This window comes from Hydrogenophaga sp. PML113 (assembly GCF_001777155.1).
GTDB classification, from domain to species: domain Bacteria; phylum Pseudomonadota; class Gammaproteobacteria; order Burkholderiales; family Burkholderiaceae_C; genus Hydrogenophaga; species Hydrogenophaga borbori.
In genome coordinates this window covers 1-109,017 of record NZ_MIYM01000010.1, presented here as the reverse complement: position 1 = coordinate 109,017, position 109,017 = coordinate 1, and the positions used below count along the sequence as shown (strand labels likewise).

The 109,017-nt window shown below is 70.4% G+C and carries 111 protein-coding genes and 1 pseudogene (1 of these 112 only partly in view); 46 read left to right on the top strand and 66 right to left on the bottom strand.

Translation table 11 applies throughout. The annotated features are described in order from the left end of the window. Window positions 1-1,047, bottom strand: the 5' portion of a protein-coding gene (locus BHU06_RS18155) for an acyl-CoA dehydrogenase family protein (RefSeq protein WP_070400617.1). It extends 135 nt beyond the left edge of the window; only the first 1,047 of its 1,182 coding nucleotides appear in the window; its start codon is at window positions 1,045-1,047; the stop codon falls past the left edge of the window. 128 nt (window positions 1,048-1,175) lie between these two features. On the opposite strand from BHU06_RS18155, the gene purN reads away from it, so the two are divergent. Continuing rightward, window positions 1,176-1,772 (top strand): phosphoribosylglycinamide formyltransferase, encoded by a 597-nt coding sequence (gene purN, locus BHU06_RS18150; protein ID WP_070400616.1) that lies wholly within the window; start codon window positions 1,176-1,178, stop codon window positions 1,770-1,772. A gap of 17 nt (window positions 1,773-1,789) precedes the next feature. Here purN and BHU06_RS18145 read toward each other — a convergent pair whose 3' ends face one another. From BHU06_RS18145 to BHU06_RS18135, 3 genes are all read right to left on the bottom strand, one after another. Next, a complete protein-coding gene (locus BHU06_RS18145; protein ID WP_070400615.1) occupies window positions 1,790-2,407 on the bottom strand; it encodes a LysE family translocator in 618 nt (205 codons plus the stop codon). 85 nt (window positions 2,408-2,492) lie between these two features. Next, the gene (locus BHU06_RS18140; RefSeq protein ID WP_070400614.1) at window positions 2,493-3,263 is read right to left on the bottom strand and encodes an AraC family transcriptional regulator; all 771 of its coding nucleotides are present in this window, start codon (window positions 3,261-3,263) and stop codon (window positions 2,493-2,495) included. Window positions 3,264-3,301: 38 nt separating this feature from the next. Continuing rightward, complete coding sequence (locus BHU06_RS18135) at window positions 3,302-4,921, bottom strand: peptide chain release factor 3 (protein WP_070400613.1); 1,620 nt, start codon at window positions 4,919-4,921, stop codon at window positions 3,302-3,304. Between the two features lie 36 nt (window positions 4,922-4,957). Here BHU06_RS18135 and BHU06_RS18130 point away from each other — a divergent pair, with 36 nt between their 5' ends. Continuing rightward, the gene (locus BHU06_RS18130) at window positions 4,958-6,229 is read left to right on the top strand and encodes an RsmB/NOP family class I SAM-dependent RNA methyltransferase (protein WP_070400612.1); all 1,272 of its coding nucleotides are present in this window, start codon (window positions 4,958-4,960) and stop codon (window positions 6,227-6,229) included. A gap of 166 nt (window positions 6,230-6,395) precedes the next feature. Next, window positions 6,396-7,622, top strand: coding sequence for a fatty acid desaturase (locus BHU06_RS18125; RefSeq protein WP_070400611.1), 1,227 nt, complete (start codon window positions 6,396-6,398; stop codon window positions 7,620-7,622). Between the two features lie 90 nt (window positions 7,623-7,712). On the opposite strand, the gene rpmG is transcribed toward BHU06_RS18125, so the two are convergent. The 3 genes from rpmG to trxB form a co-directional block, all read right to left on the bottom strand. After that, window positions 7,713-7,883 carry a 50S ribosomal protein L33 gene (gene rpmG / locus BHU06_RS18120; protein WP_070400610.1) on the bottom strand — a complete coding sequence of 57 codons (171 nt, stop codon included), beginning with the start codon at window positions 7,881-7,883 and terminating at the stop codon, window positions 7,713-7,715. Between the two features lie 11 nt (window positions 7,884-7,894). Beyond that, complete coding sequence (gene rpmB, locus BHU06_RS18115) at window positions 7,895-8,128, bottom strand: 50S ribosomal protein L28 (RefSeq protein WP_070400609.1); 234 nt, start codon at window positions 8,126-8,128, stop codon at window positions 7,895-7,897. Window positions 8,129-8,331: 203 nt separating this feature from the next. Next, a complete protein-coding gene (gene trxB, locus BHU06_RS18110; protein ID WP_070400608.1) occupies window positions 8,332-9,279 on the bottom strand; it encodes a thioredoxin-disulfide reductase in 948 nt (315 codons plus the stop codon). Between the two features lie 175 nt (window positions 9,280-9,454). Here trxB and BHU06_RS18105 point away from each other — a divergent pair, with 175 nt between their 5' ends. The 9 genes from BHU06_RS18105 (at window position 9,455) to lysS (ending at window position 19,945) form a co-directional block, all read left to right on the top strand. Beyond that, window positions 9,455-10,129, top strand: coding sequence for a Crp/Fnr family transcriptional regulator (locus tag BHU06_RS18105; RefSeq protein ID WP_009516830.1), 675 nt, complete (start codon window positions 9,455-9,457; stop codon window positions 10,127-10,129). A 63-nt stretch (window positions 10,130-10,192) separates the two neighbouring features. Beyond that, window positions 10,193-12,532 carry a DNA translocase FtsK gene (locus tag BHU06_RS18100; protein ID WP_070400607.1) on the top strand — a complete coding sequence of 780 codons (2,340 nt, stop codon included), beginning with the start codon at window positions 10,193-10,195 and terminating at the stop codon, window positions 12,530-12,532. Window positions 12,533-12,566: 34 nt separating this feature from the next. Further along, entirely contained in the window at window positions 12,567-13,214 is a 648-nt protein-coding gene (gene lolA / locus BHU06_RS18095; protein ID WP_070400675.1) for an outer membrane lipoprotein chaperone LolA, read from the top strand. An 8-nt stretch (window positions 13,215-13,222) separates the two neighbouring features. Further along, entirely contained in the window at window positions 13,223-14,518 is a 1,296-nt protein-coding gene (locus BHU06_RS18090; RefSeq protein WP_070400606.1) for a replication-associated recombination protein A, read from the top strand. A 220-nt stretch (window positions 14,519-14,738) separates the two neighbouring features. Then, the gene (locus tag BHU06_RS18085) at window positions 14,739-15,668 is read left to right on the top strand and encodes a branched-chain amino acid ABC transporter permease (RefSeq protein WP_070400605.1); all 930 of its coding nucleotides are present in this window, start codon (window positions 14,739-14,741) and stop codon (window positions 15,666-15,668) included. A gap of 18 nt (window positions 15,669-15,686) precedes the next feature. After that, window positions 15,687-16,784: a branched-chain amino acid ABC transporter permease gene (locus BHU06_RS18080; RefSeq protein WP_070400604.1), complete on the top strand. Its 1,098-nt coding sequence runs from the start codon at window positions 15,687-15,689 to the stop codon at window positions 16,782-16,784. Window positions 16,785-16,794: 10 nt separating this feature from the next. Continuing rightward, window positions 16,795-17,565 carry an ABC transporter ATP-binding protein gene (locus BHU06_RS18075; protein WP_070400603.1) on the top strand — a complete coding sequence of 257 codons (771 nt, stop codon included), beginning with the start codon at window positions 16,795-16,797 and terminating at the stop codon, window positions 17,563-17,565. A gap of 17 nt (window positions 17,566-17,582) precedes the next feature. Next, window positions 17,583-18,299: an ABC transporter ATP-binding protein gene (locus tag BHU06_RS18070; RefSeq protein WP_116960593.1), complete on the top strand. Its 717-nt coding sequence runs from the start codon at window positions 17,583-17,585 to the stop codon at window positions 18,297-18,299. A gap of 89 nt (window positions 18,300-18,388) precedes the next feature. Then, entirely contained in the window at window positions 18,389-19,945 is a 1,557-nt protein-coding gene (gene lysS / locus BHU06_RS18065) for a lysine--tRNA ligase (RefSeq protein ID WP_070400601.1), read from the top strand. Between the two features lie 10 nt (window positions 19,946-19,955). Here the strand turns inward: lysS and BHU06_RS18060 are convergent, their stop codons facing one another. Together BHU06_RS18060 and rpoH are read right to left on the bottom strand one after the other, a co-directional pair. Continuing rightward, window positions 19,956-21,710, bottom strand: coding sequence for a 7TM diverse intracellular signaling domain-containing protein (locus tag BHU06_RS18060; RefSeq protein ID WP_070400600.1), 1,755 nt, complete (start codon window positions 21,708-21,710; stop codon window positions 19,956-19,958). 31 nt (window positions 21,711-21,741) lie between these two features. Beyond that, complete coding sequence (gene rpoH / locus BHU06_RS18055) at window positions 21,742-22,701, bottom strand: RNA polymerase sigma factor RpoH (RefSeq protein WP_070400599.1); 960 nt, start codon at window positions 22,699-22,701, stop codon at window positions 21,742-21,744. 232 nt (window positions 22,702-22,933) lie between these two features. On the opposite strand from rpoH, the gene BHU06_RS18050 reads away from it, so the two are divergent. Both BHU06_RS18050 and pcp read left to right on the top strand, forming a co-directional pair. Next, window positions 22,934-23,812 carry a DUF3014 domain-containing protein gene (locus BHU06_RS18050; protein ID WP_070400598.1) on the top strand — a complete coding sequence of 293 codons (879 nt, stop codon included), beginning with the start codon at window positions 22,934-22,936 and terminating at the stop codon, window positions 23,810-23,812. Between the two features lie 43 nt (window positions 23,813-23,855). Continuing rightward, on the top strand, window positions 23,856-24,527 hold the full coding sequence (gene pcp / locus BHU06_RS18045) for a pyroglutamyl-peptidase I (protein WP_070400597.1): 672 nt from the start codon (window positions 23,856-23,858) through the stop codon (window positions 24,525-24,527). Between the two features lie 28 nt (window positions 24,528-24,555). Here the strand turns inward: pcp and BHU06_RS18040 are convergent, their stop codons facing one another. Next, entirely contained in the window at window positions 24,556-24,879 is a 324-nt protein-coding gene (locus BHU06_RS18040) for a hypothetical protein (RefSeq protein ID WP_070400596.1), read from the bottom strand. Window positions 24,880-24,953: 74 nt separating this feature from the next. Here BHU06_RS18040 and BHU06_RS18035 point away from each other — a divergent pair, with 74 nt between their 5' ends. Then, a complete protein-coding gene (locus BHU06_RS18035) occupies window positions 24,954-25,994 on the top strand; it encodes a phosphotransferase enzyme family protein (protein ID WP_070400595.1) in 1,041 nt (346 codons plus the stop codon). Here BHU06_RS18035 and BHU06_RS18030 read toward each other — a convergent pair. Beyond that, complete coding sequence (locus BHU06_RS18030; protein WP_070400674.1) at window positions 25,951-26,358, bottom strand: phage holin family protein; 408 nt, start codon at window positions 26,356-26,358, stop codon at window positions 25,951-25,953. The two genes, BHU06_RS18035 and BHU06_RS18030, sit on opposite strands and share 44 nt — an antisense overlap. 92 nt (window positions 26,359-26,450) lie before the next feature. Between BHU06_RS18030 and BHU06_RS18025 the strand changes: the two genes are divergently transcribed. Next, a complete protein-coding gene (locus tag BHU06_RS18025; RefSeq protein WP_139147108.1) occupies window positions 26,451-27,593 on the top strand; it encodes a hypothetical protein in 1,143 nt (380 codons plus the stop codon). Between the two features lie 11 nt (window positions 27,594-27,604). Here BHU06_RS18025 and BHU06_RS18020 read toward each other — a convergent pair whose 3' ends face one another. After that, window positions 27,605-29,422, bottom strand: coding sequence for a glutamine--tRNA ligase/YqeY domain fusion protein (locus BHU06_RS18020; protein ID WP_070400593.1), 1,818 nt, complete (start codon window positions 29,420-29,422; stop codon window positions 27,605-27,607). A 67-nt stretch (window positions 29,423-29,489) separates the two neighbouring features. Then, on the bottom strand, window positions 29,490-29,960 hold the full coding sequence (locus BHU06_RS18015) for a type III secretion system chaperone (RefSeq protein ID WP_070400592.1): 471 nt from the start codon (window positions 29,958-29,960) through the stop codon (window positions 29,490-29,492). A 146-nt stretch (window positions 29,961-30,106) separates the two neighbouring features. Here BHU06_RS18015 and BHU06_RS18010 point away from each other — a divergent pair, with 146 nt between their 5' ends. Then, a complete protein-coding gene (locus BHU06_RS18010) occupies window positions 30,107-31,198 on the top strand; it encodes a DUF2157 domain-containing protein (RefSeq protein ID WP_139147107.1) in 1,092 nt (363 codons plus the stop codon). 24 nt (window positions 31,199-31,222) lie between these two features. Here BHU06_RS18010 and BHU06_RS18005 read toward each other — a convergent pair whose 3' ends face one another. Together BHU06_RS18005 and BHU06_RS18000 are read right to left on the bottom strand one after the other, a co-directional pair. After that, the gene (locus BHU06_RS18005) at window positions 31,223-33,103 is read right to left on the bottom strand and encodes a choice-of-anchor I family protein (RefSeq protein ID WP_070400591.1); all 1,881 of its coding nucleotides are present in this window, start codon (window positions 33,101-33,103) and stop codon (window positions 31,223-31,225) included. 91 nt (window positions 33,104-33,194) lie between these two features. Continuing rightward, entirely contained in the window at window positions 33,195-33,818 is a 624-nt protein-coding gene (locus tag BHU06_RS18000; protein WP_070400590.1) for a DUF924 family protein, read from the bottom strand. Between the two features lie 100 nt (window positions 33,819-33,918). Here BHU06_RS18000 and BHU06_RS17995 point away from each other — a divergent pair, with 100 nt between their 5' ends. Next, the gene (locus BHU06_RS17995) at window positions 33,919-34,338 is read left to right on the top strand and encodes a hypothetical protein (protein WP_139147106.1); all 420 of its coding nucleotides are present in this window, start codon (window positions 33,919-33,921) and stop codon (window positions 34,336-34,338) included. Between the two features lie 24 nt (window positions 34,339-34,362). On the opposite strand, the gene BHU06_RS17990 is transcribed toward BHU06_RS17995, so the two are convergent. The 12 genes from BHU06_RS17990 to BHU06_RS17935 all read right to left on the bottom strand — a co-directional run bounded on the left by BHU06_RS17990 (window position 34,363) and on the right by BHU06_RS17935 (window position 45,105). Continuing rightward, on the bottom strand, window positions 34,363-35,142 hold the full coding sequence (locus tag BHU06_RS17990; RefSeq protein WP_070400589.1) for a LytTR family DNA-binding domain-containing protein: 780 nt from the start codon (window positions 35,140-35,142) through the stop codon (window positions 34,363-34,365). After that, window positions 35,139-36,176, bottom strand: a complete 1,038-nt coding sequence (locus BHU06_RS17985; protein WP_070400588.1) for a sensor histidine kinase — start codon at window positions 36,174-36,176, stop codon at window positions 35,139-35,141. Before BHU06_RS17985 ends, BHU06_RS17990 begins: the two co-directional genes overlap by 4 nt. A 24-nt stretch (window positions 36,177-36,200) precedes the next feature. Continuing rightward, window positions 36,201-36,494 (bottom strand): 2TM domain-containing protein, encoded by a 294-nt coding sequence (locus tag BHU06_RS17980; RefSeq protein WP_070400587.1) that lies wholly within the window; start codon window positions 36,492-36,494, stop codon window positions 36,201-36,203. Between the two features lie 36 nt (window positions 36,495-36,530). Next, on the bottom strand, window positions 36,531-36,944 hold the full coding sequence (locus BHU06_RS17975) for a DUF2306 domain-containing protein (RefSeq protein WP_070400586.1): 414 nt from the start codon (window positions 36,942-36,944) through the stop codon (window positions 36,531-36,533). 248 nt (window positions 36,945-37,192) lie between these two features. After that, on the bottom strand, window positions 37,193-38,776 hold the full coding sequence (locus BHU06_RS17970) for a PAS domain-containing methyl-accepting chemotaxis protein (protein ID WP_070400585.1): 1,584 nt from the start codon (window positions 38,774-38,776) through the stop codon (window positions 37,193-37,195). Window positions 38,777-38,955: 179 nt separating this feature from the next. Beyond that, window positions 38,956-39,432, bottom strand: a complete 477-nt coding sequence (locus BHU06_RS17965; protein WP_070400584.1) for a DUF411 domain-containing protein — start codon at window positions 39,430-39,432, stop codon at window positions 38,956-38,958. Window positions 39,433-39,527: 95 nt separating this feature from the next. After that, complete coding sequence (locus tag BHU06_RS17960; protein ID WP_070400583.1) at window positions 39,528-39,806, bottom strand: hypothetical protein; 279 nt, start codon at window positions 39,804-39,806, stop codon at window positions 39,528-39,530. A 5-nt stretch (window positions 39,807-39,811) separates the two neighbouring features. Beyond that, complete coding sequence (locus BHU06_RS17955; protein ID WP_083293303.1) at window positions 39,812-40,834, bottom strand: glycerophosphodiester phosphodiesterase; 1,023 nt, start codon at window positions 40,832-40,834, stop codon at window positions 39,812-39,814. Between the two features lie 78 nt (window positions 40,835-40,912). After that, a complete protein-coding gene (locus tag BHU06_RS17950) occupies window positions 40,913-41,665 on the bottom strand; it encodes an amino acid ABC transporter ATP-binding protein (protein ID WP_070400582.1) in 753 nt (250 codons plus the stop codon). 9 nt (window positions 41,666-41,674) lie between these two features. Beyond that, a complete protein-coding gene (locus BHU06_RS17945) occupies window positions 41,675-42,778 on the bottom strand; it encodes an amino acid ABC transporter permease (protein WP_070400581.1) in 1,104 nt (367 codons plus the stop codon). Between the two features lie 5 nt (window positions 42,779-42,783). Further along, a complete protein-coding gene (locus BHU06_RS17940; protein ID WP_070400580.1) occupies window positions 42,784-43,962 on the bottom strand; it encodes an amino acid ABC transporter permease in 1,179 nt (392 codons plus the stop codon). Window positions 43,963-44,067: 105 nt separating this feature from the next. Continuing rightward, a complete protein-coding gene (locus tag BHU06_RS17935; RefSeq protein WP_070400579.1) occupies window positions 44,068-45,105 on the bottom strand; it encodes an amino acid ABC transporter substrate-binding protein in 1,038 nt (345 codons plus the stop codon). Between the two features lie 223 nt (window positions 45,106-45,328). Between BHU06_RS17935 and BHU06_RS17930 the strand changes: the two genes are divergently transcribed. From BHU06_RS17930 to BHU06_RS17920, 3 genes are all read left to right on the top strand, one after another. Next, entirely contained in the window at window positions 45,329-47,050 is a 1,722-nt protein-coding gene (locus BHU06_RS17930; protein ID WP_070400578.1) for a long-chain fatty acid--CoA ligase, read from the top strand. 5 nt (window positions 47,051-47,055) lie between these two features. Beyond that, complete coding sequence (locus BHU06_RS17925; protein WP_139147105.1) at window positions 47,056-47,274, top strand: hypothetical protein; 219 nt, start codon at window positions 47,056-47,058, stop codon at window positions 47,272-47,274. A 96-nt stretch (window positions 47,275-47,370) separates the two neighbouring features. After that, window positions 47,371-47,733 carry a hypothetical protein gene (locus BHU06_RS17920; RefSeq protein WP_070400576.1) on the top strand — a complete coding sequence of 121 codons (363 nt, stop codon included), beginning with the start codon at window positions 47,371-47,373 and terminating at the stop codon, window positions 47,731-47,733. On the opposite strand, the gene BHU06_RS17915 is transcribed toward BHU06_RS17920, so the two are convergent. Continuing rightward, entirely contained in the window at window positions 47,734-48,564 is an 831-nt protein-coding gene (locus BHU06_RS17915) for a DUF2189 domain-containing protein (RefSeq protein WP_070400575.1), read from the bottom strand. 101 nt (window positions 48,565-48,665) lie between these two features. Here BHU06_RS17915 and BHU06_RS17910 point away from each other — a divergent pair, with 101 nt between their 5' ends. Together BHU06_RS17910 and BHU06_RS17905 are read left to right on the top strand one after the other, a co-directional pair. Further along, complete coding sequence (locus tag BHU06_RS17910) at window positions 48,666-49,409, top strand: 2OG-Fe dioxygenase family protein (protein ID WP_070400574.1); 744 nt, start codon at window positions 48,666-48,668, stop codon at window positions 49,407-49,409. A 240-nt stretch (window positions 49,410-49,649) separates the two neighbouring features. Next, the gene (locus BHU06_RS17905) at window positions 49,650-50,378 is read left to right on the top strand and encodes a 2OG-Fe dioxygenase family protein (protein WP_070400670.1); all 729 of its coding nucleotides are present in this window, start codon (window positions 49,650-49,652) and stop codon (window positions 50,376-50,378) included. Window positions 50,379-50,530: 152 nt separating this feature from the next. On the opposite strand, the gene BHU06_RS17900 is transcribed toward BHU06_RS17905, so the two are convergent. The 4 genes from BHU06_RS17900 to BHU06_RS17885 form a co-directional block, all read right to left on the bottom strand. Next, window positions 50,531-51,034: a DnaJ family molecular chaperone gene (locus BHU06_RS17900; protein WP_139147104.1), complete on the bottom strand. Its 504-nt coding sequence runs from the start codon at window positions 51,032-51,034 to the stop codon at window positions 50,531-50,533. Beyond that, window positions 51,019-51,780: a hypothetical protein gene (locus BHU06_RS22595; RefSeq protein WP_070400572.1), complete on the bottom strand. Its 762-nt coding sequence runs from the start codon at window positions 51,778-51,780 to the stop codon at window positions 51,019-51,021. The genes BHU06_RS17900 and BHU06_RS22595 overlap by 16 nt, the downstream gene beginning before the upstream one ends. 11 nt (window positions 51,781-51,791) lie before the next feature. Continuing rightward, complete coding sequence (locus tag BHU06_RS17890; RefSeq protein WP_070400571.1) at window positions 51,792-52,661, bottom strand: DUF2167 domain-containing protein; 870 nt, start codon at window positions 52,659-52,661, stop codon at window positions 51,792-51,794. A 94-nt stretch (window positions 52,662-52,755) separates the two neighbouring features. Next, the gene (locus BHU06_RS17885) at window positions 52,756-53,289 is read right to left on the bottom strand and encodes a cupin domain-containing protein (RefSeq protein ID WP_070400570.1); all 534 of its coding nucleotides are present in this window, start codon (window positions 53,287-53,289) and stop codon (window positions 52,756-52,758) included. 93 nt (window positions 53,290-53,382) lie between these two features. On the opposite strand from BHU06_RS17885, the gene BHU06_RS17880 reads away from it, so the two are divergent. The 4 genes from BHU06_RS17880 (at window position 53,383) to BHU06_RS17865 (ending at window position 56,694) form a co-directional block, all read left to right on the top strand. Continuing rightward, a complete protein-coding gene (locus BHU06_RS17880; protein WP_070400569.1) occupies window positions 53,383-53,946 on the top strand; it encodes a DUF2889 domain-containing protein in 564 nt (187 codons plus the stop codon). Between the two features lie 5 nt (window positions 53,947-53,951). Further along, a complete protein-coding gene (locus BHU06_RS17875; RefSeq protein WP_070400568.1) occupies window positions 53,952-54,851 on the top strand; it encodes a LysR substrate-binding domain-containing protein in 900 nt (299 codons plus the stop codon). Window positions 54,852-54,957: 106 nt separating this feature from the next. Next, window positions 54,958-55,695 (top strand): SDR family NAD(P)-dependent oxidoreductase, encoded by a 738-nt coding sequence (locus BHU06_RS17870; protein WP_070400567.1) that lies wholly within the window; start codon window positions 54,958-54,960, stop codon window positions 55,693-55,695. Window positions 55,696-55,797: 102 nt separating this feature from the next. Continuing rightward, window positions 55,798-56,694: a cytochrome c gene (locus BHU06_RS17865; RefSeq protein ID WP_070400566.1), complete on the top strand. Its 897-nt coding sequence runs from the start codon at window positions 55,798-55,800 to the stop codon at window positions 56,692-56,694. A 28-nt stretch (window positions 56,695-56,722) separates the two neighbouring features. Here the strand turns inward: BHU06_RS17865 and BHU06_RS17860 are convergent, their stop codons facing one another. The 5 genes from BHU06_RS17860 to BHU06_RS17840 form a co-directional block, all read right to left on the bottom strand. Then, window positions 56,723-57,259, bottom strand: a complete 537-nt coding sequence (locus BHU06_RS17860; protein WP_070400565.1) for a DUF6622 family protein — start codon at window positions 57,257-57,259, stop codon at window positions 56,723-56,725. A 183-nt stretch (window positions 57,260-57,442) separates the two neighbouring features. Further along, a complete protein-coding gene (locus BHU06_RS17855) occupies window positions 57,443-58,630 on the bottom strand; it encodes a serine hydrolase (protein ID WP_070400564.1) in 1,188 nt (395 codons plus the stop codon). A gap of 8 nt (window positions 58,631-58,638) precedes the next feature. After that, the gene (gene bktB / locus BHU06_RS17850) at window positions 58,639-59,823 is read right to left on the bottom strand and encodes a beta-ketothiolase BktB (RefSeq protein WP_070400563.1); all 1,185 of its coding nucleotides are present in this window, start codon (window positions 59,821-59,823) and stop codon (window positions 58,639-58,641) included. Window positions 59,824-59,897: 74 nt separating this feature from the next. After that, a complete protein-coding gene (locus BHU06_RS17845) occupies window positions 59,898-60,674 on the bottom strand; it encodes an SDR family NAD(P)-dependent oxidoreductase (RefSeq protein WP_070400562.1) in 777 nt (258 codons plus the stop codon). A gap of 26 nt (window positions 60,675-60,700) precedes the next feature. Further along, window positions 60,701-61,366 (bottom strand): RluA family pseudouridine synthase, encoded by a 666-nt coding sequence (locus BHU06_RS17840; protein WP_070400561.1) that lies wholly within the window; start codon window positions 61,364-61,366, stop codon window positions 60,701-60,703. 58 nt (window positions 61,367-61,424) lie between these two features. Between BHU06_RS17840 and BHU06_RS17835 the strand changes: the two genes are divergently transcribed. Then, window positions 61,425-62,411, top strand: a complete 987-nt coding sequence (locus tag BHU06_RS17835) for a tRNA-dihydrouridine synthase (protein WP_070400560.1) — start codon at window positions 61,425-61,427, stop codon at window positions 62,409-62,411. A 34-nt stretch (window positions 62,412-62,445) separates the two neighbouring features. Beyond that, window positions 62,446-64,014, top strand: a complete 1,569-nt coding sequence (gshA, locus tag BHU06_RS17830; RefSeq protein ID WP_070400559.1) for a glutamate--cysteine ligase — start codon at window positions 62,446-62,448, stop codon at window positions 64,012-64,014. 20 nt (window positions 64,015-64,034) lie between these two features. Here gshA and BHU06_RS17825 read toward each other — a convergent pair whose 3' ends face one another. Then, on the bottom strand, window positions 64,035-64,517 hold the full coding sequence (locus BHU06_RS17825) for a hypothetical protein (RefSeq protein WP_070400558.1): 483 nt from the start codon (window positions 64,515-64,517) through the stop codon (window positions 64,035-64,037). Window positions 64,518-64,655: 138 nt separating this feature from the next. Between BHU06_RS17825 and ylqF the strand changes: the two genes are divergently transcribed. Next, a complete protein-coding gene (gene ylqF / locus BHU06_RS17820; protein WP_070400557.1) occupies window positions 64,656-65,597 on the top strand; it encodes a ribosome biogenesis GTPase YlqF in 942 nt (313 codons plus the stop codon). Between the two features lie 21 nt (window positions 65,598-65,618). On the opposite strand, the gene BHU06_RS17815 is transcribed toward ylqF, so the two are convergent. The 5 genes from BHU06_RS17815 to BHU06_RS17795 form a co-directional block, all read right to left on the bottom strand. Further along, a complete protein-coding gene (locus BHU06_RS17815) occupies window positions 65,619-66,317 on the bottom strand; it encodes a hypothetical protein (RefSeq protein ID WP_070400556.1) in 699 nt (232 codons plus the stop codon). Window position 66,318: 1 nt separating this feature from the next. Next, window positions 66,319-67,401: a hypothetical protein gene (locus tag BHU06_RS17810; RefSeq protein ID WP_070400555.1), complete on the bottom strand. Its 1,083-nt coding sequence runs from the start codon at window positions 67,399-67,401 to the stop codon at window positions 66,319-66,321. Between the two features lie 338 nt (window positions 67,402-67,739). After that, window positions 67,740-68,330, bottom strand: coding sequence for a thioredoxin fold domain-containing protein (locus BHU06_RS17805; protein ID WP_070400554.1), 591 nt, complete (start codon window positions 68,328-68,330; stop codon window positions 67,740-67,742). A gap of 20 nt (window positions 68,331-68,350) precedes the next feature. Further along, a complete protein-coding gene (locus BHU06_RS17800) occupies window positions 68,351-68,773 on the bottom strand; it encodes an RcnB family protein (RefSeq protein WP_070400553.1) in 423 nt (140 codons plus the stop codon). Window positions 68,774-68,874: 101 nt separating this feature from the next. Continuing rightward, on the bottom strand, window positions 68,875-69,363 hold the full coding sequence (locus BHU06_RS17795) for a TerB family tellurite resistance protein (RefSeq protein ID WP_070400552.1): 489 nt from the start codon (window positions 69,361-69,363) through the stop codon (window positions 68,875-68,877). Between the two features lie 204 nt (window positions 69,364-69,567). Between BHU06_RS17795 and BHU06_RS17790 the strand changes: the two genes are divergently transcribed. Together BHU06_RS17790 and BHU06_RS17785 are read left to right on the top strand one after the other, a co-directional pair. Beyond that, the gene (locus tag BHU06_RS17790) at window positions 69,568-71,673 is read left to right on the top strand and encodes a hypothetical protein (RefSeq protein ID WP_070400551.1); all 2,106 of its coding nucleotides are present in this window, start codon (window positions 69,568-69,570) and stop codon (window positions 71,671-71,673) included. Between the two features lie 38 nt (window positions 71,674-71,711). Beyond that, window positions 71,712-72,458, top strand: coding sequence for a tRNA-uridine aminocarboxypropyltransferase (locus tag BHU06_RS17785; protein WP_070400550.1), 747 nt, complete (start codon window positions 71,712-71,714; stop codon window positions 72,456-72,458). Here the strand turns inward: BHU06_RS17785 and BHU06_RS17780 are convergent. Both BHU06_RS17780 and BHU06_RS17775 read right to left on the bottom strand, forming a co-directional pair. Next, on the bottom strand, window positions 72,455-73,321 hold the full coding sequence (locus tag BHU06_RS17780) for a hypothetical protein (RefSeq protein WP_070400549.1): 867 nt from the start codon (window positions 73,319-73,321) through the stop codon (window positions 72,455-72,457). The two genes, BHU06_RS17785 and BHU06_RS17780, sit on opposite strands and share 4 nt — an antisense overlap. Further along, window positions 73,318-74,274 (bottom strand): alpha/beta fold hydrolase, encoded by a 957-nt coding sequence (locus BHU06_RS17775; RefSeq protein WP_070400548.1) that lies wholly within the window; start codon window positions 74,272-74,274, stop codon window positions 73,318-73,320. Before BHU06_RS17775 ends, BHU06_RS17780 begins: the two co-directional genes overlap by 4 nt. A gap of 77 nt (window positions 74,275-74,351) precedes the next feature. On the opposite strand from BHU06_RS17775, the gene BHU06_RS17770 reads away from it, so the two are divergent. Then, window positions 74,352-75,092, top strand: a complete 741-nt coding sequence (locus BHU06_RS17770; protein ID WP_070400547.1) for an AraC family transcriptional regulator — start codon at window positions 74,352-74,354, stop codon at window positions 75,090-75,092. 12 nt (window positions 75,093-75,104) lie between these two features. Here the strand turns inward: BHU06_RS17770 and kdpE are convergent, their stop codons facing one another. From kdpE to BHU06_RS17735, 7 genes are all read right to left on the bottom strand, one after another. Further along, on the bottom strand, window positions 75,105-75,797 hold the full coding sequence (gene kdpE, locus BHU06_RS17765; protein WP_070400546.1) for a two-component system response regulator KdpE: 693 nt from the start codon (window positions 75,795-75,797) through the stop codon (window positions 75,105-75,107). A gap of 58 nt (window positions 75,798-75,855) precedes the next feature. Next, a complete protein-coding gene (locus tag BHU06_RS17760) occupies window positions 75,856-78,561 on the bottom strand; it encodes a DUF4118 domain-containing protein (protein ID WP_070400545.1) in 2,706 nt (901 codons plus the stop codon). A gap of 72 nt (window positions 78,562-78,633) precedes the next feature. After that, window positions 78,634-79,266 (bottom strand): potassium-transporting ATPase subunit KdpC, encoded by a 633-nt coding sequence (gene kdpC, locus BHU06_RS17755; protein WP_070400544.1) that lies wholly within the window; start codon window positions 79,264-79,266, stop codon window positions 78,634-78,636. 16 nt (window positions 79,267-79,282) lie between these two features. Then, window positions 79,283-81,352, bottom strand: a complete 2,070-nt coding sequence (gene kdpB, locus BHU06_RS17750; RefSeq protein ID WP_070400543.1) for a potassium-transporting ATPase subunit KdpB — start codon at window positions 81,350-81,352, stop codon at window positions 79,283-79,285. A 10-nt stretch (window positions 81,353-81,362) separates the two neighbouring features. Beyond that, window positions 81,363-83,075, bottom strand: a complete 1,713-nt coding sequence (gene kdpA / locus BHU06_RS17745) for a potassium-transporting ATPase subunit KdpA (RefSeq protein ID WP_070400542.1) — start codon at window positions 83,073-83,075, stop codon at window positions 81,363-81,365. Window positions 83,076-83,195: 120 nt separating this feature from the next. Further along, window positions 83,196-83,285, bottom strand: a complete 90-nt coding sequence (gene kdpF / locus BHU06_RS17740) for a K(+)-transporting ATPase subunit F (RefSeq protein WP_070400541.1) — start codon at window positions 83,283-83,285, stop codon at window positions 83,196-83,198. Window positions 83,286-83,394: 109 nt separating this feature from the next. Next, window positions 83,395-83,685 carry an isoprenylcysteine carboxylmethyltransferase family protein gene (locus BHU06_RS17735; RefSeq protein ID WP_070400540.1) on the bottom strand — a complete coding sequence of 97 codons (291 nt, stop codon included), beginning with the start codon at window positions 83,683-83,685 and terminating at the stop codon, window positions 83,395-83,397. A gap of 1 nt (window position 83,686) precedes the next feature. On the opposite strand from BHU06_RS17735, the gene BHU06_RS17730 reads away from it, so the two are divergent. Continuing rightward, complete coding sequence (locus BHU06_RS17730) at window positions 83,687-84,670, top strand: hypothetical protein (protein WP_175442879.1); 984 nt, start codon at window positions 83,687-83,689, stop codon at window positions 84,668-84,670. 11 nt (window positions 84,671-84,681) lie between these two features. On the opposite strand, the gene BHU06_RS17725 is transcribed toward BHU06_RS17730, so the two are convergent. The 9 genes from BHU06_RS17725 to BHU06_RS17685 form a co-directional block, all read right to left on the bottom strand. Then, on the bottom strand, window positions 84,682-85,791 hold the full coding sequence (locus BHU06_RS17725) for a helix-turn-helix domain-containing protein (protein WP_083293298.1): 1,110 nt from the start codon (window positions 85,789-85,791) through the stop codon (window positions 84,682-84,684). Window positions 85,792-85,814: 23 nt separating this feature from the next. Then, entirely contained in the window at window positions 85,815-86,489 is a 675-nt protein-coding gene (locus BHU06_RS17720; RefSeq protein WP_070400538.1) for an NTP transferase domain-containing protein, read from the bottom strand. A gap of 58 nt (window positions 86,490-86,547) precedes the next feature. Then, on the bottom strand, window positions 86,548-87,585 hold the full coding sequence (locus BHU06_RS17715) for an XdhC family protein (protein ID WP_070400537.1): 1,038 nt from the start codon (window positions 87,583-87,585) through the stop codon (window positions 86,548-86,550). A gap of 10 nt (window positions 87,586-87,595) precedes the next feature. Further along, window positions 87,596-88,195: a CoxG family protein gene (locus BHU06_RS17710; RefSeq protein ID WP_070400536.1), complete on the bottom strand. Its 600-nt coding sequence runs from the start codon at window positions 88,193-88,195 to the stop codon at window positions 87,596-87,598. A 133-nt stretch (window positions 88,196-88,328) separates the two neighbouring features. Continuing rightward, entirely contained in the window at window positions 88,329-89,501 is a 1,173-nt protein-coding gene (locus tag BHU06_RS17705; protein ID WP_070400535.1) for a VWA domain-containing protein, read from the bottom strand. Between the two features lie 13 nt (window positions 89,502-89,514). Next, a complete protein-coding gene (locus BHU06_RS17700) occupies window positions 89,515-90,429 on the bottom strand; it encodes a MoxR family ATPase (RefSeq protein ID WP_070400534.1) in 915 nt (304 codons plus the stop codon). Then, the gene (locus BHU06_RS17695) at window positions 90,429-91,220 is read right to left on the bottom strand and encodes a xanthine dehydrogenase family protein subunit M (RefSeq protein ID WP_070400533.1); all 792 of its coding nucleotides are present in this window, start codon (window positions 91,218-91,220) and stop codon (window positions 90,429-90,431) included. The genes BHU06_RS17700 and BHU06_RS17695 overlap by 1 nt, the downstream gene beginning before the upstream one ends. Before the next feature lie 21 nt (window positions 91,221-91,241). Then, the gene (locus tag BHU06_RS17690) at window positions 91,242-93,617 is read right to left on the bottom strand and encodes a xanthine dehydrogenase family protein molybdopterin-binding subunit (protein WP_070400532.1); all 2,376 of its coding nucleotides are present in this window, start codon (window positions 93,615-93,617) and stop codon (window positions 91,242-91,244) included. An 11-nt stretch (window positions 93,618-93,628) separates the two neighbouring features. Next, complete coding sequence (locus BHU06_RS17685) at window positions 93,629-94,093, bottom strand: (2Fe-2S)-binding protein (RefSeq protein ID WP_070400531.1); 465 nt, start codon at window positions 94,091-94,093, stop codon at window positions 93,629-93,631. Window positions 94,094-94,316: 223 nt separating this feature from the next. On the opposite strand from BHU06_RS17685, the gene BHU06_RS17680 reads away from it, so the two are divergent. Beyond that, on the top strand, window positions 94,317-95,234 hold the full coding sequence (locus tag BHU06_RS17680; RefSeq protein WP_070400668.1) for a bifunctional GNAT family N-acetyltransferase/nucleoside diphosphate kinase regulator: 918 nt from the start codon (window positions 94,317-94,319) through the stop codon (window positions 95,232-95,234). Window positions 95,235-95,276: 42 nt separating this feature from the next. On the opposite strand, the gene BHU06_RS17675 is transcribed toward BHU06_RS17680, so the two are convergent. Continuing rightward, window positions 95,277-95,783: a helix-turn-helix domain-containing protein gene (locus BHU06_RS17675; protein ID WP_070400530.1), complete on the bottom strand. Its 507-nt coding sequence runs from the start codon at window positions 95,781-95,783 to the stop codon at window positions 95,277-95,279. A gap of 75 nt (window positions 95,784-95,858) precedes the next feature. Between BHU06_RS17675 and BHU06_RS22880 the strand changes: the two genes are divergently transcribed. The 4 genes from BHU06_RS22880 to BHU06_RS17655 all read left to right on the top strand — a co-directional run bounded on the left by BHU06_RS22880 (window position 95,859) and on the right by BHU06_RS17655 (window position 97,712). Then, a complete protein-coding gene (locus tag BHU06_RS22880; RefSeq protein ID WP_070400529.1) occupies window positions 95,859-96,209 on the top strand; it encodes a hypothetical protein in 351 nt (116 codons plus the stop codon). Next, window positions 96,209-97,048, top strand: coding sequence for a restriction endonuclease (locus BHU06_RS17665; RefSeq protein WP_070400667.1), 840 nt, complete (start codon window positions 96,209-96,211; stop codon window positions 97,046-97,048). Before BHU06_RS22880 ends, BHU06_RS17665 begins: the two co-directional genes overlap by 1 nt. Window positions 97,049-97,120: 72 nt before the next feature. Beyond that, the gene (locus BHU06_RS17660; RefSeq protein ID WP_070400528.1) at window positions 97,121-97,390 is read left to right on the top strand and encodes a type II toxin-antitoxin system Phd/YefM family antitoxin; all 270 of its coding nucleotides are present in this window, start codon (window positions 97,121-97,123) and stop codon (window positions 97,388-97,390) included. A gap of 7 nt (window positions 97,391-97,397) precedes the next feature. Then, window positions 97,398-97,712 carry a CcdB family protein gene (locus tag BHU06_RS17655; RefSeq protein WP_070400527.1) on the top strand — a complete coding sequence of 105 codons (315 nt, stop codon included), beginning with the start codon at window positions 97,398-97,400 and terminating at the stop codon, window positions 97,710-97,712. Window positions 97,713-97,779: 67 nt separating this feature from the next. On the opposite strand, the gene BHU06_RS17650 is transcribed toward BHU06_RS17655, so the two are convergent. Then, a complete protein-coding gene (locus BHU06_RS17650) occupies window positions 97,780-98,469 on the bottom strand; it encodes a VIT family protein (RefSeq protein ID WP_070400526.1) in 690 nt (229 codons plus the stop codon). 210 nt (window positions 98,470-98,679) lie between these two features. On the opposite strand from BHU06_RS17650, the gene BHU06_RS17645 reads away from it, so the two are divergent. The 5 genes from BHU06_RS17645 to BHU06_RS17625 all read left to right on the top strand — a co-directional run bounded on the left by BHU06_RS17645 (window position 98,680) and on the right by BHU06_RS17625 (window position 106,342). Then, window positions 98,680-99,126, top strand: coding sequence for an OsmC family protein (locus tag BHU06_RS17645; RefSeq protein ID WP_070400525.1), 447 nt, complete (start codon window positions 98,680-98,682; stop codon window positions 99,124-99,126). 224 nt (window positions 99,127-99,350) lie between these two features. Further along, a complete protein-coding gene (locus BHU06_RS17640; RefSeq protein WP_139147101.1) occupies window positions 99,351-100,340 on the top strand; it encodes a hypothetical protein in 990 nt (329 codons plus the stop codon). Window positions 100,341-100,474: 134 nt separating this feature from the next. After that, window positions 100,475-103,450, top strand: coding sequence for a condensation domain-containing protein (locus BHU06_RS17635; protein ID WP_070400524.1), 2,976 nt, complete (start codon window positions 100,475-100,477; stop codon window positions 103,448-103,450). Beyond that, window positions 103,450-104,340: a DMT family transporter gene (locus tag BHU06_RS17630; RefSeq protein WP_070400523.1), complete on the top strand. Its 891-nt coding sequence runs from the start codon at window positions 103,450-103,452 to the stop codon at window positions 104,338-104,340. Before BHU06_RS17635 ends, BHU06_RS17630 begins: the two co-directional genes overlap by 1 nt. A gap of 226 nt (window positions 104,341-104,566) precedes the next feature. Beyond that, the gene (locus BHU06_RS17625) at window positions 104,567-106,342 is read left to right on the top strand and encodes an alkaline phosphatase family protein (RefSeq protein WP_070400522.1); all 1,776 of its coding nucleotides are present in this window, start codon (window positions 104,567-104,569) and stop codon (window positions 106,340-106,342) included. A 15-nt stretch (window positions 106,343-106,357) separates the two neighbouring features. Here BHU06_RS17625 and BHU06_RS17620 read toward each other — a convergent pair whose 3' ends face one another. After that, window positions 106,358-106,906 (bottom strand): hypothetical protein, encoded by a 549-nt coding sequence (locus tag BHU06_RS17620; RefSeq protein ID WP_070400521.1) that lies wholly within the window; start codon window positions 106,904-106,906, stop codon window positions 106,358-106,360. 74 nt (window positions 106,907-106,980) lie between these two features. On the opposite strand from BHU06_RS17620, the gene BHU06_RS17615 reads away from it, so the two are divergent. After that, on the top strand, window positions 106,981-107,301 hold the full coding sequence (locus tag BHU06_RS17615; RefSeq protein ID WP_070400520.1) for a hypothetical protein: 321 nt from the start codon (window positions 106,981-106,983) through the stop codon (window positions 107,299-107,301). Between the two features lie 215 nt (window positions 107,302-107,516). Continuing rightward, window positions 107,517-107,966 carry a carboxymuconolactone decarboxylase family protein gene (locus BHU06_RS17610; protein WP_070400519.1) on the top strand — a complete coding sequence of 150 codons (450 nt, stop codon included), beginning with the start codon at window positions 107,517-107,519 and terminating at the stop codon, window positions 107,964-107,966. A 90-nt stretch (window positions 107,967-108,056) separates the two neighbouring features. On the opposite strand, the gene BHU06_RS17605 is transcribed toward BHU06_RS17610, so the two are convergent. Together BHU06_RS17605 and BHU06_RS22585 are read right to left on the bottom strand one after the other, a co-directional pair. Then, window positions 108,057-108,854, bottom strand: coding sequence for an SDR family NAD(P)-dependent oxidoreductase (locus BHU06_RS17605; protein ID WP_070400518.1), 798 nt, complete (start codon window positions 108,852-108,854; stop codon window positions 108,057-108,059). Window positions 108,855-108,879: 25 nt separating this feature from the next. Then, window positions 108,880-109,017 (bottom strand): annotated as a pseudogene (locus tag BHU06_RS22585) (ketol-acid reductoisomerase); the annotation flags it as partial.

Sequence of the window (109,017 nt, the reverse complement as noted above, 5' to 3'; positions counted from 1 at the left end):
CCAGCCGGCTTCCATGGCCTCCTCGATGAAAGGCAGGCTGTAGGGGCCGGCGGCGAGCATCATGAGCTCGCTGTAGCGCTGCTGGATTTCGCTGCCGCGGATCTTGAGCAGGCCGGCGATGTCCAGCGAGTTCTTGCCCGACTTCTCGGCCGAGAGCACGCGCAGCACCAGCATCTCCAGTGCCACCACGTCCACCTCGAGCAGCGCGATCTGGTCGCGAAATCGGGTGTCGTCCCACACGCCCTCGGTCTTGGCGATGCGCTTGAGGCGCTCCAGCTCGCGCTTGGCGCGGTTCACGTCGGCGATGTTGGTGCGCTCGTGGCTGAGCAGGTGCTTGGCGTAGGTCCAGCCCTTGTTCTCCTCGCCGATCAGGTTCTCGGCCGGCACCTCGACGTTGTCGAAGAAGACCTCGTTGACCTCGCATTCGCCGTCCAGCAGCTTGATGGGGCGCACCGAGACACCCTTGGACTTCATGTCCAGCAGCAGAAAGGAGATGCCGGTCTGCGGTTTGCCCTCGGTGCTGGTGCGCACGAGGTTGAACATCCAGTCGCCATACTGGCCCAGCGTGGTCCAGGTCTTCTGGCCGTTGACGATGTATTTGTCGCCCTTGCGCTCGGCGCGCGTCTTGAGCGAGGCCAGGTCCGAGCCCGAGCCCGGCTCGCTGTAGCCCTGGCTCCACCAGACCTCGCCGCTGGCGATGCCGGGCAGGAAGCGTTCTTGCTGTTCCTTGTTGCCGAAGGCCATGATGACCGGCGCCACCATCACCGGCCCGAAGGGCACGATGCGCGGCGCGCCGGCCAGGGCGCATTCCTCCTCGAACAGGTGCTTTTGCACCGCGCTCCAGCCCGGGCCGCCGAACTGTTGGGGCCAGCCGTAGCCCAGCCAGCCCTTCTTGCCCAGGATCTTCGCCCAGCGCTGCATGTCGTCGCGCGTCAGGCGCAGGGCGTTGTGCACCTTGTGGCTGATCTCGGCGGGCAGGTTGGCGCGCACCCAGGCGCGTATCTCGTCGCGAAACGCCTGCTCCTCAGGCGTGAAGGCCAGATCCATCGTGTGTCTCCTCGGCGGGGGCCCAACGGGCCCCGGGTTGCGTGTGAATCGAGTTTCGCACGACCGTTCGTTTTTTGCGTGTCGAGGCGGCGACAAGCCGCCGGCCTGCCTCATTACACTCCCGCCCCATGCCAGCGCGCCCAGCCCGTCCGATTGTCATCCTCATCTCGGGCAGCGGCTCGAACATGGCCGCCCTGGTGGAGGCGTCGGCGCGGGATCGCTGGGGCGAGCGCTTTGGCGCGGGCGTGGTGGCGGTGCTGAGCAACCGGCCCGACGCCGCCGGCCTGGCCTGGGCCCGCGAACGCGGGCTGGCCACCGCGGTGGTCGACCACCAGCGGCACGCCGACCGCGAGGCCTTCGACGCCGCGCTCATGGCCACCATAGACGCCCACGCGCCCGCGCTGGTGCTGCTGGCGGGCTTCATGCGCATCCTCACGCCGGGCTTCGTGCGCCACTACGAGGGCCGGCTGCTCAACATCCACCCCAGCCTGTTGCCGGCCTTCCCCGGCCTGAAGACGCACCAGCGCGCCATCGAGATGGGCTGCCGCGTGGCCGGCGCCACGGTGCACCGCGTCACCGGCGAGCTCGACCATGGCGAGATCCTGGCGCAGGCGGTGGTGCCCGTGCTGCCCGGCGACACGGCCGAGGCGCTGGCGGCGAGGGTGCTCACGCAGGAGCACCTGATCTACCCGCGCGCCGTGGAGCGCTGCCTGGCGGGCGGCTGAGGGCCCGCCGGGGCGGTTCAGCGCCCGCTCAGCGCGAGCTTGGCCGCCATCAGCGCGAAGGCGGCCGAGAAGCCGCGGCGCAGCGCGTCCTGCGTGCGCCGCGAGGCCAGCACGCGCTGGCGGAAGGCGTCGGCGAGCGCACCGTAGGCCACGAACACGGCCAGTGTCATGAGCATGAAGACCGCGCTCAACACGGCGAACTGCCGCATGGGCGCCGGGTTGGCCGGGTCCATGAACTGGGGCAGGAAGGCGAAGAAGAACAAGGTCAGCTTGGGGTTGAGCGCGTTGACCAGCACCGCCTTGACGACCAGGCGCAGCGGCGACTGCGGGGGCGTGCCCGGGGCCGCGGCGGCGAAGGCCGAGCGGTCGCGCCAGGTCATCCAGGCGAGGAACAGCAGGTAGAGCACGCCAGCCAGCTTCAGCAACTGGAAGGCCAGGGCGCCCGCGTGCATCACGGCGGCCAGGCCCAGCGCGGTGGCGGCCATGTGCGGCAGGATGCCCAGGGTGCAGCCCAGCGAGGCATAGGCGCTGGCGAGCCGCCCCTGAGACAGGCCCGTGGAGACGGTGAACAGCACGCCCGCGCCGGGCGTGACCACCACGACGGCGGAGGTGAGGAGGAATTCGAGGCTGGGCATGCGGCGCTCCGGGTGTCGACAGGGCGGCCCGATGAACCGGGCCCTGGGCGAATCCTGGCGCGCCGCGCGCGGGCCGTCTTGAACGTTATTGCAGCCAGGCGCGGCGCCAGGCGCCGGGGGTGAAGCCGAAGCAGCGCACGAAGTGGCGGTTCAGGTGGCTTTGGTCGGCGAAGCCGCAGGCCAGGGCGGCCTCGCTCAGGGGCGTGCCGGCGGCGATCAGCGCCCGCGCACGGCCCAGCCGCTGCTGCAGCAGCCAGGCCAAGGGCGGCAGACCGTGCGCGCGCGCGAACTGGCGCACGAGCTGGAAGCGCGACAGGCCGGCCAGGCCGGCCAACTCGTCCAGGCCGGGCGCTCGCTCCAGGCCGTCGAGCAGGCGCTCGCGCGCCCGGGCCAGGCCCAGGGTGTCGAGGCCGGATTCGCCCGGCTGGCGGTTGCCGTGGCGCTGGGCCAGCAGGCCGCAGGCGCTGGTCAGGGCCTCGTCCCAGAGCGCGTGATCCGCGGCAGGGGCGCTGCCGTCCCAGCAGAGGAACAGGCGGTGGATGGCTCCGTGCAGGAGGGGGTCGTCGAACACCGGCTGGGTGATCTCGTGGCCGGGCCGCAGGTCGGACAGCGCGGCCATGGCCTCGGGGCTGACGTGCACCATGCGCCAGCGGCGCGCCTGTTCGCCGATGGGCAGGCCGTCGTGCACCTCGCCGGGGTTGGTGGCGATCAGCTTGCCGGCGGTCGCGAGCACCGGGCCGCGGCCGCTGGCGGACCGGTGGGCGCCTTCGTCCATCACGCCGAAGCCGAAGCTGTCGTGCCAGTGCCGGCCGAAGCCGCGGGCGCTGTGCGTCAGCACGGCGTGCACGCCGGCCATGGGGCCGGGCCGAACCTGGACGTGATGGATGGGCGCCGTCACATGGACTTGTGGAAGACCAGCCCCGCGTGCTCGCGCATGGCGTGGAACCTGATTTTCGGCCAGTTGGCCTCGACCGCGCGCAACGTCGCCATGTGGTCCAGCAGCACGGTGGGCGCGTCCACCGCGTCCAGCGCGACGCGGTGGGCGTTGGCGTCGATGAAGCGCTTGAGCTCCTGCTCGCCGCCGTCCTCGGGCGCGCAGGTCACCCAGCGCGCCACGTTGTACGAGCTGCCGGTGATGCGCGCCTTGACGCCGTACTCGTGCTCCAGGCGGTGGGCCACCACCTCGAACTGCAGCTGGCCCACGGCGCCCAGCAGCAGCACGCTGCCGGCCACCGGGCGGAAGACCTGGATCGCGCCTTCCTCGCCAAGCTGGGTGAGGCCGGCGCGCAGCTGCTTGCTGCGCAGCGGATCGGCCACCTCCACGCTGCGGATGATCTCGGGCGCGAAGAAGGGCAGGCCGGTGAACTGCAGCGCCTCGCCCTCGGTCAGGGTGTCGCCCAGCTGCAGCACGCCGTGGTTGGGGATGCCGATGATGTCGCCCGCGAAGGCCTCGTCGAGCAGCTCGCGGCGCTGCGACAGGAAGCTCACCACCGTGTTGGGGCGCAGCTCCTTGCCGCTGCGCACCACCTTCAGGCGCATGCCGCGCTCGAAGTGGCCGCTGGCCACGCGCACGAAGGCGATGCGGTCGCGGTGCGCCGGGTCCATGTTGGCCTGGATCTTGAAGACCACGCCGCTGAACTTGCGCTCCTCGGGCTCGACGGTGCGCTGGATCGCCGGCCGCGGTCCGGGCGGCGGCGCCAGGTCCACCAGCGCGTCCAGCACCTCGCGCACGCCAAAGTTGTTGACGGCCGAGCCGAACAGCATGGGCGTCTGATGCCCGCCCAGGAAGGCCTGCTCGTCGAAGGCGGGCGAGGCGCCCGCCACCAGTTCCAGCTCGTCCTTGGCCTGGGCGAACTCGCTGCCGAAGCGCGTGGCGCTCTCGGGGTTGTCCAGGCCGGCCAGCACCTCTTCCTCGCCGCCGCGCTTGTCGTCGCCGGCGGCGAAGACGCGCATCTGCTCGGCGCGGCGGTCGTACACGCCACGGAAGGTCTTGCCCATGCCCACGGGCCAGGTGAAGGGCACCACCGTCATGCCCAGCTCGCGCTCGATCTCGTCCATCAGGTCCAGCGGCTGCTGCACCTCGCGGTCCATCTTGTTGACGAAGGTGATGATGGGCGTGTTGCGGGCGCGACAGACCTGCAGCAGCCGGCGCGTCTGCGGCTCCACGCCGTTGGCCGCGTCGATCACCATCAGCGCCGCGTCCACAGCGGTCAGCACCCGGTAGGTGTCCTCAGAGAAGTCCTGGTGGCCGGGGGTGTCCAGCAGGTTGATGACGCAGTCGCGGTATTCCATCTGCATCACGCTGGAGGCCACCGAGATGCCGCGCTGCTTTTCGATCTCCATCCAGTCGCTGGTGGCGTGGCGCGCGGCCTTGCGCGCCTTCACGCTGCCGGCGATGTTGATCGCGCCCGAGAAGAGCAGCAGCTTTTCGGTGAGCGTGGTCTTGCCCGCGTCGGGGTGGGAAATGATGGCGAAGGTGCGGCGCCGGCGCACCTGGTCCTGGATTTCAGACATAGCCCTCGATTATCCCAGTGGGACAATACCGCCCCCATGCACCCCAAAGCCCTGCTCGACGAATGCACCGCCCTGGTCGAGGCCGTGTTCCGTTTTGACCACCCCGCCGACGCCGTCGTCGCCCGCCATTTCCGCGAGAACAAGTCGCTGGGCCCGCGCGAGCGTGCCACCCTGTCCGATACCGTTTACGCCGCGCTGCGTGAGCGCCTCAAGTTCGAATGGCTGGCTCGGTCGGGCAGTGGCTCCAAGTGGCGCCGCCTGGCCATCCTGGGCTTCTCGGGCGACCGCGATTTCCTCAAGAGCGCGCTGAGCGAGCCGGAAAAGGTCTGGTTGGACGCCTGCGCCCAGGTGCGCGAGGACGAATGGCTGGCGCCGCACCGCCACAACCTGCCGCAGTGGCTGGCCGACGCCCTGCGCGCGCAGGTGGGCGAGGGCTTCGACGAGCTGGCCGCGAGCCTGCTGCAGCCGGCGCCGCTGGACCTGCGGGTCAACGCCCTGAAGGCCAAGCGCGAGGCGGCGCTCGCCGCGCTGCGCGCCGCGGGCCTGAAGGCCGAGCCCACGGCGCATTCGCCCTGGGGCATCCGCCTGCAGGGCAAGCCCTCGCTGGCCCGGCTGCCGGCCTTCGTGAACGGCGAACTCGAGGTGCAGGACGAAGGCTCGCAGTTGCTCGCGCTGCTGCTCGACGCCAGGCGCGGCGAGATGGTGGTGGACTTCTGCGCCGGCGCCGGCGGCAAGACCCTGGCCATCGGGGCGACCATGCGCAACACCGGTCGCCTCTACGCCTTCGACACCTCGGCCCATCGGCTCGACGCGCTCAAGCCGCGCCTGGCGCGCAGCGGCCTGTCCAACGTGCACCCCGTGGCCATCGCGCACGAGCGCGACGAGCGCATCAAGCGCCTGGCCGGCAAGATCGATCGGGTGCTGGTCGACGCGCCGTGCTCCGGCCTGGGCACGCTGCGCCGCAGCCCCGACCTCAAGTGGCGCCAGACCCCCGAGACTGTGGCCGCGCAGGCCGCCACGCAGCGCGCCATCCTGGACAGCGCGGCGCGCCTGCTCAAGCCCGGCGGGCGGCTGGTTTACGCCACCTGCAGCCTGCTGCGCGATGAAAACGAGGCCGTGGCCGAGGCCTTTTCGGCAGCGCACCCCGGCTTCGAGGTTGAACCGGTGGCGCCGTTGCTGGACGCCCTGCGCGTGCCCGACGCCCCGTCCTTGTGCGGCCCGGCCGACGAAGGGCGTTTCCTGCGCCTGTGGCCCCACCGGCACGGCACCGACGGCTTTTTCGCCGCCGTCTGGCGGAAAAAAGCTTGATCGGGGTCAATTGGCCCTGAAGTAACGGGCACTTCCGGCCTTTGCCGGGGACCAATGGCTTGGTCGGGAGACACCCCCCGCCTAAAATCCTGCCTGCGCCGCCCGCCTGCCCCGGGCGCGTGTGAAGGCTTGTCCTCCGTTTCCGGGCAGTCCTGATAGGACTTCGATGACCGCTTCCGACCCTGGTGCCTTTTCCGCGTTGCTCGACGGCGTGGTGAACTTCCTGATCAACGGCGTGACCGGCGCCAGCTGGTGGCAGGTCGTGCTGATCGCGCTGGTGCTGACGCACATCACCATCGCCAGCGTCACGATCTACCTGCACCGCCACTCGGCCCACCGCTCGCTCGATCTGCACCCGATCGCCGCGCACTTCTTCCGCTTCTGGCTCTGGATGACCACCGGCATGGTCACCAAGGAATGGACGGCCATCCACCGCAAGCACCACGCCAAGTGCGAGCAGGAAGGCGACCCCCACAGCCCGCACATCTTCGGCATCAAGAAGGTGTTCTGGGAAGGCGCCGAGCTCTACCGTGCCGAGGCCAAGAACGCCGACACCATGGCGCGCTACGGCCACAACACGCCGAACGACTGGATCGAGCGCAACCTCTACACGCGCTTCTCGGCGCTGGGCGTGAGCCTCATGCTGATCCTCGATGTGGTGCTGTTCGGCGCCCTGGGCCTGATGGTCTGGGCGATCCAGATGGCCTGGATTCCCATCACGGCCGCCGGCATCATCAACGGCATCGGCCACTGGTGGGGCTACCGCAACTTCGAGGCGGTGGACGGCAGCACCAACGTCTCGCCCTGGGGCATCATCATCGGCGGCGAGGAGCTGCACAACAACCACCACACCTACCCCACCTCGGCCAAGCTGTCGGTCAAGCCTTACGAGTTCGACATCGGCTGGATGTACATCAGCATCCTGCAGTCGCTGGGCCTGGCCACGGTCAAGAAGGTGCCGCCCAAGATGGCCTTCGGCGCCGTCAAGCCGGTGGCCGACGAGCAGACGTTGGAGGCCATCATCGCCAATCGCTATGAGGTGATGGCCGGCTACGCGCGCGAATTGCGCGAGGCCTGCAAGGTGGAAATCGCCACGCTCAAGGCCCGCCAGGCCGACGCTTCGGTGCTGACGGCCGCCAAGCGCTGGCTGCACCGCGACGACGACAAGGTGCCCGCCGCTGTCAAGCCGCAGCTGGCCCAGGTTCGCGCCGAGCACCCGGTGCTCGACAAGATGGTGACCATGCGCGAAGAGCTTCGCGCCCTGTGGTCCAGCACCAACGCCACGCGCGAGCAGCTCGCCGCCGACCTGCAGGCCTGGTGCCGCCGCGCGGAAGAGAGCGGCATCGCCGCGCTGCGCGACTTCTCCATCCGCCTGCGCTCGGCCCACGCTTGAGCGGCATGCGCTCACGCCGCTCGGCGGCGTGAGCAGGCAACAAAAAACCCGCTGTTCTCACAGCGGGTTTTTTGTTGGGGAAACGGGCTCTTACTTGAGCTTCGCTTCTTTGTATTCCACGTGCTTGCGGGCCTTCGGGTCGAACTTGATAAAGCCCAGCTTGTCCGGCGTGGTCTTCTTGTTCTTGTCCGTGGTGTAGAAGTGGCCGGTGCCCGCGGAGGACACCAGTTTGATCTTTTCGCGACCGCCTTTGGTTGCCATGGTGATTCTCCTTAAGCCTGGCCGTTGGCGCGCATGTCGGCCAGCACGACGTCGATGCCCTTCTTGTCGATCAGGCGCAGGGCAGCGCCGGAGACGCGCAGGCGCACCCAGCGGTTCTCGCTCTCGACCCAGAAACGGCGGTATTGCAGGTTCGGCAGGAACCGGCGCTTGGTTTTGTTGTTGGCGTGGGAAACGTTGTTCCCGACCTGGGGCTTCTTGCCCGTGACGTCGCAGACGCGTGCCATGAGGACACTCCGATCCATTCACACGGCTGTTCGCGGCGGGCCGCCGGGGGAATTCCCGGCGACTGGCGTCCAGCCTCACCTCGCCAGTTGTGGGTGGCGGTAACCCAAAATCGCGGTTGGCCCGGCGGACGCCGGACTTTCAGCAAAGCCCGCAATTATAGCCATAGCCGGCCCGGGCGGCCGAATAGGACGGGCTGGGGGGCTCAGGCGCCCTGCTGCTCCAGGAAGCGCTGAGCGTCCAGCGCGGCCATGCAGCCCGTGCCAGCGCTGGTGATGGCCTGGCGGTACACATGGTCCTGCACGTCGCCCGCCGCGAAGATGCCGGGCACGCTGGTCATGGTGGCCATGCCGCTGAGCCCCGATTTCGTGACGATGTAGCCGTCCTTCATCTCCAGTTGGCCCTGGAAAATCTCCGTGTTCGGTCGGTGGCCGATGGCGATGAAGCAGCCCTGCAGCTTCAGTTCCTCGGTGGCGCCGGTCTGGGTGTCCTTCAGGCGGATGCCGGTGACGCCGGTCTGGTCGCCGAGCACCTCGTCCAGGGTCTTGAAGAGCTTGAGCTCGATCTTGCCTTCCTTGACCTTCTCCATCACCTTGTCCACCAGGATGGGCTCGGCGCGGAACTTGTCGCGGCGGTGCACCAGGTAGACCTTGCTGGCGATGTTGGACAGGTACAGCGCTTCCTCGACCGCGGTGTTGCCGCCGCCGATCACGCAGGTGGTCTGGCCGCGGTAGAAGAAGCCGTCGCAGGTGGCGCAGGCGCTCACGCCCTTGCCCATGAACGCTTCTTCGGATGGCAGGCCCAGGTACTGGGCCGACGCGCCGGTGGCGAGGATGAGCGCGTCGCAGGTGTAGGTGCCGCTGTCCCCGGTGAGGGTGAAGGGGCGCTTGGAGAAGTCGACCTTGTTGATGTGGTCGAAGACGATCTCGGTCTTGAAGCGTTCCGCGTGCTGCAGGAAACGCTGCATCAGATCAGGGCCCTGCACGCCGTCCACGTCGGCGGGCCAGTTGTCCACCTCGGTCGTGGTCATGAGCTGGCCGCCCTGGGCGATGCCGGTGATGAGCACCGGGTTGAGGTTGGCGCGGGCCGCGTACACGGCGGCGGTGTAGCCGGCGGGGCCGGAACCCAGGATCAGGACTTTGGCGTGTTTCATATGGGTGCGCGCTATCGAAAAACGGAGCAATTGGTTTAGAGTCGAGGGGGTATATGGAGATACCCGGCGCGATAGTCAAATAACGCGCGTCAATGGCGGCGATCGCCGAAAGCCATGACCGGCCGGGATTGTAGGGAAGCGGGCCCTCTTTTCCCCGCTGTCTGGGATTACACGCATGTCCATTCTGTCCAATCTCGACCTGATCCGTCGCGTGCCGCTGTTTTCAACCCTCACGCAGGCCCAGGCCGAATCGGTGGCGGACGCGGTGGTCAAGCGCCGCTACAAGCGCGGCGAAATGATCGTCGAGCAGGGCAAGAAATCGAACTGCCTGGCCATCGTGCTCACCGGCCGGGCCCGGGTCGTCACCACCGACAGCCGCGGCCGCGAGGTCATCCTGGCCACCATGAACCCGGGCGACTACGTCGGCGAAATGAGTCTGATCGATAACCAGCCGCACTCGGCCACGGTGCGCGCCGAGGTGCAGACCGATGTGCTGATCCTGGGCCGCAATGAGTTCGCGCGCTGCCTGCCCGAGAACTCTTCCATGGCCTATGCCGTGATGCGCGGCCTGGTGCAGCGTCTGCGGCAGGCCGACCGCAAGATTGAGTCCCTGGCTCTGCTGGACGTATACGGCCGCGTGGCCCGCGCGCTGCTGGAGCAGGCGCAGCCCGGACGCGACGGCCAGCTGATGATCCGCGAGCGAGTGTCCCGTCAGGACGTGGCCAAGATGATCGGCGCCTCGCGCGAGATGGTCAGCCGCGTCATGAAGGACCTGGAGGATCGGGGTTTCATCGAGGTCGCCGAGGACGGCAGCACCATCATCAAGGAGCGGCTCAACACCCTCGGTTGAGTCTGTCGTGAGGGGCTGAGGCAGGGGGGTGCGCTGGGGTAAGCTTGGGCTTGCTTCCGCGCCATGACCTATTCACTCAATACCCTCAACGCCGACCAGCAGGGCGCGTCCGCGCCCAGTGGCATCGCGCGTTTCGCCCAGGAAATCGGCCTCGTGCTCGGCGCCGCCGCACTGGCCTTCTGGTTGATTGCCCTGCTGAGCCACTCGCTGGCCGACCCGGCCTGGAGCACCACGGGCACGTCCCCCGAGGTGCGCAACTGGGCCGGCCGGCTGGGCGCCATCGTGGCCGACGCCAGCTATTTCCTGTTCGGGTTTTCGGTCTGGTGGTGCTTCGCCGCCGGCGTGCGGGCCTGGCTCTCGGGCCTGGCGCGCTGGTTGCGTGGTCCCTCGCCCGTGCCGGCCGAGCCGCGCTGGTGGCAGCGGCCACACATGCGCCGTGCGGCCTTCTGGGGCGGCCTGGTCGTCCTGCTGATGGTGAGTTGCGCGCTGGAGTGGAGCCGCCTGCATCGGCTGGAGGCCCTCCTGCCCGGCCATTCGGGCGGTGTGCTGGGGCAGTCCCTGGGGCCCGTGGCCGAGCGCTGGCTGGGCTTCACCGGGGCGGCGCTGGCGCTGCTGGCGGCCCTGCTGGCCTGCCTGCCGCTGGTGTTCCGCTTCTCCTGGGGCCATTGGGCCGAGGTGGTCGGCCACACGGTCGACGGCTGGTTCGAGGCCCGGCGCGAGAAGCGCGAGGCGGTGGAGGACGAGCGCATCGGCCGCGCCGCCGCGCGTGAGCGCGAGGAGGTGGTGAAGACCGAGCGCGTGGAGATCGAGGAGCACCACCCGGTGCCCGTGCTCATCGAGCCGACCATGGTCGAGGTGCCCAAGAGCGAGCGTGTGGCCAAGGAGCGCCAGAAGCCCCTGTTCACCGAGTTGCCCGACAGCAAGCTGCCGCAGGTGGACCTGCTGGACGCCGCGCCAGGCCAGCAGAGCACGGTGGACGCCCAGACGCTGGAGATGACCAGCCGCCTGATCGAGAAGAAACTCAAGGACTTCGGCGTGGAGGTGCGCGTGGTCGCGGCCGCGCCGGGCCCGGTGATCACGCGCTACGAGATCGAGCCCGCCACCGGCGTGAAGGGCTCGCAGATCGTCAATCTCAGCCGCGACCTCGCGCGCTCGCTCTCGCTGGTGTCGATCCGCGTGATCGAGACCATCCCGGGCAAGAACCTGATGGCGCTGGAACTGCCCAACGCCAAGCGCCAGACCATCCGCCTGTCCGAAATCCTGGGCTCGCAGGTCTACAACGACGCCAAGTCGCTGCTCACCATCGGCCTGGGCAAGGACATCGGCGGCCAGCCGGTGGTGGCCGACCTGGCCAAGATGCCGCACTGCCTGGTGGCCGGCACCACGGGTTCGGGCAAGTCGGTGGGCATCAACGCCATGATCCTGTCGCTGCTCTACAAGGCCGACCCCAAGGACGTGCGCCTGCTGCTGATCGACCCGAAGATGCTCGAGATGAGCGTCTACGAGGGCATTCCGCACCTGCTGGCGCCCGTGGTCACCGACATGAAGCACGCGGCCAACGGCCTGAACTGGTGCGTGGCCGAGATGGAGAAGCGCTACAAGCTCATGAGCAAGGTGGGCGTGCGCAACCTCGCGGGCTACAACACCAAGCTCGAAGAAGCCAAGGCGCGCGGCGAGGTGATCGGCAACCCGTTCTCGCTCACGCCCGAGCAGCCCGAACCGCTGGAGCCGCTGCCCTACATCGTGGTGGTGATCGACGAGCTGGCCGACCTGATGATGGTGGTGGGCAAGAAGATCGAAGAGCTCATCGCGCGTTTGGCGCAGAAGGCGCGCGCCGCCGGCATCCACCTGGTGCTGGCCACTCAGCGCCCCAGCGTGGACGTGATCACCGGCCTGATCAAGGCCAACATCCCGACCCGCATCGCCTTCCAGGTGAGCAGCAAGATCGACAGCCGCACCATCCTCGACCAGATGGGCGCCGAAAGCCTGCTGGGCATGGGCGACATGCTCTACCTGCCCTCGGGCATGGGCTTTCCCACGCGCGTGCACGGCGCCTTCGTCAGCGACGACGAGGTGCACCGCGTGGTGGGCTACCTCAAGCAGCAGGGCGAGGCCAACTACATCGACGGCGTGCTCGACGGCGGCGGCGCCGACGGCGAGGGCGGTGACATGTTCGGCGAGGGCGGCGACGGGGGCGGCGGCGAAAAGGACCCGCTGTACGACCAGGCCGTGGCCATCGTGCTGCAGGACCGCAAGGCCAGCATCTCGTACGTGCAGCGCAAGCTCAAGATCGGCTACAACCGCGCCGCGCGCCTGCTGGAAGACATGGAAAAAGCCGGCCTGGTGAGTGCGCTCACCAGCAGCGGGCAGCGCGACATCCTGGTCGGCGGGCGCGTGGAATGATGCAACTCGCCGCCCGTCCTGGGGTCACATGGCCATGAACATTCGCACCCTGTTGACGGCGGCTGCCGTGTCGCTGCTGAGCCTGGCCGGGCCTGCGCACGCCGATGGCCTGAGCGCCCTGGACAGCTTCCTGCGTGAGGTGGACAGCGCGCGCGCCGACTTCACCCAGGTGGTCACCTCGCCGAAAAAGTCGGGCGAGGCCGCGCCGCGCCAGCGCACCAGCACGGGCCGCTTCGAGTTCTTGCGCCCCGACCGTTTCCGCTTCGTGTACGCCAAGCCTTTCGAGCAGACCATCGTGGCCGACGGCCAGCGTCTCTGGCTGCACGACGTGGACCTGAACCAGGTGAGCGTGCGCGCCCAGAAGGACGCGCTGGGCAGCACGCCGGCCGCGCTGATCGCCTCGGGCGGCGACCTGACGGCGCTGCGCGCGGCCTTCGACTTCAAGGCCTTGCCCGAGAAGGACGGCCTGCAGTGGGTCGAGGCCCTGCCCAAGGCCCGCGACGGCCAGCTCCAGCGCGTGCGCATCGGCCTGCGAGGCAACCAGCTCGCGGTGCTCGAAATCGTGGATGGCCTGGGCCAGCGCTCGGAGCTCACGTTCAAGGGCTGGCAGGCCAGCCCGGGCCTGAAACCGGGCGATTTCCGCTTCGAGCCACCGGTCGGTGCCGACGTGATCCGCAACTGACCGACGGCGTGGCGACCGCTCCCAACACCCACGCCCCCCTGGCCGAGCGGCTGCGCCCGCGCACGCTGGGCGAGGTGATCGGCCAGCAGCACCTGCTGGGCGAGGGCATGGCCCTGCGCCTGGCCTTCGAATCGGGGCAGCCGCACAGCTGCATCCTCTGGGGCCCGCCCGGGGTGGGCAAGACCACCATCGCGCGCCTCATGGCGGATTCGTTCGACGCGCAGTTCATCACCATCAGCGCGGTGCTGGGCGGTGTGAAGGACATCCGCGAGGCGGTGGAGCAGGCCCAGGCCGCGCGCGACGGCCTGCATCCGCAGCGCACCATCGTCTTCGTCGACGAGGTGCACCGCTTCAACAAGAGCCAGCAGGACGCCTTCCTGCCGCACGTCGAGAGCGGCTTGTTCACCTTCATCGGCGCCACCACCGAGAACCCTTCGTTCGAGGTGAATTCCGCGCTGCTGTCGCGCGCGGCCGTATATGTGCTGCAGCCCCTCACCGAGGACGACCTGCGCGCCATCGTGGCCAAGGCCCGCGCCATCGATGCCGTGCCGGCCATCGAGGACGCCGCGCTCGACCGCCTGATTGCCTACGCCGATGGCGACGCGCGCCGCCTGCTCAACACCCTGGAAACGCTGGCCGTCGCGGCCCGGCGCGAGCAACTGGACAGCGTGACCGACACCTGGCTGCTGCGCGTGCTGGGCGAGCGCATGCGCCGCTACGACAAGGGCGGTGAGCAGTTCTACGACACCATCAGCGCCCTGCACAAAAGCGTGCGCGGCTCCGACCCCGACGCCGCGCTCTACTGGTTCGTGCGCATGCTGGATGGCGGTGTCGACCCACGCTATGTGGCGCGCCGGCTGATCCGCATGGCGGCCGAGGACATCGGCCTGGCCGACCCGCGCGCGCTGCGCCTGGCCCTGGACGCCGCGGAGGTGTACGAGCGCCTGGGCTCGCCCGAGGGCGAACTGGCACTGGGCGAGTGCGTGGTCTACCTGGCGGTGGCGCCCAAGTCCAATGCCGTCTACAAGGCCTTCAATCAGGTGCGCGCCTTCGTCAAGCGCGACGGCACCCGGCCGGTGCCTTTGCACCTGCGCAACGCGCCCACCCAGCTGATGAAGTCGCTGGACTATGGCAAGGACTACCGCTACGCGCACGACGAGGCCGGTGGTTTCGCCGCTGGCGAGAACTACTTCCCCGAGGGCATGGCGCCGCCGGTCTTCTACGAGCCGGTCGATCGCGGCCTGGAAATCCGCATCGGCGAGAAGCTGCGCGAGCTGCGCCGCCTCAACCATCAGGCGGATTGATGGGGCCTCAGACGAACTGATACCGTCACGGCTGACCCGGGTTTTCCCTGGAATTTCAGGGGTGTCAACCCAGTCTGTGCGTGGATACCCCTCGCTACAATCGCGCACCACCGACCCGCCCCCGGCCTTATCCAGGCCGCCTCTGGCGGGTTTTTTGCTAGGTTGAAACGGGGGGCGCGGCAACAGCACCCCCGCGGTCAAAAACCACGGAGAACCTTTCATGGAAGTCTTGCTACAGCAGATCCTCAACGGACTGGTGCTGGGCAGCATGTACGCGCTTGTGGCCCTGGGCTACACGATGGTGTACGGCATCATCGGCCTCATCAACTTCGCCCACGGCGACGTGCTCATGGTGGGGGCGCTCACCAGCTGGACCATCATCACCGCCATGCGCGAGGCCTCGCCCGACATGGCCGGCTGGATGATCCTCATCATCGCCACCGCCATCGCCATGGTGGTCTGCGCGGCCCTCAACTTCACCATCGAGAAACTGGCCTACCGGCCGCTGCGCAACTCACCGCGCCTGGCGCCGCTGATCACCGCCATCGGGGTTTCCATCCTGCTGCAGACGCTGGCGATGATCATCTGGAAACCCAACCCCAAGTCCTATCCCGCCACGCTGTCGCGCGAGCCGATCGACTTCTTCGGCGCCGTGCTCTCCATCACCCAGATCACCATCCTCGCCACCACGGTCATCGTGCTGGCGCTGCTGATGTGGCTGGTCAACCGCACCAACCTCGGCCGCGCCATGCGCGCCACCGCCGAGAACCCGCGCGTGGCGGCGCTCATGGGCATCAAGCCCGACGTGGTCATCTCCGCCACCTTCATCATCGGTGCCATGCTGGCGGCCATCGCCGGCATCATGTGGGCGTCCAACTACGGCACGGTGCAGCACGCCATGGGCTTCATGCCCGGCCTCAAGGCCTTCGTGGCCGCGGTCATGGGCGGCATCGGTAACCTCGCGGGCGCCGTGCTCGGCGGCGTGGCCCTGGGCCTGATCGAGTCGCTGGGCGCCGGCTACCTCGGCAAGCTCACCGGCGGTTTCCTGGGCAGCCAGTACACCGACATCTTCGCTTTCATCGTGCTGGCCTTCGTGCTGATCCTGCGACCCTCGGGCCTGCTGGGCGAGCGCGTGGCGGACCGCGCCTGACGTGACGGGAGAGACCTCATGCTGAACGCCAAACCCGTCAAGCTGATCGCCTTCCTGGTGATCGCGGCGCTGATGCTGATCCTGCCCCTCGCGCTGCAGGCCACCGGCAGCAACTCCTGGGTGCGCATCGTCGACGTGGCGCTGCTCTACGTGCTGCTGGCCCTGGGCCTGAACATCGTGGTGGGCTACGCCGGCCTGCTCGACCTCGGCTTCATCGCCTTCTTCGCGGTCGGGGCCTACCTCTACGGCCTGCTGGCCTCGCCGCACCTCACCGACACCTTCGCCTGGCTGGCCGCCACCTTCCCCAACGGCCTGCACATGAACTTCTGGATCGTGATGGTGGTCGCCGGTATCGTGGCCGGCGTCACCGGCCTGATCCTGGGCTTTCCGGTGCTCAAGCTGCGCGGCGACTACCTGGCCATCGTGACCCTGGGCTTCGGCGAGATCGTGCGCATCTTCATGCTCAACCTTGACCGGCCGATCAACATCACCAACGGCCCCAAAGGCCTGACCAACGTCGATGCGGTGAGCGTCTTCGGGCACCGCATGAGCCAGAGCCTGTCGATCGATATCGGGGGGTTCTCCTACACCTTCCAGTCGGTCACGCTGTACTACTACCTCATCCTGTTCTTCGTGGTGCTGGCCATCGTCATCGCCTACCGCCTGCAGGATTCGCGCATCGGCCGTGCGTGGATGGCCATCCGCGAGGACGAGATCGCCGCCAAGGCCATGGGCCTGAACACGCGCAACCTCAAGCTGGCGGCCTTCGGCATGAGCGCCACCTTCGGCGGCATTGCCGGCGTGCTGTTCGCCTCGTTCATGCGCGGCGTCTACCCCGAGTCCTTCATCCTCATGGAGTCGGTGATGATCGTCGCGATGGTGGTGCTGGGCGGCCTGGGCCACATCCCGGGCGTCATCCTCGGCGCCCTGGTGCTGGCGGGCCTGCCCGAGCTGCTGCGCCACGTGGCGCACCCGCTCACGGCCATGACCGATGGCCGCCTGGGGCCCGAGATCCTGCGCCAGTTGCTCATCGCGCTCGCCATGATCGTCATCATGCTGCTGCGTCCCAAGGGCCTGTGGCCGTCACCGGAACACGGCAAGTCCCTGAGCAAGTGAGGAGCGCGGCATGACAGACACCATCCTGAAAGTCGCCAGCGTCTCCAAGCGCTTTGGCGGCCTGCAAGCCCTCAGCGACGTGGGCATTGAAATCCGTCGCGGCCAGGTCTATGGACTGATCGGTCCCAACGGCGCGGGCAAGACCACATTCTTCAACGTGCTCACCGGCCTGTACACCCCCGACAGCGGCACGTTCGAGCTGGCCGGCAAGCCCTACACGCCCACGGCGGTGCACGAGGTGGCCCGCGCCGGCATCGCGCGCACCTTCCAGAACATCCGACTGTTCGCCGAAATGACGGCGCTGGAAAACGTGATGGTGGGCCGCCACGTGCGCACGCACTCGGGCCTGCTCGGTGCCATCCTGCGCACCGGCGGCTTCAAGCGCGAGGAGCGCGAGATCGCCGAGCGGGCGAAGGAACTGCTCGACTACGTGGGCATCGGCAAGTTCGCCGACTACAAGTCGCGCACCCTGAGCTACGGCGACCAGCGCCGCCTGGAGATCGCGCGCGCCCTGGCGACCGACCCGCAGCTCATCGCGCTCGACGAGCCCGCCGCCGGCATGAACGCCACCGAGAAGGTCCAGCTGCGCGAACTCATCGACCGCATTCGCCAGGACAACCGCACCATCCTGCTCATCGAGCACGACGTGAAGCTCGTGATGGGCCTGTGCGACCGCGTCACCGTGCTCGACTACGGCAAGCAGCTCTCCACCGGCACGCCGGCCGAGGTGCAGAAGGACCCGAAGGTGATCGAGGCCTACCTCGGCACGGGCGGGCATTGAGTCGGCAGGAGAACAGCATGGCAAACACACTACTCAAGGTCGCCGGCCTCAAGGTCTCATATGGCGGCATCAAGGCGGTCAAGGGCATCGACCTCGAAGTGCGCGAGGGCGAGCTGATCACGCTGATCGGCTCCAACGGCGCGGGCAAGACCACCACCATGAAGGCCATCACCGGCTCGCTCGCCATGGAGGCGGGCGACGTCGAATACCTGGGCCAAAGCATCAAGGGCAAGGGCGCCTGGGACCTGGTGAAGCAGGGCTTGGCCATGGTGCCGGAAGGTCGCGGCGTGTTCACGCGCATGAGCATCACCGAGAACCTGCAGATGGGCGCCTACGTGCGCAAGGACAAGGCCGGCATCGCGCAGGACATCGAGCGCATGTTCGGCATTTTCCCGCGCCTGAAGGAACGCAAGGACCAGCTGGCCGGCACCATGAGCGGCGGCGAGCAGCAGATGCTGGCGATGGCGCGCGCGCTCATGAGCCAGCCCAAGGTGCTGTTGCTCGATGAGCCGTCCATGGGTCTGTCGCCGATCATGGTCGACAAGATCTTCGAGGTCGTGCGCGACGTGTCGGCGCAGGGCGTGACCATTCTGCTGGTGGAGCAGAACGCCAGCCGCGCCCTGCAGATCGCCGACCGCGGCTACGTGATGGACTCGGGCGAGATCATCATGAGCGGTGACGCGAAACAGATGCTGACCGATCCGAAGGTCCGCGCGGCGTACCTGGGCGAATAGGTCTCAGGCCCCGCGGCGCGGCGGGTTCCGTCGCAAAACTACAATCGCGGGTTGCGCGCCATTCAGGCGCCCAACCCGCTTTTCATTTCATGAGCCAAGCCAACACCCCCGACACCGCCGCCCCCGTGGCGCAAGACGAGAACCAGCTGATCGCCGAACGGCGCGAGAAGCTCAAGGCCCTGCGCGAGGGCCAGAAGCGGGGCGAGGGGGTGGCCTTCCCGAACGACCACAAGCCCACGGACAACGCCGCCGCGCTGTTCGCCGCCCATGGCGAGAGCAGCAAGGAAGCGCTGGAGGCCACGCCAGTGCGCGCCAGCGTGGCGGGCCGCATGATGCTCAAGCGCGTGATGGGCAAGGCCAGCTTCGCCACGCTGCAGGACGCCTCGCTGGGCCCCAGCGGCGGGCGCATCCAGATCTACCTGAACAACGACAGCGTGGGCGAGGCCCAGCACAACGCCTTCAAGCACTGGGACCTGGGCGACATCGTGGCCGCCGAGGGCACGCTGTTTCGCACCCGCACCGGCGAGTTGACCATTCACGCCGACAAGATCCGCCTGCTCACCAAGAGCCTGCGCCCGCTGCCCGACAAGTTCCACGGCGTGGCCGACCAGGAGATCAAGTACCGCCAGCGCTACGTGGACCTGATGACCGACGAGGGCGCGCGCCGCCGTTTCGTCACGCGCAGCCAGGCCGTCACGGCGCTGCGCCAGTTCATGGTGTCGCACGGCTTCCTGGAGGTCGAGACGCCGATGCTGCACCCCATCCCCGGCGGTGCCAACGCCAAGCCTTTCGTCACGCACCACAACGCGCTCGACCAGGAAATGTTCCTGCGCATCGCGCCCGAGCTGTACCTCAAGCGGCTGCTGGTGGGTGGCTTCGAGCGCGTGTTCGAGATCAACCGCAACTTCCGCAACGAAGGCATCTCGGTGCGCCACAACCCCGAGTTCACCATGATGGAGTTCTACGCGGCGTACTGGAACTACCGCGACCTCATGGACTTTTCGGAACAGCTCATCCGACACGTGGTGCGCACGGTGCGCGGCGAGGGCGAGGTGAGCTACCAGGGCCGCGCGGTCGACATCGACTCGCCCTTCGAGCGACTGACCATCCGCGACGCCATCGTCAAGTACACCGACGCGGGCGCGAACGTGGACAACGCCGACTGGCTGCTCGGCCAGCTGCGCAAGCTCGGCCTCAACGAGGAAAAGGACCAGCTCTCCAAGCGCAGCCTGGCCTCGCTGCAGGTGCTGTTCTTCGAGGAGAAGGTGGAGAGCGAGCTCTGGAACCCCACCTTCATCATGGAGCACCCGACCGAGATCTCGCCGCTGGCGCGCGCCAACGACGAGCGACCCGAGGTGACCGAGCGTTTCGAGCTCTACATCACCGGTCGCGAATTCGGCAACGCCTTCTCCGAGCTGAACGACGCCGAGGACCAGGCCGCGCGTTTCCACGCCCAGGTGGACGCCAAGGACGGCGGCGACGACGAGGCCATGCACTTCGACGCCGACTACATCCGCGCGCTCGAGTACGGGATGCCGCCCGCCGGCGGCTGCGGCATCGGCATCGACCGCTTGATGATGCTGCTGACCGACAGCCCCAGCATCCGCGACGTGATCCTGTTCCCCGCGCTGCGCCGCGAGAGCTGAACCCCGGCGCTCAGAAGTTCAGCCGCAGGATCGCCTTGCGCGGCTCTTCGCTGAGCGTGAGCATGCCCTGGCGCATCCACTCGAGGTGGGCGGCGGCATCCTGAGCGAGCTCGCCGTCGGCATCGGGCAGCAGCGCGACCACCATCCGCAGGCGCAGCGTGGTGCCCGCGGGCAGGCGCGGTGACAGGCGCAGACCATTGGCCAGCAGGCTGGTGGCCGTGTGCAGCACCTGATCGGGCTTCACCGGGCCCTCCATCAGCAGCGCGAAGCTGTCGTCGTCCACCCGCGCGGCCGTGTCCACGTCGCGCGCCACCGCGCGCAACTGCGAGGCGGCGATCACCAGCGCGCGGTCGGCGACCTCGCGGCCGTGGCGGGCGGCGATCTCGGCGTGGTTGTGCAGGTGCACCAGCAGCAGGGCGCTGTGGTGGCCGTAGCGCTGGGCTCGCACCAGGCTGTCGTGCAGGCGCAGCAGGAAATGCGGCCGGTGTGTCAGGCCGGTCAGCGGCTCGGTGCGCTCCAGCGCATGGGCGCGGGCCTGGGTCTCGTGCTGAATCCGCGAACGCATCAGCAGGGCGTAGAACAGCAAGGGCGCCTCGATGGCCGCGGCGATCACGATGCCGTACTGCGACAGGAAGCTCGACGACAACAGGTTGAAATTGCGCAGCACCGGCAGGGTAGAGGCCAGCAGGACCGGCACCATGCTCACCGCGAACCAGCGGATCCAGGTCTCGCCGCTGCGCCACGCCATGCCCAGCATGGCCGCGATGGTGAGCATGGACAGGGTGCCCAGCGCGCTCAAGACCTGCAGGCTCAAGGCGCTGGGCTGCGACTGGTCCCACACGACGCCGATGAGCCAGGCCGCCGACAGCGCCAGGCTCAGCCGGTCCAGGGTGCGCCCGATGCGCCGCGGCTGGGCGACCTGGCGCACGAACATCAGGCCCACCAGGCCCATCAGGGGCAGAAGGATGAACTCCGCCTCCTGGTTCCAGCGCACCAGATTCGGCCAGAGGAACTGTCCGCCCACGCCCAAGGACGCGGCCATGCTCAGGCCCAGCAGGCTGATGTAGATCGCGTAGGTTGCGAAGGCGGCGTCGCGGAACACCGCCATGTTCACCAGCGCCACCACCGTCAGCAGCAAGGCCATGCCGAAATAGGCGCCCAGGACAAACTGCTGGTGGATGCGCTGCTCGCGCAGGGTGTTGTGGTCGTGCAGCTGGAAAACGCCCGAGAAGGGCACGCGCGCGTGCTCCACCCGCACCCAGTAGCGCACCGTTTCGTCCGGGCGCACGTCCAGGCTGAACACGGGGTAGCGGTCGGGGTTGGCCCAGTCGCTCACCGCCAGCCGGTCGCCGGCGCGCTGCACGCGCCACTGGCCGTGGGCGTCGCGGTAGTACATCGATATGGCGTCGGTGCCCGAGCGCGCGAGTTCCAGCTCCCAGTGCGCCTGGGTGTCGCGCATCAGCACGTCGAAACGCAGCCACAGCGCGGTCTGGCCCGACAGCACCACGCGCTCGTCCGCGCCGCGCAGGCGCCAGCTCAGGCCGGGGGGGCCCGCCGCGATCTCGTCGATGCCCAAGGCGCCGGTCGGGTCCAGCAGCTGCTGGCTGCGGCCGTCCAGGGAAATGGTGGCCCGGCGCGCGTCCAGCGCGATGGGCGCGGGATCGGAGGGGGCAGCGTCAGTGGCGAAGGCGGGGAGGCAGAGCAGGGCCTGGCAAAGGCCCAGGGCGGCGCGCAGGCGCCGCCACACGGGAGCAAAGAAAGGCATGGGGCGCGATTGTGCCGTCGCGCCGGCCGGATCAGGCGTAGGCGGCGAGCGCCTTGCGCATCTTTTTCATGGCCGCCACCTCGATCTGACGGATGCGCTCGGCGCTCACGCCGTACTCGGCGGCCAGTTCGTGCAGGGTCATGCCCCCCGAGCCGTCGTCGTTCACCTTGAGCCAGCGCTCGCTCACGATGCGGCGCGAGCGCTCGTCCAGCTCGCCCATGGCCTGCGCCACGCCTTCGGTGGCGAGCCGGTCGCGCTGGGCCGATTCCAGCACCGCCGTGGGCTCTTGCGTTTGGTCGGCCAGATAGGCGATGGGGCCGAACGCCTCTTCGCCGTCGTCACCCGGCCCCGGGTCCAGCACGACGTCGCCGCCGGCCAGGCGCGTTTCCATCTCGCGCACCTCGTCGGGCTTGACGTTCAGTTCACGCGCCACCAGGCCCACTTCGGCGTCGCTCAGCACCTCGCGGTGGGTGTCGCCGTCGGCGGCTTCGGCGCGAAGGCCCTGCTTGCGCGAGCGCAGGTTGAAGAACAGCTTGCGCTGGGCCTTGGTCGTGGCCAGCTTGACCATGCGCCAGTTCTTCAGGATGTACTCGTGGATCTCGGCCTTGATCCAGTGGATGGCGTAGCTCACCAGGCGCACGCCCTGCTCAGGGTCGAAGCGCTTGACGGCCTTCATCAGGCCCACGTTGCCTTCCTGGATCAGGTCGCCGTGCGGCAGGCCATAGCCCAGGTACTGGCGGGAGATGGAGACGACCAACCGCAGGTGCGACAGGACCAGGCGCCCGGCGGCGTCCAGGTCGTTGTGGTCGCGCAGGCGGCGCGCCGCGTCCTGTTCCTCCTCCAGGCTGAGCAGGGGCAGGCGGTTCACGGCGGAAATGTAGGCGTCCAGATTGCCCAGCGGCGGCAGCGTGAGCGAGCGGTTCGACCAGGAACCGGCCACGGCCAGATCGCTGCTCGGCGCAGCGGCCACAGGAATCAGCGAATGGGACATGGATGACCTCCTCGGGGTATCGGACAAGAATATTAGCACTCGGTTGGAGGGAGTGCTAAATCGGAAGTTCCATGCCCCCGGTGAAACAGATGGCGATGGTCTAGGTTCTTGTAAGTTTTTGATTTATATGAATTTTTTCGATGGTTTCCGGCCTGGAGCCTGCGCGGTGGTGCGGCAGAACCCCGGGGTGTAGGATGGACCGCCTCCCCAGCTTGCCGGAGACGACGAGGCCATGACACGCGAACCCGAACGAGACGAATCCTCCCGCCTTCCCATCATCCTGGCGGCCGCCGTGGCGCTGGCCGCCGCCGGCTACTTCGGCTGGCGGTACCTCCAGGACCGGCAGACCCCCGCCCCGGTGGAGCCGCCGGTGGCTGTCGCCCCATCCGCCCCGCCCGCGCCCGCCGAACCGGCCCCCGCGGCGCCGCCCACCATCCAGCACCCGGTGGAGCCCCCGGCGGCCGAATCCAGCGCCCCGCCCGCGCCCTTGCCCGCGCTGGCCGACGCCGACCCCTACGTGAGCGATCACCTCGCCGAGCTGCTCGGCCGCCCGAACGCGCTGCGTTTCCTGCAGCTCGACGGCTTCATCAAGCGCGCCGTGGCCACGGTCGACAACCTGGGGCGTTCGCACGCGCCCGTGCTGATGTGGCCCGTGACCCCGACCCCCGGGCGCTTTGCCTCGACCAAGGCAGCCGATGGCGCCAGCGAAACCATCGCTCCGGACAACAGCGCGCGCTACACGCCCTTCGTGCAGTTCGCCGAGTCGGTGGACACGGGCCGGGCCGTGGCGCTGTACCGCCGCCTCTACCCGCTGTTCCAGCAGGCGTACGAGGAGCTGGGCTTTCCGGGCCGCTACTTCAACGACCGCCTGGTGCAGGTGCTGGACCAGCTCATCGCCACGCCCGTGCCCGCCGCGCCACCAGCCGTGGCGCTGGTGCAGGTGAAGGGCGAGGTGCCGTCCACCCGGCCCTGGGTGCGCTACGAGTACGCCGACCCGCAGCTGGAGGCCCTGTCGGCCGGGCAGAAGATCCTGCTGCGCATGGGCGCGGACAACCAGCGCCGCCTGCAGGCCAAGCTGGTGGACCTGCGCGGCCGCGTCGCGCGGCGCTGAGCGACGGGGGCCTGGGCGGCGGCGCCTGCGGTAGATTGGCGCGATGCCCGCCCACCCCAGCCCGCCCTCCGCGCCGTCGACGACGGTCCTGCTCACCGGCTTCGACCCCTTCGATGGCGCGAGCGTGAACCCGAGCTGGCTGGCCGTGCAGGCCCTGCACGGCGAGCGCCTGCTGGACCACACGGTGGTGGCGGCGCAACTGCCCACCGTGTTTGGCGAATCGCTGCGGCGCCTCACGGCCCTGCTCGACGAACACCGGCCCGCGCTGGCCATCTGCGTGGGGCAGGCCGGCGGGCGTGGCGCCCTCTCGCTGGAGCGCGTGGCCATCAACCTGGACGACGCGCCCATCGCCGACAACGCGGGCGCGCAGCCCATCGACGCGCCGGTGCGGCCCGGCGCGCCCGCCGCCTACTTCACGGGCCTGCCGATCAAAACCATGCTGGCCGAGCTGCAGGCGGCTGGCATCGCCGCCGAGGTCTCGCAGACCGCCGGCACCTTCGTCTGCAACCACGTGTTCTACGGCCTCATGCACGCGCTGGCGACGCGCCGTGGCCTGCGCCACGCGCGCGGGGGCTTCGTGCACGTGCCCTGGCTGCCCGAGCAGGGGCGGCCCAGCATGGCCTTGGACGGCATCGTCCGCGGCCTGCGGCTGGCCGTGCGGTGCGCGCTGCAGGAGCGGCAGGACAGGGCGCTGGGCGCCGGCGCCACGCACTGAAGCGGACTGGCCGAAACGGACCGGCGGCTCAGGCCTGCCAGACGCCGAAGCCGGCCGAGCGCAGGTCGATGGCGACCTCGATCTCCTTGTCCACCGCGTCCCGGTAGCGCAGCGGGTTGAAGCCCTCGAACAGGTCCGGCAGCAGCCGCAGCCCGTACCTGAACACGTAGCCATTGGCCTGGATGCCGGCCTTGTGCTTGTCGAAGCGCACGTCGGGGTCCAGGCCGGTCATGCCGACGTAGACGCAGGGCCTGCCGTCCACGTAGCCCGGGTTGCAGGCGCGGAACTTGTGTTCGAGCAGCACGTCGCGGTGCAGCTCGATGACGTAGACGTGGTGGTGCGGGCGGGGCATGGCGTGCGGGCGGCGAGGCGCCAGTATCCGCTGCGGGCCTAGAATCGCGCCCCTTTTTCTTCGGGGCGCAGGCCATGGATCTGGAGATCGCGCAATCGACGCCCACCGCGGCCGCGGTGGCCCGGGTGGTGCAGGCGAACTACGCGCTGGGCGAGGTGGTGGCCGGGGAATTCCTGCGCCGCAGCTTCAATCAGGTGTACCGACTCACCCTGGCCGACGGGCGCCGGGTGGTGGCCCGGCTGTGCGCCGAGCGCCCGCGCGGCGAGCCCAACCTGCGTTTCGAGGCCGAGGCCTTGCGGCACCTCCAGGCCCGAGGCCGCGCGGTGGCCGCAAGCCTGCCCACCGCGCGGGGCGAGGTTGCCCTGCGGGTGCGCCTGCCCGAAGGCGAGCGCGCGCTCATGCTCTTCGAGCACCTGGAGGGCGAGGCGACCGCCGACCTGCCCGCCAACATCGAGGCCTTTGGCCGGGGCCTGGCGCAGCTGCACGCGGCGGCCGAAGGCTTCGATGCCAGCGCCAGTCGCTATACCCTGGACCTGGACTACCTGTTGATGCAACCGCTGCAGCGCCTGCTGCGGGCCCCCACCATGACCGCCGATCTGCGTCCCCGGTTCGAGGCCCTGGGGCAGCGCTTGCGGGACCGCATCCTGGCGCTCGGCCCTTTGAGCCGCGTGCTGTGCCACGGCGACGCGCACGGCGACAACAACTTCGTGACGGTGCGGGAGGACGGGGAACGCCAGGCGCTGTTCTTCGACTTCGACGAAATCGGCCCGGGCTACCTAGCCTACGAGCTCGCGGTGTATCCCTGGTCGCTGCATCCGCGTTCCGTCGATGGTGCCTGGAGCGACAAGGCGATGGCGCGCTGGCACGCGTTCATCGCGGCCTATCGCGCGGTGCGCGAGCTGGGCGAGGCCGACACCGCGGCCCTGGCGCCCTTCGTGGCGGTGCGCCAGTTCTGGCTGCTGGGCGAATACGCGGGCCGCGTGCCGGTGTGGGGCTCGCAGGCCATCCCCACGGACTACCTGCAGCGGCAGGTGAAGCTGCTGACGCAGTGGGAGGCGCTGGAGCTTGCGCTCACAGCCAGACCTGCCCCGGCCCCGGGCCCGTCTGGATGGTGAAGTCCGGCGTGCCGCCGAGCACGAAGGCGCCCAGCACGAAGCTCAACACCGACATGAACAGGCTGGCCCACAGGGCGGTCCAGAAACCGTCGATGCTGAAGCCTTCCACCAGCTTGGCCACCAGCATCAGCACCACGGCGTTGATCACCAGCAGGAACAGGCCGAAGGTGATCAGTGTGAGTGGCAGCGTCAGCAGCACCAGCAGCGGCCGCACGATGGCATTGGCCAGGCCCAGCAGCAGGGCGGCGACCACCAGCGCACCCGTGCCGCTGAAGCGCATACCCTTGAACACATGGCTGGCCACCCAGAGCGCGAAGGCGGTGAGGGCCCAGTGGAGGAGGAAGGGGGTGAGGTTGGCGAGCATGGCGGAGCGGTCCAGGAAGCGGAGGGCCATTCAAGTATGGGGCCAGTCTCTGGCCCCCTCCCTAGAATTCGACCGAATTCCAGGGAGCTCGCATGAAAACAAGGGTCGACGAGACGGCAGTTGCTCCATCCCTGCCCGAAGGTGCGGAGCCACCACCCGTCCCGGTGGGACTGGCGAGGCTGCTGTTGCAGCAGCTGGCGGCCATTCCTTGGGTCGGGCTGGGTGCCATCGGCACCGGCTTCGGCGTGGCCTTGCTGGCCTTCTACTTTCGGTCGATCGACTTTGTGCCGCCCGACATTTCGTCGGTTCTTGGCGCCAGCGTGTTTGTGGCGATGCTGGCGTTCGCTTTCTATCTGTGGGTGTTGGTGTCGTTGGTCGGCCCGCTCTGGGCCTATCGCGCCGCGAAACTGCCGCCTCAGCAAGAGGCCTGCGAGCCGGGCTTCTGCCTCGCCGCCAATGTGGGACTGCCCGCGTTGCAAGTACTTGGCGTAGGGGGCTTTCTTCTGATCGTTCTGGGTGTTCCGGCTTGGCGGGAGTGCCGCCCGTATGCGGGTTGGACCCTGGCCATTTGCGGTGTTCTCGCTCTGCTTGGGGGCGCTGTATGGGCCTGGAGCGAATGGAGGACGCGGGGCCAGAGGCCCGCGTGGTGGTGGCGCTTGCCGGCCGTGCTGTGGGTCTGCCTTTGGGGTGTTCTTCCCATGGGCGCCTTGCTGGCGCTGCTGTGGCCCAGCCAAGGGGCGGGCTGGCAGCATCTGTGGACACTGGGAGGCCTGTGGTTGGGCGTCGTGATCGCGCCCCTCTTTCTTCGTCGCATTCCCGTGTGGGGCTGCGCCCTCATGATCACGACGATGTTCCCGGCACTTGCCATCTCCCTGCCACTTTTTTTGGGTTCGCCGTCGTTGTTCCCCACAAAAATTGCTGAGCTCGCCGGTGTCCGTTCCAAGGGAGCGCTCGAACTTCGCGTCCCCGCCAGCACCTGTCTTTTGATTGACAGCTCATTGGAGGTCGATCACAGAGCCCGGTACGTGAATTGCAACGAGCGGGGATGGAGTTCCGTTCATGCCCAGGTATTGGCCAACCTGGGCCCGCGCTGGCTGATTCAGCTTGCGCCGAAGAATGCGGGAACGTTGGCGGGCGAGAGCATGCTGCGGCTAACGGTGCCGGCCGAGGGAGTCCACATCGTGCAGCGGCCACCGGTGCCGAAGACCACCAGCGCAGACAGTTGTCCGCGCTGAGGTCCGCCGTGTCACTTGCCCCAGCTGTCCTTCAACCCCGTCACCCGGTTGAACACCGCCTGGCCGCCCACCCCATGGTCCACGCGGTCGGCCACGAAGTAGCCGTGTCGCTCGAACTGGAACTTGTCGTCCGGCTGGGCCGTCGCCAGTGAAGGCTCGACCCAGGCCTGGACCACCTTCAGGCTGTCCGGGTTCAGGGCCGAGAGGAAGTCCTTGCCGCCCGCGTCCGGGTGCGGGTCGCTGAACAGGCGGTCGTAGAGTCGTACCTCGGCCGCGATGCCGTCGGCCACGCCCACCCAGGTGATGGCGGCCTTGGCCTTCACGCTGTCGGCGCCCGGCGTGCCGCTCTTGGTGTCGGGGATCACCTTGGCGTGCACTTCGGTCACGCGGCCTTCGGCGTCCTTCGCGCAGCCGGTGCATTCGATGACGAAGCCGCCCTTGAGGCGCACCACGTTGCCCGGGAACAGGCGCTTGTAGCCCTTGGGCGGCACTTCCTCGAAGTCCTCGCGCTCGATCCACACCTGCTTGCCGATCTTGAAATGGCGGTCCGGCGGCGGGGTCTGGCCTTCGGCGACGGCGCTGTGGGGCAGGGCGGGCTGGTGGCAGTCCTCGGTGTGGCCGTCGCTGCCAAAGGCCTCGGCCCAGTTGGTCATGACCAGCTTCACCGGGTCGAGCACGGCCATGGCGCGGTGGGCCTTGTTCTCCAGGTCCTCGCGCAGGCAGCCTTCGAGCACGCTGTAGTCGATCCAGCTGTCGCTCTTGGTCACGCCGATGCGCTCGGCGAAGAGCTGGATGGACTCGGGCGTGTAGCCGCGCCGGCGCAGGCCCACGATGGTGGGCATGCGCGGATCGTCCCAGCCGCTCACGCGCTTCTCGTTCACCAGCTGCGCCAGCTTGCGCTTGCTGGTGATGACGTACGTGAGGTTCAGGCGCGCGAACTCGTATTGCCGCGGCGGCGGGCTGGCCAGCAGGCCGGCTTCGGTCAGTCGCTCCAGCAGCCAGTCGTAGAACGGGCGCTGGTCCTCGAATTCCAGCGTGCAGAAGCTGTGGGTGATCTGCTCCAACGCGTCCTCGATGGGGTGCGCGTAGGTGTACATGGGGTAGATGCACCACCGGTCGCCGGTGTTGTGGTGCGTGGCGCGGCGGATGCGGTAGATGGCCGGGTCGCGCAGGTTGATGTTGGGCGAGGCCATGTCGATCTTGGCCCGCAGCACGGCCGCGCCGTCGGGCAGCTGGCCGTCGCGCATCTCGCGCAGGCGCGCCAGGTTCTCGGCCGGCGTGCGGCTGCGGAAGGGGCTGTTGGTGCCGGCCGTGGTGAAGTCGCCGCGGTTGGCGCGCATGTCCTCGGCGCTCTGTTCGTCGACGTAGGCGTGGCCGCGCTCGACGAGGGCCTCGGCCGCGCGGTACATGAAGTCGAAGTAGTCGCTGGCCTGGTAGAGGTGGCTGCCGCCCCGGCCTTCCCACGAGAAGCCGAGCCATTTCACCGCGTCGATGATGCTGTCGACGTACTCGGTGTCTTCCTTCTCGGGGTTGGTGTCGTCGAAGCGCAGGTGGCAGACGCCGCCGTAGTCGCGCGCCAGCCCGAAGTTCAGGCAGATGCTCTTGGCGTGGCCGACGTGCAGGTAGCCGTTGGGTTCGGGCGGGAAGCGGGTGCGGATCTTGGCCGGGTCCAGCGGGCCGGCGGCCTGGTGGGCGGCGTCGCCGGGGCTGCCGGCCCAGTGGCGGCTGGCGTAGGTGCCTTTGGCCAGGTCGGCCTCGATGATCTGGCGCAGGAAGTTGCTGGCCTTGGCGTCGCCTTCGGTGGGCGCGGGGGATGCGGGGGAGGTCATGGGCGGATTCTAGGGACCACCGCCCCGCCACCGCGGCGGCGGGGCCGCAAATCCACGCCGGCGGCGCTCAGATGCGCTCGAACATGACGCCCGGCGGCGCGGGCGGGGCCGGGTTGGCACTGGCCGCGCGGGCGATGGCGTCGGCCCACCAGCGCCGCAGGGCCACAAAGTGCAGCAGGGCGGCATTGAAGGTTTCGGGCTCGCTGTCCTCGGGGCCGAGTTCGCCGATCAGCATCAGCTCGCCTTCGTCGCCATCGCGCGCGATGCGCAGGTCGCCGATCTCGCGCCACAGGGCGTTGTAGGACAGGGCCAGGTTCAGCGCGCTCAGCTCGCCCTCGGGCGTGGGCAGGCCCAGGTCGGCGGTGAGCACCAGGCGGGACCCGTCGGCGGACCATTCGGCCATGAAGCCGTCGCCGCCGTCGAAGTCGATGCCCCAGGTGCTGTCATTCACCTCGGTGATGCCGGTGACCTGCGCGAGCCGCTGCCCCGCCTGGGTGATCAGACGCAGGGCATCGCTGGCATCGTTCAGGGCGTGCATCGGTATCGAAACCATCAAGGATTGCGTATGGGTGGGGGCGCGCGCCGCGCCGTTCCCGGCCTAGGCCAAGCGGGGCGGCCCCGGCTTAGGGCCGCCAGCCGAGGGGCGGCGCGGTGCGCTATCGTGCGCGCCAGGAGGAACCTGGCATGAGCGACGACAGCACCCCGGCGCCCGACCGCGGCCAAGGCCTGCAGATTCACTGGGGCCAACTGCAGGCCGCGGCGCGGGCCGGCGACATCTCGATGGAGCAGGCCGAGCGTCTGTGGGCGCGCTGGGCCGGCCAGGCCATCGCGCCCGCGCGCTTCGGCTTCACGCACGTGCTCTATTACTTCGGCGGCATGCTCGCCATCGGTGCCATGACGCTGTTCATGACCCTGGGCTGGGAGCTATTCGGCGCCTGGGGCGTGCTGCTGCTGTCGGTGGGCTACGCGGTGGGCGCGGTCGCGGTGGCCCGGCACCTGCAGCGCCGCCACCTGCACATCCCGGCGGGCATCCTGGCCACGATCGCGGTCTGCCTGGTGCCGCTGGCGGCCTGGTCGCTGCAGAGCGGCCTGGGCCTGTGGCCCGAGGGCGGGCCCGACAGCTACCGCGACTACCACCGCTTCATCGACTGGCGCTGGCTCACGCTGGAGCTGGCCACGCTGGCCGCCGCCGTGGTCATGCTGTGGTGGCTGCGCCTGCCTTTCATGGTGATGCCGGTGGCCGTGACCCTGTGGTACCTGAACATGGACCTGGCGCACATGCTCATGCAGAAGGACGGCTTCGACTGGGCCTTCACGCGCGACGTGTCGCTGGTGTTCGGCCTGGCCACCTGCGCCATCGCGGTGTGGGTGGACCTGCGCTCGCGCCTGGCCGTTGACCCGCGCGACCGGCAGGACTTCGCTTTCTGGCTCTACCTGTTCGGCGCGCTCATGTTCTGGTGCGGCCTGAGCCTGCGCGAGAGCGACAGCGAGCTGGCCAAGGCGGGCTACGCGGCCCTCAACGTGGCGCTGGTGTTCCTGGGCGCGGCCATCGGCCGGCGCGTGTTCACCGTGCTGGGCGCCATTGGCGTGGCGGGCTACCTGGGCTACCTGAGCTACAAGGTCTTCGCCGACAGCCTCTTGTTTCCCTTCGTGCTCACGCTGCTGGGCCTGGGCATTGTGGCCGTGGGTATCTGGTGGCAGCGGCGCGAGGCGCGCATCCACGCGCGCCTGGCGGGCTGGCTGCCAGCGGCCCTGCGGCCGCTGGCGCAGCGCTGAGGCCCCGCTCCCGGGGGCAAACGCTCAGGGCTGGCCGCCCGAGGCGTTGACGCGGTACACCGCCGTGGTGCCGCTGACCTCGTTGCCCACCACCAGCAGGGGCGTGCCGTCGGGCGAGCGGTCGGCGGGGATGAACACCAGGCCTTCGGGGCCCAGGTCGCCCGCCGTCGCCAGCACGGTGCCGGGGTCGGCCGTCGTCCAGTCCTCGCGGCTGTTCAGGTAGTCCAGGCGCTGGGGGGCGGCGGGGTTGGTGATGTCGTAGACCAGCACGCCGCCCATGCGCTCCAGGCCGATGAAGGCCAGGGTGCGGCCCCGGACCTGGCCGATGGCGATGCCTTCGGGCTCCGGTCCCTTGGCGTCGCTGCGGCTGTCGAAGGCGCCGCCTTCGTCGTGGCCGGCGTTGAAATGGTCTTTGCACGGGATGTTGCGCGCGCTGCCGAGCCGGCAGGCGTCGCTGGCGAAGAACGTCTCGAACTCGGCGCCCGAGTCCCACACCAGCTGGCCGTTGGCGTTCCAGATGCTGAAGGAGCGGGCGCCGTAGCTGTAGAGCTGGTCGTACATGAGGCGGTTGCCGGCCGGGTTGGCGGTGCCCGTGGCGTCGAACATCATGGGCGAGCCGTCGGGGTTGGTGCGGTAACCCAGGGTCCAGGTGATGTTCAGGCGACCGAGCACGTCGTCGGCGCGGCAGCCCATGGGGTCGCCCGCGACGGCGCCGCAGTAGCCGAAGGTGGCCGGGTTGAGCAGGCCGCCCGCGGCCATGGCGCTGAGCTGTGGCGGCAGGTCATCATCCGCGCGGCCGGCCCAGCCGCTCTTGTTGATCAGGTGCTTGACGCGGAACTCCTCGACGAAGCCCTGGCTGGCGTCGCCGGCCCAGTAGGCGTTGTTGTCTTCGCCCCAGGCGCGCGCGTCGCCCTCGTTGGCGGTGACGAGGTAGGTCTGGCCGCCGGCGGTGTAGGCGCTCATGGCGTCGGGCAGGTACAGGCCGCGCACGCCGGGCAGGCTGCGGATGTTGAGGCGGCCGTCGTTGTCGGAGGCGTCCAGCCCGTTGCCGGGCGCGCCGTGGTCCTTGAAGCCCAGCGGCAGCACGGCCGTGACCGTGGCGCTGGCGACGTCGATCTTGGCCAGGGCGTTGTTCTCCTGCAGCGTCACCCAGGCGGTGGCGCCGTCGGCCGACACGGCGATGTACTCCGGCTCGAGATCCTGCGCCGCGTTGGCGTTCGGGCCATACAGGCGCACGCCCTGCGCGCGCAGCGTGGCCTCCTGGCCGACGAAGGCGCCAAAGCCGGCCGTGCGCACCACGGGCGCGGCCGGCTGGCTGACGTCGACCACGCTGACGCTGCCCTCGGGGTCGATCTGGTAGTCGTCGCTGGGCTCGCCTTCGTTGGCCAGCAGCACGGTCTTGCCATCGGGCGTGAAGCTGATCATGTCGGGCTGCGCGCCCACGGTGGCCGAGCCGAGCAGGACAAGGTCGCTGGCGCGGTACAGGGCCACGCGGCCCGGGTCGGTCTTGGTGGCGGCCTGCACGGCCACGGCCACCAGGCCGTCGTGCACGGCCACGCTGTTGATTTCGGCGCCCGGCAGCGCGAGCGAGGTGGCGGCGTCGATCTCGCCGACCTTCACCGGCTGGGCGGGCACGCGCAGGTCCAGCACGTCCACCTTGCCGGCCTGGGCGTTCACCACGAACAGGCGCCGGCTGGCCGCGTCGTAGGCGGGAATCTCCGCCGCTGACACGCCGAACTGGCCGGTGGCGTAGCCGCCGATCTTCTCAAGCTGGACGCTCAGGGGCTGCGACGCCGGGCCGCTGGGCTGTCCATCGCCACCGCCTCCGCAGGCCGCGAGCGCGGCGGTGGCGATCAGGGCGGCGGCGAAACGGCTCGGGGCGGGCCGGCGATTGGCGCGTGTCATCGAATCTCCTCGTGCAAGTCAGAACAAAGCACGAGGTTGTAGGCAGCGGACATGACGTCCGCGTGTCGTGTCGGTGGCGCCGGCGTGACGCCTACTGCCCGAAGCGCGGACCGTCCGTCAGAAACGCCCGTTCTTCGGCGGTGCTGTCGCGGCCCAGGGCCTCGTTGCGGTGCGGAAACCGCCCGAAGCGCGCCACGATGTCGCGGTGCAGCCGCGCGTAGCGCAGGTTGTCGTCCAGTTCTGCGTGGCAGAAGGCCGGCGCCTGTTCGCGCAGGCGCTCGAAGCGGCGCACGGCCTCGTCCTGCAGCTCCAGCGACTCGGCGTGCAGCAGCGGCATGTAGAGAAACACCCGGGCCACCACGGGCAGGCCTTCGTCTTCTCCCGCGGCGATGGCCTCCATCGTGAGGGCCTGGGCGCGCGGGTCGCCGGCGAAGGCGCGCGCCTGGCGCCGGAACAGGTTGCGCGTCAGCTGGTCCAGGAGCAGCACCAGGGCCAGGCGGCCCAGCGGCGTGGCGGCCCAGTCGGCCAGGCCGCCGGCCAGGGCCTGCTCCACCAGGGCGCCGTAGTGGCGCCGCAGTGCCTCGTCCTGCTCGGGGTCGAACCCGAACCAGAGCTGGTCGCGCGACTCGCTGGGCCAGCCGCGGGCCAGGCCGTCGCCGCACCAGTGGTCGAGCAGGGCCTGCGCCTCGGGGGGAATGTAAAGATCGTTCGCCATTTACGCCTTGCTACAGCTTTGACCGCACGTAGGGTGCGCCCGGTCCCGGGATTGTCTGTAATTCCAAGGCGGCAAACCGCCGTCGCTCCGGAGTCTCCCCATGAATACCGTGTCTCTCAGCCCCCGCCACCGCGCCACGCGCGGCCTGGTCCTGCTCACGCTGGCCGCTGGCGCCTGGGCCCTGTCGGGCACCGCCACGCAGGCCCAGGCCCGCGACAACGTTTACTGGTCCATCGGCGTCAACTCACCCGGCGTGAGTGTGGGGGTGTCCAACGCGCCCCCCGTGGTCTATGGCTACCCGTCCTACGGCTATCCGGTGTACGACCCCCGGCCGGTGGTGGTCTACCCGCGCCCCGTGATCGTTCACCCGCGACCGGTGGTGGTGCAGTCCTACCCGGTGTACGCCTATCCCCCGCAGTGGCGCCACGACCGCCCGCCCAAGCACTGGCGCAAGCACGGCTACCAGCGCGGCTACCAGCACGGCTACCGCGACGGCCGCCGCGGCGGCTGGGACGACTGAGGCGCGTCCCGCCCCGCCACCGCTTCACATCGCGCGGAAGCGGTCGGCGTAGAGGCGGCTGACCACGAAGGCCTCGTCCAGGCCGCGCAGCGTCAGCCGCCACTTGCCCGCCTCGTCGCGGGTCACGCGATCGATGGCGTCCACCCGCACCACAGTGCCGCGGTGGATTTGCCAGAACACCTCGGGGTCGAGCTGCGGCAGCAGTTCCTTCAGCGGCGTGCGGATCAGGAACTCCCGCCCGCCCGTGAGCACCCGCACGTACTTGTCGGCCGCTTCGAAGGCCAGCACCTCGTCGATGGCGACCCGCTGCACCGCCGCGCCCACGCTGGCCATGAGGTGGCGCAGGCGCGGCGCGGACGAGGGCGCACCGCCGAGCAGCGCGCGCAGCCCGGTCCAGTCGGGCGCGGCGCTGGCGCCGCGCGCGCGCAGTGCGGCCTGCACGCGCGCCACGGTGCGCTGCAGCCGCTCGGCCTGCACGGGCTTGAGCAGGTAGTCCAGGGCCTGGGCCTCGAACGCCTGCACCGCGAACTCGTCGTGCGCGGTCACGAACACCAGCGCGGGCAGCGGCTGCTCGGCGGGCCAGTCGTCGGCCAGGGTGGCGGCGGCGTCCAGGCCGCTCAGGGCAGGCATGCGGATGTCCAGGAACAGCACGTCGGGGCGCAGCGCCAGGGCCTGCTGCACGGCGCTTTGGCCGTCGCCCACGCTGGCGAGCACCCGCAGCCCCGGCCAGGCGCGCGCCAATTCGGCTTGCAGGGCTTGCGCGAGCAGGGGCTCGTCTTCGGCGATGAGGGCGGTGGCGTTCATGGGGTGTCGGGCAGGGGAAGGAGCAGCCGCGCCTGCGTGCCCTGGCCGGGTGCGCTGTGCCACTCCAGGCGCGCGGCCGCGCCGTGCAGGGCCTGCAGGCGCTCGCGCACCTGCGTGAGGCCGAAGCCCTCGCGCGCCGGGGCCTCGCTGCCCACGCCGTCGTCGCTCACGCTCAGGCACAGGGTGCTGCCCTCGCGTTGCGCGGCCACGCGCAGCTCGCCGCCGCGCGCGCTGGGCTCCAGGCCGTGGCGGATGGCGTTCTCCACCAGCGGCTGCAGCAGCAGCGCCGGCACGGGCAGCGGCGCCAGGGTCTTGGGCAGCTCCAGGCGCACGCGCAGGCGCGGGCCCATGCGCATGCTCATGAGGCTGAGGTAGTCGTCCAGCCGGGCGAACTCGTCGCTCAGGGTGTGCTGGCCGCCGCGCGCGTCGCTGCGCGAGGCCGCGAGCGTGGCGCGCAGGAAGTGGTTGAGCCGGTCCAGCATGTCGATGGCGCGCGGCGGGTCGGTGGCGATGAGGGCGCGCAGGTTGGCCAGGGTGTTGAACAGCATGTGCGGCTCCAGCTGCGACTCCAGCAGGCGCAGCCGCGCCTCGCTGGCCTGGCGCTGGGCCTCCTCCTGCGCCAGTCGGGCCATGGCCAGCATCTCGCGGCTGCTGAAGTAGTAGGCGCCGAAGGCGCCGAGGGCCAGCGACATGAGCAGGAAGCCGACGGTGGCGCCTGGCAGGTTGTTCGCGCTGGCCAGCAAGGGCCGGCCGAGCAAGAGGTTGCCCAGCGTCAGGCCCAGCGCGTAGCCCGCGAACACGGCCACCACCACCAGCACCGCCATCGGCCGAACGCCGGGCCAGCCTTGGGGCGAGAGCAGGTAGCGCCCGCCGTCGATGCCGGCCCAGATGCACAGGCCGATGAGCTGCGAGTACAGCAGGGTGGGGGCGAAGTGGTCGCCCTTGATGGCGCTGATCGCCAGTGCCAGCACGGTGTTGAACACCGCGGCGATCAATACGTGGCGCGCCACGGTGCGGGGGTTGAAAGCGGCCATGGGCGCAGTATGCCGGGCCCCCGCTCAGGGGCGCTGGCCGCGGTCGCGTTGCAGGCGCTCGCGTTCCCGGTCCATCCAGTGCTCGTACAGGCCGCCGCCGCCCAGGCGCACCCACACGGCCAGGCCGTGGATCAGCAGGCCCAGGCCCCAGCCCAGGGCGGGGTAGACAGCCCAATCGCGCCCGCTGCGCAGCGAGAGGTAGACCAGGCCGGCGTTGACGGCGAGAAACACCAGGGCGTGCAGGGTCCAGCCCATGCGGGCGGCCACGCGCCGGCGCGCGGTGCGTTCGAGGTCCTTGTCAATCGAGAGGGTGTTCATGGCGGGTTCTCCGGTGGGTGGGGGGATGGGTGAAGGTCATAGCAGCCCCAGCCACTGGCCCCAGACCAGTTGGCCCAGGTAGCGGCTGGGCAGCAGCGTGAGGGCGCCGGTGACGATGCAGGCGCTGAGGTACAGCGCGATCATGGTCAGCCGGTGCGAGCGGATGCGTCCGTGCCGCAGGTGCCAGAAGGCCAGGGCCAGCGTGCCCAGGGTGATGGGCACCAGCAGGTGGATGGGCGTGTAGCCGGCGAGGTTGGGCAGGCGGAAATCGCGGATGAACACGGCGGTGATGGCGACCATGAGCATCAGCGTGACCCAGGCGTAGCCGGCCGCGCGGTGCAGCACCGCGCGCGGGTGGCCGGCGCGGCGCGCCCACAGCGCCACCGGCCCGATGGCCAGGGCCGCGAGCGCGGCGCTGAGGTGGATGGCGATGACGGGGGTGAGCTGCATGGCGGTCTCCGGTGGGCGGGGGAGACCGCACTGTCGGCCGCCGGCCCCGCGTGCGCCACGGGGCTGAGACGAAACGGCGCGGGTGCGCCGTGAAACGCCGCCGCAGCGGCGCGAAATGCCCGCGCGAGGGAGCCCGCGCGAGGCGGTCAGCGCAAGAGGCTCGCGCGCGAGGCCGGGTCGGGAAGGCCGGGTCGAGAAGGGCGGGGCGAGAAGGGCGGGGCGAGTGGGGGGCGCCGGCCGCCCGGCCCTCAGTCCGCGGCGCTGCCGCGCGGCTGCAGGCGAAACACCTGCACCGCCTGGTGCATGACCTCCGCCTGCGACTGCAGCGAACTCGCGGCCGCGGCGAGCTGCTCCACCATGGCGGCGTTCTGCTGCGTCACCGAGTCGAGCTGGCCCACGGCTTGGTTGATCTGCGCGATGCCGCTGGATTGCTCGCGCGTGGCGTGCGTGATGTCGCCGATGAGCGCGTTGACCTGCTCCACCGCGCCCACCACCTGGGTCATGGTCTGGCCGGTGCCGTGCACCAGTTCGCTGCCGCGGCGCACCTGGTCGGCCGAGTCCTCGATCAGGGCCTTGATTTCCTTGGCCGCGTCCAGCGTGCGCTGCGCGAGGTGGCGCACCTCGCCGGCCACCACGGCGAAGCCGCGGCCCTGTTCGCCAGCGCGCGCGGCCTCCACCGCCGCGTTGAGCGCCAGGATGTTGGTCTGGAACGAGATGCCGTCGATGACCTGGATGATCTCGCCGATGCGCGCCGAGCCGCGGCTGATCTCGCCCATGGTGGTGACCACCTGCGACATGGCGCTGTTGCCTTCGCGCGCCACCGCGGCCGCGCGCTGCGCGAGCTGGGCCGCCTCCTGCGCGGTGCTGGCGCTCTGGGCCACGGTGCTGTTCATCTGTTCCATGGATGCGGCCGTCTGCTGCAGGTTGCCGGCCTGCGCCTCGGTGCGAGAGGACAGGTCGTGGTTGCCGCTGGAGATCTGGTGGCTGGCGACCTGCACGCCCTCGATTTCGTGGCGCACGTCGGCCACCACCGCCTGCAGGTTCACGTTGAGCTGGTTCAGCGCCACGGCGAGGTCGCCGAACTCGGCCGGGCCGCGCAGGGCCAGGCGCGAGGTGAGGTCGCCCGCGGCCATGGTGTTGGCGAAGCGAACGGCCTGCGCCAGCGGCTGCACGGTCTGGCGCCGCAGCGCCCAGGCGGCGAACAGGGCGACCGCCAGCAGGGGCAGGGCCATGGCCAGGTGGGCCGCCAGGCCCAGGCGGGCGCCGATCTCGCCGACCAGCACGCCGGCCGCGGCCAGCGCCACACAGACACCGCCGATGGCGCGGCCCAGGCTGGGCCGCAGCGCGCGCCTCAGCAGGCCGGACAGGCCTTTCTGCACCACCTGGCCGCGCCGCAGGCTCAATCGGTCCTGGCCCTGGTCGCGCTCGGCGCGCAGGCGGGCGTACAGGGCCTCGGCCGCCTGCACCTGCTCGCGCGTGGGCTTGGTGCGCACGGACATGTAGCCCACGGTGCGGCCGTCCTGCACCACGGGGGTGGCGTTGGCCATCACCCAGTAGTGGTCGCCGTTCTTGCGCCGGTTTTTCACCGGCGCCGACCAGGGCTGGCCCGAGCGCAGCGTCTCCCACATGTCGCGAAAGGCCTCGGGGGGCATGTCGGGGTGCCGCACGATGTTGTGCGGCTGGCCCATCAGCTCCTCGCGGCTGAAACCGCTGACCGCGACAAACGCCGGGTTGCAGTAGGTGATGTGGCTCTGCAGATCGGTGGTGGAGACCAGGGTGACGCCATCGGGGATGACGTATTCCTGTTGGGAGACGGGCAGGTTGGCGCGCATGAGATGGTGGTTGGGGAGGGGCGGCGCTGTGATCGGCCGCTTCACCCATGCGCTATCGGCATTACCTCGCCGATATGTAGTACCGCCTCAGGGCCCGGTGCGTTTTCCGGCGCCGGGTTTGACCCAGATCAAATCCTCTTGGCGTCGGGCGGCCAGGGGGTGGACGCCCCTGCGGGCGTTCAGGTGCGCTTGAAATAGGACTGGTAGATCCGCGCCGTCCCATCGCGCTGCACCAGCAGCACGTCGTAGGGGTCCTGGCGGCCGCCGTAGTCGGGGCCGTCCATGCCCGGGCTGCCCACCGGCATGCCGGGCACGGCCAGGCCCAGGGCCTGGGGCTTGTCGGCCAGCAGGCGGCGGATTTCGCGTGCGTTCACATGGCCTTCGACGACATAGCCGCCGATGAGGGCGGTGTGGCAGGAGCCGTAGCGTTCGGGCAGGCCCAGGCGGCGGCGCACGGCGGTGTTGCCGCTGTCGTAGACCTGCACGGTGAAGCCGTCGGCCTGCAGGTAGCTCACCCAGTCCTTGCAGCAGCCGCAGTTGGGGTCTTTCCAGACCTGCAGCGGGGGCAGGGGGGACTTGGCCTGGGCCAGGGCCCCGATGGGCAGGGCCAGGGCGGCGCTGGCCAACAGCAGTTGTCGACGGTTCGTGGCGGGCATGGTGTTGGTTCTTTCGGCTGTCCGGGGTGGCGCTGCGCGTGTGCGCAGCGCGCGGGAATGAGCCGCGGGGCGGGCGGGAAGTTCCCTGGCGCGGCTCAGGCGTTCGCCAGCTGCGCCTGGGCCTTGTCGATCCAGTACTGCAGGCTGTCGTGCAGCTCGTGCGAGCTGAACGAGCAGCTTTCGCCGTCGAACAGCGCGCTGGATTCGAGACGGTCCAGCAGATTGCCCAGCACCTCGGCGAAACGCGGTGGCAGGGCGGCGAGCAGGTCGTGCTGCGCGCGCAGGCGCTCGCTGGCCTGGGCGGGCGAGAGCGAGCCCTCGCGCAGGCCGGCAAGGGCATCGGCCACGGGTTGGAGCAGGGTAGGGGGGCGCATGGCGCTCAATTCTGCCGCGCCACCAAGGGCGCCACCGGCGGCGGCAGGGTCATGCCGCGCCGCTCCATCACGGCCCGCAGGCGGTCGGGGTGATCGGTGATGAGGCCGTCGACGCCCCAGTCGATCAGGCGCTCCATGTCGGGCACCTCGTTCACGGTCCAGGGGATCACGCGCAGGCCTTCCTCGCGCGCGCGCTCGACCAGCGTGCGGTTGAGGTCGTGGAAATGGGGCGACCACAAGCGCGCACCGGCGGCGGCGAGCAGCGCCGGTGCGTCCTTGAAGTCGGCCTCGCGCAGGCCGGCGCTCCAGGTGCCGCTGTGCAGGGTGTTGAAGCGGGGCCGCTGCGCGCTCAGGAAGGCCAGTGGCAGTTCGGGCGCCAGGCGCTGGGCGATCTTGAGCAGGCCCCAGTCGAAGCTCTGCAGGCTGGTGCGCGAGGCCATGCCCTCGGACCGGACCACCTCGAGCACGGCGCGCACGAAGGCCTCGGGCTCGGGCGACTCCTGCGCGCGCTCGGGGTGGCGCTTGAGCTCGATGTTGAAGCGCGCGTGGTCGGCGCGCAGGCGCTTGACCCGCTCGAACACGGCGGCCAGCGTGGGGATGCGCTCGCCGTCCACTCCCTGCTGCTGCGCGAAATCGCGCGCGTAGCGGCTCGCGGGGTTGATGCGGCCAACGTCGAGCTCGCCGATCTGCGCCAGCGTGAGCTGGTGGAACGGTTGGCCGCGCGACTGCAGCCAGCGCCCCGAGGCGTCGCGGGTGATGTCGGGGTTGGCCGCGGTGTCGTGCGAGACGATGGGCACGCCCTCGGCGCTCAGCACCACGTCCAGCTCCAGCGTGCTCACGCCGATGGCGAGCGCGCGCTCGAAGCCGCTGAGCGTGTTTTCGGGCGCGAGGGCGCGCGCCCCGCGGTGGCCCTGCAGGTCGAAGGCCAGGGCGGCGCCCGCGCACCACATCGACAGGCCCAGGGCGGTGGTGCAACTCCAGCGCAGCCAGGTCAGGCGCCGGGCGGCGGGTGGGGCGGGCAGCTGCATGGCGGTCTCCTTGCCGGGCCCGCTCGGTGCGGGCCTCTGATCGGGCGCATTCTCCCAGCGCGCGATGACCGCCTCAAGTCAATGCCCGAGGATCTTGGACAGGAAGTCCTTGCTGCGCTCGTTCTGCGGGTTGTTGAAGAACGCCTCGGGGGTGTTCTGTTCGACGATCTGGCCCTGGTCCATGAAGATCACGCGGTCGGCCACGGCCTTGGCGAAGCCCATCTCGTGCGTCACGCACAGCATGGTGATGCCCATGTTGGCGAGCTCGATCATCACGTCCAGCACTTCCTTGATCATCTCCGGGTCGAGCGCGGAGGTGGGCTCGTCGAACAGCATGATCTTGGGCGTGAGGCACAGCGCGCGCGCGATGGCCACGCGCTGCTGCTGGCCGCCCGACAGCTGCAGCGGGTACTTGCCGGCCTGCTCGGCGATGCGCACGCGCTTCAACTGCTGCATGGCGCGTTCCTCGGCCTCCTTTTTGGGCAGCTTGCCCACCCACATGGGCGAGAGCGTGAGGTTCTCCAGCACCGTGAGGTGGGGGAACAGGTTGAACTGCTGGAAGACCATGCCCACGTTCTTGCGCACCTGGTCGATGGCCTTGATGTCGTCCCGCAGTTCGACGCCGTCGACCTCGATGACGCCCTGCTGGTGTTCCTCCAGGCGATTGATGCAGCGGATCAGCGTGGACTTGCCCGAGCCCGACGGGCCGCAGATCACGATGCGCTCGCCCTTGGCGACGGACAGGTCGATGTCGCGCAGCACGTGGAAGTCGTTGCCGTACCACTTGTTGACCTTGTCGAAGCGGATGATGGCGGGGGATTGTTCTGGCATGTTGTGCTTTCAGCGCGCCTTGCTGGCGGCAAGCTGCTTTTCGACCCACAGGCTGTAGCGCGACATGGCGAAGCAGCCGGAGAAATAGATGAGCGTGATGAAGAAATAGGCCTCGAGCTTGAACGGGCGCCACTGCACGTCGGAGTTCAGGGCCAGCGCGAGCGCGCCGGTGAGCTCGTAGAGCGAGACGATGGTCACCAGCGAGGTGTCCTTGAACAGCGAGATGAAGGTGTTCATGATGCTGGGGACCACCATGGACAGGGCCTGCGGCAGCACGATGAGCCGCTGCGCCTGCCAGTAGCCCAGGCCCAGCGAGTCGGCCGCCTCGAACTGGCCCTTGGGCACGGCCTGCAGGCCCCCGCGCACGGTTTCGGCCATGTAGGCCGCGATGAACAGCGTCAGGCCCGCGACCACGCGCACCAGCACGTCCACCGTGACGCCCTGGGGCACGAACAGCGGGAACATGAACGAGGCCATGAACAGCACCGAGATCAGCGGCACGCCGCGCACCAGTTCGACATAGAGCACGCTGATGGTGCGGATGGCGGGCAGCCTGGCGCGCCGGCCCAGGGCCACCAGCACCGCGAGCGGGAACGCCAGGAACAGCGACAGCACGGCCAGCATGAGCGTGAGCGGCAGGCCGCCCCAGAGCTCGGTGCGCACCTTGGACAGGCCCGGCACGCCGCCGCCCATGAGCACGAAGAAGCCGGCCAGGGAGGCGACCCAGATCAGCGCCAGCCAGCGCGTCCAGAAGACGCGCATGCAACTGACCACGACCGTGGCCACCATCAGCAGCGTGGCCACGAGCGGGCGCCACTGCTCGTCGTAGGGGTAGCGGCCGAACAGGATGACGCGGTACTTCTCGGCGATGACGCCCCAGCAGGCGCCGACGCCGCGCGCGGCCTGGCAGGCGTTGGGATCGGGCTGGAACACGGCGCCGGCAATCACCCATTGCCAGAGCCTGGGCAGCGCCCACACCAGCACCGCGCCGATGATCAGCGTGAACAGACTGGATCTCCAGTCGGCGAAGAGGTTGCGGCGCGCCCACACCAGGGGGCCGGACTGGCGCACCGGCGAGGGCCGGGGCGCGATGGGTTGGAACTGCGTGCCCATGGCGATCAACGCTCCTTGATCGCCATGCGGCGGTTGTACCAGTTCATCAGCAGCGAGGTGGTGAGCGAGGTGCTGAGGTAGACCAGCATGATGATGGCGATGCACTCCACCGCGCGGCCGCTCTGGTTGATGGTGGTGTTGGCGATGGAGACCACGTCGGGGTAGCCCACCACCACCGCGAGCGAGGAGTTCTTGGTGAGGTTGAGGTACTGGTTGGTCAGCGGCGGAATGATCACGCGCATGGCCTGGGGCAGCACCACGAGTTTCATCTTCTGCCGCGGGTTCAGGCCCAGCGCGGAGGCGGCCTCATCCTGGCCGCGGCTCACCGACTGGATGCCGCCGCGCACCACCTCGGCCACGAAAGCCGCGGTGTAGGTGGTCAGGCCGATGAGCAGCGCGAGGAACTCGGGCGTGAGGGACAGGCCGCCGTCGACCATGAAGGGCAGCTGCTCGGGCACGCTCCACTCGCGCGGCATGCCGGCCACCACCCAGCCCAACACGGCGCACACCAGCAGCAGGGCCAGCGGCACCCAGAGGCGGTCGCCGTCCTGGCCGGTGGCCTCGAAGCGCCGCTGCACGCGCCGGCGCCACAGCACGCCGGCCACCGCGCCCACGGCCAGGCCGGCGATCACCGCGCCCACGCCGGCCGTGGGCCAGGGGACCGACAGGCCGCCCTTGCTGAGGAAGACGAGGCCGGCCAGCGACATGGCCTCGTTCGAGGCGGGCAACAGCTCGATGAAGACCAGGTACCACATCAGCAACTGCAGCAGCAGCGGCACATTGCGGAAGAGCTCGACATAGCCGTAGCACAGGCCGCGCACCAGGGCATTGCGCGAGAACCGCCCCACGCCCAGGGCCACGCCGAGCAGGGTGGTGAAGACGATGCCCGCCAGGGCCACCTTGACGGTGTTGAGCACGCCGACCCAGATGGCCTTGCCATAGCTCTGGCTCGGGTCGTACCGGATGAGGGTTTCGCCGATGTCGAAACCGGCGCTGGCGCCCAGGAAGTCAAAGCCGCTCTGGATGCCGCGCGCCTGCATGTTGGCCTGGGTGTTGTGCGCCAGGTACCACAGGCCCAGGCCCAGCAGGGCCAGGGCGAGCAACTGGTACAGCACGCCGCGCGTGGCCCGGCTGTTGAGCGACCAGCGCCGGGACGGGGGTGGGGGGGATGCGGGGGTGGTCAACGGTGACCTCGCGACGAAGAAATGACAGGAACGAAGAACGCCCGCAGCGACGGGCATCGCTGCGGGCCGCACCAAGGCCGGGCCGCGGTGGCGGCCCGGCGTGGTTCAGCGGATCGGGGGGGCGTACAGCACCCCGCCTTTGGTCCAGAGGTTGTTGATGCCGCGCGGCAGGCCGATGGCGGTCTTGGGGCCAACGTGGTGCTCGAACTGCTCGCCGTAGTTGCCCACGGCCTTGATGGCGCGGTAGGCCCATTCCTTGTCCAGGCCCAGCAGCTTGCCGGTGTCCTCGTTGCCCATGCCGAGCAGGCGCATCACGGAGGGGTTGGTGCTGGATTTTTTGAGCTCGTCGGCGTTGGCCTGGGTGATGCCGTACTCCTCGGCCTCGATGAGCGCGAAGCCCACCCACTTGACGATGGCGGCGAAGTCGTCGTCGCCACGGCGCACGGCCGGGCCCAGGGGCTCCTTGGAAATCAGCTCGGGCAGGATCACGTGGTCATCGGGCTTGGCCATGTCCTTGGCGCGCGAGGAGGCCAGGCCCGAGGAATCGGTGGTGTAGGCCTGGCAGCGGCCGGACGAGTAGGCGGCGAGAGCGGCCTCGAGCTTTTCGAACACCACGGGCTTGATGCCCAGGTTGTTGGCGCGCGAGTAGTCGGTGAGGTTGAGTTCGGTGGTGGTGCCCGACTGCACGCAGACCGTGGCGCCCTTGAGCTGCTTGGCGCTCTTGACGTTGAGCTTCTTGGGCACCATGAAGCCCTGGCCGTCGTAGAAGTTGACGCCGACGAAGGTGAGGCCCAGGGAGGCGTCGCGCGTGAGCGTCCAGGTGGTGTTGCGGGCCAGCAGGTCGATCTCGCCGGACTGCAGGGCGGTGAAGCGCTGCTGCGCCGTCAGCGGCACGTAGCGCACCTTGTCGGGGTTGCCCAGGATGGCGGCGGCGACCGAGCGGCACACGTCCACGTCCATGCCGCTCCACTTGCCCTGGCTGTCGGCCGCCGAGAAGCCGGGCAGGCCGGTGTTGACGCCGCAGTTGAGTTCGCCGCGCTTCTTGACCGCGTCGAGGTCCTTGCCCGCGTGCGCCGGCAGGGCGAGCAGCGCGGCCGTGGTGCCCAGGGTCAGGGCGGTCAGCTTCAGGGCCTTGAGATTCATCGGGTACTCCGTAGTCAGTGTCAGTTGTCGAACACGAACGGACAGGCACCTGTTCGGTGCCCAGCCGCAAGCGGGCCAATGTAGACCCCGCCTTTTCCACCGGGGATCGGGGTTTACGTGGGAGTGCCATGCCGATGCTTTATTGAACAATCCGCACGACTGCGCCCCCGGAGGGCAACGCAGAATTCGTGCCACGACAGACGACCATCGGAGACCCGCGGAGATGAGCCCTCAGGATCCACCGGCGCGGGCGCACCACCGCGTCTGGCCCCGCCGTTTGCCCTACGCCATTCGGACACCCCGAACCTCCCTGTGGGACAACCTCGTGGTGAGCGCGCGGCGCTACCCGGACAAGCCCGCCCTGGTCTTCTTCGATCTCAGCACCTCCTACGCCGAGCTGCTGGCCCAGGCCGAACGCCTGGCCGCGCACCTGCGCGCGCAAGGCGTGCGCGACGGCGACCGCGTGCTGCTGTTCATGCAGAACTGCCCGCAGTGGGTCGTGGCCTGCTACGCGGTGCTGCGCGCCAATGCCGTGGTGGTGCCGGTCAACCCCATGAACAAGGCCGACGAGCTCAGGCACTACATCACCGATCCCGACGCGCGCGTGGCGCTCTGCGCGGCCGATCTCGCCGGCGAACTGCTCAAGGCCGACGCCGCGCTGCCCGAGGCGCAGCGGCTGCGCCACCTGGTGGTGACGCACTACGCCGACGTCATCGGCCCGGCGGCGGATGTGCCGCCCGCCTGGCAGGCCTGGCTGGGCGCGCGCCACGAACGTCCCGCGCTGGCGGGCGGCAGCGTGGCCACCTGGGCCGAGGCGCTGTCCAGCACCGCGCCGCTGCCCGAGCACAACCGCGGCCCCGACGACCTGGCCGTGCTGCCCTACACCAGCGGCACCACCGGCCTGCCCAAGGGCTGCATGCACCCGCACCGCACGCTCATGCACAACGCGGTCGCCGGCGCCCTGTGGGGCAACAGCACGGCGGAGGCCGTGTCGCTGCTGGTGGTGCCGCTGTTCCACATCACCGGCATGGTGTCGGGCATGCACACGGCGATCTACGGCGGCGCCACCATCGTGCTCATGCCGCGCTGGGACCGCGAGCTGGCGGGGCGGCTGATCTCGCGCTGGCGCGTCACGCACTGGACCAACATCCCGACCATGGTGATCGACCTGCTCGCCAGCCCCAGCTTCGAGCGCTACGACCTGTCCAGCCTGGTCTACATCGGCGGCGGCGGCGCGGCCATGCCGCAGGCCGTGGCGCAGCGGCTGCTGGAGCTGTTCGGCCTGCGCTACGCGGAAGGCTACGGGCTCACCGAAACCGCCGCGCCCTCGCACAGCAACCCGCCGGACGACCCCAAGCAGCAGTGCCTGGGCATTCCCTTCATGAGCTGCGACGCCCGCGTGGTCGACCCCGACACCTTGCGCGAACTGCCGGTGGGCGAGGCCGGCGAGATCGTGATCCATGGCCCCATGGTGTTCGACGGCTACTGGAAGCGCCCCGAGGCCACGGCCGCGGCGTTCATCGACATCGAGGGCAAGCGCTTCTTCCGCTCGGGCGACCTGGGCCGCATCGACGAGGACGGCTACTTCTTCCTCACCGACCGCCTCAAACGCATGATCAACGCCAGTGGCTTCAAGGTCTGGCCGGCCGAGGTCGAAGCGCTGATGTTCAAACACCCCGCCATCGCCGAGGCCTGCGTCATCGCCACGCGCGACGCCTACCGCGGCGAAAGCGTGAAGGCCGTGGTGGTGCTGCGCGCCGACGCCCAGGGCAAGACCAGCGAGGCCGACATCCTGGCCTGGTGCCGGGAGCACATGGCCGCCTACAAGTGCCCGCGCGAGGTGGCGTTCGCCGACGCCCTGCCCAAGAGCGGCAGCGGCAAGGTGATGTGGCGCTGGCTGCAGGAGCGCGAGCTCGAGCGCACCGAACCCGCCCGGGCACAATGAGCGGCATGCCGTCCCTCACCGACGCCTTTCGCCGCGTGTGGCAGCCGCGCAAGGGCCTGTTCTGGCTCATGCTGGGTTTTCAGGCGCTGTCCAGCGCCCTGGTGCTGTTCATCCAGATCCACGAGCCGCCGGCTGGCCTGCGCCTCATGCTCGGGCTGCTGGCGCTGACGAACACGCTCCTCTCATGGTGGCTGCTCGCGCGCCTGTGGCGCGGCGAGGGCTGACAAGGACGGTTACAAAATGGCCGTTTTGTGCTGGAATGGCGGGCGCCGCCCGCCGTTGTGCCCACAACCACAGACAGAAATCGCACCCGCCCAGGCATGAAGCAGTTCCTCTCGACGCTCTTCGACACCGTTGCCCAGCGGCTGCAGGGCGAGAACCGCCACGACGACGACCCTTACCGCCTGGCGCGCGTGCGCAAGGCCATGCTGGCGTTGGTCGGCGAAGACGGCGGATGGGAGGCCGAGCAGCTGCGCCACCGCCTGCTGGTGGCCGAATCGGCCCGCGCCCTGTGGTTCATGCGCCCCGACCTCCTGCAGTGGCTGTGCCGCGGCCTGGAAGAGCGGGCCGCCATGGACCGCGTCATGAAGCTGCAGCCCCTGTTCGAAGGCCTGGTGGAGCCGGCCCTGCTGGGCGCGGCGGCCGGCCGGCGCGAGCGCCGCCGGCCCCACCACGGTGCCTGACTAGGGCGCCCGCGCGGTCGCTTCATCCGGCGCCACCGTGGCGCGGTAGGCGTGCCAGCTGGCGTGCCCGATCACCGGGCCGCTCACCAGCAGGCCCAGGAACCAGGGCAGCATCGACAGCGCCACGGTGGCACTGATCAGCAGGCCCCAGAACAGCATCACGCCCGGGTTCTGCAGGCAGGCGCGGATGCTGGTGAGGCCGGCCGAGATGGCGTCGGTGCCGCGGTCCAGGATCATGGGGATGCTCACCACGCTGGTGACGAAAATCAGCCCGGCGAACAGGGCCCCCACCAGCGTCCAGGTGATGAGGAACTCGAGGTGCTGCCCGCGCAGCATCTGGCCGAGGAGGTGCTGCGTGTCCGGCAAGGTGGTGAAGCTGACCGCGAACACCACCAGCGAGGCGCGGCCCCAGAGCATCTCCAGCACCAGCAGCACGCCGGCGAACAGGGCCATGGTGCCCTTGGTGGGCAGCCAGGCGCGCAGCGAGCGGCCCAGCGAGGGCGGCTCGCCGCGCTGCAGCGCGCGGCTCGCGTCGTACAGGCCCAGGCACAGGAAGGGCCCCATCAGCAGGAAGCCCGCCGACAGCGCCAGCACGTAGGCCGGCGCGGCGCGGAACACGGCCAGCAGCGCGTGCCCCATGGCGAAGAAGCAGGCGCCGTAGAAGAGGCCGATGCCGGGGCAGCGCAGGAAGTCGGCCCAGCCGGCGCGCAGCCAGCGCAGCGGGTCGGCGGGGCGCAGGTCGGCGATGGGCAGCTCGAACACCGAGGGCTCGCGCGGCGCGTCGCTGGGCGGGGGCGCCTCGGGCGGGGTGGGGTCGGCGGTGGCGGTCATGGCGGCATTGGGCCATCGGCGCCGGTATTCCCCGATGCGGGCTTACCCTTGGCGACCCGGCGTATGCTCGCGGCTCCCTTTGCCGCAGCCAACCGCAGCCGATGAGCGCCGCCGAGTTCTCCCCTCCCTACCTCTCCCCCAACGCCATCGACACCGCCCTGCGCGAGCGCGGCGTGGGCCTGCTCAGCGGCGAGGACAGCGCCGCCTGGATCGGCGTGCCGCTGGCCGATCTGCGCGCGCTGGAGCCGCATTGGGACCGGCTGGCCCCCGACGCCTACCTGAAGGACGGCGGCCGCTACCGCCAGCGCCGCCACAGCTGCTTCGTGGTGGACGGCGAGCGCGTGGCGCTGGAGCCGCACCGCGCGCACTGGCAACCGGTGGAATACAACGCCCTGCACGGCGGCATGCAGCGCTGGTTCGAGCCCATGGAGGCCGCGATGGCGAACGCGCCCGCCTGGTCGCTGCTGCTGCGGCGCCTGGCGGCGGCGGCCAGCGCCTTGCGTGGGGAGCGGCCCTGGTATGTGGAGGCGCACCCCTTCCGCATCGACACCACCGACGGCATCGGCCGGCCCACGCCCGAGGGGGCGCACCGCGACGGCGTGGACCTGGTGGCGGTGTTCCTGGTGCGACGCCACGCCATCAAGGGCGGCGAAAGCCGGGTGTTCGAGGCCAACGGCCCCAGCGGCCAGCGCTTCACCCTGCGCGACCCCTGGTCGCTGCTGCTGCTGGACGATCAGCGCGTGATCCACGAAAGCACGCCCATCCAGCCCGACCCGGCGGACGGCCACGGCTGGCGCGACACGCTGGTGGTGACGCTGCGGGCGGGCGGTTTTCAGGGCGACTGAGCGCGGCGCGTCCCGTCATGGTCGGTGGCCCCATCGGGCGCTTGACGGCCTGGGCGCGCCGGCTCAAGGCCGACGCCATGACCCTGTGGTTCGCGCGCCGCCACCCCGGCACGCCGTCCGCCGCACTCAGGTCGCGGTCCGGCCGGCCGGGGTCAGGGCGGCGAGTCGGTGATGCTGCGGTCCGCGCAGGCCTGTTGATAGGCCCGGTTGATTTCCTGGGCCTTGGCTTCGGCAATGGCGATGAACTCAGGGCCCAGCCCTGCCAACGCCATCGACACCGCCCTGCGCGAGCGCGGCGTGGGCCTGCTCAGCGGCGAGGACAGCGCCGCCTGGATCGGCGTGCCGCTGGCCGATCTGCGCGCGCTGGAGCCGCATTGGGACCGGCTGGCCCCCGACGCCTACCTGAAGGACGGCGGCCGCTACCGCCAGCGCCGCCACAGCTGCTTCGTGGTGGACGGCGAGCGCGTGGCGCTGGAGCCGCACCGCGCGCACTGGCAACCGGTGGAATACAACGCCCTGCACGGCGGCATGCAGCGCTGGTTCGAGCCCATGGAGGCCGCGATGGCGAACGCGCCCGCCTGGTCGCTGCTGCTGCGGCGCCTGGCGGCGGCGGCCAGCGCCTTGCGTGGGGAGCGGCCCTGGTATGTGGAGGCGCACCCCTTCCGCATCGACACCACCGACGGCATCGGCCGGCCCACGCCCGAGGGGGCGCACCGCGACGGCGTGGACCTGGTGGCGGTGTTCCTGGTGCGACGCCACGCCATCAAGGGCGGCGAAAGCCGGGTGTTCGAGGCCAACGGCCCCAGCGGCCAGCGCTTCACCCTGCGCGACCCCTGGTCGCTGCTGCTGCTGGACGATCAGCGCGTGATCCACGAAAGCACGCCCATCCAGCCCGACCCGGCGGACGGCCACGGCTGGCGCGACACGCTGGTGGTGACGCTGCGGGCGGGCGGTTTTCAGGGCGACTGAGCGCGGCGCGTCCCGTCATGGTCGGTGGCCCCATCGGGCGCTTGACGGCCTGGGCGCGCCGGCTCAAGGCCGACGCCATGACCCTGTGGTTCGCGCGCCGCCACCCCGGCACGCCGTCCGCCGCACTCAGGTCGCGGTCCGGCCGGCCGGGGTCAGGGCGGCGAGTCGGTGATGCTGCGGTCCGCGCAGGCCTGTTGATAGGCCCGGTTGATTTCCTGGGCCTTGGCTTCGGCAATGGCGATGAACTCAGGGCCCAGCCCTGCGACCTTGTCGGGGTGGTACTTGCGGATCTTGCGCTTGTAGGCGGCCTTGATGTCGCCGGCCGGGGCCGTCGGACTGACCTCTAGCACCTGGTACCAGGGCGCCGCGGGCGTGTCGCGGGGGGGAGCGTGGGCGCCACCGTCGTCACCCCCGCGCTCGCCGCCGCGGGCAAAGCCCTGGTTCCCGGCGCCGTCGGCCGCTTGCGCGTCGCCGCGAAACCAGGAGGTTTGATCGGCCCCGTCCCGGGTGGGGGGCGCGGGTGCCGCCTGCTGCGGGCCCGCGCCCTTGCCCGTGCCATCCGACAGCTTGTCCATGAAGTGGCGCACCACCAGGAAGCCGGTGCCGGCCGCCAGGGCGAGAAAGAACCACTCCTGAGTGCTCAGGTCGTCAAACATGCCTCGGCCCTTGAGATCCATTGTTGGGTGCTGCTGAGCGCTGGCGCGGCGGCACAGGTGTCGTCCACTTCATGGCCCTGCGTCATGCCCAGCCATTGCAGCCTTTCGCGCAGGCGAATGGCCAGCAGTTCGCGCTCGCCTTCGTCGTCCGTGCGCTTGAGCGTCCGCAGGCCCAGGCCCAAAGCGGAAATGGCGATGCGCTTCTTGTGCACCGCGCGCTTGCCCATGTTCATCAGATAGGCCGGCACGAAGATGGCCTCGACGCAGAGCACGAAGGTGTCGTACCCGCTTAGGCCGAGCCGGTGGCGCAGGGCGACCAGCGCGGCCGTGTTCAGCGTCCACATCAGCAGATGCACCACCACGAAACCGAGCAACACCAGCGTGAACGGCAGGTGGAACGACACCGCGGCCAGGCAGGCGGTGATGAGCATGTAGAAGTAGCCCAGCGCGCTCAGGCCATTGAGCGAGGCCAGGGCCGAGCGCACCAGCGAACGGCCCTGGCGCCACTGCCGCGGCTCGACGTCGCCGAAGCAGCGGGTGGTGATCAGCGCCCGGTCGAACAGGTTCAGAGGATTGAGCAGCACGACCTCGCGGCGCGCTGCGGTCAGCCGCGCGCTGGCGTCGTACCGGAAGGCCCCCCGGCGCCCGAAGCGCAGCAGCTCGCAGCCCGCCGGCACGAAGACCAGGTTGTCGGCCAGCAGAAAGCCGGCCACGACGAGCCAGAACAGGGCGATTTCGTGGGGCACGGGCGGCGGGCTCAGGACTTCTTGCTGCGGCCCAGGAAGCGCTTGATGCCAGCCCACAGCGCGGCCAGCCCGCCCAGCACGGCAATGCCGAGCGCTTTGAGCCCGCCCTTGCTGGTGGCCACGGCGGCCGCGCCGCCCAGGACCAGCGCGCCCAGGCCGTAGGCCGCCACCTTGTCGCCCTGCTTCCAGTCGCTGTACTTCTCGCCGGAGACGTAGTTGAAGCCGCCCAGGGCCGTCTTGAAATCGGCGAGGTCGCGCTCCACGGTGTCGGGCGAGGTCACCAGCACCACGTTGGTGTAGCCGCTGCGGCCCAGCACCTTGGTGCTGACGTTGGCGTGCATCTGCTGGGTGCTCTCGTCGCGCAGCAGCGTGCCCCATTCGAGACGCTTGTTCTGGGCGTCGTAGCGCGGCGCGATCGCCCAGCCGGTGAGCGTGAGCACCGGGTAGCCCTGCTTGCGGCGCTCCTCGGACTCGCGGCCGTTGTTGTCCTTGAGTTGCTTCAACAGCGCGTCGGCGTCGATCGTCTCGTCGTCCTTGACGTAGCCCTCGGGGGCGAAGTTCAGGATGGCGAACCAGTCGGTCTGCGTGCTGGCCACCGTGTACGCCCCGCGCTGGGGCGGGTTGCCGTTGAGCTGGAGGAAGGTGTCGGTGTCGGCCGGGTTGAGGAAGGTGTACTTCTCGTTCGCGGCGAAGGTGGCCTTGCCGGCGATGTCGCCGACCTGCCCCGGCGTGTACCAGGACAGCGAGGCCAGCTTTCGCTGCATCTCCGCCTGGGCGGCGTCCTTGTCCTGCGCTTGCGCCAGTGTGAGCGCGCCGGCCGCCAGTGCCAGGGCGCTGCCCAGCGCCAAGCGGACCAGGGCCGAGTGGTATCGGTTTGTCATGGGTATCCCCTCCCTTGAGGAATGTGCTGTTATGGGCGGCGGGTTATCCGCCGAAGGCGCCGACGCCGTCAAGGCGCGAACGATCGGCGCGCTCTCAAACCCCCCCGGTGGGGTGCGTCGGGTCGACCCACAGCACCGTCTGTGGCTTCTCCACCGGTTCGATGTCGAGGTTGACCGCTACCGCCTGGCCGTCGCTGCGGCACAGCACGCACTCCAGCACCTCGGTGGGGCTGGCGTTGATTTCCTGGTGCGGCACGTAGGGCGGCACGTAGATGAAGTCGCCCGGGCCGGCCTCGGCCGTGAACTCCAGGTGCTCGCCCCAGCGCATGCGCGCCCGGCCCTTGACGACGTAGATCACGCTTTCCAGGTGCCCGTGGTGGTGGGCACCGGTCTTGGCGTCGGGGTGGATGGTGACGGTGCCGGCCCAGAGCTTCTGCGCGCCCACGCGCGCGAAGTTGATCGCGGCCTTGCGGTCCATGCCCGGGGTGGAGGGCACATTGCCGTCGAGCTGGTTGCCCGGGATCACGCGCACGCCGTCGTGCTTCCAGCGGGCGCCCTCGGGCGGGTGGCCGTGGTCGTGCGGGTGGTCGTGGTCATGGGAATGGTCGTGCGGGTGATCGTGGGCCATGGCGCGCTCCTCGGGGGACAAGACACCAGTGTGCCAGCGCGTGCGGCCCGTTGACCCGACAATTGCGGGTTTTCCCGCACCCGGAGAGCCGCCTTGCCTTTGCCCACCCCCGCTCCGCGCACGCCCATGCACACCCGCCGCGTCACCTACCAGGGCTTTCGCCGCGACGATGGCCTATGGGACATCGAAGGCGAGCTGCACGACAGCAAGCCCTTCGACTTCGAGATCCGCGGCGAGGGCCACTGGGCGGCCGACGAGCCCATCCACCACATGCGCATCCGCGTGACCTATGGCGAAGACATGGTGATCCGCGACATCGCCGTCGCCATGGACGCCTTCCCGCACGGCCCTTGCCCGAGCATCCTGCCCAACATGCGGCGCATGGTGGGCGAGGTGCTGGGCAAGGGCTGGCGCCAGACCATCCAGCGCCACCTGGGCCACACCGACGGCTGCACCCACCTGCGCGAGCTGCTCTACAACCTGGCGACGGCGGCCATGCAGACCCGCGCCGGCTCGTTCGCGCCGCCCGGCGACGGCCGCCCGCCCGCTCACCTGGGCCAGTGCGTGTCCTGGGACTTCGACGGACCGGTGGTGGAGAAGGTCTACCCCATGTTCTTCCGTTGGCGAGCGCAGCCGGTGCCCGCCAAGGGCAGCTGAGACGGATGGACCGGCTCGACGACCTGATGGCGTTTCTGCGCGTGGCCGATGCCGGCGGGTTTTCGGCGGCCGAGCGCAGCACGGGCGTTCCGAAGTCGCGCCTGAGCCGGCGCATCGCCGCGCTGGAGAAGGAGCTGGGCGTGCGCCTGGTGCAGCGCTCGTCGCACGCTTTCCACCTCACCGACGTGGGCGAGCGCGTCCACCGGCACGCCCGCGCGATAGCCGACGAGGCGAACGCCGTGCGGGCCACGGTGAGCGAGGCGCAGGCCGAGCCGAGCGGCCTGATCCGCGTGAGTTCCTCGCTGCTGCAAGGCGAGCTTTTCCTGGCGGGCTGGCTGGCCGAGTTCATGAACCGGTACCCGAAGGTCACGGTGTCGCTGGACCTGTCGAACCACTACGTGGACATGCTGGCCGAGCGCATCGACCTGGCGATCCGGGTGTCGGCGGCGCCGCTGGCGGCGGCGGATCTCGTGGCCCGGCCGATCGGCACCGGGCGCATGGTGCTGGTGGGCCACCGGGCCCTGGTCGAGCGCCACGGCGCGCCGCACTCCATCGCCGAGCTCGGCGGCTATCCGTTGATCGCGCAGGTTCAGGGCGAGACCGTTCGCCCCTGGGTCTTTCGTGGACCCGACGGGCACGAACTGAACTACCAGCCGCAGGCCCGCTTCGTCAGCAACAACCTGCTGGCCTTGCGCGAAGCCCTGTTGGGCGGCGCCGGTGTGGCCCAGATCCCGCGCGAGGCCTGCATCGACGCACTGCGCACCGGCGCCTTGGTTGAACTGCTGCCCGGGCTGGAGCCACCGGCGTCCACGGTGTATGCGATTTACCCCAGCCGGCGCGGGCTGGCTTTCGCGGTGCGCACCCTGATCGACTTTCTGCAAGAGCGATTCCGCGGCGGCGCCTGAAGGCGTTCCATTTCTGGAACCCCGTGTCGCGTTGGGGCGGACTACCCGCGCCGCGGGGCGCTGACTATCGTTGGCTTTCTCTCTCAATCGTGGAAAGGAAGCGAACATGAAGTTGTCTGGAAAAGTCGCCATCGTCACGGGTGGCTCGCGCGGCATCGGCGCGGCCATCGCGCGCCGGCTGGCGACCGACGGCGCACGGCTGGCCTTGATCTACCGCGACAACGGCGCGGCGGCCGCCGCCACGGTGCAGGCCATTCGGGCCAGCGGTGGCGAAGCAGAGGCTTTTCGGGCCGACGTGGCGGATGAGGTGGCGGTCGAGTCGGCCCTGCGCGAGGTGGCGGCCCGTTTCGGGCGCGTCGACGTGTTGGTCAACAACGCCGGCGTCTTTCACAGCGAACCGGTGGGCCGGATCAGCCGCCAGTCCTTTCAGAACCAGTTGCTCACCAACGCCTGGAGCGTGCTGGCCAGCACGCAGGCGGCGCTGGACCACTTTCCCGCTTCGGGTGGTGCCATCGTCAATGTCTCCAGCAGCCTGGCGGTGCGTCCGGAGCCGCAGACCGTCAGCTACTCGGCCAGCAAAGCGACGGTCGACAGCCTGACGCTCGGTTGTGCGATCGAGCTGGGCGCGCGCGGCATCCGCGTCAACGCCGTGGCACCGGCGGTCACGCGCACCGACATGACGGCCGGATTGCCCGCCGACTACCTGGAGGGCGAAACGCGGCTGACCCCGCTCGGTCGACTGGCGGAGCCGCAGGACATCGCCGATGCGGTGGCGTTCCTGTGCTCGGACGACGCGCGCTGGATCACGGGGCGCAGCATCTTGGTGGATGGGGGCCGGGTCTGAGCGGGGCGCCGCCGCCCCGACGGCGCGCCGAAGGGCGCCGGGGTGCTTGACGGCGCGCCGCAACGCGCATGCAATCGCGACTCCCCACACGAGGAGGCGGAGATGGCGAACAAGCGGCGATGGGTGCGCGCGCTCGGGCTGGGCCTGGGCGCGCTGGTTCTGCTGGTGGCGGCGGCGCTGGCCACCGGGCTGTTTCTGGCCGAGCGCCGCATGGCGCGCCAGGTGGACGTGCCGGTGCAGCCGGTGGCCTACCGCACCGACGCGGCCTCGGTCGAACGCGGGCGCTACCTCTTCAGCTCGCGCGGCTGCGTCGACTGCCACGGGGCCAACGGCGCGGGCCGCACCTTCGTGGACGACGGCGGCCTCACCATCGCCGGCCCGAACATCACCACCGGTCCCGGCGGCGTGGTGGGCGCCTACCAGCCGGTGGACTGGGTGCGCAGCATCCGCCACGGCGTGAACCCGACGGGCCGCGCCCTGATGGTGATGCCCAGCGAGGACTACAACCGCTTCACCGACGACGACCTGGCCGCGCTGGTGGCCTACATCCGTTCCTTGCCGCCCGCGAACGGGCGGGGCGCGGTGGTCCGCCTGCCGCTGCCGGTGAAGGCGATGTACGGTTTTGGCCTGATTCCCGACGCCGCCTCGCGCATCGACCACTCACGGCCGCCGCAGCCGCCCGTGCCCGAGGGCGTGACGCTGGCGCACGGCCAGTACGTGGCCAACATGTGCCTGGGCTGCCACGGCGAGGGCCTGCGCGGCGGCAAGATCCCGGGCGGACCGCCCGACTGGCCGCCGGCCGCCGATCTGCGGCCCGGCCCGGGCGGCGCGATGGCGCGCTACCCCGACCCCGAGTCCCTGATCGCGATGTTTCGCAGCGGCAAGCGGCCGGACGGCAGCGCGGTGCAGGTGATGCCCTTCGGCTCGCTGGGCCAGATGAGCGAGACCGATCTGCGGGCCCTGCACCTGTACCTGAAGGCCTTGCCGGGGCGGGGCTGAGGCGCCGCGCCGGTTGCAGGCGGCCGCTTCAGGCGGTGGCGGGGCGCCAGGCCAGGCGCCACAGGCCCCAGGCCCGGCCGACGAAGGCGCCGGTGAACGCGCCGTACAGCGCCGCGACGCCCAGCGCGTACGGCGCGCCGTCCACCAGCCGCGGCGCCATGGCGAGCTCCACGCCCACCCCGTACTTCACCAGGAAGATGCCGACGATCAGCAGCAGCGGCACGGCGCTGCCCGGCAGGCGGTAGGTGCGGTGCACCGGATCGAACCGCGCCGCCGCGCGCCGGCGCGCGAACAGGGCGAAGGCCAGGGCCGCGGCGGCGAGCCAGGCCGCGACCGCGCCGGCCCGGTGCGGCGAGGCGCTCAAGGCCGACCAGGTGCCCAGGACCGAGAAGGCGGTCATGGCCGCGGGTATGAGCGACACCCGGGCCACGCTGGCGGTGCGCTCGCGCAGCTGGCTGGCGCCCAGCGCCAGAAGGCCCGCGAGCAGGCCCCACACCCAGGCGGGCGTGCCGCGCAGGATGGGGCCGATGGCTTCGGGGTGGTTGGCGAGCAGTTGCAGCAGCATGGGCATCTCCGGCGAGGGACAAGGGGTGGGGTCAGCGGTGCCGCACTGTGCGTCGCGCGCCCGGCCGGGGCCACGCCCTTGCGACGAAACGGCGCCGGGGCGCCGCGAATTGCCGTCCCGGCGGAGTGAACGGGATGGGGTCGTTTGCCGCGCTGGCGCGCGGCGCGGTGCGACCGCCGCGCCTCAGCCGGTCACCGCCGCGTACACCAGGCCCCGCATCACCGTCCGGTAATGGATGCGCTGGTTCGGTGCCTGCGCCATGAAGATCGCGAACAGCCCCAGCGCCGGGTCGACGAAGAAGTGCGTGCCGCCGATGCCGCTCCAGTGGTAGGTGCCCACCGAACCGGGCACGCTGGCTTCGCCCAAGGCGGTGCGCACCGCGAAGCCCAGGCCGAAGCCGTGGCCGGGCGGCAGCAGCGGGTTGTCGGCATGGGCCACGCTGGCGCCCAGGTGGTCGGCCGTCATGAAGGCCAGGGTGTGCGGCGACAGCAGGCGATGGCCGTCCAGCGCGCCGCCGTTGAGCAGGCATTGCAGGAAGCGCGCGTAGTCGTGCGCGGTGGACATCAGGCCGCCGCCGCCCATCTCTAGCCGGGGCCGCTCGCGCGGGTCGTGCATGGGCATCTGCACGCCGCCGTCGGGGTCGTGCCCGAAGGCCTCGGCGATGCGGTGGTGGTGTTCGGCGGGCACGTGAAAGCCCGTGTCGCGCATGCCCAGCGGTTGCAGGATGGTCTCGCGCAGGTGCTCGCCCAGCGCCTGCCCGGTGATCACCTCGATCACCCGGCCCAGCACGTCGGTGGCGCGGCTGTAGGCCCAGGCGCTGCCGGGCTGGTGCGCCAGCGGCAGCGCGGCCAGGCGCTCGCAGAGCTCGGCGTTGGTCTGGTCGCGGCTGCCCAGGCCGGCCTGGGCGTACAGCGCGTTCACGTGGCCGTTGCCGGTGAATTCGTAGGTGAGGCCGGCGGTGTGGCGCAGCAGGTCCTGCACGGTGGCGGGCTGCGCGGCGGGCACCAGCGCCACGCCGTGCGGGCCGGGCACGGCCACCTGCTGTCGCAGGAAGCCGGGGATGTAGCGGCCCACCGGATCGCTCAGCAACAGCCGGCCCTGCTCGACGAGCCGCATGGTCGCCACCGAGACGATGGGCTTGGTCATGGAGTAGATGCGGAAGATCGCATCCGTGCCCATGGGCGTGTCGCGCGCCGGGTCCAGGTGGCCGACGGCCGCGTCCAGCACCACGCGGCCGTGCCGCGCCAGCAGCACCGCGGCGCCGGGCAGGCGGCCGCGGTCCACGTCGCGCTGCAGCGCCTGCACGATGCCCTGCGTGCGTTCGGGGCACAGCCCCAGGTCCGCCGGTGCGGCGGTCGGCAGTCCGTGCATGCGCGGCCTCAGGCGCGTTCGAAGACGGCGGCGATGCCCTGGCCGCCGCCGATGCACATGGTGACCAGCGCGAAGCGGCCCTGTCGGCGCTGCAACTCGTGCAGGGCCTTCACCGTGATGAGCGCGCCGGTGGCGCCGATGGGGTGGCCCAGCGAAATGCCCGAGCCGTTGGGGTTGACCTTGGCCGGGTCCAGGCCCAGGTCGCGGATCACCGCGCAGGCCTGGGCCGCGAAGGCCTCGTTGGCCTCGATCACGTCCAGGTCCTGGACGCTCAGGCCGGTCTTCTTCAGCACGGCCTGCGTGGCCGGCACCGGGCCGATGCCCATGTACTTGGGGTCCACGCCGGCGTGCGCATAGCCCACCAGGCGGGCCAGGGGTTTGAGGCCGCGCGCCTTCACCTGCTCGCCGCTCATCAGCACCACGGCGGCGGCGGCGTCGTTGATGCCGGACGCGTTGCCCGCGGTGACCGTGCCGTTGTCCTTCAGGAACACCGGCTTGAGCTTGGCCATGTCCTCCACCGTGGCGTTGGGGCGGAAGTGCTCGTCGGTGTCGAAGGCGACCTCGCCCTTGCGGCCCTTGAGCATCACGGGAACGATCTGGTCCTTGAAGTGGCCCGATTCCACGGCGCGCTGCGCGCGGCGGTGGCTTTCGGCGGCCAGCTGGTCCTGCTCCTCGCGGCCGATGCCCCATCGGGCGGCGATGTTCTCGGCCGTCACGCCCATGTGGATCTTGTGGAAGGGGTCGTGCAGGGCGCCGACCATCATGTCGACCAGCGTGGCGTCGCCCATGCGCGCGCCGAAGCGCGTGTTCAGGCTGGCATAGGGCGCGCGGCTCATGTTCTCGGCGCCGGCACCGATGGCGATGTCGGTGTCGCCGAGCAGGATGCCCTGCGCGGCCGAGACGATGGCCTGCAGGCCCGAGCCGCACAGGCGGTTGACGTTGAAGGCCGGCGTGCCCTGGGCGCAACCGCCGTCCAGCGCGGCCACGCGCGAGAGGTACATGTCGCGCGGCTCGGTGTTCACCACGTGGCCGAACACCACGTGGCCCACGTCCTCGCCGCCGACCTGGGCGCGCGCGAGCGATTCGCGCACCACCAGCGCGCCGAGTGCGGTGGGTGGCGTGTCTTTCAGGCTGCCGCCGAAGGTACCGATGGCGGTGCGCACCGCGCTGACGACGTAGACGTCTCGACTCATGTGAACTCCAGGGATCGAAAGGGGGAGGGGAAGCCGGCCATGGTAGCGCGCAGGGGCAACAGGGCGGGCGACGCTCAGGCGTCGCGCACGTCGGCCACCGGGTTCTGGCCGAAATCGGCGCGGCCCAGCCAGGCCAGCACGCGGCGGGCCGCGTCCTCGGGCGTGCTGAGCATGCCCTTCTCGCGCAGGTCGACGAAGCGCTGGCGGTCGGGGAAGGCGCTGGCCTCGCCGGCGCGCAGTTGGACCTGCATGTCGGTGTCGATCACGCCCGGCGCCAGCGACACCAGCTTGGCGCCGTTGGGCTGCGGCGCTTCTTCCAGCGCGCAGCAGCGCGTGAAGTGGTCCAGCCCGGCCTTGGCCGCGCAGTAGGGCGCTTGCGAGGCCATGGCGTTGCGGCCCAGGCCGGAGGAGATGTTGAGCACCTTGCGCGGCCCGCCCCAGCCCGCCCGCGCCCAGGCGCGCGTGGCGGCGAGGAAGGCGGCCGTGAGCTGCATGGGGGCCTCCAGGCCCACGCGCAGGGCGGTGCTGAGTCCTTCGGGCGGGCAGTCGCCCAGCGGCGCGATGGCCGGTATCACGCCCGCGTTGTTGATGAGCGTGGCGCTGGCGAGGGCCTTGGGGTCGAGGCCGGCGAGCCAGTTCGCCAGGCGCTCGCGCGCGCCGTGGGTATCGGCGAGGTCTTGCGACCACTGGGTCAGCGGCGCGCCGAGGCGCTCGGCCTCGGCCTGCAGCTCGTCGCTGATCTGGCGCGACAGGCACAGCAGCACGCGGTCGCGCGACAGCAGTTGGCGCGCCATGGCCTGGCCCATGCCGCGCGAGGCGCCGGTGAGGATGGTGAGATGCGATGTCGTCATGTGGCGTGTCTCGTTCGGTTCGGGGTTCAGAAGGGACAAGGGCTGTGCAGTTCGAGCGTGTCGCCGCTGAGCGGGTGCGGCAGGGCGAGCCAGCCCGCGTGCAGCAGCAAGCGCTCGGCCAGGGCGCGTTGTGTCCCGTCCGCGTAGAGCGGGTCGCCCGCGATGGGGTGGCCGATGGCCTGCAGGTGCACGCGCAGCTGGTGGGTGCGGCCGGTCACGGGCTCCAGTTCTAAGCGTGTGACCAAGCCCGTGCGCGGGGCTGGGTCATCGCCGGCCAGCCGCCAGCGCGTCAGGCTGGGCTTGCCCATGCCGTGGTGCACGATGCTGCGCGGCCGGTTGAGCCAGTCGATCATGAGCGGCAGGTCGATGGTCTGCCAGCCATTGCCGGGGTCGGGGTTGTCGAGCCGCCCGGCCACCACGGCGGTGTAGCGCTTGTGCACGCGGCGCTTCTCGAAGGCCAGGGACAGGGCGCGCTGCATGGCCAGGCCGCGCGCCATCACCACCAGGCCGGAGGTGGCCATGTCCAGGCGGTGCACGATCAGGGCGTCGGCCCAGCGCGCCTGGGCGCGCGCGCTCAGGCAGTCCTGCTTGTCCGGGCCGCGGCCCGGCACGGCCAGCAGGCCCGAGGGCTTGTCCAGCACCACCAGGGCCTCGTCCTCGTGCACCACGCGCAAATCGTCGACAACGTCCATGGAGCGCGATTGTCCCCGCCGCGCGGGGGCGGCGGCGCGGCACGGGACAATACGCCCCATGCTGCTGCTCGCTCCCATGGAAGGCCTGCTCGACGCCACCCTGCGCGACGTGCTCACGCGCCTGGGGGGCGTGGACCGCTGCACCAGCGAGTTCATCCGCATCACCAACACCCTGCTGCCCGAGCGCGCGTTCATCCGCGTGGTGCCCGAGTTGCTGAACGGCGGGCGCACCGTGGCCGGCGTGCCCGTGCGCCCGCAGCTGCTGGGCTCCGACCCCGCGCTCATGGCCGAGAACGCCGCGCGCCTGGCCACGCTGCAGCCGCCGGGCATCGACCTGAATTTCGGCTGTCCGGCCAAGACGGTGAACAACAGCCGGGGCGGCGCCGTCCTGCTCGACGAGCCCGAGCTGGTGGGCCGCATCGTGGCGGCGGTGCGGCGCGCGGTGCCGGCGCACATCCCCGTGTCGGCCAAGATGCGCCTGGGGTACATGGACGACGCGCGCGCCGAGGACAACGCGCTGGCCATCACCGACGCGGGCGCGAGCGAGCTCGTGATCCACGCGCGCACCAAGGCCCAGGGCTACAAGCCGCCCGCGCACTGGGAGCGCATCGCGCAGGTGGCGCAGGCGCTGCCCGCGCAGCGGCCGGTGCTGATCGCCAACGGCGAGATCTGGTGCGTGGAGGACGCGCGGCGCTGCGCGGCCGTGACGGGCTGCGAGCACCTCATGATCGGCCGCGGCCAGATCACCGACCCGGGGCTGGCCTCGGCCATCCGTGGCGAGGGCGGCGTGCCCTGGTCGCGCGTGGTGCCGCTGCTGCCGCTGTTCTGGGCCCGCGTGAGCGCGCGCGTGGAGCGGCGCCACCGCGCGGGGCGGCTCAAGCAGTGGCTCAACTACCTGCGCCACCGCCACCCCGAGGCGCAGGTCGCCTTCGACGAGTTGCGCCTACACCATGACCCGCAGGCCATCGAGGCCTGGATCGCACGGGCCCAGGCCGCCTGGGGATGCCGGGAAGCGGCCTCGGCAGAATCCGCGCAGCCGTGTTAACTTCCGGCCCCCGCTTCGCAAGAGTCTCTGCTTTATGTCCGCACTGCAACAACGGCTGGCCGCCCTGGGGCCCGAGCGACTTCGGGGCATGCGCCGCGGCATCGAGAAGGAGAGCCTGCGCTCCTTGCCCGATGGCAAGCTGGCGCTCACCCCCCACCCGGCGGCGCTGGGCAGCGCGCTGACGCACCCCCACATCACCACCGACTACAGCGAGTCGCAGCTGGAGCTCATCACGGGCGTGCACGCCAGCGTGGACAGCTGCCTGGCCGAGCTCACCGAAATCCACCAGTTCGTGCTGCGCGCGCTGCAGGCGCAGGGCGATGAGCGGCTGTGGGTGTCGAGCATGCCCTGTGGCCTGCCGCCCGACGAGACCATTCCCATCGGCCGCTACGGTTCGTCCAACGTGGGCCGCGCCAAGAGCGTCTACCGCATGGGCCTGGCCCACCGCTACGGCCGGCGCATGCAGACGATCTCGGGCATCCACTACAACTGGTCGCTGCCTGGCGTGGACAACGAAGGCTACTTCTCGCTCATCCGCAACTTCCGCCGCCACGCCTTCCTGCTGCTCACGCTGTTCGGCGCTTCGCCGGCGGTGTGTTCGAGTTTCGTCGAGGGCCGCCCCCACGAGCTGCAGAAGCTTGGCGCCAGCGGCACGCTGTACATGCCGCACGGCACCTCGCTGCGCATGGGCCGCCTGGGCTACCAGAGCGAGGCGCAGGGCACGCTGGCCGTGAGCTACAACGGCCTGGAGGGCTATGCGGCCTCGCTGCACGACGCGCTCACGCGGCCCTGGCCCGCGTACGAAACCGTGGGCATCCGCAACCCGGGGGGCGACTACAACCAGCTCGCCACCACGCTGCTGCAGATCGAGAACGAGTTCTACGGCACCATCCGCCCCAAGCGCGTGATCTTCCCGGGCGAGCGCCCGCTGCACGCGCTGCGCGAGCGGGGCGTGGAGTACATCGAGGTCCGGCTGATGGACCTCAACCCCTTCGAGCCCATCGGCATCGATGCGATGACGCTGCGCTTCCTCGACGTGTTCCTGCTGCACTGCCTGCTGAGCGACAGCCCCCCGGACACACCCAGCGAGATCCGCGAGCTGGCGCAGAACCAGCACCTGACGGCCGCGCGCGGTCGCGAGCCGGGCCTGGAGTTGCTGCGCCGCGGCGCGCCCGTGAAGCTCGGCGACTGGGGCCTGGAGATCGTCGAACAGCTGCAGCCCATCGCCGACGCGCTGGACGAACTGGATGGCACCGACGCGCACGCGCTGGCCGTGGCGCACGCGCGCAGCACGCTGCGCCAACCCGACCTGCTGCCCTCGGCGCGCGTGCTGCACGCCATGTCGGCGCATCACGACGACTCCTTCGTCGCCTTCGTGCGCGGGCAATCGGCGCTGACGCACCGGCAGCTGCTGGGCCTGCCCTGGGGCGAGCCGCAGCAGTCGCGCTTCGAGGCGCTGGCCCAACGGTCGTGGGACGACCAGCGCGCCATCGAGGCGGCCGACACCCTGCCTTTCGAGGTGTACCGGCAGGAATACGTGTCCGCGGAGCGGCTGGGGCGCCCGCGCACGGTGGCGGGCCAGGGCCAGGCGCTGGCGGCCTGAGGGCCCGCTCAGACCATCGTTCAGGCCTCGCCGCCGAACTTCTTGACCAGGTTGGCGATGTACTTGTCGACCAGCTTCTCGAACTCCGCCTCGACCACCGGCGCCACCACCATCTTCATCAGGCTGGGCAGCGGCACGTCCACCGTGCCCTCGATGGCCAACTCGATCGCGGTGGACTTCTTCTGGTCGCTGATCTTCCAGTGACCGCCCACCTGGGCGTTGCCCACGCCCTTGACGGGCACCCACTTCACGGTGCCCGTGCCCTTGGCGTCGTTCCACTGGCTGGTGTACTTGCTGGCGTACACGGTCTGGATGTTGACCTGGGCTGTGCCGACCTTCTCCATCTCCCATTGGTAGCTGCCGCCGCCGAGATCGGTGAGCTTCTCGACCTTGGGGAAGTGCGCGACCGAGGCGGGCACGTCCGACAGCAGCTTGAACACATCGGCCGCCTTGGCCTTGACGGCGAATTCGTAGCCGAGGTCGATCTTGACGGTGATGGCCATGGGCGCCTTTCGCGGGGTGGGAGGAGGGACGGGGCATTCTAGGCAGGCCACCCGGGGGCGGCCTACGGGCTTACACCAAGGCACAATGCGCGACCTTCCAGCCCCTTGGCGGCGCGTCCGTTCGCCGCCCGTCTTCCCATGAGCGTCCAGTGGTTCCCCGGTCATATGCACCTCACGCGCCAGGCCATCGCCGAGCGCGTGAAGTCCATCGACGTGGTGATCGAGATGCTGGACGCGCGCCTGCCGGGCTCCAGCGCCAACCCCCTGTTGGGGGAGCTCACCAAGAAGCGGCCCTCGCTCAAGGTGCTCAACAAGCAGGACCTGGCCGACCCCGAGCGCACCGCGCTCTGGCTGGCGCACTACAACGCCCAGCCCGGCACCCGCGCCATCCCGCTCGACGCGGGCGTGGTGGCGCCCGCGCGCGCGCTGATCGCGGCCTGCCGAGAACTCGCGCCGAACCGCGGCGGCATGGTCAAGCCGCTGCGGGTGCTGATCTGCGGCATTCCCAACGTGGGCAAGAGCACGCTCATCAATACCCTGGTCGGCAAACGCTCGGCCAAGACCGGTGACGAGGCCGGGGTGACCCGCACCGAGCAGCGCCTGGTGCTGGCCGACGACTTCTACCTCTACGACACGCCGGGCATGCTGTGGCCGCGCATCATCGTCCCGCAGAGTGGCTTTCACCTGGCGGCCAGCGGGGCGGTGGGCCGCAACGCCTACGACGACCAGGAGGTGGCGCTGGAGTTGCTGGACAACCTCAAGCTCGCCTATCCCGCGCAGCTGCTCGCGCGCTACGGCTTCGGCCTCACGGCCGAGGCGCTGGCCCAGGCGCCGGCGGAAGAACTGCTCGAAGCCATCGGCCGCCAGCGCGGCGCGCTGGTGAGCGGTGGGCGCGTGGACGCGCAGAAGGCCGCCGAGCTGGTGATCGGCGACTTCCGCGCCACGCTGATGGGGCGCATCACGCTGGAGACGCCCGAACAGTACCTGCAATGGCTGCGCGCGGGACAGGCGGCGGACGCGCAACGCCGCCAGGAGCGGCTGCAGGAGCGGCGGCCGCCGCGCGGGCCGCGGCGGCGCTGAGGTGTCGCGGCCGCCGGGGCTTCATTGGCTGCAGGACAAGATCCACTGTCCGTTGGTGAAGATCACGCGGTCGTTCCCCCACACGGAATACTGGATCTTCTCGCTGGTCGCGGCTTCGAAGTCCCGGGTGGCGCCTTGCTCCACCCAGGCATCGCTCCACACCGCCATCTCTGGCGTATAGGCCCGGTGGCCTATCCACCGCAGGTAGTAGGGCTTGAACTGGTTGGGCCCGGCATTGCCTATGTTGCCCGGCTCGGAACCCATGGGGTAGAACAAGGGGCCATCGCTGTTCGTGATCAGGGTGCCGCCCACGGTGTTGTTGGTGCCCTGGTTGGCGATGGGCCAGGTCCATTCCTGTCCGCAGGTGGACGAAAAGAAGAGCCGCGGCGTGAAGTAGAAGAACAACCGGGGCTTGGCCTTGTTCACGGTGAGCGTCCCGGTGTACGTGGTGCCGCCGACCACCGCCTGGATGACCGCGCCCGGGCTCAGGCGCACCGTGGCGGTCTGCGTGACCTGCGCACCCACCGGCACGTCCAACCGGGCCTGCGCGAACGACAGCTGCTGGACGTTGGTGATCGTGAGGTGGTTGATGCTCACGCCCGCGGCCCACGCGAAGGGGGAGGCGAGCAGGAGCAGCAGCAGCCACCGCCAGGGCCGCTGGAGAAGGCCCTGGACGAGCGGCCGCGCGAACCAGGGAACGAAGCGAGGGACGAGGCGCATGTCAGAACCCCACGGCGTTGAAGCTGACCAGGGTGAGCGAGGCGTCGGCCATCACCACGACCACGGACAGCACGAGGGGAACGGCCGTCAGGTCGACCTTGGCGAGCGCGCGCGAGGGCAGTTCGCGCGGGCGCTGAAAGACCTCGTCGAGGCGGCGCACATCGCGCGTCTGGCGCAGGCCCGTGCCGGCCGCGCAGCGCGCCGTGGGGTTGCTGCCCAGTGGAACGTCCACGCCGACCACCAGGCTGGTGCGGGCCTTCATGCCCGGGGCACCGCCGTCGCGTGCCAGCGCCACGTTCCACATGCCGTGGCGCACGCCGAACGAGAGGCGATCGCCCGCCACGCCGGTGTTGGCGTTGCCCTCCAACTGCCAGCAGCCTGGCAGGGAATGGGTATAGCCCAGGCCCGCGGTGGTGCGGCTGTCCTTTTCGCCCGAGCCGTCCTGGAAGTGGTAGCGCAGGGTTTCGCGGCCCAGCGAGAGCTTGAGCTCGGCGTTGGCCCAGGGGCGCAGGCCCATGCCCACGTTGAAGCCCTGCAGGCGGCCGGGCGCGATTTCGCGCGGGTCGACGAGGAAGCGGATGAGCGTGGGCGATTCCTCCACCATCACCGCGTCGGGCACGTCGGGCTTGCGCGCGCGGGCCATGTAGACGCTGCCGTTGAGCTGCGTGAGCCAGGCACCTTCATCGAAGCGTTTAATCACGCGCGCCAGCGCCGAGGCCTGGTCGACCGACACGTCGGCGGGGCCGGAATAGAACGGGTAGGTGTCGGTGTCGCGCAGCCAGCCCAGCGACAGGCCGACGTGCAGGTCCTTGCTGGGCGAGTACAGGCCGTTGAGCACGGCCTCCTGGTGCTCGATGCTGGCCATGAAGTTGCCGCCCACGGCCCACTGGTCGTTGAGCAGGCGGGCGTAGTCGACGCCGCCGCGCAGGCCGCGGCCGCCCCCCCAGTCGCGCCCGATGCTGGCGTTGAGCCGGGTGTCGGGCGATTCGCTGCTGTACTGGGCGCCCGAGTCGTTGAGGCTCAGGCCGCCGGCCTGCACCGCCGGGTGGGCTTGGCTGGCCTGCCCCGGTCGCCGGTCGGGCATGACCGGGCTGCCGTCCGCCGGGGGCCGGGGCGCCTTGGGCGAAGCGCCGAACGGGGAGGCGGCCGGGACGGGGGCCGCTGGGCCGGGATCGGCCTGGGCACAGCAGGGCGCGATGGCCAGCGGAGCCGCCAGGGCCGCCATGGCCCACGGTGGAAGCAAGGGACGAGGCATGGAGCGATCGATGAACAGTTGGTGGGGCACCGCCCGAAAGCGGTAGCGGGCGTCCACCAAGTTTCAGCCGATCGGCCTACTTTCTAGATACTCCCTTGGCACTAATTGATTAAGAATCCGTTGCGTCTGGCGGCCATGCCCGCACGTTCGCCGCCTGACCGGTTTTTTTACTGCCCGCCCAGGCCAATGAAGCTGGCCAGCTGCCCCGTGGGCATGGCGCCAGCCACGGTGCGGGCGCCATTGCCTTTCGGGTCGCGCGCCACGATGAAGGGCACCGATTCCGCACCCAGGCGCGTCAGCAGGGCCGTGTTGTGCTTGATGGCGGCTTCCAGTTCGGCCGGCACGCTGGCGGAAGCGGAAATGCCGCCCTGGCCGGTGCTCAGGCTTTTCTCGTGGGTCGCCATGGCCTCGGCCGGGTTGGCCGCGCCGAGAATGGCCGCCCCTTGGGGCAGGCTCTTGGCGTTGAGCAGGGCCACAGGCAGCCAGACGAAGCGCGCCTGGCGCAGCAGGGGCTGCGACGACTCCCACAGCGCGGCGCAGTGCGGGCACTGCGGGTCGAACAGCACATAAACGGTCTGGGCGGCCATCATGGCGCCCACGGTGAATCCCTTGCCTTCGGCGGCGAGCACCTGCAAGGCCTGGCTGTGGTCGATGGGTGGGGCCGGCGGCGCGGCATCGGGCTCGCGCGAACAGGCGGACAAAAAGCCCATGGCCGCAAAAGCGGCCATGGAGGAGAGGAGGGCGTGGCGGCGTTTCATGCCGCGATGGTAGTGCCGGATCAGTTGCTGAGGATGGCGTGGGCGATCAGGCCGGTGGCGGCGGCGATCAGCAGGAATTCGCCATTGACCTGCACCCAGTGGTGGCCGCGCGGCGGCTGGTACAGGCGTGGGTTGTGCTGCACCACGATGTAGCGGCCGCCGCGGTACTCGCGGGGCAGGTACTGGCCGCGCTGCCAGCGCGGGGCGGGGCCGTAGTAGTAGTGGTTGCGGTTCACGATGCGCACGTCGCGCGGACCGTGCTCGAAACGCGGGCCTCGGTCGAAACGGGGGCCGCGGTCGTGGACATGCCGATCGACGTGGCGCTCGGCGCGCGGGCCGTCATGGCGCGAGAAGCCGCGGTGGTCGTCGCGGGCCAGGGCGGCGGTGCTCATGGCGAGCGTGGCGGTGGCGACGGCGATGGAGATCAGCGAACGGGCTTTCATCTCGGTCTCCTTTCGGGAGGTGTTGTTGAGCCTTCATCGTGCCCAGGCCGTGTATCGCGCCGGTAAACCGGTTGCGGCGCCACCGCAAAGATTGTGTGGGTTCACGGCAGCACGTCGTGCCCCGACGGCGGTCCCGCGTGCTGCGCGTGCAGCTTGGCCGCGATGTACTCGCCGTGCGTGACGTGCAGCAGCCCCGCGACCTTGCGGATGACCGCGTTCTCGTGCACGTCCAGGTGGGCGTCGGCGTAGGCCACGGCCCACATGGCCTCCACCATGGTCACCTTCTGCGCGTGCGTGAAGCGCTCGTTGAGCAGGCGGGTGAAGCGCTGGTAGTCGTAGGCGGTGCGGGCGGTCTCGTGGGCCAGCTCGATCAGGCGCTGCAACTCGTCGTCGCTGAGCTGGAACTGGCGGCGCAGGGCGCGCAGCACGGCGGCGTACTCGCCCTCGTGCACCTCGGGCGCGGCGCGCATCACCTCGACCAGCAGCACGGCGGTGGACAGCTGCAGGGTGTGCTCGTCGAGTGGCGTGTCCGCCGGGGCGGCGAGCTCGCCGGTGAGCCGCTCGATCAGGTCTTTGACGGTCTTGAACATGACATCTCCATGGCCAGGGATGGAGCGGGGTGACCGGCGGAGGTTCCGCGGTCCGGCGCGTCGCGCAGGCGACAGACCACGGTACGCCCGGCTCAGGGAAAACGCCAGACCCCCCTGGTGCGCGCGCCACGGCAGGCCTATAACCGCCGCTCGGAACAGCACCCGGCCCCCGAGCCGCCCCGCGGCTCACCCAGGAGACACGCCATGAACCTGCTTCGCGCGCGTTCGACCCGTTGGATTCCTTTGCTGGCCCTGTGGCCGGTGCTGGCCCTGGCCGACGGCGTGGCCGTGCGCTACGACGCCACTGCGGCCCCCTTCCCCAGCAACCGCTGGACGGTGCCCGACTTCGGCAACGCCACACTGCGCCGGGTGAACCTGCCCAAGCCCGACTGCGCCGCGCGGCCCAGCGACTGCGCCGACATCGACGTCATCAACACGCTGGACGGCTTTTCCACCCAGCCGCGTTTCACGGTGCCGTTCACGGGCGACATCGACCCGGCGTCGGTGGGCAGCGACAGCATCTACCTGGTCAACCTGGGCGACGTGCTCACCCTGCGCGGCTTCGGCCAGAAGGTGGGCATCAACCGCGTGGTGTGGGACCCGCCGAGCAAGACCCTGGCCTTCGAATCCGACGAGCTGCTGCAGGAGCGCTCGCGCTACCTGCTGGTGATCACGAACGGCGTGCGCGACGCCAGCGGCAAGAAGATCAAGTCGGCCAGCTTCCTGGACGGGCGCGATGCGCAGCAGCGCGAGTTGCGCGACGCGCTGCCGATGGCGCGCGGCGGCGGTCGCAACGTGGTGGCGGCCTCGCTGTTCACCACGCAGTCGGCCACCGGCGACCTGCTCAAGATCCAGCGGCGCATCAAGGCCAGCACGCCCGCGCCCATGAACTTCATGGTGGGCAACGGCGGCAGCGTGCGCGCGCTGTTCCCGGTGGCGGGGCTGCAGGGCATCCAGTTCAACCGCCAGACCGGCACGGCACCGGCGTTCACGCCCAGCTTCCTGCCCACGCCGGCCCTGCAGGTGGTGCCGGGCGCGGTGGGCCAGGTGGCCTACGGCCGTTTCGACTCGCCCTCGTACCAGAACGCCGCCAAGGTGATCCCCGCGACCGACACGCTGACCGGCGCGCCGCGCCTGCTGGGCAGCGAGACGCTGACGGCCCAGTTCTTCCTGCCCGCCGGACCCAAGCCGGCCATGGGTTGGCCGGTGGCGATCTTCGGCCACGGCTTCACCGACAGCATGTACGGCGCGCCCTGGACGGTGGCCTCGGTGCTGGCCTCGCAGGGCATCGCCACGGTGTCGATCAACGTGGTGGGCCACGGCGGCGGCGCCCTGGGCACGCTCAATGCGCTGCCCACCGTGGGCGCGCCGGTGCAGATCCCCGCTGGCGGGCGCGGCATCGACCAGGACGGCAACGGCAGCATCGACAGCACCGAGGGCGTGAACGCCGCCGCGCCGCAGACCATCGTCAGCAGCCGCGACGGCCTGCGCCAGACGGTGATCGACCTGATGCAGCTGGTGCGCCAGATCGAGGTCGGCGTCGACGCCGACGGCGACGGCGCGCCCGATCTTGACCCCGGCCGCATCTACTACGCCGGCCAGTCCTTCGGCGGCATCTACGGCACCATCCTGCTGGGCGTGGAGCGCAACATCAAGGCTGGCGTGCCCAACGTGCCGGGCGGCTCCATCACCGAGATCGCGCGCCTGAGCCCCGCCTTTCGCATCCTCACCGGCCTGAGCCTGGCCACGCGCCAGCCGGTGCTGCTGAACCTGCCGCCCACGCCCGAGCGGCCGGTGCCGCTGAACTTCGACGAGAACATCCCGCTGCGCGACCAGCCGCCGCTGGTCAACACCGTGCCGGGCGCCATGGCCATCGCCGAGCTGCTGGACCGCAACCAATGGGTGCAGCAGTCGGGCAACCCGGTGTCCTACGCCGAGCTGATCCGCCGCGACCCGCCGGCGGGCCACGCGGCTAAGCCCGTGATCGTGCAGTTCGCCAAGGGCGACGTGACCGTGCCCAACCCCACCAGCAGCGCCATCGTGCGCGCGGGCGGGCTCAAAGACCGCGTCACCTACTACCGCAACGACCTGGCCTTCGCCGCCAATCCGGGCATCCCCAAGAACCCGCACACCTTCCTCACCAACATCGGCATCGCGGCGGCCGCGCCGCTGGCGGTGGCGGCGCAGACCCAGATCGCGGTCTTCTTCGCCAGCCACGGCGCGACGGTGATCGACCCCGACGCCGGCGGGCCGCTGTTCGAGGTGCCTATCCAGGGCGATCTGCCGGAGGGGCTGAACTTCATCCCCTGAACCGGCCGTGCGCGGGGCGGCGGTACAGTCGCTGCCCCATGCCCCACGCCGTCTCCCGCCTGCGCGCCGCGCGCCTGGCCGCCAGCTCCAAGCCCTTCGTCGCGCGCGGCTCCGCGCCCGGGCGCTGCGCGCGCTGCCGGCTTTTTTCCCCTTACTGCATCTGCGACCTGCGCCCGCGCGTGGACACGCGCGCCGGCGTCTGCCTGCTCATGGGCGACATCGAGGCGCTCAAGCCCAGCAACACCGGCTGGCTGATCGCCGACCTGGTGGCCGACACCTGGGCCTTTGCCTGGTCGCGCACGGTCATCGACCCCGCGCTCATCGCCCTGCTGAACGACCCGCAGTGGCAGCCCTGCGTGGTGTTCCCCGGCGAATTCGTGGACCCGGCGCGCGTGATCACCGCGCCGCCGCCGGCCGCTGCCGCCACCGCCGGCGCACCCGCGCGGCGCCCGCTGTTCGTGCTGCTCGACGGCACCTGGTCCGAGGCGCGCAAGATGTTCAACAAGAGCCGCTACCTCGACCCCTTCCCGGTGCTGAGCCTGCACCCCGACCACCCCTCGAACTACCGCCTGCGCCGCGCCGCGCGCGCCGACCACTTCTGCACCGCCGAGGTGGCGGCCCTGTGCCTGGCCCTGGCGGGCGAGGCGCGCGCGGCCGAGGCCCTGGCCGCCTGGCTGGACGTGTTCAGCGAGCACTACCTCAAAGGCAAGCAGAACCGGCCGGTGGACCGGAACGGGCCGGCGCACCAGCGGCTCAGGGCGCTGACCCCGGGCACGGCCGGCTAGCCGCAGCGCACCAGCGCGTGGCCGCCGGGCGCGGCCACGCCGGCGAGCCGCTCCAGCACCTCGGCGGGCGGGTCCGGGTCCTTCGATCCGGCTTCGGCACCCGCGCGCAGGCGGACCACGTCGCCCACCCGCAGCCGCAGCGCCTCGGGGGCGGTGGCCACCCAGACCGGGGCGTACCAGTCGCCGCCGTCCAACACCTTGAGCTGGCAGCCCAGGCGCAGCACGCGGCCAGCGGCCAGGTCGCTGTCGCGCAGGGCGTCCAGGCGGCGCAGGCCGGCCTGGGCGAAGTCGAAGGCCCAGGCCGGTGCCGGCCCGCGCAGCTTCACGCGCCACTGGCCGGGCGGCTCGCCCGGCGCCTGGCAGGGCGCACCGGGCCGGGGGCTCAGGGCGGAGGCCGCGGCCTCGCCCAGCGCGCTGGCGCTGCCCGCATAGACGCCGTGCCAGCGCGGCGCCGCCCCGCCGTCCACGGCCGGCCAGGCCGCGCGCAGCCCGCGCACGTCCACCACGCTGCCGCTGGCCAGGCGCAGGCCGGCCGGGGCGAGCACCGTCACCGTGAGCCAGCGCATGCCCGAGGCCTGCGCGGCGTCCGGCAGCCCGCACTCGCCTTCGAACAGCCGGCCTTCCTCGAGTTCGCGCCGGGTCACGCCGGCGCGCAGGGCCGCGTACAGCTCGGGGTGGCCGTCGCGCACGCCGTGGCGGTCCTTCACCACGTCCAGCACCTGGGCGCGCGTCAGGCCGCCGGCGCGGGGCGCGGTCTCGCAGCCGGCGAGGGCGGCGCAGGCCACCCACAGGGCGGCGGTGGCCGCCAGCCGGTCGGCGGCGCGCGCGGCCGGCGGGGCGAGGGGGTGGGCGGGCGGTGTCATGTCCGGTGGCGCATCCAGCGGTGGCGTTCCAGGAAGGGGCGGTAGCGCTGCGCCACGGTCAGCGGCGCCTCCATCATGGGCAAGTGTCCCAAACGGTCCAGCACCTGGATGTCCGCATCGGGACGTTGCCAGCGCAGCGTGCGCGCGCCCGATACGTGGAACACGCGGTCGCGCCGTCCCCACAGCACCAGCAGCGGCGCCGGCACCCGCGCGAGGCGCTGCTCCAGCAGGTAGCGGTCGGCCAGGTGTTCGCGCCAGAGGCGGTGGTTGGAGGGGGCGCGGCGGATCGCGTCCTCGCGCGCGGCGCGCAGGATGGGCCAGGGCAGCCAGGGCCGCTGCCCGAACAGGCGCGCCAGCAGCGCGTCGAACTCCGCCGCGTCGTGCGCGATCAGCGGGGTCTGTCCGGCGTCGATCAGCCGGTCGGTCTCGCTGGGGCGCGGCGAGCGCAGTCCGTGCGGCGCGCCGATGAACGCCAGCGAGGCGACGCGGCCCGGGTATTCCCCGGCCAGCAGGGCCCCCAGCGCGCCGCCCATGGAGCTGCCGGCCACGTGCGCGCGCTGCACGCCGATGGCGTCCATGAAGGCGCGCAGCCGCTCCACCTGCTCGGCGTAGCCGTAGCGCTGGTCCTCGTGCCGCTCGCTGGCGCCGAAGCCGGGCAGGTCGGGCACGACCACGCGGTGGTGCGGGGTCAGCCGGCGCGCCAGGTCCACCCAATGGTCCTTCTCGGCGAAGATGCCGTGCAACAGCAGCACGGGCTCGCCGCGCCCGCCCTCCAGATAATGCAGGCCGTGCCCCGCCACCCGGACCTCGCGCGCCGCAAGGCCCGCCAGCCGGCGGTTCAGATTCACCAGAGGAGACTTGAGCACATGCGACAGCCCGCTCTTCGCGGTGTGGACGACGCCGGCCTGCGCGGCCAGGTTCAGCGCCCAGTGGTGGGCGGTGCGGATCGACAACTCGTTCTCCTGTGGTGTGGGTGGATGAAGCCGCCACGGTACGGGCGGCTGGCGCGCCTGTCTTGGAGGTTTGGGCTGTGTTGATCGGCAACGCGCTCACCCTGTGCGCCGACAAGGCGCTCTACCTGGGCGAGATCCCCGCCACCGGTTGGCACCGCCACGCCGCGCCGGTGCTGCTGCTGGGCTTGTCGGGGCGTTTTCGCCTGCTGTTGCCGAAAGGGCGCGAGGAGAGCTGCCACAGCGCCTTGATCGACGCCGGCGTGGAGCACGTGTTCGATCCGCAGGGCGAGCGCGTGGCGCTGATGTACCTGGAGCCCGACGCGCCCGAGGTGCGCCGCCTGCGGCGGGTGTTCGCGGCCCAGGGCCAGGTCATCGGCGAGCCGGTGCCGCGCGCGCGCATCCGCTGGCACACCGAGCAGCGCCTGCACAGCTTCGATCTGCCCACGCTGCTGGGGCCGGGTGGCCTGCCGCCCCTGGCCAGCGTGGACCCGCGCGTGCTGAGCAGCCTGCGGCGCCTGCGCGAAGCGGGCGAGGGCGTGCCCGACCGCGAGGCGCTGGCGCGCGCGGCGCACCTGTCGGCCTCGCGCTTCAACCACCTGTTCAGCGAGGCGCTGGGCGTGAGCTTTCGCAGCTACCGCATCTGGACGCAGGTGCGCCGCGCCATGGCCGCCTACCGGCCCGACGGCAGCCTGACCGAGGCCGCGCTGGACGGCGCCTTCGCCGATTCGGCCCACTTCAGCCGCATGTTCCGCCACACCTTCGGCATGACGCCCTCCAGCGTGTTGCGGCCGCTGCGCGCGGTGAACGTGCTGGACTGAAGGGGCGCGGCCTCAGGGCACGAAGCGGTAGCCGATGCCCGTTTCCGTGAGCAGGTGCCGGGGCATGGCCGGGTGCTGCTCGATCTTCTTGCGCAGGTTGGCCATGTGCACGCGCACGTAGTGCGTGTCCTCGCGGTGGCCGGGGCCCCAGACGGCCTGCAGCAGCTGGGCGTGCGTGACCACGCGCTCGGGCTGGCTGGCCAGGTGGGTCAGCAGCTTGTATTCGATGGGCGTCAGGCGCAGCGGCTCGCCCGCGCGCTGCACCTGGTGGCGCGCCAGGTCGATCTCCACCTCGCCGAAACGCAGCACCGATTCGCCGGCCGGCGTCTGCGCCCGGTGGCGGCGCAGCTGCGCGCGCACGCGCGCCATCAGCTCGCCCGAGCCGAAGGGCTTGACGAGGTAGTCGTCGGCGCCCGCGTCCAGCGCCTCGATCTTGCTGGCCTCGGCGCTGCGCGCCGAGAGCACGATCACCGGCACCGCCGACCACTGCCGCAGGTCGCGGATCAGGTCCACGCCGTCGCCGTCGGGCAGGCCCAGGTCCAGCACCACCAGGTCGGGGCGGCGCGTGCCGGCCTCGATCAGTCCGCGCTGCAGGGTGGCGGCCTCGTGCACCTCATGGCCCTCGGCCTGCAGCGTGAGCCGCACGAAGCGGCGGATGTCGTTCTCGTCCTCGACGATCAGGATCTGCGGGGCGTGGGTGCTCATGGTGAAACCTTGGCGCGGCGCGCTGCGGTGCGAACCCCTTCGGGCGGCCGGGCGGTGCTCATGGCGGCGGATTGTCGGCCGGCGGCGGCGTGCCGCGCGGCAGCGTGATCTCGATGCGCGCGCCCTCCACGCGGCCCTCGCGGGTGCGGTTGTGGCCCTCGATGCGCCCGCCGTGCGCCTCCACGATGGCGCGACCGATGGCCAGGCCCAGGCCGACGCCGGGCGTGGCGCTTTCGCGCGCGCCGCGCTCGAACTTCTCGAACACGCGCGCCTCCTGCCCGCGCGGCAGGCCGGGACCGTGGTCGTCCACGCGCAGGCGCACCGCCTCGGGGTCGGCCTCGGCCCACAGGCGGATGGCGGAGCCGGGCGGCGTGTACTTGGCGGCGTTCTCCAGCAGGTTCACCAGCACCCGCTCCATCAGCACGGCGTCGAACTGCAGCAGCGGCAGGTCGGCCGGCAGATCGACCTGGATCGCGCGGCCGTGCAGCGCGTCGCCGCAGGCGGCCAGGGCGCTGCCCACCACCTCTTCCAGCGGTTGCCAGGCGCGCTGCAGCGGCACGGCGCCGGCCTGCAGGCGCGCCATGTCCAGCAGGTTGTTCACCAGCGCCGCCATGCGCCGCGCCGACTGCGCAATGGCCTCGGCCAACTCGGCCTGCGCGGGCGACAGCGCCGGCGGCGTCAGGCGCAGCGCCTCGCCCAGGCCCACCAGCGAGGCCAGCGGCGTGCGCAGGTCGTGCGAAATGGCGGCGAGCAGCGAGTTGCGCAGCCGCTCCGATTCGATCTGCACCGTGCTGTGCTGCGCCACCTCGATGTAGTGGATGCGCTCCAGCGAGATGGCCAGCAGCGAGGCGCAGGCCCCCAGCGCCCGGCGCTGTTCGGTGTCCAGCGCGCGCGCGCCGCCGGGGTCGAGCACCAGCGCGCCGCGCACGCGCATGGGTGCCTTCAGCGGCACCACCAGCGTGGCGCTGGCGGGCAGGGTGTCGGTGCCGCGGCCGGCGGGCTCGCCGCGCTCGAAGGCCCACTGCGCCACCGCCATGTCCACTGGCGCCTGCCCGCCGGGCAGGGGCTGCAGCCGGTCGTTCAGGTCGGCCGCGAGCAAGGTGCTGGGCATGCCGAATTCGGCCCGCACGAAGCGCGCGCCGATGTCGGCCACCTGCTCGGGCAGCAGCGCGGCGGACAGGTCGCGCGACATGTCGTGCAGCGCGCGCACGCGCCGCTCGCGCCGCGTGGCGGCGTCGGCCTGCTGGCGCAGCACGGCGGTGAGCTGGCCGATGGCCAGGGCCACCACCAGCATCACGCCGAAGGTGACGAGGTATTGCACGTCGCTCACCGCGAGCGTGAAGCGCGGCGGCACGAAGTAGAAGTCGAACAGCGCCACGCCCAGGAAGGCCGCCAGCACCGCCGGGCCGCGGCCGTAGCGCAGCGCGATGGCCACCACGATGAGCAGGAAGATCATCACGATGTTGCTGAGCTCCAGCACCGGGATCAGCGGCGTGGCCAGCACGGCGGTGAGCGCGCAGGCCAGGCCGGCGGCAAGGTAGCCGGGCCAGCGCGGGTCGCGTGGCGGTTCGGCCGCAGGGGCGGCGCCCTCGCGTTCGCGCGCGCCGGACGGCTCGGCCACCTGCAGCAGCTCCAGGTCGCCGGCCACCGCCGCGATGCGCTCGGCCAGCGGGCGCGACCAGGGCCGGCGCCGGCGCGCGCGGCCCAGCACCAACCGGCTGAGGTTGTGTTCGCGCGCGTGGCGCACCAGCGCGGCGGCCGGGTCGCGGTCGCTGAAGCTGCTCACGCTGGCGCCCAGCGACTCGGCCAGGTCCAGCGCCTTTTGCGTGGCGGCGCTGGGCTCGCGCGAGAGCGCCTGCACGTGCACCGCGTGCCAGGGCAGGTCCAGCTGCGCGGCCATGCGCGCGGCGCAGCGCACCACCTTGTCGGCCGCCGGTCCCGGGCCCACGCAGGCCAGCAGCGACTCGCGGTTGGGCCACACCGGGCGCACCGCGCCGGCCTGGCGGAAGGCGCGCACCTCGTCGTCCACGCGGTCGGCGGTGCGGCGCAGGGCCAGCTCGCGCAGGGCCAGCAGGTTGCCTTTGCGGAAGAAGTGGGCGGCGGCGCGCTCGGCGCGCTGGTCGTCGCCACCGCTTTCCCGGGTGGGCAGGTACACCTTGCCGCTGTGCAGGCGCTCCAGCAGCTCATCGGGCGGCAGGTCGACGACGACGACCTCGTCGGCCTCGTCGAACAGGCGGTCGGGCACGGTCTCCCACACGCGCACGCCGGTGATGCCGCTGACCACGTCGTTCAGGCTGTCGAGGTGCTGCACGTTCATCGTGGTCCACACGTCGATGCCGGTGGCCAGCAGCTCCTCGGCGTCCTGCCAGCGCTTGGGGTGGCGCGAGCCGGGCGCGTTGCTGTGCGCGAACTCGTCGAGCAGCACCAGGCCGTCGGGGTGCCGGGCGCCGAAGGCCAGCGCGGCGTCGAGGTCGAACTCGCGCAGCGTGTGGCCCTTGTGCGCCACCTCGCGCAGCGGCAGGCGCGGCAGGCCCTGGGTGAGGGCCTGGGTCTCGGGCCGGCCGTGGGTTTCCACCACGCCGATGGTCACCGGCGTGCCCTCGGCCTGGGCGGCGCGGGCGGCCGACAGCATGGCGTAGGTCTTGCCCACGCCGGCCGAGGCGCCGAAGAAGATCTTCAGGCGCCCCCGCCGCGCCCGGTCTTCGCCGGCCCGCACCTGCGCGAGCAGGATGTCGGGGTCGGGTCGCTGCGGGGCATCGTTCATGGCAAAACCTTCGCGCGGCGCGCTGCGGTGCGACCGGCTTCGGGCGGCCGTGCGTCGTTCATGGGGACCGCATCATCGCACCGGCGCCGCGGCGGCATCGAGCGCCAGGTTGAGCTCAAGCACGTTCACGCGCGGCTCGCCCAGGCCGGGGATCAGCGGGCGCTGCGCCTGGCGTTCCACCAGCGCCGCCACGGCGCCCGGCTCCAGGCGGCGCGTGCGGGCCACGCGGGGCGCCTGGTACAGCGCGGCCGCCAGGCTGATGTGCGGGTCCAGCCCGCTGCCCGAGGCCGTGACCAGGTCCACCGGCACGGGCGCGTTGTTGTCCGGGTCGGCCGCGCGCAGCGCCGCGATGCGCTCGCGCACGGCGTCCTTCAGCGGCTCGCTTGTGGGCCCCAGGTTGGAGCCGCCCGAGGCCGCGGCGTTGTACGGCACGGGCGCGGTGGCCGAGGGCCGGCCCCAGAAATAGCGCGGCTCGGTGAAGGCCTGGCCGATGAGGGCCGAGCCCACGGGGCGGCCGCCGCGCTCGATCAGGCTGCCGTTGGCCTGGCGCGGGAGCAGGGCCTGGGCCGCGCCCGTGACCAGCAGCGGATAGAGCAGGCCGGTGACCGCGCTGAGCAGCAGGAACAGCAGCACGGCGGCGCGCAGGGTGCTGCCCAGGCCTTCGCCGGCCGGGGCCTTGTCGGTGGAGGGGGATTCGGTGTTCATGGGAACTCGTGTGGGATCAGGCCAGGCCCAGGCCGGCGATCAGCAGGTCGATGGCCTTGATGCCGATGAAGGGAACCACCACGCCGCCCAGGCCGTAGACCGCCAGGTTGCGCCGCAGCAGCGAGGCCGCGTCCACGGCGCGGTAGGGCACGCCCTTGAGCGCGACCGGGATCAGCGCCACGATGACCAGGGCGTTGAACACCACCGCCGAAACGATGGCCGAGGTCGGGCTGGCCAGCTGCATCACGTTGAGCGCCTGCAGCTGCGGGTAGGTGGTGACGAAGGCGGCCGGCACGATGGCGAAGTACTTGGCCACGTCGTTGGCGATGCTGAAGGTGGTCAGCGCGCCGCGCGTCATCAGCAGGCGCTTGCCGGTCTCCACGATCTCGATCAGCTTGGTGGGGTTGCTGTCGAGGTCCACCATGTTGCCGGCCTCCTTGGCGGCCTGGGTGCCGGTGTTCATGGCCACGGCCACGTCGGCCTGGGCCAGCGCGGGCGCGTCGTTGGTGCCGTCGCCGGTCATGGCCACCAGGCGGCCGCGCGCCTGGTGCTCGCGGATGAGCGCGAGCTTGGCCTCGGGCGTGGCCTCGGCGAGGAAGTCGTCCACGCCGGCCTCGGCCGCGATGGCCGCCGCCGTGAGGCGGTTGTCGCCAGTGACCATCACGGTCTGGATGCCCATGCGGCGCAGCTCGGCGAAGCGCTCCTTGAGGCCACCCTTGACGATGTCCTTGAGCTCCACCACGCCAAGCGCGCGCGCGCCTTCGGCCACCACCAGGGGCGTGCTGCCGCGCCGCGCCACGTCGTCCACCAGGGCCTGCACCGGGGCGGACCAGGCGCCGCCGAGCGATTCCACGTGCCGGCGGATGGCATCGGCCGCGCCCTTGCGGATCTGGCGGCCGTCGGCCAGGTCCACGCCGCTCATGCGCGTCTGCGCGCTGAACGGCACGAAGTGCGCGCCCATCGATTGCAGCTCGCGTTCGCGCAGCTGGTGCCGGTGCTTGGCCAGCACCACGATGCTGCGGCCCTCGGGCGTTTCGTCGGCCAGCGAGGCGAGCTGCGCGGCGTCGGCCAGGTCACGCTCGTTCGTGCCCGTGGCCGGCAGGAAGGCCGCGGCCTGGCGGTTGCCCAGGGTGATGGTGCCGGTCTTGTCGAGCAGCAGCACGTCCACGTCGCCCGCCGCCTCCACCGCGCGGCCCGAGGTGGCGATCACATTGGCCTGCATCAGCCGGCTCATGCCCGCCACGCCGATGGCCGAGAGCAGGCCGGCGATGGTGGTCGGGATCAGGCAGACCAGCAGGGCCACCAGCACCACCAGGCCGACCGGCTGGCCGGCGCCGCCCGAGGCCTGCGCGCTGAAGGTGGAGAAGGGCAGCAGCGTCGCCACCACGCCCAGGAAGACCAGGGTCAGCGCCACCAGCAGGATCGTCAGCGCGATCTCGTTCGGCGTCTTCTGGCGCCGCGCGTTTTCCACCATGGCGATCATGCGGTCGACGAAGGTCTCGCCGGGGTTGACGCTCACGCGCACCACCACCGCGTCGGACAGCACGCGCGTGCCGCCAGTGACGGCCGAGAAGTCGCCGCCCGACTCGCGGATCACCGGCGCCGATTCGCCGGTGATGGCGCTCTCGTCCACCGAGGCCACGCCGTCGATCACCTCGCCGTCGGCGGGCACGGTGTCGCCGGCCTCGATCAGCACCACGTCGCCCTTGCGCAGCGAGTCGGCCTCGATCGGCAGCCAGCGCATGGCGCTGCGCGGCGTGCCGGCCTTGAAGGCGCCGTCGAGTTTCTTCGCCCAGGTCTTGCGCTTGAGCCCGCGCAGGCTCGCGGCCTGCGCCTGGCTGCGGCCTTCGGCCAGCGCTTCGGCGAAGTTGGCGAACAGCACGGTGAACCACAGCCACAGCGCCACGGCCAGCGTGAAGCCCTCGGGCCGCGCGAGCCACAGGGCGGTGGTGAAGGCGCTGCCCACGTAGACCACGAACATCACGGGGTTGCGGATCTGCGCGCGCGGGTCGAGCTTGCGCAGCGCACCGATCAGGGCCGGCCGCAACAGGGCCGGGTCGAACAGGGTCAAGGTTTTGCGTGTCATGGCGGGCTCCTCACTTCGCCCACAGGGTCAGGTGCTCCACCACCGGCCCCAGGGCCAGTGCGGGCACGTAGTTGAGCAAGCCCACCAGCAGCACCGTGCCCACCAGCAGGCCGACGAACAGCGGCCCGTGCGTGGGCAGGCTGCCGGTGGTGGCCTCGGCGCGCGGCTTGGCGGCGAAGGACCCTGCCAGGGCCAGCACCGGCAGGATCACGCCGAAGCGACCCAGCGCCATGGCGATGGCCAGCAGCACGTTGTAGAAGGGGGTGTTGGCCGACAGGCCCGCGAAGGCGCTGCCGTTGTTGTTGGCGGCCGAGCTCAGCGCGTACAGCACCTCGGTGAAGCCGTGCGGGCCCGCGTCCTGGATGCCGGCGCGCCCGGCCTCGCTCATCACCGCCACCGCGGTGCCCAGCAGCACCAGCAGCGGCGTGACTAGGATCGCCACCGACACCATCTGCATCTCGAAGGGCTCGATCTTCTTGCCCAGGTAGGCCGGGGTGCGCCCGATCATCAGGCCCGCCACGAAGACCGCCAGCAGCGCGAACACCAGCATGCCGTACAGGCCCGAGCCCACGCCCCCGAACACCACCTCGCCCAGCTGCATCAGCGCCGTGGGCACCAGGCCGCCCAGCGGGGTGAAGCTGTCGTGCATGGCGTTCACCGCGCCGCAGCTGGCGGCGGTGGTGACCACGGCGAACAGCGACGAAGCGGCGATGCCGAAGCGCACCTCCTTGCCCTCCATGTTGCCGCCCGACTGCAGCGCGCTGGCGGCCTGGTCGGCGCCCAGCGCGGCCAGGACCGGATTGCCCTGCTGCTCGAAATGGGTGGCGGCGACCACGGCGAGCACGAAGATCAGCGCCATGGCCGCGAGCACGGCCCACGCCTGGCGCCGGTCGCCCACCACGCGGCCAAAGGTGAAGCACAGGCCGGCGGGGATGGCGAAGATCGCCAGCATCTGCAGGGCGTTGCTCCATTCGTTCGGGTTCTCGAACGGGTGGGCCGAGTTGGCGTTGAAGAAGCCGCCACCGTTGGTGCCCAGCATCTTGATGGCGAGCTGCGAGGCCGTGGGCCCCATGGCCAGGGTCTGCTCACCCACGCCCGGCTGCAGCGGCGTGAGCGTGAGGAAGGGCGAAAGGTTCTGGATCACGCCCGTGGCCACGAAGGCCAGCGCCCATACGGTGGCGATGGGCAGCAGCACCCACAGCGTGGCGCGCGACAGGTCCACCCACACGTTGCCGACCGCGCGCGCCGAGTGCCGGGCGAAGCCGCGCATCAGCGCTATCACCACCACGATGCCGGTGGCGGCGGACAGGAAGTTCTGCACCGTCAGCGCGAGCATCTGCGTCAGGTAGCTCATGGTGGTCTCGCCGCCATAGCCCTGCCAGTTGGTGTTGGTGACGAAGCTGACGGCGGTGTTGAAGGCGGAATCCACCGCCACCGCGCCGAAGCCCTGCGGGTTCAGCGGCAGCGTGCCCTGCAGCCGCTGCAGCGCGAACACCGCGAGCAGCCCCAGCGCGTTGAACAGCAGCAGACCGCGCGCGTAGGGCCACCAGCCGGTCTCGGCCTCGGGCCGCACGCCGAGCAGGCGCCACAGCGGCGCCTCGATGCGGTGGCCGGCGGCAAAGCGGCCTTCCATGACGGTGTGCATCCAGCGCCCCAGCGGCCAGGCCAGGGCGAGCAAGGCCGTGAGGAAGAGCGCGAGCAGGCTCCAGGCGGCGGCGTTCATAGGAGTACCTCCGCGCGGCGCGCTGCGGTGCGAGTGCCTTTGGGCGGCCAGGCGGCACTCATAGGAGTACCTCCGCGCGGCGCGCTGCGGTGCGAGTGCCTTTGGGCGGCCAGGCGGCACTCATGAGAAATCCTCCGGCCGCGCGAGCACGGCGACGAGGTAGGCCAATAGCCCGGCCGCCAATAGGGCGGCGAGCGTCACGAAGTCCATGGGAACCCCCGAAGTGAAGACCTCGGTGAGCGTAGGCAGGGGCCCGTCAAGACGGGCGAAAGACTTCGGGGGTGGGTGTCAAGAACGTGTCAAGACCGGGCCGTGGGTTTCAGATCCAGCGCCGCGTGCGCGCGCGGTAGCGCTGGTAGTCCTCGCCGAACTTGAGCGCCAGCGCGCGCTCTTCCGGCGCGATCTGGAAGCGCGTGACGTAGGCGGCGAAGAACAGCGGGCCCAGCCACATCGGCGCGGCGTCGAGGCGAATGGCGTAGGCCACCAGCAGCATTAGCAGGCTCAGGTACAGCGGGTTGCGCGAGACGCGGTAGACGCCGCCCGTGACCAGGCTCGTGGCCTTCGCGGGCTGCAGCGGGTTGATGGTGGTGCGGGCCCAACGCAGGGACACGGTGGGGGCAAGCCCCCTGCAGATCGACGCCCAGCCCATTGACATACCGCCCGAGCCCACTGGAGAAAAGGCGCGGCGCAAGCTCAGCGAACCCACCCGTCCCGCGCGGCGTTTGTCAGAAGCCAGCGCCCGCGAGCTCGACGACATGCTGGCCCAATTGGAGAATCCGGCGCCCCGCCGCAGAGGGCGCGCCCTTTCGCAGGATGCGTCCCGACCCTCAGATGATGGTCCAGGCGTGGACGGGAAGCGTCGCCTCAAGCGCCAACCCCGGGCTCAGATCCGACGGCTCGATGGCGCCATCGAGGATGTGAATCAGATGGCGGTGACGTCGCCTCCACGGCAAACCCGTCGGGTCGACAGTCCAGAAAGCGAGTTGGCGCAGCTCAAGGACCTGTCTCCCGAGGATTTCGCGCAATGGATGCAGACCTTGGAGCTGCCCCTCCCATCGGGACCGTTGCAGGCCGACACCGACCCGCCGAGCGCCTTCAAGATCGACACTCCGCGCCCCGCTGACGGCCGTTCGATGCGGGTGAGGCGCCCGCGTGTGGCCGCTGAGGCGCCGGATGGGCAAGGAGCGGAGCCTTCGGAGAAAGGGGCCGAGTCTTCGGGGTTGCCAATGGGCGCCTTGCATCGGCGCCGCGCCCACCGCCGCGAAACACCCGACTCCGCCACGCTCAACAAGGCGTTGTTCGCGCAGTACGGTGGCGCTACCTTGCTGCCGGACCCCTCGTCCCCCGGGATGAGTCCCCGCCAGGGACTGGACACTGGCGAAGCGACTCCGCGGGGCTCGGCCGACGGTCCGGCGGTGCCGCCGGCAACGGCGACGCCCGAGGGCAAGCCGCCATGGCCCGTTCCTCCCGGGCGGAAGATCTATACAGAGGTGAAGGACGGCGAAGTCATCCAGTCCTTCGATCTCTTCACGCTGGAAGATGGCAGTGTCCCGTACACACCTCTTGAAAAGCTGAAGAACTTCTTCAAGCGGTGACAAGCGGGCGTTCAGCGCCCCTTCGCCCCCAGCTTGCGGTAAATCGTCGCCCGGCTGATGCCCAGCGCCCGCGCGGCGTCCTGCACGTTGCCGCGCGCGTCGTCCACCGCCTTGCGGATGGCGGCGGTTTCCAGGTCTTTCAGGGGCACGGCCTGGGCCACGGCGGCGCTGCGCGCGGCGGGGCGGTCGAGCTGGGCCAGCACCTGCAGCCGCAGGCCCGACCACAGCGGCAGCTCCAGCGCGCCGCCGTGCGCGGCCGCGGTGTCGAACAGCGATTCGACCGGCGCCGCGAAATGCAGGCTGGCGTGCCCGGCCGGCGCGCCGGGCGCCACGCCCAGCATGTCGGCCGCGGGCCGGTTCAGGCCGGTGATGTGGCCGTCCGCGTCCAGGCCGATCAGGCCGTCGCTGTCGTCGCCCAGCACGCGGCCCGGCCAGTTCAGGCGCAGCAGCAGGTGGTGCGGCCGCGCCAGCGTCAGCGCGTTCTCGATGCTGCGCGCCGACTGCGAGACCAGGTGCTTGAGCGCGGGCTGCTCGGCCACGTTCACGCCGGTCAGGTCCAGCATGCCCACGCACTGGCCGTCCGGGTCCCAGATGGGCGCGCCCGCGCAGCTGTAGACGCTGGTGGCGTCGAAGAAGTGCTCGCCCCGGTGCAGCCACACGGGCTGCAGGTCGGTCAGCGCCATGCCGATGGCGGTGGTGCCCACGGCACGCTCCGACAGGTCCACGCCCACGCGCGCGATGCGGCCCACGCTGGGCTCGTGCCGGTCCACGGGGCCGTTGACGTCGATCACCACGCCCTGCGCGTCGGTGAGGATGGCGAAGTAGCGCGTGTGCGCCATGGCGCGCGCCAGCGAGCGGATGACGGGCGCGGCGGCCCGCAGCAGCGGCTGGCTGGCGTCCAGCGCGTGGCGCACCTGCGCGCTGCTCACGGGGTCGAAGGCGACCTCGCGCCGCGGCTCCAGGCCCAGCTGCAGGCAGCGCCGCCAGGAGCGCGCCACCCAGGGCGCCAGGCGCGGTCCGGCGTCGGGGTCGCGCGCGTCCAGCACGGCGCGGCGGGCCTGGGCGATCAGGGCCAGGCGGTCGGCGGGGGAGGCGGCGGGGCCGGTGGGCATGGGGTGCATTGAATCAGCCCGCCGCGCGTCGATCAACCGTTGTCCATGCCGCAGCGCGGCAAAGCCTCGGCGGCGGGCAGCGCCACGGTCCAGCCGGTGGCCTGCGCCAGGCGGGGCAGGTCCTCCGGCGTGTCCAGGTCGCGGACGTGCGCCTCGTCCGGTGTGTTCCACAACGCGACAGCCTCGGGCTGGCGCTGGCGCCAGGCGCGCAGGCCGCCGCTCTGGTTGCGCAGCAGGGCGCAGGCCAGGCCGTCGAGCACCGCCGGGTGGCCGGGCTGGCCGTTCACCGTCGGCACCAGGGCGTGGCGGCCGCGCTCGCGCTGGTCGAAGGCGTCCAGGGCCGCCTGGATCTGCGGTGCGCCCAGCAGCGGCTGGTCGCCCAGCAGCACCAGCAGCCGGCTGGGCATGGACGTGAGGCTGCGCAGGCCCACGCGCAGCGAATCGGCGGGCTCGTCGCCGGGCTCGGGGTTGCGCAGCAGCACGGGCCGGCGCTCGGGCGCCAGCGCGCTCACGTGCGCGGCGATGGCCTCGGCGTGGTGGCCCACGACCAGGCGCACGTCGTGCACGTCGGCCTCGGCCAGCGCGTCCAGCAGGCGCTGCAGCAGGGTCTGGCCGTTGACGCGGACCAGGCATTTGGGCACGCCGCCCAGGCGGCGGCCCGCGCCGGCCGCCAGCACCAGCGCGGTGGTGTCGCTCCAGGGCTTCATCGGGAAACCTCCGCGCCGCACGCCGCGGTGCGAGCGCCTTCGGGCGGCCGTGCGCCGCTCACGGGTCTTCGCGCATGAAACAGACCATGGACGGGGCGTTCGGCGCCACGTCCAGCTGGTCCTTGGCCGGGCCCACGGCCAGGTCGCGCGGCAGCGGCACGCCGTTCTTCACGGCCAGCACCTCGGCCATCACGCTCACCGCGATCTCGGCCGGCGTCTTGCTGCCGATGTAGATGCCGATGGGCCCGCGCAGCCGGGCCAGGCTGTCCTCGGTCTGCTCGAAGTGCTCGATCAGGCGCTGGTGCCGCGCCATCTGGTTGCGCCGCGAGCCGATCGCGCCGATGTAGAAGGCCTCGGTCTCCAGCGCCTCCAGCAGCGCCAGGTCGTCCAGCTTGGGGTCGTGCGTGAGGGCGACGATGGCGGTGCGCCGGTCGGCGCGGAAGGCGCGCACCACGTCGTCGGGCATGTCGGTGGTGAGCGTCACGCCGGGCACCTGCCAGCCGCCGCGGTACTCCTCGCGCGGGTCGCAGACGGTGACGGAGAAGCCGCTGAACAGGGCCATGGTGGCCAGGTACTCGGTGAGCTGGCCGGCGCCGATCATGAGCAGGCGGTACTCGGGGCCGAAGGCGTTGTGCAGCCAGCCGCCGTGCTCGCGCAAGGCCTCGGGCTGCTCGATGTCGGTGAGCGTCACGCGGCCGCTGGCGATCTCGGTGCTGCGCTGGACCATGCGGCCCGCGCTCAGGCGCTGCACCAGATCGCCCAGCGTGGCCGTGTCGGGGTTGAACTCCAGCAGCAGCTCCAGGGTGCCGCCGCAGGGCAGGCCGAAGCGGTGGGCTTCGTCGGCGCTCACGCCGTACTTGGTTTTCTGGGGCGGGCCGTCGGCCAGGGCGTCGCGGAAGCGGTGGATCAGGTCGTCCTCGATGCAGCCGCCCGAGACCGAGCCGACCACGGCGCCGCCCTCGCACAGGGCCATGATGGAGCCCACCGGGCGCGGCGAACTGCCCCAGGTGCGGGTGACGGTGGCCAGCAGCGTGGCCTTGCCCGCACGCCGCCAGTCCAGCAGCGTGCGCAGCACGAAGAGATCGAGGTTTTCCATGGCGGTCGGTTCACCTCCAGGCGGCGGTGAAGAAAACGATGAGGCCGATGACAAAGGTGATGGCGAAGGCCAGCGCCGGCCAGGCCCAGCCGGGCCAGGGGCCGGATGGCCCGGCGACCACCGCCGGCACCGGCGCGGCGGCGGCGCGGGCGGCCGCCGCCTCGGGGTGGCGGCGCAGCAATTCTTCCTCGAAGCGGCGGAAGAAGTCGTCGGCCATGGATTTGGCCGCACCGTCGATAAGGCGTTGGCCCAGCTGGGCGATCTTGCCGCCCACGGTGGACTTGACGGTGTAGGTGAGCTCGCTGCCGCCCGGCGCGGGTTCCAGCGTCACCGTGGACTCGCCCTTGCCGAAGCCGGCCACGCCGCCCTGGGCCTCGAAGCCGAGCTTGTAGCTGCGCGGCGGCACGATCTCGCTGAGCTGCACGCGGCCGGTGAACTTGGCCGACACCGGGCCGATTTTGATGCCCGCGCCCACGGCGTAGGCGTCGTCGCCCAGGGGCTCGAACTTGTCGCAGCCGGGCACGCAGGCCTTGAGCACGGCCGGGTCGTTGAGGGCGTCCCAGGCCTGCACCTGGTTGACGGGGAGGAGGCGGCTGCCTTGCATGTCCATGGTGGGGTCCTTCTAAACGGGATTCAATGCGTCGAATACCCATCACGCAAGCGAGGGGCACCGCGGAACCGGCTTCGCCGGGCCGCAGGTGCCGCCTCCTTGAGGGGGACGCGCGAAGCGCGGCGGGGGTGTTTCATGATTTCAACAGTTCGGCCAGGGCTTGGGCGAGCTGCTGCAGGTGTTCCAGGTTGTGCACGGCCAGCATGCCGTGCGCGTGGCGGTGCAGCACGCTGGCGCCCTGCGCCAGGGGCTGGTAGCCAGCGTAGCGCAGCAGCGGGTTGAGCCAGAGAACCTGGCGGCAGTGGCGGCGCAGCCAGTGCAGTTCGGCGTCGAGCTGTTCGGGCGCGCCGGTGTCCAGCCCGTCGCTGATGAGCAGCACCATGGTGCGCCGCCCCACCAGGCAACGCGCGTGCCGCTCGCGCAGCTCGGCCAGCGAGGCGCCCAGCCGGGTGCCGCCCGCGAAATCGGCGATGGCCGCGTTGGCGAGCGCCAACATCGCGTCGGCGTCGGCCTGCTTCCAGGCGGCGCGCAGGTCGGTCAGGCGGGTGCCGAAGGCGAAGGCCGAGCGCGGCACGCCGCGCGTGGCCTGGTGCAGAAAGGCCAGCAGCAGGCGCGCGTAGCGCTCCATGGAGCCCGACACGTCCACCAGCACCAGCAGCGGCAGCGGCTGGTGGCGCCGTTCGCGGCGCGGCGGGGCGAGCAGCTCGCCCTCGTGCCGGCGCGCCTGCTGCAGGGCGCGGCCCCAGTGGATGCGGTGGCCGCGCGGGCCGGGCCGCTGGCGCCGGCCCGGCAGCTCGGGCAGGGGCAGGGCGATGTCGCGCGCCAGGGTTTCGACCAGGCGGAACTCGCTGGCCGACAGGCCCGCGAAATCCGCGTGGCGCAGGCGCCGCAGGTCGCTGGCGGTCATGGCGGCGTCCAGGCGCAGCTCGCTCTCGCCGGGCGCGCGCCGCTGGGCGCTGGCGCCGGCCACGGTCAGCGCCTCCTGCGCGCGCGCCTTGCGCGCGGGCGGCTGGGCGGTGGGCGCCTTGGGCAGCATCTGCGACAGCAGCTGCTTTTCCAGCTCGGGGTTGCGGAAGAAGGCGGCGAAGAGTTCGCCGAAGACCTCGATGTCCTGCGGCCGGCTCACCAGCACCGCGGCCAGCGCGGCCTGCAGGTCGTCGCGCCGCTCCAGGCCCACCAGCTGCGTGGCGCTGATGGCGCCGGCGATGCGCGCGCTGTCCACCGGCACGCCGGCGCGGCGCAGGGCGCGGCCGAAGGCGGTGATCTGGTCCGGCAGCTTGCCGCTGCGTGCATCCCCGAGTTGCATACGGCGCTTCCGCTCAGGCCACGTCCGGTTCCAGCAGCTGGTCGATCATGGGCAGCAGGGCGGCCACGTCCTCGCGCTGCTTGAACAGGATGCCCGCCGTGTCCTGGATCACCTCCGGGTCCAGCACCAGCGTGTCCAGCGCCACCAGGGCCTTGGCCCATTCCACGCTCTCGGCGATGCCGGGCGCGCGCTGGAAGGCGTTGGCGAACGGTTGCGCGCGCAGGCGCTCCACGAAGCGCGCGATCTGCTCGGTGAGCGCGGCGCTGGCCTGCGGCACCTGGCTGCGCACGATGGCGAGTTCGCGCTCGCGGTCCGGGTGGTCCAGCCACTGGTACAGGCAGCGGCGCTTCACCGCGTCGTTGAGGTCGCGCGTGCGGTTGCTGGTGAGCAGGGTGAGCGGCGGCGCCATGGCGGCGATGGTGCCCAGCTCGGGGATGCTCACCTGGTATTCGCCCAGGTACTCCAGCAGGAAGGCCTCGAAGGGCTCGTCGGCGCGGTCCACCTCGTCGATCAGCAGCACCGCGCCGGGCGGCGGCGTCTGCAGGGCCTGCAGCAGCGGGCGGCGGATCAGGTAGCGCTCCTGGTAGACCTCGCGCTCGATCTGCTCGGGCGTGGCGCTGTTCTGCGCCGCGCGCATGTGCAGCAGCTGCGCGGTGTGGTTCCACTCGTACAGGGCCTCGCGCTGCTCCATGCCGTCGTAGCACTGCAGGCGCAGCAGCGGGCGCTGCAGCACGCGCGCCAGGGCCTTGGCCAGCTCGGTCTTGCCGACGCCGGGCTCGCCCTCCAGCAGCAGCGGGCGCTGCAGGCGCATGGCCAGGAACACGGCCGTGGCCAGCGCGCGCGGGGCGTGGTAGCCCACGCCGCGCAGCGCGGCCAGCCAGCCGTCGATGTCGCGCGGTTCGGTGGAGGCGGCAGCGAGTTCGGGCATCAGCCGTTGGCCGCGGCCACCGCGCGCTGGGTCTGCACGCGGATCAGCTGCGCGCGGTACTCGGCGCTGGCGTGCAGGTCGGCGTTGAGCTGGCTGGCGTCGATCGCCACGCCCTGCACGGCCTCGGGCGTGAAGCCCTTGCCGAGTGCCGCCTCCAGCCCCGCGTGGCGGAACACGCCGTTGCCGGCGCCGGTGATGGCCACGCGCGCGCCGCCGTCGGTGAGCGCCACGAACACGCCCACCAGCGCGAAGCGCGAGGCCGGCTGGCGGAACTTGGCGTAGGCCGCCTTCTTGGGGATGGGGAAGCGGATCGCCGTGATCAGCTCGCCGCTCTCCAGCGCGGTGCTGTACAGGCCCTGGAAAAAGTCGTCGGCCTTGATCTCGCGCCTGTCGGTGACGATGGTGGCGCCCAGCGCCAGCACCGCGCTGGGGTAGCAGGCGGCCGGGTCGTTGTTGGCCACCGAGCCGCCGATGGTGCCCATGGCGCGCACCTGCCGGTCGCCGATGCCGCCGGCCAGCGCGGCCAGGCTGGGAATGGACGATTTCACGTCGGCGCTGGTGGCCACCTCCTCGTGGCGCGTCATGGCGCCGATGACTAGGCTGTTGCCCTCGCGGCGGATGCCGCGCAGCTCGGCCACGCCAGCGAGGTCCACCAGCGCGCCGGGCTGCGCCAGGCGCTGCTTGAGCGAGGCGATCAGCGTCTGGCCGCCCGCCAGCGCCTGCGCGCCGCCGCCGGTGAGGCGCTTGGCATCGGCCAGGGTCTTGGGTTGTTCAAGGGTGAAGGCGTACATGGTCTTGTCTCCTTGAATGAATCACTGCTTGGCGGACTGGATGGCTTGCCACACGCGCGAGGGCGTGGCGGGCATGTCGATGTCCTTCACGCCCAGCGGCGCCAGGGCGTCGAGCACGGCGTTGATGACCGCCGGCGGCGAGCCGATGGCCCCGGCCTCGCCGCAGCCCTTGGTGCCCAGCGGGTTGGTGGTGCAGGGCGTGCAGACGTGGCCCAGGGTGAAGCTGGGCACGTCGTCGGCGCGCGGCATGGCGTAGTCCATGAAGGAGCCGGTGACCAGCTGGCCCGTCTCGCGGTCGTACACGCAGTGCTCCAGCAGCGCCTGGCCGATGCCCTGCACCAGGCCGCCGTGCACCTGGCCTTCCACGATCATGGGGTTGATGATGGTGCCGAAGTCGTCCACCGCGGTGAAGCGGTCCACGCGCGTCTCGCCGGTCTGCGGGTTCACCTCCACCTCGCAGATGTAGGTGCCGCCGGGGAAGGTGAAGTTGGTCGGGTCGTAGAAGGCGGTCTCGTTCAGGCCCGGCTCCAGCTTGTCCAGCGGGTAGTTGTGCGGCACGTAGGCCGTGAGCGCCACCTGGCCGAAGGGAATCTTCTTGTCGGTGCCCTTCACGCTGAACTCGCCGTTGGCGAATTCGATGTCGGCGTCGCTCGCTTCCATCAGGTGCGCGGCGATCTTCTTGGCCTTGGCCTCGATCTTGTCCAGCGCGCGCATGATGGCCGCGCCGCCCACCGAGATGGAGCGCGAGCCGTAGGTGCCCATGCCGAAGGGCACGCGGCCGGTGTCGCCGTGCACGATGTCCACCTGCGACGGGTCCAGCCCCAGGCGCGAGGCCACCACCTGCGCGAAGGTGGTCTCATGCCCCTGGCCGTGGCTGTGCGAACCGGTGAACACCGTGACGCTGCCCGTGGGGTGCACGCGCACCTCGCCGCACTCGAACAGGCCGGCGCGCGCGCCCAGGGCGCCCGCCAGGTTGGACGGCGCCAGGCCGCAGGCCTCGATATAGCTGCTGTAGCCGATGCCGCGCAGCAGGCCCTTGGCCTTGCTGGCCTCGCGGCGCTTCGCGAAGCCGGCCACGTCGGCCAGTTCGGTGGCCTTGTTCATGCACGCGTGGAAATCGCCCGTGTCGTACTGCAGCGCCACCGGCGTCTGGTACGGGAACTGGGTGATGAAGTTGCGCCGGCGGATCTCGTCCTGGCTCAGGTTCATCTCCCAGGCGGCGCGGCTGACGATGCGCTCCAGCAGGTAGGTGGCCTCGGGCCGGCCGGCGCCGCGGTAGGCGTCCACCGGCGAGGTGTTGGTGAACCAGGCGTCCACCTCCACATACACCTGCGGCGTGGTGTACTGCCCCGCCAGCAGCGTGGCGTACAGGATGGTGGGCACCGCCGTGGAGAAGGTGGACAGGTAGGCGCCCAGGTTGGCGTCGGTGTGCACGCGGAAGCCCAGGAACTTGCCGTCTTTGTCCATCGCCATCTCGGCGTGCGTCACGTGGTCGCGGCCGTGCGCGTCGCACAGGAAGGCCTCGCCGCGCTCGCAGGTCCACTTGATGGCCGTGTTGAGCTTCTTCGACGCCCAGGTCACGGCCACGTCTTCGGCGTAGAGGAAGATCTTGGCGCCGAAGCCGCCGCCCACGTCGGGCGCGATCACGCGCACCTTGTGCTCGGGCAGGCCCAGCACGAAGGCCGTCATCAGCAGCCGCTCCACGTGCGGGTTCTGGTTGGCCACGTAGAGCGTGTATTCGTCGTTGGCGCGGTTGTACGAACCGATGGCCGCGCGCGGCTCGATGGGGTTGGGCGCGAGGCGGTTGTTGACCAGGTCGATCTTGGTCACGTGCGCGGCCTTGGCGAAGGTCGCGTCCACGGCCGCCTTGTCGCCGATGGCCCACTTGTAGCAGTGGTTGTCGGGCGCCACGTCGTGCAGCGCCGTGCCCTTGGGCGCGTCGCGCACGTCCACCACGGCGGGCAGGGGTTCGTAGTCCACCTCCACCAGCTCGGCGGCGTTCTTGGCGTTCTCCACCGTGTCGGCCACCACGATGGCCACGTGGTCGCCCACGTAGCGCACCTTGCCCTGGGCCAGGAAGGGGTGCGGCGGCTCCTTCATGGGCTGGCCGTCGGTGCTGGTGATGAGCCAGCCGCAGGGCAGGCCGGCCACCTTGTCGTTGGCCACGTCCTGCCCGTCAAAGATGCCCACCACGCCCGGCGCGGCCAGCGCGGCGGTCTTGTTGATGGAGCGGATGGCGGCGTGCGCGTGCGGCGAGCGCACGAACACCGCGTGCTTCATGCCCTGCAGCTGAATGTCGTCGGTGTACTGGCCGGCGCCGGTGAGGAAGCGGTAGTCCTCCTTGCGGCGCAGCGGCTCACCGATGTGAGGGAGTTTGGCGAAATCGATGGCACCCATGACAGCCTCCTTCACTTCATGCCGGCAGCGCCTTGCTGCACGGCCTTGACGATGTTGTGGTAGCCCGTGCAGCGGCACAGGTTGCCTTCGAGCTGCTCGCGGATCTGCGCCTCGTTGGCGCCCGGGTGGCGCTGGCACAGGTCCACCGCGCTCATCACCATGCCCGGCGTGCAGAAGCCGCACTGCAGGCCGTGGCACTCCTTGAAGGCGGCCTGCATGGGGTGCATGGTGCCGTCGGCGGCGGCCATGCCCTCGATGGTGGTGACCTCGCGCCCGGCCACCTGGGCCAGCAGCACGTTGCACGACTTGATGGCCTTGCCGTCCAGGTGCACGGTGCAGGCCCCGCACTGGGCCGTGTCGCAGCCGACGTGCGTGCCGGTGAGGCGCAGGTGTTCACGAAGGGCGTGCACCAACAGCGTGTTGGGTGCCGCGTCCACGGTCACGGCACGGCCGTTGACCTTGAGTTCTACGGGCATGGTTGTCTCCTGGGTTCGTGGGGAAGCCGGGGACAGTGGAGCACTCGGGGTCGGGAGGGGAGGGGTGGGTTAACCCTTGGAGTCCGGGGGCGTCAGGATTTGTTCTCAATTTGAGACGGGGAGCGCGGCGCGGCCACCCCCGGTAAAATGCCGGGTTATTCGAAAGAACCGCCATGGCCGCGCCCATGGAAGGCTTTCATTCTTGAAACCACAGGTGGTGAAGATGAACAAGCCTTTCATTTCTCTGTGCCCAGAGATCTCCCGGGCCAACGCGCTGACCCTCATGGACTGGCTGGAAGACGAAGAGGTCACGCGCTACCTCAGCGACTCGCGCCACGTCTCCCGCTTCATCGAGCAGGTCATTGGCCGGGTTCAACTGCCCATCCTCACCCACCTGTTCAACCAGGGCGGCCGCTTCTTCATGGCCTACGACCAGCGCGACGTGCCGGTGGGCTTTGTGCGCCTCGTCAAGACGGGGCAGGACGTCGAGATGGTCCTGGTCATCGGCAACCGCGACAACTGGGGCCGCAAGCTCGGCGCCAGCGCCATCCGCGAAGGCATGAAGCTCGCCTTCTTCGACATGCGGGCTGAAAAGCTCATCGCCAAGATCCACCCGGACAACACCCGCTCGATGAAGGCCTTTGTGAACAGCGGGTTTGCGCTGCACAGCGAAACGCCGACGGCGAAATCGCTGGTGCTGAACGCGGGGCGCTACCTCCAGCTGCTGCGCGAGCGCCCGGCGGCGCACATCGCCCCCATCCACATCACCGAAGCCGACAGGACGCGGCTGCGCCGCCTGCTCGACCTCGACATCGAACGCGGCGCGGACATTTTTGAGCTGGAACACGAGATCGAGCGCGCCATCGTCGTCGACCCCCGGCAGGTGCCGGACGACGTGGTCACCATGAACTCCAAGGCCTTGCTCCAGGTGGACGACGAGCCGCGGGAAGTGGCGCTGGTCTACCCCGAGGACGCGGACGACAGCGCCGGCAAGCTCTCGGTGTGCTCCGGCATCGGCACCGCCATCCTGGGCTACAAGGCGGGCGACGCCTTCAACTGGCGCATGCCGAACCGCACCTGCCGCATCCGCATCGAGAAGGTGCTGTACCAGCCGGAGGCGGCGGGGGATTTCCACCTGTAGGGTTGGCTGCGGCGCAAGCGCCGCCGAACGCGCGGCGTGTGGTCAGGCGGCGCTGTGAGGTGCGTCCTGCGAAGCCGAGGCCTTGCCCGGAACAGACAGGAGTTCTTCCAGCGTCAGGTGCAAGGGCACGGCCAGCCTCGCCAACGTCTGCAGCGAGGGGTTGCGCGCCTGACGCTCGATGTGCGCGATGACGTACATGCTGACGCCGGATTGCTGGCCCAGCGTCTCCTGGGTCAGCTTCAGCGCTTGGCGCGCTGAAACGAGGTTCTGCGCGACCACCTCCTCAATCACGCTGGCTCCCCCATCTCTGGGGACTGGCCTCGCAGCGAAAAGCGAACTGGTCGTGACACCCAAGGCCCCCGCCAGCTGGTCAACGGCGCTCAAGCTCAGTTTTGAGCTTCCCTTCTCCAGGTTGGCCACGAAGGTTCGGCTCAACTGCGCTTGCTCGGCCAAGGCACGGATACTCCAGTTGCCCTTCGCGCGGAGGGCGATGACGTTGGCGACCAAGATGTCGAACGGATCAACGGCTGGAGGGGTGGGCTGGGTCACTCCAAAAGTGTTCGCCTGGCATTTACCGGGGTGGCTTTCCTGAGGCAGAATTGAGTCTGTTTCAGAGGAACATTTATGTTCATCCCCGCCAAGGGCTCGGCCTCCGTTCTCCATCCCTCTCGCAGTACGCGCAGGCAGAACCACTGGCCCGTCGTCACCCGTGCCTTGGAGGCGCCGTGGTACCTGCTTGTGTACGACGTGCGCTGCTGGAGGGGACATAAGGTGTCGCAAACGTCCCTGGTGGCCTGTGACGAGGCGCTGGTGGACATGCTGGCCGTGATGGCGATGACCGATGTCCGAAGCATTGGTCGCCTCGATCGGCGCCACGGGTCTGGCCCTTGCTGGGGCCTGCAGTGGATTGATGCCTTGTGGAAGCCCGCTCCCGAGGAAGCCCGCAAGGTGACCTTGTCGACCTCGTGGCGCTGATGCCCTGGTGGGTGGGCGTGGCGCTCGCCCCGGTGGGCTATCTGCTGCTCCACTCGGTGGCCATGGCGCCGTCGGCACCGCTCACCCCGGGCGGCATCGGCCCTTCGCTGATTTGGGGCACCTGGCTCAAAGCGCTGGCCATGGCGGGCCAGTTCATCGTGCCCGTGGTCTGTCTGCTGGGCGCGTTGCTGTCCTTTCTGCAGCGGCGCAAGCGCCAGGCCCTGCATCAGCAGGTGCGGGATAGCAGCGCCGCCGACGCGCTGGAGCGCATGTCCTGGCGGGACTTCGAGGTCCTCGTGGGCGAGGGCTTTCGCCAGCGCGGCTACTCGGTGCAGGAGTCGGGCGGTGGCGGGGCCGACGGCGGCGTCGATCTGGTGCTGCGCAAAGACGGCGAGACCTTTGTCGTGCAGTGCAAGCAATGGAAGGCCTTGAAGGTCGGGGTGTCGGTGGTCCGCGAGCTGTTTGGCGTGATGGCCGCGCGCGGCGCGGCGGGTGGTTTCGTCGTCAGCTCGGGGCGGTTCACCGATGAGGCCGAGGCCTTCGCGCAGGGCCGCAACATCCGGCTGCTCACGGGCCCCGCCTTGCTGCAGCTCATTCGCAGTGGCCGGCCCGCCGCAGGGGCCTCCACGGCGCCCGTGCGCGCGGCCTCGGCGCCCCGCGCCGCGCAAGCCTCGACATCACCAGCGGCTGCGGGGGCGGCGTCGGCCGCCGCAGTGCCCGCCTGCCCGGTGTGCAGCCAATCCATGGTGCGCCGGGTGGCCAAGCGCGGCGCCAGCGCCGGCAGTGCGTTCTGGGGCTGCTCGGCTTACCCGGCCTGCAAGGGCACGCGGCCCTTGTGAGACAAGGCCTCGGCCTTCGTGTGCTGACGATTGCTGAATGGCTAAAATGGCCAATCTATTGAGGAGCCCGCCATGCGCGTCACCGCCACCGAAGCCAAGAATCGTTTTGGCAGCCTCTGCGCCCAGGCCAAGCGCGAACCGGTGTTCGTGGAGAAAGCCGGCCAGATCGACACCGTGATCCTCTCGGCCGAACAGTACCTGGCTCTGCAAACCCGACACGAGAAGTCCACGCGTGCCGCGCGCAAGAAGGCATTCAACGTCGAGTTTGGCGACTGGATCGCCGCCCAGAACGCCCGCCTCGAAACGCACGGCATTCCAGGTGCAGATTTGCGCCCTTGGTGAACAGCCGATGGCTCAGTACGACGTGTTTACCAACCCCAGCCACAGTGCGGCCGAGGGCATTCCCTATGTCGTTGTGATCCAGAGCGAGCTGCTCGATGCCCTGGCCACGCGGCTGACCATGCCACTGGCCGTGCTCGATTCGGTCAATAAGGTGCCGGCCGCACTGTGTCCGGTCATCGTGGTCAAAGGTCAGCGCCTGCATGCGCTGGCGCACTATGCCGCGCCCTTGCCTGCCAAGCTTTTGCGGCGACCGGTGGACAACGTGTCCATGCAGGCTAGTGCCTTGGTGTCAGCGATGGATGCCGTGCTGTCGGGCGTTTAGTTGGCGCGGGTCCGCCAGTCAATCGAACGTCGGTGAAGAGCCCTCGCCGCGCTCCTTGACCGAGCCTTCACGCAGCCACCCCGAACAGCGCCCCCACGCCCGCGGTCAGGCCCATGGCCAGGGCGCCCCAGAAGCTCACGCGCGCGGTCGACACCAGCAGCGGTGAGCCGCCGGCCTGCGCCGCGATCAGGCCCAGCGCCGCCAGGAAGAAGAGCGAGGTGCCCGCCACCCCCCACATGAGCGCCGACGCCGGCAGCAGCAGCACCACCAGCAAGGGCAGCGCCGCGCCGGTGGCAAAGGTGGCGGCCGAGGCGAGCGCGGCCTGCACGGGTTTGGCGGCCAGCGTGTCCGATATGCCCAGCTCGTCGCGGGCGTGCGCTTCCAGCGCGTTCTTTTGCATGAGCTGCGTGGCCACCTGCGAGGCCAGCGGGTGGTCGAGCCCGCGCTTCACGTAGATCGCGGTGAGCTCCGCGTGCTCCTGCTGGGGGTTGTCGGCCAGTTCGGCTTTCTCGCGGGCCAGGTCGGCGTTTTCGGTGTCGGCCTGCGAACTCACCGACACGTATTCCCCCGCCGCCATCGACATGGCCCCGGCCACCAGGCTGGCCACGCCCGCCACCAGAATGGCCTGGGTGCCGGCCCCGGTGGCCGCCACGCCCAGCACCAGGCTGGCGGTGGAGACGATGCCGTCGTTGGCGCCCAGCACGGCGGCGCGCAGCCAGCCGGTCCGGTGGGTTCGGTGTCGTTCGCTGTGTCTCATGGGCGTTGCGGCTGGGCCGGGTGATGGAGCGGAGGGGTGGGGTGGGTTCGATGTCCCGCGCCGCTTGGCGTGGGCGGGGCGGGCGCAGTGTGACACGGCAGGTGCCTTGGGTGGTGCGCCGCGGCGACCGGTATTGACCTGCCTCAAGCCTGGCCCGCCGCGCGCGCGCTAAGGTGTGGCCATCCCACACCACCGCACCCGCCCCTGACCATGAGCGATTCCGTCAGCGTCACCATCACCCGCCAGAAGAACTACCAGTTCCTCGTTGATTTTGGCGACGCCTTGCCCACGCTCAACGCGGACCTGCCCGCGCCGCTGGGCCAGGGCGAAGGCCCTTCGCCCGAGCACCTGCTGCTCGCGGCCGTGGCCAACTGCCTGAGCGCCAGCCTGTTGTTCTCGCTGCAGAAGTACAAGCAGGACCCGGGCACCCTGCGCGCCACGGCCACCGCCACCATCGGCCGCAACGAAGACAAGCGCCTGCGGGTCACGGGCGTGGACGTGGCGCTGAGCCTGGGCAAGCCCGCCACCGAGCTGGAGCACCTGGACCGCGTGCTCTCGCAGTTCGAGGCCTTCTGCACCGTCACGCAGAGCGTGCGCGCCGGCATGGACGTGCGCCTGACGGTGAGCGACGCCGACGGCCAGCGCTTGGGCGGCTGAGCCGCACCTGGCCCTTGGGCTGGCGTTCAGCGCGCGGCCCAGGGCGGGTCATGAACATTGAATCACTGTCCCCCATCAGTGGCGTGACACCTGTCCGTCGGGTTCCGAGAATTCGCGACCTTTTGACTTGAACGGGTGGGAAGGTGGCATCGCATGGGCTGCGCACCCATCGCCGAGCCAAGCGTTGCGCCATGGAAAGGAGCTTTCCTATGTGGGAGATGACAGTGGACTACGTCTTCTCGAATGACGCCAACGAAGCGCTCACCCGGCGCTTGTTGGAGATTCGGACCAATCCCTACAAGAGCTACGCCGGTTTTCGGTCCGACGTTCTGCGGGTGATGGCCGAAACCGGCCCCATCCCCGAGGACTTCCGCCGCTTGTGTTGCGCCAAAAGACGCGTCAATTCATTTGACGACCCGTACGTGCTTCTCAAGAACTGCCCGGTCGACCCCGAGCTGCCGATGCTCGACCTTGACAACCCGGTCGTCGACAAGCGAAACCGCAAGACCACCTACGTTGCCGAAGCCTTCTTGGTGCTCTATGCCGAATTGATGGGGCAGCAACCGATCGGCTACATCAACGTGAACGACGGCGATGTCTTTCAGGACATCCACCCGATGCGCTCGCTGATGGCCACGCAGTCCCAGAAGGCGGCCAAGTCCATCTTCTTCCACAAAGACCTGGCGAACCACTTTGTCCGCCCCGACTGGGTGAACATTCTCGGGCTGCGGGCCTCTGCGCAGAACGAGATCCATACCTCGTTCGTGCGCAACCGCGACCTGCTGGCGTACCTCGACGAGCGCGTGCTGAAGGGCCTGCGCGAGGAAAAGTTTCACACGCCCTACGACGACCTGACCCTGTCGTCGCCGAACAAGAGGCTGGGCCCGGCGCCCGTCCACCCCATCTTGGGCGGGGCGACCGACCACGACATTCGCTTCTTTGAGAACAGAACGGTCGGCCTCGACAGGGCCTCCCAGGAACTGGTGGACGAAGTCGTGCGTGCCCTGCATGCGCTGAAGAAGCGCCTGCTGATCCTCAAGGGCGACTTCGTTGGATCGGCGAACAATGAGTGCATTCACAACAAGGAAGTCGTGCGCATCGGCGACGAAGGCGCGGTCATGAACCGCTGGCTGATGAAGACGGTGAACGTCCGGTCGCTGGACATGCACAAGGTGCACATGCTGCAGGCCCAAGTCCGCATCGTGAACGGTTGATGGCGCACGGCGCGGCAAGCGTCCGGCCCAAGGCGACCGGGCGAACCCATTGAGAAACGGGACATTCGATGACACCTCCGGATTGCTTTCGGCTTGACCGCTGTGTCCAGCCTGCCCAGTGGATGCGAACCTGCGTGGAATGCGACGGCCGGACCCTGTCCTATGGCGAGCTGATCGCCCTGGTGGATGCGCGCGCGCGTGAGCTGGCGCCCCTGGTGCGCGACGGCGACGTCGTCGCCATTCGCCGCGAGAAATCCGAGCGGTATGTGGTCGATCTCCTGGCGGTCCTGTCGCTCGGCGCCGTGGCCATGCCCATCGACCCCCGCCTTCCCGACGCCCGCGTCCAGACGATGATGGACGCCGTGCCGCCACAAACCGTCATCACGGACGACGGCCTGCACGCGACGGGGTGGCCCAGTGCGATTCCTGGCCATCCGAACGACGGGGAAAGGCCCGGCTATGTCATGTTCACCTCGGGCAGCACCGGCCAGCCCAAGGCGATCCTCGGTTCGGTGTCGGCACTGGTGCATTTCGTCCGTTGGCAAGGTGCGGAGTTCGGCCTGTCGGCCGGCGACCGCGTCTCGTTCCTCACGCCAGTGGGGTTCGACGTGTCGCTGCGCGACATCTTCCTGCCGCTGCTGCACGGCGGGGTGCTGGTCATTCCCTCGGACCGGCACCTCGCGACGCCGCGCGCCACGGCGCACTGGCTGGCCGGCGAGAGGGTCACGGTCGTCCACGCGGTGCCATCGGTCGCCAAACTCTGGGCCCGCGCGATGGGCGATGCCGTTCCCCAGCTGCGGCTGGTCTTCCTGGCGGGCGAGAAGCTCTATCCCGCCACCGTGGCCGAGCTGCGCGCGGCGTTCGCGGGAACCACCGAGTACGTGAACCTCTACGGCCCCTCGGAAACCACGCTGGCCAAGTTCTTCTTTCGGGTGGGACGGGTCGATGCCGGTGACCCCGCACCGATCCCGGTCGGCCGCCCTCTGCCGGGCACGTCGTTCGGGTTCGGCGGCGCCGGCCCGGGGCGCGAAGTGGTGATCACTACGCGCCACGCCACGCTGGGCTACATCAATGCCCCCGCGGCCGAGAACGCGCGGTTCGCGCGCAACGGCGACGGGACCGTGTCCTACCGCACCGGCGACCTGGGCGAGGTGTCGGCCGCGGGCGATCTGGTGATCGTCGGACGGGCCGACGACGAGGTGAAGATCAATGGGGTCCGGGTTCACCCCAACGAGGTCACTCAGGCGCTGCAGGGCTATCCGGGTGCGCAGGACATCTGCGTCTTCGCCACCACGCCGCACGGCGGGTCCGAGCCACGGCTGGCGGCGGTCTGGATCGCCGGGCCGGCAGGCGAAGCCCTGCCCCACAACGCCCCGCGCGACCATGCCCTCCGCCATCTCCCGCAGGCCATCGTTCCAACGATCTGGCGCAAGGTGGCGGCGTTTCCCAAGAACGCCAATGGCAAGATTGATCGGGCGCGCCTGGCCGATCTGCTGGTGCCCGCCGACGAAGGGCGCGAGGCCGCCGCCACCGACACCGAAGCCTGGGTATGCCGCGCGGTCGGCGCGATCCTGGCATGCGAAGTTCCCCGCGCCACGGCCGACCTGTTCGGCCTGGGCGCCACCTCGATCCACGTGGCCTTTCTGATCGGCAAGATCGAAGACGAGCTGGGCAAGTCGCTGGCCTTTGCGGACGTCTTCGCCCTGGCCAGCCTGGCCGAGATCGCCGCGCTGATCGACCGTTCGCTCGCGCATGCGCACGTCGAGATTCCGCGCCTTCGCCGGGCTGAGACCTATGCCTTGTCGCCGCAGCAGCGCCGCTGGTGGAACATCTACATGCCAGAGGGCAACCGCTCCTGGGCGACGATGGTGCGGGTGCTGAAGTTCGACCATGCGGTCGATGCCAGACGACTCGAACGCGGGCTGCTTGATCTGTCGCGCCACCAAGATTCGATGCGGCTGAGCTTCGTGCAGCACAGCGGTGGCGTCCTGCTGAAAGAAACGCCTCTGATGGACGCCACCTCGCTCGACATCGAGGTGCACGATTTCTCGGGCCAGTCCGCCGAGGCCGCCGCCCGGATGCTGAACGCCCTGCGACTGGACGTGGCCAATGCCGAGATCCCCACGGACACCTGGCCGCTGTTTCGCGCCAGTGTCGCGAACCTGCCGGGCAGTCGGTCGGCGGTGGTGTTCGCCATGCACCACATGATCGGCGACGGCTTCTCGATGAACCTCGTCGAGACGCAGCTGCGCGGCTTCCTCGAAGAGGGCAGGGCCATTTCCGCCCCGTCGCGGTTCAACTACCTCGCCTATGCCGACTGGGCCGCCCGGGAGGAACCCCTGCGCTTCGGGCCGGGGTCCGACGCGCAGGCCTATTGGGCGCGGGTGTTCGCGACGCCCTACCGCAAGCACGTCTTCGCCGAGAAGTGGACCGGGCCGGGCCACGACCGAGGTCAGGGCTATTGCGTCAAGGTGCCCGATGCCACCCGCGCTGCGGTCAAGGCCTACGCGCGCGCGCACAGGGTGACCGAGTTCAGCCTTTACCTGAGCGCCAAGTTCCAGGCCCTCCACCGGCTGCTGGACCAGCCAGACCTCGTCATCGGCACGCCCGCCGCCGGGCGCGAGATCCAGGGCACCGAGGAACTCGTGGGCAACTTCATTTCGCTCGTCTGCGTGCGCAGCCACCGCGACGCTGGCCAGAGCGCGCTGGACCACGTGCGCCGGACCATGCAGGACGTCGCCTGCGCGATGACGCACCAACACTACCAGTACGACCGGCTGGTGGCCGACCTGGGATTGCCGTTCGAGCAATCGCGGTTTCCGCTGACCACGATCTTCATCAGCCAACTCAACTTCTGCGGCGCGGGCCGCAGCCCGCCCGACCCGAGCGAGTGGGGGTTCTCGGACCTCGGCTTCGCCGTCAAGTTCGACAAGATGTCCTACGTCCGCGAGCACGACGGCGCCACCAGCCTGCTGATCCAGTACCGCAACAACCTGTTCGATCGCGCCGACATCGAGACCTTCGCCTTGGCCTGGATCGGCGCGCTGGATGCTGTCGTCCGCACCGAAAGCCCCGACCAAAGCGCGGCGGTCCTCGAGGCCGCGGTGTGATGGCCGTTCCTTTCCTGGGCGAAGGCTTCGCCCTGGGCGCCTCGGTGTGCTGGGCCATCGGTCCCTTGGTGGCCTACAAGGGCGTCGAGGCGCTCGGCACGTTCCGGTTTTCGATGTACCGGTTCTTCACGGCGGCCCTGGCGCTGTTTCTCATTGCGTTCGCGCTCGGGGATGTCCATCTCGGCAACACGCGAGCGATGGCCTATCTGGCGGCTTCGGGCGTGATCGGCGTGGCCCTGGGCGAGGCGGCCCTGTTCCAGGCGGTGTTCCTGCTGGGGCCGCGCCGGTCTTCGGTCATTTTCGCGCTGCACGCGCCGCTGACCGCCGTTCTGGGCAGCGTCCTGTTCCGCGAAGCGGTGAAGCCCCTGACCGTTCTCGGCGTGACACTGGCTTTCGCGGGGGTGTATGCGGCTGTCATGTTCCGCGCGCCGACCGAGAAGGCCGGCGGTACGTATCACAAGCCCGCGACGGCCCGTCTGGGGTTCTTGCTGGTCGCCGTGGCGCTCGCCTGTCAGGTCGCCGGTGCGTTGCTGGCCAAGGAAGTGGTCGACGGGGTGGCGCCGTTCTTCGCCTCGTTCGTCCGGACCTTCGCTGCCACCGTCGCCTTCCTTCCCGTGTTCCTGGTCTTGCGGGGGGCGCCGCGCGCCAAGGGCAGCGCCCACCTGCCCATTGTCCTGGTGAGCGCGCTGGTCAGCACGATCGGTGGCATGACCCTTTTGCTGGCCGCGTTGGCCAGCGCAGGGATCGTCCGTGCCGTGATCTTGTCGTCGATGTCGCCAGTGATTTACATCTTCCTGATGTCGGTGTTTCGCGGGGAACGCTTCCCGGTGCTGGCCTGGATCGGCAGCATCATGGCCGTGGTCGGCGCCGCCATTGCGATTCTGGCTTGAGGGGAAAGCCCCCCCATTCCAGGACGACGTTCTCGCTGACGGCGGTGGTCATGGGCTGGCTGTCAGCGCGCCTGCATCAGCGCGTACATGCCGGTGGCCCCAGCGAGCAGGCCCAGAATGGCAGCGCGGCACATCCCCCATTCGTCCATTGCCGGTCGCCTGGGTCGTCGGAAACCGGTTCATGCTCGCCGGGCCGGCCCCACCCCAGGCCCGGACGGAGAACCCCATGAACGAGAAAGACCTGCTGCTCGGCCCCGTGCTGTCCTTCCGGGGCAGCGACGGGGGCACCTGGAAGGTGACCGCGCTCATCGGCCTGAAGGAGGCCGCGCCCATCCCCACCCTGGAGGTGGACGGCAAGCCGTGCCCCCAGCCCCGCGAGCTGCTGCTCACCTCGGGCGAGCGCTACCTGCGCTACGACCTGTCGTGCAAGCGGCTCAAGAACGAGCGTTTGGTGGGCTACGGCGTCGTCGGCGGGCCGCGCTGGGCGATGACCGTGCCGGCCAAGGACGAGGCGCCGCGAATGGCCTACGTGTCCTGCAACGGCTTCTCGGACCCGGCGGTGATGCGCAAGCTGGTGCGCACCTCCAACGCCGTGTGGGAAGACCTTCTGTTCAGCCACGACAAGTCCCTGCGCGTGCCGCTGCCCTCGGGTGAGCCCAAGCTGCTGGACAAGGAGCAGCTCTGGCACGAGCGCCGCATCCACGACAAGCAGCTGCAGCGCTTCCACCTCATGCTCATGGGCGGCGACCAGATCTACTTCGACGCCATCTGGGAAGAGATCGAGGCGCTGCGCCAGTGGGTGGCCCTGCCGCGCGCGGACCAGCTGAGTTTTCCGGTGACGGCCGCGCTGGACAAGAAGATCGCCGATTACTACTTCGGCCTGTACCGCCAGCGCTGGCTGCCCAAGGACCGCAGTTCCTGGTCCGCCCAGACGCCCGCGCTGGACGCGGCCACGGCCCTGTCGCGCATCCCCACCCTCATGATGTGGGACGACCACGACATCTTCGACGGCTGGGGTTCCTACAGCGGTGAGATGCAGCACAGCCCGCTGTTCCAGGCCCTGTTCCGCCATGCGCGCCGCGCCTTCTGGGTGTTCCAGATGCAGCACGCGCTGGACGAGCTGCCCGAGCTGCAGGACGCGACGCCACCGGGCTTCTCGACACAAGACCCGCTGTTCCAACCCATCGCGTGGAGCAAGGTCCTGGCCAAGGACCCGCTGGCGCTGCCCTTGCTGGACCGGCAGCCGGGCTTCACCTCGGTGTACTCGCTCGGCCCGCTGGCCGTCGTCGCGGCCGACCTGCGCACCGAGCGCTCGCGCAACCAGGTGATGGGCACCGACACCTGGCGCGAGATCAAGGCCTGGCTGGGCGCGCTGCCCGGCAGCGACAGCCCGGCGAAATCCAAGCCCTGCCGGCACCTGCTGTTCATGTCCTCGGTGCCCGTGGTGCACCCCAAGCTTTCATTGGCCGAGCTGCTGCTCGACAAATTCGGCGCCGACCACGTGACCGACAGCAACGCCGACGACCTGAAGGACCACTGGTCGCACGACGACCACGAGGGCGAGCGCAAGCGCCTGCTGGAGGTGTTCTCGGCCCTGGCCAAGGACAAGAAGATCCGCGTGTCGCTGGTCTCGGGCGACGTGCACGTGGCCGCCTGGGGCACGGCCTACCGCAAGGACCTGCCGGCCTCCGAGACCTGGTCGCAGATGCACCAGTTCACCTCGTCGGCGGTGGTGCACCCCTCGCTCATGGGCGTGATGGAGCGGCTGTTCCTGTCCTGGCTGAACGCCAGCGCCAAGCACCCGCAGGCCATCGACGTGATGTACGTGGCCGAGATGATGCTGTTCCCCGGCCACGACAAGCACGTGATGGCGGCGCGCAACTGGCTCGCGCTGGAGCTGGACGAGGGCGCGCCCGAGGGCTGCAAGCTGTGGGCGACCTGGCGCTGCGAAACGGAGACCAGCTTCTCGAACCACCTGCTGGCGGTGGCGCCGGTGCAGTGAGGCGGGCGGGCCGCCTCAGTTGTTCTTCTTCTCGGCGGGGGCGTGGTCCATCAGCGCCTTGAGCGTGCGCCTGGACACCTGGGCCTGGTAGTCCGCCCACCCGCTGGCGTCCAGCGCCTGCTTGACCGCCGCCGTGACCGAGTCGCCCAGCTCGTCGCAGAACTTGAAGGCGCGCTCCATGCCGGCGGGGCTCATGTTTGGGGCGCGGAAGGCCTGCTGGATCACCGGAATGTCGGCCGGCACGATGCCCATGCCCGTCAGGCCGGCGGTGTCCAGCGCATGCCGGCGCGCGGAGAGGTCGCGCATCCAGCCGAAGACCGTGCCGGCCCGCGCGCTGTCGGTGGACTTGAAGTACTCCTGGCTGAGGCTCTTGGTGGTGCGGTTGAAGAGCATGTCGCAGGCGCCGCCGATCTGCTGCAGGCTCTTCAACCCCTTGAGCTCGGCCGGCAGGTCCGGCGGCTGGAAGTCGAGCTTGCCCTGGTTGCCTGGGGTTTGGGCCCCGGCGGTGAACGACAGCGCGAGCAGGGCGGCGGCGAGGATCGGGGCGGCGCGATGGGGCTTCATGCGAGGGCTGGGGGACGGTTGGTATAGCCCCCGACGGTACACTGCCCCGGCCCTTGAAACGGGTGACGTTTTTCATGAACCTCTACGAAGTCATCCGCTGGGGCAACGACGCCGACGACCCCTTCACCGGCGGCCCCAACGGGCCGGACACGGGCTTCCTGGTGCGCGCCGGTTCGGTGGAGCAGGCGGCGGCCCTCGCGGACGAAGCCCTGCGCCGTGCCCGGCCCACGCGGGTCAGCGCCTGGGCCGGCGCGGTCTACCTGCTGGGCCAGGAACACAGCACCGAAGCCGACCCCCGCATCCTGCGCGGACCCTATGTGCAGCACGCGTACCGCCACGGCTGGCGGCAGTGGTGCCGGGACGAAGAGGGCGGGGCCTGGGTGGAGCGGGAGTGAGGGCGCTTGCCTGCGGTGCGCCACTGGGTTGGCGTGTCGGGCGTGGGGACCATTGGCGTGGTCCTGGCGTGGTCGAAGGCATCCAGGCCTTGGTGAGGCTCGTCTGCGGGGTGCGCATCGCCGCCGTTTGTCACAAGGCGCGGGTGCTGTCCGTCTTGGGTGGGATTGGCCGAGTGCTGGCCGTCAAAGACCACCCATAGAAAGGACTGAGCCTCATGAATCGCGCGAACTGGTTTGCTGTATCCCCCGAGGGCGCCAAGGCAATGGGCGCCTTGCACCACCATGTCGTGAACGGCACGAACCTGCCCAGCACGCTCATCCATCTGGTTTTCCTGCGTGTGTCGCAGATCAACGGGTGCGCCCACTGCATCGACATTCACACCCGCGACCTGATCAAAGAGGGCGTATCGGTCGACAAGGCGGTGCTGGTGCCGGTCTGGCATGAGGCCGAGTATCTGTTCACCGAGCAAGAGCGTGCCGCGCTGGCCTGGTCGGAAGAAGTGACGCGCGTGAGCGAAACGCATGCGTCCGACGAAGCCTACGCCGCGGCGCTGGCCGTGTTCGGCGAGAAGGATCTGGTGGACCTGACCCTGACCATCGCCGCCATGAACGCGATCAACCGGCTCGGCGTCAGCTTCCGCCTGAAGCCGCGCGCCAGGAGTTGAAGAGGCCTGTCGGCAGCGGCGGCCAACGCCGGGTCCGGGCCCGCCGCACCCAACGGCGGGCGCCTCGACACCCCAGATAAGACGGGCCCCTCAGACCCCGCCGAAATCCCGCCTGAGCGTGGGCAGGCCCACCCCCGCCGCATCGAAGCCGCCGTCCACCGCCAGCACCTGGCCGGTGACGTAGCTGGCCTCCGGCGAGCAGAGGAAGCCGATGCCGTTGGCGATCTCCTCTTCCGAGCCGTAGCGCGCGAGCGGCACCGCCGCGTGGTAGTCGGCGCGGATCTCCGCCGTGTGCACCTGTTGGGCCATGGCCGTTTCCACCGGGCCGGGCGCGATGGCGTTGCAGCGGATGCCCAGGCCCGCGAGCTCCACCGCCTGCTGCTTGGTCAGGTGGATGAGCGCGGCCTTGCTGGTGCCGTAGGCCACGCGCAGCGTGCTCGCGCGCAGGCCCGAGATGGAGGCGATGTTGACGATGGCGCCGCCCTGGCGGCGCATCACCGGCACCACGGCCTGGCTGCAGAGGTAGGCGCCGTCGAGGTTGGTGGCCATCACGTAGCGCCACTCCTCGAAGCTGGTCTGCACCAGCGGCTTGAAGACGGCCACGCCCGCGTTGTTCACCAGCGCGTCGATGCGTTGCCAGGTGGTGTCCACGGTCGCGACCACATCGGCCACCTGCGCCGGGTGGGACACGTCGGCGGGCAGGGCGAGCGAGCGGCCCGGCGCTTCCCATTCGAGTTGCTCGCGCGCCGCGTTCAGCGCGGGCGCGTCCTTGTCGACGATGACCACGCGCCACTGGCGTGCCAGGAACCAGCGCGCGCTGGCCAGGCCGATGCCGCGCGCCGCGCCCGTGACGATGGCGACCTTGTGTTCCTGTACGTCCTGCGGCATGGCGTGGGCGTTCCTTCGTTCGAAATCAGTTGCGGCTCTGGTCGACCAGCTTGTTCTTGGCGATCCAGGGCATCATGGCGCGCAGCTGGGCGCCCACCACCTCGATGCTGTGCTCGGCCGTGTTGCGCCGGCGCGCCGTCATGCTGGGGTAGCCCGTGCGCCC

Excerpts from the sequence above, each read along its gene's own strand:
- BHU06_RS17655 (WP_070400527.1), top strand. The coding sequence starts at position 97,398 with ATGGCTCAGTACGACGTGTTTACCAACCCCAGCCACAGTGCGGCCGAG.
- BHU06_RS17660 (WP_070400528.1), top strand. The coding sequence starts at position 97,121 with ATGCGCGTCACCGCCACCGAAGCCAAGAATCGTTTTGGCAGCCTCTGC.
- bktB (WP_070400563.1), bottom strand. The coding sequence starts at position 59,823 with ATGAGTCGAGACGTCTACGTCGTCAGCGCGGTGCGCACCGCCATCGGT.
- BHU06_RS17980 (WP_070400587.1), bottom strand. The coding sequence starts at position 36,494 with ATGAACACCCTCTCGATTGACAAGGACCTCGAACGCACCGCGCGCCGG.
- BHU06_RS17870 (WP_070400567.1), top strand. The coding sequence starts at position 54,958 with ATGAAGTTGTCTGGAAAAGTCGCCATCGTCACGGGTGGCTCGCGCGGC.
- BHU06_RS17900 (WP_139147104.1), bottom strand. The coding sequence starts at position 51,034 with ATGTTTGACGACCTGAGCACTCAGGAGTGGTTCTTTCTCGCCCTGGCG.
- BHU06_RS18080 (WP_070400604.1), top strand. The coding sequence starts at position 15,687 with ATGCTGAACGCCAAACCCGTCAAGCTGATCGCCTTCCTGGTGATCGCG.
- BHU06_RS17885 (WP_070400570.1), bottom strand. The coding sequence starts at position 53,289 with ATGGCCCACGATCACCCGCACGACCATTCCCATGACCACGACCACCCG.
- BHU06_RS17710 (WP_070400536.1), bottom strand. The coding sequence starts at position 88,195 with ATGGACATGCAAGGCAGCCGCCTCCTCCCCGTCAACCAGGTGCAGGCC.
- BHU06_RS22880 (WP_070400529.1), top strand. The coding sequence starts at position 95,859 with ATGTTCATCCCCGCCAAGGGCTCGGCCTCCGTTCTCCATCCCTCTCGC.
- BHU06_RS17690 (WP_070400532.1), bottom strand. The coding sequence starts at position 93,617 with ATGGGTGCCATCGATTTCGCCAAACTCCCTCACATCGGTGAGCCGCTG.
- kdpC (WP_070400544.1), bottom strand. The coding sequence starts at position 79,266 with ATGAACACCGAATCCCCCTCCACCGACAAGGCCCCGGCCGGCGAAGGC.
- BHU06_RS18105 (WP_009516830.1), top strand. The coding sequence starts at position 9,455 with ATGTCCATTCTGTCCAATCTCGACCTGATCCGTCGCGTGCCGCTGTTT.
- BHU06_RS18145 (WP_070400615.1), bottom strand. The coding sequence starts at position 2,407 with ATGCCCAGCCTCGAATTCCTCCTCACCTCCGCCGTCGTGGTGGTCACG.
- BHU06_RS17995 (WP_139147106.1), top strand. The coding sequence starts at position 33,919 with ATGAATACCGTGTCTCTCAGCCCCCGCCACCGCGCCACGCGCGGCCTG.
- BHU06_RS17610 (WP_070400519.1), top strand. The coding sequence starts at position 107,517 with ATGAATCGCGCGAACTGGTTTGCTGTATCCCCCGAGGGCGCCAAGGCA.
- BHU06_RS17800 (WP_070400553.1), bottom strand. The coding sequence starts at position 68,773 with ATGAAAGCCCGTTCGCTGATCTCCATCGCCGTCGCCACCGCCACGCTC.
- BHU06_RS17965 (WP_070400584.1), bottom strand. The coding sequence starts at position 39,432 with ATGCCCGCCACGAACCGTCGACAACTGCTGTTGGCCAGCGCCGCCCTG.
- BHU06_RS17620 (WP_070400521.1), bottom strand. The coding sequence starts at position 106,906 with ATGAAGCCCCATCGCGCCGCCCCGATCCTCGCCGCCGCCCTGCTCGCG.
- BHU06_RS17665 (WP_070400667.1), top strand. The coding sequence starts at position 96,209 with ATGCCCTGGTGGGTGGGCGTGGCGCTCGCCCCGGTGGGCTATCTGCTG.
- BHU06_RS18025 (WP_139147108.1), top strand. The coding sequence starts at position 26,451 with ATGAAAACAAGGGTCGACGAGACGGCAGTTGCTCCATCCCTGCCCGAA.
- BHU06_RS17615 (WP_070400520.1), top strand. The coding sequence starts at position 106,981 with ATGAACCTCTACGAAGTCATCCGCTGGGGCAACGACGCCGACGACCCC.
- BHU06_RS18070 (WP_116960593.1), top strand. The coding sequence starts at position 17,583 with ATGGCAAACACACTACTCAAGGTCGCCGGCCTCAAGGTCTCATATGGC.
- BHU06_RS18015 (WP_070400592.1), bottom strand. The coding sequence starts at position 29,960 with ATGCACGCCCTGAACGATGCCAGCGATGCCCTGCGTCTGATCACCCAG.
- BHU06_RS18000 (WP_070400590.1), bottom strand. The coding sequence starts at position 33,818 with ATGGCGAACGATCTTTACATTCCCCCCGAGGCGCAGGCCCTGCTCGAC.
- BHU06_RS17605 (WP_070400518.1), bottom strand. The coding sequence starts at position 108,854 with ATGCCGCAGGACGTACAGGAACACAAGGTCGCCATCGTCACGGGCGCG.
- BHU06_RS17890 (WP_070400571.1), bottom strand. The coding sequence starts at position 52,661 with ATGACAAACCGATACCACTCGGCCCTGGTCCGCTTGGCGCTGGGCAGC.
- rpmB (WP_070400609.1), bottom strand. The coding sequence starts at position 8,128 with ATGGCACGCGTCTGCGACGTCACGGGCAAGAAGCCCCAGGTCGGGAAC.
- gshA (WP_070400559.1), top strand. The coding sequence starts at position 62,446 with ATGTCCGCACTGCAACAACGGCTGGCCGCCCTGGGGCCCGAGCGACTT.
- BHU06_RS17920 (WP_070400576.1), top strand. The coding sequence starts at position 47,371 with ATGAAGCAGTTCCTCTCGACGCTCTTCGACACCGTTGCCCAGCGGCTG.
- BHU06_RS18050 (WP_070400598.1), top strand. The coding sequence starts at position 22,934 with ATGACACGCGAACCCGAACGAGACGAATCCTCCCGCCTTCCCATCATC.
- BHU06_RS17695 (WP_070400533.1), bottom strand. The coding sequence starts at position 91,220 with ATGTACGCCTTCACCCTTGAACAACCCAAGACCCTGGCCGATGCCAAG.
- BHU06_RS17825 (WP_070400558.1), bottom strand. The coding sequence starts at position 64,517 with ATGGCCATCACCGTCAAGATCGACCTCGGCTACGAATTCGCCGTCAAG.
- BHU06_RS17990 (WP_070400589.1), bottom strand. The coding sequence starts at position 35,142 with ATGAACGCCACCGCCCTCATCGCCGAAGACGAGCCCCTGCTCGCGCAA.
- trxB (WP_070400608.1), bottom strand. The coding sequence starts at position 9,279 with ATGAAACACGCCAAAGTCCTGATCCTGGGTTCCGGCCCCGCCGGCTAC.
- BHU06_RS17985 (WP_070400588.1), bottom strand. The coding sequence starts at position 36,176 with ATGGCCGCTTTCAACCCCCGCACCGTGGCGCGCCACGTATTGATCGCC.
- BHU06_RS17930 (WP_070400578.1), top strand. The coding sequence starts at position 45,329 with ATGAGCCCTCAGGATCCACCGGCGCGGGCGCACCACCGCGTCTGGCCC.
- BHU06_RS18130 (WP_070400612.1), top strand. The coding sequence starts at position 4,958 with ATGCACCCCAAAGCCCTGCTCGACGAATGCACCGCCCTGGTCGAGGCC.
- BHU06_RS17905 (WP_070400670.1), top strand. The coding sequence starts at position 49,650 with ATGAACTCAGGGCCCAGCCCTGCCAACGCCATCGACACCGCCCTGCGC.
- BHU06_RS18005 (WP_070400591.1), bottom strand. The coding sequence starts at position 33,103 with ATGACACGCGCCAATCGCCGGCCCGCCCCGAGCCGTTTCGCCGCCGCC.
- BHU06_RS18135 (WP_070400613.1), bottom strand. The coding sequence starts at position 4,921 with ATGTCTGAAATCCAGGACCAGGTGCGCCGGCGCCGCACCTTCGCCATC.
- BHU06_RS18010 (WP_139147107.1), top strand. The coding sequence starts at position 30,107 with ATGAGCGACGACAGCACCCCGGCGCCCGACCGCGGCCAAGGCCTGCAG.
- kdpF (WP_070400541.1), bottom strand. The coding sequence starts at position 83,285 with ATGGACTTCGTGACGCTCGCCGCCCTATTGGCGGCCGGGCTATTGGCC.
- BHU06_RS17935 (WP_070400579.1), bottom strand. The coding sequence starts at position 45,105 with ATGAATCTCAAGGCCCTGAAGCTGACCGCCCTGACCCTGGGCACCACG.
- BHU06_RS17815 (WP_070400556.1), bottom strand. The coding sequence starts at position 66,317 with ATGCGCCTCGTCCCTCGCTTCGTTCCCTGGTTCGCGCGGCCGCTCGTC.
- BHU06_RS17875 (WP_070400568.1), top strand. The coding sequence starts at position 53,952 with ATGGACCGGCTCGACGACCTGATGGCGTTTCTGCGCGTGGCCGATGCC.
- BHU06_RS17720 (WP_070400538.1), bottom strand. The coding sequence starts at position 86,489 with ATGAAGCCCTGGAGCGACACCACCGCGCTGGTGCTGGCGGCCGGCGCG.
- BHU06_RS17840 (WP_070400561.1), bottom strand. The coding sequence starts at position 61,366 with ATGGACGTTGTCGACGATTTGCGCGTGGTGCACGAGGACGAGGCCCTG.
- BHU06_RS17785 (WP_070400550.1), top strand. The coding sequence starts at position 71,712 with ATGCCCCACGCCGTCTCCCGCCTGCGCGCCGCGCGCCTGGCCGCCAGC.
- ylqF (WP_070400557.1), top strand. The coding sequence starts at position 64,656 with ATGAGCGTCCAGTGGTTCCCCGGTCATATGCACCTCACGCGCCAGGCC.
- BHU06_RS17725 (WP_083293298.1), bottom strand. The coding sequence starts at position 85,791 with ATGCACCCCATGCCCACCGGCCCCGCCGCCTCCCCCGCCGACCGCCTG.
- BHU06_RS17915 (WP_070400575.1), bottom strand. The coding sequence starts at position 48,564 with ATGACCGCCACCGCCGACCCCACCCCGCCCGAGGCGCCCCCGCCCAGC.
- pcp (WP_070400597.1), top strand. The coding sequence starts at position 23,856 with ATGCCCGCCCACCCCAGCCCGCCCTCCGCGCCGTCGACGACGGTCCTG.
- BHU06_RS17680 (WP_070400668.1), top strand. The coding sequence starts at position 94,317 with ATGAACAAGCCTTTCATTTCTCTGTGCCCAGAGATCTCCCGGGCCAAC.
- kdpA (WP_070400542.1), bottom strand. The coding sequence starts at position 83,075 with ATGAACGCCGCCGCCTGGAGCCTGCTCGCGCTCTTCCTCACGGCCTTG.
- BHU06_RS17955 (WP_083293303.1), bottom strand. The coding sequence starts at position 40,834 with ATGCAGCTGCCCGCCCCACCCGCCGCCCGGCGCCTGACCTGGCTGCGC.
- BHU06_RS17805 (WP_070400554.1), bottom strand. The coding sequence starts at position 68,330 with ATGAAACGCCGCCACGCCCTCCTCTCCTCCATGGCCGCTTTTGCGGCC.
- BHU06_RS18075 (WP_070400603.1), top strand. The coding sequence starts at position 16,795 with ATGACAGACACCATCCTGAAAGTCGCCAGCGTCTCCAAGCGCTTTGGC.
- lolA (WP_070400675.1), top strand. The coding sequence starts at position 12,567 with ATGAACATTCGCACCCTGTTGACGGCGGCTGCCGTGTCGCTGCTGAGC.
- BHU06_RS17760 (WP_070400545.1), bottom strand. The coding sequence starts at position 78,561 with ATGAACGATGCCCCGCAGCGACCCGACCCCGACATCCTGCTCGCGCAG.
- kdpE (WP_070400546.1), bottom strand. The coding sequence starts at position 75,797 with ATGAGCACCCACGCCCCGCAGATCCTGATCGTCGAGGACGAGAACGAC.
- BHU06_RS18035 (WP_070400595.1), top strand. The coding sequence starts at position 24,954 with ATGGATCTGGAGATCGCGCAATCGACGCCCACCGCGGCCGCGGTGGCC.
- lysS (WP_070400601.1), top strand. The coding sequence starts at position 18,389 with ATGAGCCAAGCCAACACCCCCGACACCGCCGCCCCCGTGGCGCAAGAC.
- BHU06_RS17810 (WP_070400555.1), bottom strand. The coding sequence starts at position 67,401 with ATGCCCGACCGGCGACCGGGGCAGGCCAGCCAAGCCCACCCGGCGGTG.
- BHU06_RS17715 (WP_070400537.1), bottom strand. The coding sequence starts at position 87,585 with ATGGAAAACCTCGATCTCTTCGTGCTGCGCACGCTGCTGGACTGGCGG.
- BHU06_RS17705 (WP_070400535.1), bottom strand. The coding sequence starts at position 89,501 with ATGCAACTCGGGGATGCACGCAGCGGCAAGCTGCCGGACCAGATCACC.
- BHU06_RS18125 (WP_070400611.1), top strand. The coding sequence starts at position 6,396 with ATGACCGCTTCCGACCCTGGTGCCTTTTCCGCGTTGCTCGACGGCGTG.
- BHU06_RS17860 (WP_070400565.1), bottom strand. The coding sequence starts at position 57,259 with ATGCTGCTGCAACTGCTCGCCAACCACCCCGAAGCCATCGGCCCCATC.
- BHU06_RS18140 (WP_070400614.1), bottom strand. The coding sequence starts at position 3,263 with ATGGCCGGCGTGCACGCCGTGCTGACGCACAGCGCCCGCGGCTTCGGC.
- purN (WP_070400616.1), top strand. The coding sequence starts at position 1,176 with ATGCCAGCGCGCCCAGCCCGTCCGATTGTCATCCTCATCTCGGGCAGC.
- BHU06_RS17910 (WP_070400574.1), top strand. The coding sequence starts at position 48,666 with ATGAGCGCCGCCGAGTTCTCCCCTCCCTACCTCTCCCCCAACGCCATC.
- BHU06_RS17975 (WP_070400586.1), bottom strand. The coding sequence starts at position 36,944 with ATGCAGCTCACCCCCGTCATCGCCATCCACCTCAGCGCCGCGCTCGCG.
- BHU06_RS17780 (WP_070400549.1), bottom strand. The coding sequence starts at position 73,321 with ATGACACCGCCCGCCCACCCCCTCGCCCCGCCGGCCGCGCGCGCCGCC.
- BHU06_RS17950 (WP_070400582.1), bottom strand. The coding sequence starts at position 41,665 with ATGCCAGAACAATCCCCCGCCATCATCCGCTTCGACAAGGTCAACAAG.
- BHU06_RS17650 (WP_070400526.1), bottom strand. The coding sequence starts at position 98,469 with ATGAGACACAGCGAACGACACCGAACCCACCGGACCGGCTGGCTGCGC.
- BHU06_RS17795 (WP_070400552.1), bottom strand. The coding sequence starts at position 69,363 with ATGTTCAAGACCGTCAAAGACCTGATCGAGCGGCTCACCGGCGAGCTC.
- BHU06_RS18100 (WP_070400607.1), top strand. The coding sequence starts at position 10,193 with ATGACCTATTCACTCAATACCCTCAACGCCGACCAGCAGGGCGCGTCC.
- rpoH (WP_070400599.1), bottom strand. The coding sequence starts at position 22,701 with ATGTCCCATTCGCTGATTCCTGTGGCCGCTGCGCCGAGCAGCGATCTG.
- BHU06_RS18040 (WP_070400596.1), bottom strand. The coding sequence starts at position 24,879 with ATGCCCCGCCCGCACCACCACGTCTACGTCATCGAGCTGCACCGCGAC.
- BHU06_RS17835 (WP_070400560.1), top strand. The coding sequence starts at position 61,425 with ATGCTGCTGCTCGCTCCCATGGAAGGCCTGCTCGACGCCACCCTGCGC.
- kdpB (WP_070400543.1), bottom strand. The coding sequence starts at position 81,352 with ATGACACGCAAAACCTTGACCCTGTTCGACCCGGCCCTGTTGCGGCCG.
- BHU06_RS17625 (WP_070400522.1), top strand. The coding sequence starts at position 104,567 with ATGAACGAGAAAGACCTGCTGCTCGGCCCCGTGCTGTCCTTCCGGGGC.
- BHU06_RS17855 (WP_070400564.1), bottom strand. The coding sequence starts at position 58,630 with ATGCACGGACTGCCGACCGCCGCACCGGCGGACCTGGGGCTGTGCCCC.
- BHU06_RS17865 (WP_070400566.1), top strand. The coding sequence starts at position 55,798 with ATGGCGAACAAGCGGCGATGGGTGCGCGCGCTCGGGCTGGGCCTGGGC.
- BHU06_RS17960 (WP_070400583.1), bottom strand. The coding sequence starts at position 39,806 with ATGCGCCCCCCTACCCTGCTCCAACCCGTGGCCGATGCCCTTGCCGGC.
- BHU06_RS17945 (WP_070400581.1), bottom strand. The coding sequence starts at position 42,778 with ATGGGCACGCAGTTCCAACCCATCGCGCCCCGGCCCTCGCCGGTGCGC.
- BHU06_RS17790 (WP_070400551.1), top strand. The coding sequence starts at position 69,568 with ATGAACCTGCTTCGCGCGCGTTCGACCCGTTGGATTCCTTTGCTGGCC.
- BHU06_RS18060 (WP_070400600.1), bottom strand. The coding sequence starts at position 21,710 with ATGCCTTTCTTTGCTCCCGTGTGGCGGCGCCTGCGCGCCGCCCTGGGC.
- BHU06_RS18085 (WP_070400605.1), top strand. The coding sequence starts at position 14,739 with ATGGAAGTCTTGCTACAGCAGATCCTCAACGGACTGGTGCTGGGCAGC.
- BHU06_RS17630 (WP_070400523.1), top strand. The coding sequence starts at position 103,450 with ATGGCCGTTCCTTTCCTGGGCGAAGGCTTCGCCCTGGGCGCCTCGGTG.
- BHU06_RS17685 (WP_070400531.1), bottom strand. The coding sequence starts at position 94,093 with ATGCCCGTAGAACTCAAGGTCAACGGCCGTGCCGTGACCGTGGACGCG.
- BHU06_RS17845 (WP_070400562.1), bottom strand. The coding sequence starts at position 60,674 with ATGACGACATCGCATCTCACCATCCTCACCGGCGCCTCGCGCGGCATG.
- rpmG (WP_070400610.1), bottom strand. The coding sequence starts at position 7,883 with ATGGCAACCAAAGGCGGTCGCGAAAAGATCAAACTGGTGTCCTCCGCG.
- BHU06_RS17925 (WP_139147105.1), top strand. The coding sequence starts at position 47,056 with ATGCCGTCCCTCACCGACGCCTTTCGCCGCGTGTGGCAGCCGCGCAAG.
- BHU06_RS18020 (WP_070400593.1), bottom strand. The coding sequence starts at position 29,422 with ATGACCTCCCCCGCATCCCCCGCGCCCACCGAAGGCGACGCCAAGGCC.
- BHU06_RS17645 (WP_070400525.1), top strand. The coding sequence starts at position 98,680 with ATGAGCGATTCCGTCAGCGTCACCATCACCCGCCAGAAGAACTACCAG.
- BHU06_RS17970 (WP_070400585.1), bottom strand. The coding sequence starts at position 38,776 with ATGCGCGCCAACCTGCCCGTCTCCCAACAGGAATACGTCATCCCCGAT.
- BHU06_RS17700 (WP_070400534.1), bottom strand. The coding sequence starts at position 90,429 with ATGCCCGAACTCGCTGCCGCCTCCACCGAACCGCGCGACATCGACGGC.
- BHU06_RS18030 (WP_070400674.1), bottom strand. The coding sequence starts at position 26,358 with ATGCTCGCCAACCTCACCCCCTTCCTCCTCCACTGGGCCCTCACCGCC.